The 110,956-nt window shown below is 34.4% G+C and carries 111 protein-coding genes, 1 tRNA gene and 1 pseudogene; 50 read left to right on the top strand and 63 right to left on the bottom strand.

The window, feature by feature from the left end; genetic code table 11:
• Positions 1–165: 165 nt before the first annotated feature.
• The gene (locus tag MXE27_RS08595) at positions 166–522 is read right to left on the bottom strand and encodes a DUF5518 domain-containing protein (protein ID WP_248612015.1); all 357 of its coding nucleotides are present in this window, start codon (positions 520–522) and stop codon (positions 166–168) included.
• Between the two features lie 206 nt (positions 523–728).
• Here MXE27_RS08595 and MXE27_RS08590 point away from each other — a divergent pair, with 206 nt between their 5' ends.
• The gene (locus MXE27_RS08590) at positions 729–1,964 is read left to right on the top strand and encodes a metal-dependent hydrolase family protein (protein WP_248612014.1); all 1,236 of its coding nucleotides are present in this window, start codon (positions 729–731) and stop codon (positions 1,962–1,964) included.
• A gap of 36 nt (positions 1,965–2,000) precedes the next feature.
• Here the strand turns inward: MXE27_RS08590 and MXE27_RS08585 are convergent, their stop codons facing one another.
• Entirely contained in the window at positions 2,001–2,213 is a 213-nt protein-coding gene (locus MXE27_RS08585; RefSeq protein ID WP_248612013.1) for a hypothetical protein, read from the bottom strand.
• 289 nt (positions 2,214–2,502) lie between these two features.
• On the opposite strand from MXE27_RS08585, the gene MXE27_RS08580 reads away from it, so the two are divergent.
• Both MXE27_RS08580 and MXE27_RS08575 read left to right on the top strand, forming a co-directional pair.
• Positions 2,503–4,953: a heavy metal translocating P-type ATPase gene (locus tag MXE27_RS08580; protein WP_248612012.1), complete on the top strand. Its 2,451-nt coding sequence runs from the start codon at positions 2,503–2,505 to the stop codon at positions 4,951–4,953.
• 355 nt (positions 4,954–5,308) lie between these two features.
• A complete protein-coding gene (locus MXE27_RS08575) occupies positions 5,309–5,626 on the top strand; it encodes a hypothetical protein (RefSeq protein WP_248612011.1) in 318 nt (105 codons plus the stop codon).
• Positions 5,627–5,659: 33 nt separating this feature from the next.
• On the opposite strand, the gene MXE27_RS08570 is transcribed toward MXE27_RS08575, so the two are convergent.
• From MXE27_RS08570 to MXE27_RS08555, 4 genes are all read right to left on the bottom strand, one after another.
• The gene (locus MXE27_RS08570; RefSeq protein ID WP_248612010.1) at positions 5,660–6,577 is read right to left on the bottom strand and encodes a hypothetical protein; all 918 of its coding nucleotides are present in this window, start codon (positions 6,575–6,577) and stop codon (positions 5,660–5,662) included.
• 138 nt (positions 6,578–6,715) lie between these two features.
• On the bottom strand, positions 6,716–7,024 hold the full coding sequence (locus tag MXE27_RS08565; RefSeq protein WP_248612009.1) for a hypothetical protein: 309 nt from the start codon (positions 7,022–7,024) through the stop codon (positions 6,716–6,718).
• Positions 7,025–7,171: 147 nt separating this feature from the next.
• The gene (purB, locus tag MXE27_RS08560) at positions 7,172–8,521 is read right to left on the bottom strand and encodes an adenylosuccinate lyase (RefSeq protein ID WP_248612008.1); all 1,350 of its coding nucleotides are present in this window, start codon (positions 8,519–8,521) and stop codon (positions 7,172–7,174) included.
• A 72-nt stretch (positions 8,522–8,593) separates the two neighbouring features.
• Entirely contained in the window at positions 8,594–8,752 is a 159-nt protein-coding gene (locus MXE27_RS08555) for a preprotein translocase subunit Sec61beta (protein ID WP_248612007.1), read from the bottom strand.
• Between the two features lie 760 nt (positions 8,753–9,512).
• Between MXE27_RS08555 and polC the strand changes: the two genes are divergently transcribed.
• From polC to MXE27_RS08540, 3 genes are all read left to right on the top strand, one after another.
• Positions 9,513–12,794 carry a DNA polymerase II large subunit gene (gene polC / locus MXE27_RS08550; protein ID WP_248612006.1) on the top strand — a complete coding sequence of 1,094 codons (3,282 nt, stop codon included), beginning with the start codon at positions 9,513–9,515 and terminating at the stop codon, positions 12,792–12,794.
• Positions 12,795–13,015: 221 nt separating this feature from the next.
• The gene (gene nrdD / locus MXE27_RS08545; protein WP_248612005.1) at positions 13,016–15,328 is read left to right on the top strand and encodes an anaerobic ribonucleoside-triphosphate reductase; all 2,313 of its coding nucleotides are present in this window, start codon (positions 13,016–13,018) and stop codon (positions 15,326–15,328) included.
• Positions 15,329–15,382: 54 nt separating this feature from the next.
• A complete protein-coding gene (locus MXE27_RS08540; protein ID WP_248612004.1) occupies positions 15,383–15,853 on the top strand; it encodes a nucleoside deaminase in 471 nt (156 codons plus the stop codon).
• Between the two features lie 35 nt (positions 15,854–15,888).
• Here MXE27_RS08540 and MXE27_RS08535 read toward each other — a convergent pair whose 3' ends face one another.
• The 7 genes from MXE27_RS08535 to MXE27_RS08505 all read right to left on the bottom strand — a co-directional run bounded on the left by MXE27_RS08535 (position 15,889) and on the right by MXE27_RS08505 (position 24,188).
• Positions 15,889–17,067, bottom strand: coding sequence for a hypothetical protein (locus MXE27_RS08535; RefSeq protein WP_248612003.1), 1,179 nt, complete (start codon positions 17,065–17,067; stop codon positions 15,889–15,891).
• A gap of 112 nt (positions 17,068–17,179) precedes the next feature.
• Entirely contained in the window at positions 17,180–17,968 is a 789-nt protein-coding gene (locus tag MXE27_RS08530; RefSeq protein WP_248612002.1) for a M14 family metallopeptidase, read from the bottom strand.
• Positions 17,969–18,152: 184 nt separating this feature from the next.
• Positions 18,153–18,671, bottom strand: coding sequence for a UGSC family (seleno)protein (locus tag MXE27_RS08525; RefSeq protein ID WP_248612001.1), 519 nt, complete (start codon positions 18,669–18,671; stop codon positions 18,153–18,155).
• 26 nt (positions 18,672–18,697) lie between these two features.
• Positions 18,698–20,275, bottom strand: coding sequence for a lysine--tRNA ligase (gene lysS / locus MXE27_RS08520; protein WP_248612000.1), 1,578 nt, complete (start codon positions 20,273–20,275; stop codon positions 18,698–18,700).
• A 217-nt stretch (positions 20,276–20,492) separates the two neighbouring features.
• The gene (gene thiC, locus MXE27_RS08515) at positions 20,493–21,794 is read right to left on the bottom strand and encodes a phosphomethylpyrimidine synthase (RefSeq protein ID WP_248611999.1); all 1,302 of its coding nucleotides are present in this window, start codon (positions 21,792–21,794) and stop codon (positions 20,493–20,495) included.
• A gap of 340 nt (positions 21,795–22,134) precedes the next feature.
• Positions 22,135–23,040, bottom strand: coding sequence for a carbohydrate kinase family protein (locus MXE27_RS08510; RefSeq protein WP_248611998.1), 906 nt, complete (start codon positions 23,038–23,040; stop codon positions 22,135–22,137).
• Positions 23,041–23,324: 284 nt separating this feature from the next.
• Positions 23,325–24,188 (bottom strand): helix-turn-helix domain-containing protein, encoded by an 864-nt coding sequence (locus tag MXE27_RS08505; RefSeq protein WP_248611997.1) that lies wholly within the window; start codon positions 24,186–24,188, stop codon positions 23,325–23,327.
• A 253-nt stretch (positions 24,189–24,441) separates the two neighbouring features.
• On the opposite strand from MXE27_RS08505, the gene hxlB reads away from it, so the two are divergent.
• Positions 24,442–25,026 (top strand): 6-phospho-3-hexuloisomerase, encoded by a 585-nt coding sequence (gene hxlB, locus MXE27_RS08500; RefSeq protein WP_248611996.1) that lies wholly within the window; start codon positions 24,442–24,444, stop codon positions 25,024–25,026.
• 18 nt (positions 25,027–25,044) lie between these two features.
• On the opposite strand, the gene fdhD is transcribed toward hxlB, so the two are convergent.
• The gene (fdhD, locus tag MXE27_RS08495; protein WP_248611995.1) at positions 25,045–25,797 is read right to left on the bottom strand and encodes a formate dehydrogenase accessory sulfurtransferase FdhD; all 753 of its coding nucleotides are present in this window, start codon (positions 25,795–25,797) and stop codon (positions 25,045–25,047) included.
• 62 nt (positions 25,798–25,859) lie between these two features.
• Positions 25,860–26,177 (bottom strand): carboxymuconolactone decarboxylase family protein, encoded by a 318-nt coding sequence (locus MXE27_RS08490; protein WP_248611994.1) that lies wholly within the window; start codon positions 26,175–26,177, stop codon positions 25,860–25,862.
• Between the two features lie 230 nt (positions 26,178–26,407).
• Between MXE27_RS08490 and nuoE the strand changes: the two genes are divergently transcribed.
• Together nuoE and MXE27_RS08480 are read left to right on the top strand one after the other, a co-directional pair.
• Positions 26,408–26,845, top strand: a complete 438-nt coding sequence (nuoE, locus tag MXE27_RS08485; RefSeq protein WP_248611993.1) for an NADH-quinone oxidoreductase subunit NuoE — start codon at positions 26,408–26,410, stop codon at positions 26,843–26,845.
• A gap of 61 nt (positions 26,846–26,906) precedes the next feature.
• Complete coding sequence (locus MXE27_RS08480; protein WP_248611992.1) at positions 26,907–28,769, top strand: NADH-ubiquinone oxidoreductase-F iron-sulfur binding region domain-containing protein; 1,863 nt, start codon at positions 26,907–26,909, stop codon at positions 28,767–28,769.
• Here the strand turns inward: MXE27_RS08480 and MXE27_RS08475 are convergent.
• Together MXE27_RS08475 and MXE27_RS08470 are read right to left on the bottom strand one after the other, a co-directional pair.
• The gene (locus tag MXE27_RS08475; RefSeq protein WP_248611991.1) at positions 28,764–29,084 is read right to left on the bottom strand and encodes a hypothetical protein; all 321 of its coding nucleotides are present in this window, start codon (positions 29,082–29,084) and stop codon (positions 28,764–28,766) included. The two genes, MXE27_RS08480 and MXE27_RS08475, sit on opposite strands and share 6 nt — an antisense overlap.
• 12 nt (positions 29,085–29,096) lie before the next feature.
• The gene (locus MXE27_RS08470) at positions 29,097–29,891 is read right to left on the bottom strand and encodes a hypothetical protein (RefSeq protein ID WP_248611990.1); all 795 of its coding nucleotides are present in this window, start codon (positions 29,889–29,891) and stop codon (positions 29,097–29,099) included.
• 138 nt (positions 29,892–30,029) lie between these two features.
• On the opposite strand from MXE27_RS08470, the gene MXE27_RS08465 reads away from it, so the two are divergent.
• Positions 30,030–30,254 carry a hypothetical protein gene (locus MXE27_RS08465; protein ID WP_248611989.1) on the top strand — a complete coding sequence of 75 codons (225 nt, stop codon included), beginning with the start codon at positions 30,030–30,032 and terminating at the stop codon, positions 30,252–30,254.
• A 49-nt stretch (positions 30,255–30,303) separates the two neighbouring features.
• On the top strand, positions 30,304–30,732 hold the full coding sequence (locus MXE27_RS08460; protein ID WP_248611988.1) for a pyridoxamine 5'-phosphate oxidase family protein: 429 nt from the start codon (positions 30,304–30,306) through the stop codon (positions 30,730–30,732).
• Here MXE27_RS08460 and MXE27_RS08455 read toward each other — a convergent pair.
• Positions 30,729–32,420, bottom strand: coding sequence for a SulP family inorganic anion transporter (locus MXE27_RS08455; protein WP_248611987.1), 1,692 nt, complete (start codon positions 32,418–32,420; stop codon positions 30,729–30,731). The genes MXE27_RS08460 and MXE27_RS08455 overlap by 4 nt on opposite strands.
• Before the next feature lie 218 nt (positions 32,421–32,638).
• On the opposite strand from MXE27_RS08455, the gene MXE27_RS08450 reads away from it, so the two are divergent.
• The 3 genes from MXE27_RS08450 to MXE27_RS08440 all read left to right on the top strand — a co-directional run bounded on the left by MXE27_RS08450 (position 32,639) and on the right by MXE27_RS08440 (position 35,448).
• Entirely contained in the window at positions 32,639–32,803 is a 165-nt protein-coding gene (locus MXE27_RS08450) for a hypothetical protein (RefSeq protein WP_248611986.1), read from the top strand.
• Positions 32,804–32,986: 183 nt separating this feature from the next.
• Positions 32,987–35,002, top strand: coding sequence for a sensor histidine kinase (locus MXE27_RS08445; RefSeq protein WP_248611985.1), 2,016 nt, complete (start codon positions 32,987–32,989; stop codon positions 35,000–35,002).
• A gap of 86 nt (positions 35,003–35,088) precedes the next feature.
• Entirely contained in the window at positions 35,089–35,448 is a 360-nt protein-coding gene (locus tag MXE27_RS08440; protein WP_248611984.1) for a hypothetical protein, read from the top strand.
• Positions 35,449–35,492: 44 nt separating this feature from the next.
• Here the strand turns inward: MXE27_RS08440 and moaA are convergent, their stop codons facing one another.
• Together moaA and mobB are read right to left on the bottom strand one after the other, a co-directional pair.
• Entirely contained in the window at positions 35,493–36,431 is a 939-nt protein-coding gene (moaA, locus tag MXE27_RS08435; protein ID WP_248611983.1) for a GTP 3',8-cyclase MoaA, read from the bottom strand.
• A gap of 191 nt (positions 36,432–36,622) precedes the next feature.
• On the bottom strand, positions 36,623–37,327 hold the full coding sequence (mobB, locus tag MXE27_RS08430; protein ID WP_248611982.1) for a molybdopterin-guanine dinucleotide biosynthesis protein B: 705 nt from the start codon (positions 37,325–37,327) through the stop codon (positions 36,623–36,625).
• 311 nt (positions 37,328–37,638) lie between these two features.
• Between mobB and fdhF the strand changes: the two genes are divergently transcribed.
• On the top strand, positions 37,639–40,341 hold the full coding sequence (fdhF, locus tag MXE27_RS08425; protein ID WP_248611981.1) for a formate dehydrogenase subunit alpha: 2,703 nt from the start codon (positions 37,639–37,641) through the stop codon (positions 40,339–40,341).
• A 133-nt stretch (positions 40,342–40,474) separates the two neighbouring features.
• Here fdhF and MXE27_RS08420 read toward each other — a convergent pair whose 3' ends face one another.
• On the bottom strand, positions 40,475–40,549 hold the full coding sequence (locus MXE27_RS08420) for a hypothetical protein (RefSeq protein ID WP_248612017.1): 75 nt from the start codon (positions 40,547–40,549) through the stop codon (positions 40,475–40,477).
• Between the two features lie 620 nt (positions 40,550–41,169).
• On the opposite strand from MXE27_RS08420, the gene MXE27_RS08415 reads away from it, so the two are divergent.
• The 9 genes from MXE27_RS08415 to MXE27_RS08375 all read left to right on the top strand — a co-directional run bounded on the left by MXE27_RS08415 (position 41,170) and on the right by MXE27_RS08375 (position 48,182).
• Complete coding sequence (locus MXE27_RS08415; RefSeq protein ID WP_248611980.1) at positions 41,170–41,652, top strand: 4Fe-4S dicluster domain-containing protein; 483 nt, start codon at positions 41,170–41,172, stop codon at positions 41,650–41,652.
• Entirely contained in the window at positions 41,621–42,661 is a 1,041-nt protein-coding gene (gene fwdF / locus MXE27_RS08410) for a tungsten-dependent formylmethanofuran dehydrogenase subunit FwdF (RefSeq protein WP_248611979.1), read from the top strand. The genes MXE27_RS08415 and fwdF (MXE27_RS08410) overlap by 32 nt, the downstream gene beginning before the upstream one ends.
• Before the next feature lie 18 nt (positions 42,662–42,679).
• Positions 42,680–42,910 (top strand): 4Fe-4S binding protein, encoded by a 231-nt coding sequence (locus MXE27_RS08405; protein WP_248611978.1) that lies wholly within the window; start codon positions 42,680–42,682, stop codon positions 42,908–42,910.
• 10 nt (positions 42,911–42,920) lie between these two features.
• The gene (locus tag MXE27_RS08400; protein WP_248611977.1) at positions 42,921–43,457 is read left to right on the top strand and encodes a molybdopterin dinucleotide binding domain-containing protein; all 537 of its coding nucleotides are present in this window, start codon (positions 42,921–42,923) and stop codon (positions 43,455–43,457) included.
• Positions 43,458–43,472: 15 nt separating this feature from the next.
• Positions 43,473–44,822: a formylmethanofuran dehydrogenase subunit B gene (locus MXE27_RS08395; RefSeq protein ID WP_248611976.1), complete on the top strand. Its 1,350-nt coding sequence runs from the start codon at positions 43,473–43,475 to the stop codon at positions 44,820–44,822.
• Between the two features lie 9 nt (positions 44,823–44,831).
• Entirely contained in the window at positions 44,832–46,541 is a 1,710-nt protein-coding gene (locus MXE27_RS08390; protein ID WP_248611975.1) for a formylmethanofuran dehydrogenase subunit A, read from the top strand.
• A gap of 2 nt (positions 46,542–46,543) precedes the next feature.
• Positions 46,544–47,362, top strand: coding sequence for a formylmethanofuran dehydrogenase subunit C (locus tag MXE27_RS08385; protein ID WP_342765999.1), 819 nt, complete (start codon positions 46,544–46,546; stop codon positions 47,360–47,362).
• A gap of 97 nt (positions 47,363–47,459) precedes the next feature.
• Positions 47,460–47,753: a DUF2097 domain-containing protein gene (locus MXE27_RS08380; RefSeq protein WP_248611973.1), complete on the top strand. Its 294-nt coding sequence runs from the start codon at positions 47,460–47,462 to the stop codon at positions 47,751–47,753.
• Between the two features lie 108 nt (positions 47,754–47,861).
• A complete protein-coding gene (locus tag MXE27_RS08375) occupies positions 47,862–48,182 on the top strand; it encodes a DUF2097 domain-containing protein (protein WP_248611972.1) in 321 nt (106 codons plus the stop codon).
• An 18-nt stretch (positions 48,183–48,200) separates the two neighbouring features.
• Here the strand turns inward: MXE27_RS08375 and MXE27_RS08370 are convergent, their stop codons facing one another.
• From MXE27_RS08370 to MXE27_RS08350, 5 genes are all read right to left on the bottom strand, one after another.
• Positions 48,201–49,319, bottom strand: a complete 1,119-nt coding sequence (locus MXE27_RS08370) for an ATP-binding cassette domain-containing protein (protein ID WP_248611971.1) — start codon at positions 49,317–49,319, stop codon at positions 48,201–48,203.
• A 22-nt stretch (positions 49,320–49,341) separates the two neighbouring features.
• Complete coding sequence (locus tag MXE27_RS08365) at positions 49,342–50,124, bottom strand: ABC transporter permease (RefSeq protein WP_248611970.1); 783 nt, start codon at positions 50,122–50,124, stop codon at positions 49,342–49,344.
• 89 nt (positions 50,125–50,213) lie between these two features.
• Positions 50,214–51,014, bottom strand: a complete 801-nt coding sequence (gene modA / locus MXE27_RS08360; RefSeq protein WP_248611969.1) for a molybdate ABC transporter substrate-binding protein — start codon at positions 51,012–51,014, stop codon at positions 50,214–50,216.
• Positions 51,015–51,183: 169 nt separating this feature from the next.
• Positions 51,184–52,176: a tungsten-dependent formylmethanofuran dehydrogenase subunit FwdF gene (gene fwdF, locus MXE27_RS08355; RefSeq protein WP_248611968.1), complete on the bottom strand. Its 993-nt coding sequence runs from the start codon at positions 52,174–52,176 to the stop codon at positions 51,184–51,186.
• 4 nt (positions 52,177–52,180) lie between these two features.
• Positions 52,181–52,372: a 4Fe-4S binding protein gene (locus tag MXE27_RS08350; protein ID WP_248611967.1), complete on the bottom strand. Its 192-nt coding sequence runs from the start codon at positions 52,370–52,372 to the stop codon at positions 52,181–52,183.
• Between the two features lie 194 nt (positions 52,373–52,566).
• Between MXE27_RS08350 and MXE27_RS08345 the strand changes: the two genes are divergently transcribed.
• Positions 52,567–52,776, top strand: a complete 210-nt coding sequence (locus MXE27_RS08345; RefSeq protein WP_248611966.1) for a TOBE domain-containing protein — start codon at positions 52,567–52,569, stop codon at positions 52,774–52,776.
• 34 nt (positions 52,777–52,810) lie between these two features.
• On the opposite strand, the gene MXE27_RS08340 is transcribed toward MXE27_RS08345, so the two are convergent.
• The 10 genes from MXE27_RS08340 to nifH form a co-directional block, all read right to left on the bottom strand.
• Complete coding sequence (locus MXE27_RS08340; RefSeq protein ID WP_248612016.1) at positions 52,811–54,751, bottom strand: molybdopterin-dependent oxidoreductase; 1,941 nt, start codon at positions 54,749–54,751, stop codon at positions 52,811–52,813.
• A gap of 60 nt (positions 54,752–54,811) precedes the next feature.
• Positions 54,812–55,054, bottom strand: coding sequence for a 4Fe-4S ferredoxin (locus tag MXE27_RS08335; RefSeq protein WP_248611965.1), 243 nt, complete (start codon positions 55,052–55,054; stop codon positions 54,812–54,814).
• A 17-nt stretch (positions 55,055–55,071) separates the two neighbouring features.
• Positions 55,072–55,392: a NifB/NifX family molybdenum-iron cluster-binding protein gene (locus tag MXE27_RS08330; RefSeq protein WP_248611964.1), complete on the bottom strand. Its 321-nt coding sequence runs from the start codon at positions 55,390–55,392 to the stop codon at positions 55,072–55,074.
• Positions 55,393–56,814 carry a nitrogenase iron-molybdenum cofactor biosynthesis protein NifN gene (gene nifN, locus MXE27_RS08325; protein WP_248611963.1) on the bottom strand — a complete coding sequence of 474 codons (1,422 nt, stop codon included), beginning with the start codon at positions 56,812–56,814 and terminating at the stop codon, positions 55,393–55,395.
• 1 nt (position 56,815) lies between these two features.
• Complete coding sequence (gene nifE / locus MXE27_RS08320; protein WP_248611962.1) at positions 56,816–58,174, bottom strand: nitrogenase iron-molybdenum cofactor biosynthesis protein NifE; 1,359 nt, start codon at positions 58,172–58,174, stop codon at positions 56,816–56,818.
• Positions 58,175–58,388: 214 nt separating this feature from the next.
• On the bottom strand, positions 58,389–59,774 hold the full coding sequence (locus MXE27_RS08315) for a nitrogenase component 1 (protein WP_248611961.1): 1,386 nt from the start codon (positions 59,772–59,774) through the stop codon (positions 58,389–58,391).
• Positions 59,774–61,228, bottom strand: coding sequence for a nitrogenase subunit alpha (locus MXE27_RS08310; RefSeq protein ID WP_248611960.1), 1,455 nt, complete (start codon positions 61,226–61,228; stop codon positions 59,774–59,776). The genes MXE27_RS08315 and MXE27_RS08310 overlap by 1 nt, the downstream gene beginning before the upstream one ends.
• A 37-nt stretch (positions 61,229–61,265) precedes the next feature.
• The gene (locus MXE27_RS08305) at positions 61,266–61,637 is read right to left on the bottom strand and encodes a P-II family nitrogen regulator (protein WP_248611959.1); all 372 of its coding nucleotides are present in this window, start codon (positions 61,635–61,637) and stop codon (positions 61,266–61,268) included.
• Between the two features lie 16 nt (positions 61,638–61,653).
• Positions 61,654–61,971, bottom strand: coding sequence for a P-II family nitrogen regulator (locus tag MXE27_RS08300; RefSeq protein ID WP_248611958.1), 318 nt, complete (start codon positions 61,969–61,971; stop codon positions 61,654–61,656).
• Between the two features lie 40 nt (positions 61,972–62,011).
• A complete protein-coding gene (gene nifH, locus MXE27_RS08295; RefSeq protein ID WP_248611957.1) occupies positions 62,012–62,839 on the bottom strand; it encodes a nitrogenase iron protein in 828 nt (275 codons plus the stop codon).
• Positions 62,840–63,192: 353 nt separating this feature from the next.
• On the opposite strand from nifH, the gene tsaA reads away from it, so the two are divergent.
• Entirely contained in the window at positions 63,193–63,684 is a 492-nt protein-coding gene (tsaA, locus tag MXE27_RS08290) for a tRNA (N6-threonylcarbamoyladenosine(37)-N6)-methyltransferase TrmO (RefSeq protein ID WP_248611956.1), read from the top strand.
• 45 nt (positions 63,685–63,729) lie between these two features.
• On the opposite strand, the gene MXE27_RS08285 is transcribed toward tsaA, so the two are convergent.
• The 3 genes from MXE27_RS08285 to glnA all read right to left on the bottom strand — a co-directional run bounded on the left by MXE27_RS08285 (position 63,730) and on the right by glnA (position 68,159).
• Complete coding sequence (locus MXE27_RS08285; RefSeq protein WP_248611955.1) at positions 63,730–64,314, bottom strand: FmdE family protein; 585 nt, start codon at positions 64,312–64,314, stop codon at positions 63,730–63,732.
• A 710-nt stretch (positions 64,315–65,024) separates the two neighbouring features.
• A complete protein-coding gene (locus MXE27_RS08280) occupies positions 65,025–66,731 on the bottom strand; it encodes a DUF128 domain-containing protein (protein WP_248611954.1) in 1,707 nt (568 codons plus the stop codon).
• A gap of 96 nt (positions 66,732–66,827) precedes the next feature.
• Complete coding sequence (glnA, locus tag MXE27_RS08275; protein ID WP_248611953.1) at positions 66,828–68,159, bottom strand: type I glutamate--ammonia ligase; 1,332 nt, start codon at positions 68,157–68,159, stop codon at positions 66,828–66,830.
• 370 nt (positions 68,160–68,529) lie between these two features.
• On the opposite strand from glnA, the gene MXE27_RS08270 reads away from it, so the two are divergent.
• Both MXE27_RS08270 and MXE27_RS08265 read left to right on the top strand, forming a co-directional pair.
• Complete coding sequence (locus MXE27_RS08270; RefSeq protein ID WP_248611952.1) at positions 68,530–69,486, top strand: ISNCY family transposase; 957 nt, start codon at positions 68,530–68,532, stop codon at positions 69,484–69,486.
• A gap of 83 nt (positions 69,487–69,569) precedes the next feature.
• Complete coding sequence (locus MXE27_RS08265) at positions 69,570–69,731, top strand: hypothetical protein (RefSeq protein WP_248611951.1); 162 nt, start codon at positions 69,570–69,572, stop codon at positions 69,729–69,731.
• Between the two features lie 120 nt (positions 69,732–69,851).
• On the opposite strand, the gene MXE27_RS08260 is transcribed toward MXE27_RS08265, so the two are convergent.
• Positions 69,852–70,604: a HesA/MoeB/ThiF family protein gene (locus tag MXE27_RS08260; protein WP_248611950.1), complete on the bottom strand. Its 753-nt coding sequence runs from the start codon at positions 70,602–70,604 to the stop codon at positions 69,852–69,854.
• Positions 70,605–70,706: 102 nt separating this feature from the next.
• Positions 70,707–71,396 (bottom strand): AIM24 family protein, encoded by a 690-nt coding sequence (locus MXE27_RS08255; protein WP_248611949.1) that lies wholly within the window; start codon positions 71,394–71,396, stop codon positions 70,707–70,709.
• 188 nt (positions 71,397–71,584) lie between these two features.
• Here MXE27_RS08255 and MXE27_RS08250 point away from each other — a divergent pair, with 188 nt between their 5' ends.
• Positions 71,585–71,953, top strand: coding sequence for a carboxymuconolactone decarboxylase family protein (locus tag MXE27_RS08250; RefSeq protein WP_248611948.1), 369 nt, complete (start codon positions 71,585–71,587; stop codon positions 71,951–71,953).
• A 145-nt stretch (positions 71,954–72,098) separates the two neighbouring features.
• On the opposite strand, the gene MXE27_RS08245 is transcribed toward MXE27_RS08250, so the two are convergent.
• Together MXE27_RS08245 and MXE27_RS08240 are read right to left on the bottom strand one after the other, a co-directional pair.
• Positions 72,099–72,207: transfer RNA gene (locus MXE27_RS08245), tRNA-Met, on the bottom strand.
• Positions 72,208–72,444: 237 nt separating this feature from the next.
• On the bottom strand, positions 72,445–73,191 hold the full coding sequence (locus tag MXE27_RS08240) for a winged helix-turn-helix domain-containing protein (protein WP_248611947.1): 747 nt from the start codon (positions 73,189–73,191) through the stop codon (positions 72,445–72,447).
• A 165-nt stretch (positions 73,192–73,356) separates the two neighbouring features.
• Between MXE27_RS08240 and MXE27_RS08235 the strand changes: the two genes are divergently transcribed.
• From MXE27_RS08235 to MXE27_RS08225, 3 genes are all read left to right on the top strand, one after another.
• Entirely contained in the window at positions 73,357–73,596 is a 240-nt protein-coding gene (locus tag MXE27_RS08235; RefSeq protein ID WP_248611946.1) for an MTH865 family protein, read from the top strand.
• A 176-nt stretch (positions 73,597–73,772) separates the two neighbouring features.
• The gene (locus MXE27_RS08230) at positions 73,773–73,934 is read left to right on the top strand and encodes a hypothetical protein (protein ID WP_248611945.1); all 162 of its coding nucleotides are present in this window, start codon (positions 73,773–73,775) and stop codon (positions 73,932–73,934) included.
• A 226-nt stretch (positions 73,935–74,160) separates the two neighbouring features.
• A complete protein-coding gene (locus MXE27_RS08225) occupies positions 74,161–74,988 on the top strand; it encodes a methanogenesis marker 8 protein (protein WP_248611944.1) in 828 nt (275 codons plus the stop codon).
• A 46-nt stretch (positions 74,989–75,034) separates the two neighbouring features.
• On the opposite strand, the gene MXE27_RS08220 is transcribed toward MXE27_RS08225, so the two are convergent.
• Entirely contained in the window at positions 75,035–75,415 is a 381-nt protein-coding gene (locus MXE27_RS08220; protein ID WP_248611943.1) for a CBS domain-containing protein, read from the bottom strand.
• Between the two features lie 47 nt (positions 75,416–75,462).
• On the opposite strand from MXE27_RS08220, the gene thiC (MXE27_RS08215) reads away from it, so the two are divergent.
• From thiC (MXE27_RS08215) to glmM (MXE27_RS08180), 8 genes are all read left to right on the top strand, one after another.
• Positions 75,463–76,737: a phosphomethylpyrimidine synthase gene (gene thiC / locus MXE27_RS08215; RefSeq protein ID WP_248611942.1), complete on the top strand. Its 1,275-nt coding sequence runs from the start codon at positions 75,463–75,465 to the stop codon at positions 76,735–76,737.
• A gap of 130 nt (positions 76,738–76,867) precedes the next feature.
• A complete protein-coding gene (locus MXE27_RS08210) occupies positions 76,868–77,146 on the top strand; it encodes a glutaredoxin family protein (protein WP_248611941.1) in 279 nt (92 codons plus the stop codon).
• Positions 77,143–77,652 (top strand): ferredoxin-thioredoxin reductase catalytic domain-containing protein, encoded by a 510-nt coding sequence (locus MXE27_RS08205; RefSeq protein ID WP_248611940.1) that lies wholly within the window; start codon positions 77,143–77,145, stop codon positions 77,650–77,652. Before MXE27_RS08210 ends, MXE27_RS08205 begins: the two co-directional genes overlap by 4 nt.
• Before the next feature lie 178 nt (positions 77,653–77,830).
• Positions 77,831–78,622 (top strand): helix-turn-helix transcriptional regulator, encoded by a 792-nt coding sequence (locus tag MXE27_RS08200; RefSeq protein WP_248611939.1) that lies wholly within the window; start codon positions 77,831–77,833, stop codon positions 78,620–78,622.
• Between the two features lie 134 nt (positions 78,623–78,756).
• Positions 78,757–80,433 (top strand): ATP-dependent DNA ligase, encoded by a 1,677-nt coding sequence (locus tag MXE27_RS08195; RefSeq protein ID WP_248611938.1) that lies wholly within the window; start codon positions 78,757–78,759, stop codon positions 80,431–80,433.
• A gap of 105 nt (positions 80,434–80,538) precedes the next feature.
• Positions 80,539–80,928, top strand: a complete 390-nt coding sequence (locus MXE27_RS08190) for a DNA-binding protein (protein WP_248611937.1) — start codon at positions 80,539–80,541, stop codon at positions 80,926–80,928.
• A gap of 140 nt (positions 80,929–81,068) precedes the next feature.
• Positions 81,069–82,475, top strand: a complete 1,407-nt coding sequence (locus MXE27_RS08185; protein ID WP_248611936.1) for a glycosyltransferase family 39 protein — start codon at positions 81,069–81,071, stop codon at positions 82,473–82,475.
• 118 nt (positions 82,476–82,593) lie between these two features.
• On the top strand, positions 82,594–83,949 hold the full coding sequence (gene glmM, locus MXE27_RS08180) for a phosphoglucosamine mutase (protein WP_248611935.1): 1,356 nt from the start codon (positions 82,594–82,596) through the stop codon (positions 83,947–83,949).
• 20 nt (positions 83,950–83,969) lie between these two features.
• Here glmM (MXE27_RS08180) and MXE27_RS08175 read toward each other — a convergent pair whose 3' ends face one another.
• The 4 genes from MXE27_RS08175 to MXE27_RS08160 all read right to left on the bottom strand — a co-directional run bounded on the left by MXE27_RS08175 (position 83,970) and on the right by MXE27_RS08160 (position 87,137).
• Complete coding sequence (locus MXE27_RS08175) at positions 83,970–84,452, bottom strand: GNAT family N-acetyltransferase (RefSeq protein WP_248611934.1); 483 nt, start codon at positions 84,450–84,452, stop codon at positions 83,970–83,972.
• A gap of 35 nt (positions 84,453–84,487) precedes the next feature.
• A complete protein-coding gene (locus tag MXE27_RS08170; RefSeq protein ID WP_248611933.1) occupies positions 84,488–85,258 on the bottom strand; it encodes a flavodoxin family protein in 771 nt (256 codons plus the stop codon).
• Positions 85,259–85,377: 119 nt separating this feature from the next.
• Positions 85,378–86,508: a DUF116 domain-containing protein gene (locus tag MXE27_RS08165; protein WP_248611932.1), complete on the bottom strand. Its 1,131-nt coding sequence runs from the start codon at positions 86,506–86,508 to the stop codon at positions 85,378–85,380.
• Between the two features lie 8 nt (positions 86,509–86,516).
• Entirely contained in the window at positions 86,517–87,137 is a 621-nt protein-coding gene (locus MXE27_RS08160) for a TetR/AcrR family transcriptional regulator (RefSeq protein WP_248611931.1), read from the bottom strand.
• 230 nt (positions 87,138–87,367) lie between these two features.
• Between MXE27_RS08160 and MXE27_RS08155 the strand changes: the two genes are divergently transcribed.
• Both MXE27_RS08155 and MXE27_RS08150 read left to right on the top strand, forming a co-directional pair.
• Complete coding sequence (locus tag MXE27_RS08155; RefSeq protein WP_248611930.1) at positions 87,368–89,110, top strand: PAS domain-containing sensor histidine kinase; 1,743 nt, start codon at positions 87,368–87,370, stop codon at positions 89,108–89,110.
• Between the two features lie 60 nt (positions 89,111–89,170).
• Entirely contained in the window at positions 89,171–91,402 is a 2,232-nt protein-coding gene (locus MXE27_RS08150) for a PAS domain S-box protein (protein WP_342766000.1), read from the top strand.
• 129 nt (positions 91,403–91,531) lie between these two features.
• On the opposite strand, the gene MXE27_RS08145 is transcribed toward MXE27_RS08150, so the two are convergent.
• Together MXE27_RS08145 and MXE27_RS08140 are read right to left on the bottom strand one after the other, a co-directional pair.
• Positions 91,532–92,026 carry a DUF308 domain-containing protein gene (locus tag MXE27_RS08145; RefSeq protein ID WP_248611928.1) on the bottom strand — a complete coding sequence of 165 codons (495 nt, stop codon included), beginning with the start codon at positions 92,024–92,026 and terminating at the stop codon, positions 91,532–91,534.
• A gap of 205 nt (positions 92,027–92,231) precedes the next feature.
• Positions 92,232–92,720 carry a DUF308 domain-containing protein gene (locus MXE27_RS08140; RefSeq protein ID WP_248611927.1) on the bottom strand — a complete coding sequence of 163 codons (489 nt, stop codon included), beginning with the start codon at positions 92,718–92,720 and terminating at the stop codon, positions 92,232–92,234.
• A gap of 353 nt (positions 92,721–93,073) precedes the next feature.
• Here MXE27_RS08140 and MXE27_RS08135 point away from each other — a divergent pair, with 353 nt between their 5' ends.
• Positions 93,074–93,889, top strand: coding sequence for a DNA-formamidopyrimidine glycosylase family protein (locus MXE27_RS08135; RefSeq protein WP_248611926.1), 816 nt, complete (start codon positions 93,074–93,076; stop codon positions 93,887–93,889).
• Positions 93,890–94,077: 188 nt separating this feature from the next.
• Positions 94,078–95,466 (top strand): glutamate decarboxylase, encoded by a 1,389-nt coding sequence (gene gad, locus MXE27_RS08130; RefSeq protein ID WP_248611925.1) that lies wholly within the window; start codon positions 94,078–94,080, stop codon positions 95,464–95,466.
• 4 nt (positions 95,467–95,470) lie between these two features.
• Here the strand turns inward: gad and MXE27_RS08125 are convergent, their stop codons facing one another.
• The 13 genes from MXE27_RS08125 to MXE27_RS08065 all read right to left on the bottom strand — a co-directional run bounded on the left by MXE27_RS08125 (position 95,471) and on the right by MXE27_RS08065 (position 107,437).
• A complete protein-coding gene (locus MXE27_RS08125; protein ID WP_248611924.1) occupies positions 95,471–96,250 on the bottom strand; it encodes a hypothetical protein in 780 nt (259 codons plus the stop codon).
• A 112-nt stretch (positions 96,251–96,362) separates the two neighbouring features.
• Positions 96,363–97,496: a tetratricopeptide repeat protein gene (locus MXE27_RS08120; protein ID WP_248611923.1), complete on the bottom strand. Its 1,134-nt coding sequence runs from the start codon at positions 97,494–97,496 to the stop codon at positions 96,363–96,365.
• Positions 97,497–97,520: 24 nt separating this feature from the next.
• Positions 97,521–98,219 carry an anaerobic ribonucleoside-triphosphate reductase activating protein gene (locus tag MXE27_RS08115; RefSeq protein WP_248611922.1) on the bottom strand — a complete coding sequence of 233 codons (699 nt, stop codon included), beginning with the start codon at positions 98,217–98,219 and terminating at the stop codon, positions 97,521–97,523.
• Positions 98,220–98,232: 13 nt separating this feature from the next.
• Positions 98,233–99,333 carry a histidinol-phosphate transaminase gene (gene hisC, locus MXE27_RS08110; protein ID WP_248611921.1) on the bottom strand — a complete coding sequence of 367 codons (1,101 nt, stop codon included), beginning with the start codon at positions 99,331–99,333 and terminating at the stop codon, positions 98,233–98,235.
• 125 nt (positions 99,334–99,458) lie between these two features.
• On the bottom strand, positions 99,459–99,947 hold the full coding sequence (locus MXE27_RS08105) for a gamma carbonic anhydrase family protein (protein WP_248611920.1): 489 nt from the start codon (positions 99,945–99,947) through the stop codon (positions 99,459–99,461).
• 61 nt (positions 99,948–100,008) lie between these two features.
• The gene (gene glmU, locus MXE27_RS08100; RefSeq protein ID WP_248611919.1) at positions 100,009–101,280 is read right to left on the bottom strand and encodes a bifunctional sugar-1-phosphate nucleotidylyltransferase/acetyltransferase; all 1,272 of its coding nucleotides are present in this window, start codon (positions 101,278–101,280) and stop codon (positions 100,009–100,011) included.
• Positions 101,281–101,326: 46 nt separating this feature from the next.
• Positions 101,327–102,679, bottom strand: coding sequence for a phosphoglucosamine mutase (gene glmM / locus MXE27_RS08095; RefSeq protein WP_248611918.1), 1,353 nt, complete (start codon positions 102,677–102,679; stop codon positions 101,327–101,329).
• 54 nt (positions 102,680–102,733) lie between these two features.
• Positions 102,734–103,963 carry a 2,3-bisphosphoglycerate-independent phosphoglycerate mutase gene (locus MXE27_RS08090; protein ID WP_248611917.1) on the bottom strand — a complete coding sequence of 410 codons (1,230 nt, stop codon included), beginning with the start codon at positions 103,961–103,963 and terminating at the stop codon, positions 102,734–102,736.
• Positions 103,964–103,983: 20 nt separating this feature from the next.
• Positions 103,984–104,661: a TIGR00297 family protein gene (locus MXE27_RS08085; RefSeq protein ID WP_248611916.1), complete on the bottom strand. Its 678-nt coding sequence runs from the start codon at positions 104,659–104,661 to the stop codon at positions 103,984–103,986.
• A gap of 35 nt (positions 104,662–104,696) precedes the next feature.
• Positions 104,697–105,275 carry a 30S ribosomal protein S3ae gene (locus MXE27_RS08080; RefSeq protein WP_248611915.1) on the bottom strand — a complete coding sequence of 193 codons (579 nt, stop codon included), beginning with the start codon at positions 105,273–105,275 and terminating at the stop codon, positions 104,697–104,699.
• Between the two features lie 364 nt (positions 105,276–105,639).
• Positions 105,640–105,972, bottom strand: coding sequence for a NifB/NifX family molybdenum-iron cluster-binding protein (locus tag MXE27_RS08075; protein ID WP_248611914.1), 333 nt, complete (start codon positions 105,970–105,972; stop codon positions 105,640–105,642).
• 95 nt (positions 105,973–106,067) lie between these two features.
• The gene (locus MXE27_RS08070) at positions 106,068–106,808 is read right to left on the bottom strand and encodes a class I SAM-dependent DNA methyltransferase (RefSeq protein ID WP_248611913.1); all 741 of its coding nucleotides are present in this window, start codon (positions 106,806–106,808) and stop codon (positions 106,068–106,070) included.
• A gap of 59 nt (positions 106,809–106,867) precedes the next feature.
• Positions 106,868–107,437, bottom strand: coding sequence for a flavodoxin family protein (locus MXE27_RS08065; RefSeq protein WP_248611912.1), 570 nt, complete (start codon positions 107,435–107,437; stop codon positions 106,868–106,870).
• 374 nt (positions 107,438–107,811) lie between these two features.
• On the opposite strand from MXE27_RS08065, the gene MXE27_RS08060 reads away from it, so the two are divergent.
• The 6 genes and pseudogenes from MXE27_RS08060 to MXE27_RS08035 form a co-directional block, all read left to right on the top strand.
• On the top strand, positions 107,812–108,351 hold the full coding sequence (locus MXE27_RS08060; protein WP_248611911.1) for a hypothetical protein: 540 nt from the start codon (positions 107,812–107,814) through the stop codon (positions 108,349–108,351).
• Between the two features lie 243 nt (positions 108,352–108,594).
• Positions 108,595–109,002 carry a DUF2178 domain-containing protein gene (locus MXE27_RS08055; protein ID WP_248611910.1) on the top strand — a complete coding sequence of 136 codons (408 nt, stop codon included), beginning with the start codon at positions 108,595–108,597 and terminating at the stop codon, positions 109,000–109,002.
• A gap of 53 nt (positions 109,003–109,055) precedes the next feature.
• Positions 109,056–109,436, top strand: coding sequence for a DUF2178 domain-containing protein (locus MXE27_RS08050; RefSeq protein WP_248611909.1), 381 nt, complete (start codon positions 109,056–109,058; stop codon positions 109,434–109,436).
• Between the two features lie 7 nt (positions 109,437–109,443).
• A complete protein-coding gene (locus tag MXE27_RS08045; RefSeq protein ID WP_248611908.1) occupies positions 109,444–109,644 on the top strand; it encodes a helix-turn-helix transcriptional regulator in 201 nt (66 codons plus the stop codon).
• 10 nt (positions 109,645–109,654) lie between these two features.
• Positions 109,655–110,440, top strand: coding sequence for a class I SAM-dependent methyltransferase (locus tag MXE27_RS08040; protein ID WP_248611907.1), 786 nt, complete (start codon positions 109,655–109,657; stop codon positions 110,438–110,440).
• A gap of 13 nt (positions 110,441–110,453) precedes the next feature.
• Positions 110,454–110,956 (top strand): annotated as a pseudogene (locus tag MXE27_RS08035) (CPBP family glutamic-type intramembrane protease); the annotation flags it as partial.

Below are 110,956 nucleotides of genomic sequence, written 5' to 3'. Positions count from 1 at the left end.
TGGATATTATTCCTGCTAATCCTGGTAAGACAAATCCTAATACTAATCCAAAGACTATGGTTAAAATTACTCCAATTACTAATGCTTTCCAATTAAATTTGATTGAACTTTGTTTTTCAGTTGAATCCAAGTACTACACCACCTAAAAAAATAAAAAATTTGGGGTTATCTGTTAGCTATTACGTTTCCAATGACTCCACCTATGGCTCCTATTATTGCATAAATTATAATGGATACTATCAGAACCAAGATTATTCCACCGGCTACGAACATAACGGCTCCACCCATGGCTGCACCTAATACTGCAGTTATAATAGCTGCTATTAGGCCACCTATTACTCCTACAAGAGCTCCATGAACAGCTCCATTCATGTAATCTCCACCTACAGTGTAGCCTACATAAATGGTTGCTAATAAGAAACCTATAATACCACCTAAACTTGATGAAACAAGTCCCAGAACCATACTAAGAACAATCGATAATATAAAACCGATAATCACTGTTTTCCAGTCAATGTCCATCTTTTCACCTCCATTCCATTTAATGATAGTTATTTATGTGGCATATATCATATATTTTTTTCTTTTTTTTCCCTCTGGAGCGAATATTTTCCACTAAGTAAAATAAAAGAGAATATAATTATTTGGAAGGGTATGGAAAAAAACAAGTATCACTGTATATAATATTAAATCAATATAATAAGTTTAATCTAAATGGAAGTAAGTCTATGAAAAGCTTCTTAATTACCAATGGGACGATTATTGATGGTAAAGGATCTGAACCTTTAGAAAATAGGGATATTCTGGTTGAAAATAATATTATTAAATCAATAGGCCCTAAAAATTCTCTGACTACTTTGGAAAATACAGAAAAAATCGATGCTCACGGTGCATTTATTTTGCCTGGTTTTATTGATACTCATGTGCATCTTATGGAGATGGGATTTAGAATGGAAGATAATATGTACAATCCACTAAGTCTTTTTTTTTACCAGGCATTAGAATATATGAAAAATACATTAGATGCGGGAGTCACTACAGTTAGAGACGCGGGATTGGCCGATATAGGTGTTAAAATGGCTGCAGAGCAGAATTTATTCCCTGCGCCACGTATGCAGATAAGTGTGATGCCTTTATCCATTAGCGGCGGCCATTTCGATTATTTTTTAAATTCGGGTTTTGATATGAAGTTATCTTACCCGGGTCTTCCGGAAGGTATTTGTGATGGTGTTCCCGAAGTCAGAAAACGAACTCGAGAAGTTTTAAGGGCAGGTGCAGAAGTAATAAAGGTTATGGTTACTGGGGGGGTTATGAGTGTTAATGATCGCCCAGAATTCACTCAATTCACAGTTGATGAATTAAAAGCTATAGTAGAAGAAGCATCCTTTCGGGGAGGAATTAAGGTTTTTGCCCATGCTCATGGAACAGAAGGCATAAAAAATGCTATAAAAGCAGGTATCACTTCTATTGAACATGGGACATTCATTGATAAAGAAGCGTGTTCCATGATGGTAGAAAAAGGTGTTTACTTGGTGCCCACCTTTGTGGTAATCAATAAAAACAAAGAAAAAGCCTTAAAAGGCGACCTTCCACATTACAGTATTGATGGGGCAATAGAAATTGCTGAAGTGCACCGTGAAAACATGCAAATGGCATACCAGTCTGGTGTTAAAATTGCTATGGGAACCGATTCCGGTGTAGTGGAACATGGCCATAACCTAGAAGAATTGAGTCATCTGTGCGATATGGGTATGGAACCCATGGAAGCTATTCAAGCCGGAACATTAAACGCGGCTGAATGTATGGGTTGGCAAGATAAAGTAGGGACATTAGAAAAAGGCAAACTTGCAGATATTTTAATGGTAAAACATAATCCCTTAGATGATATTAGATCATTAATGAATCAGGATAATATTTTAATGATAATGAAGGACGGAAACATTCACAAAAATAAATGTAGGTAATATTTTTTTAAAAAAATAAAAAAAAGGATTATATATTTATTCTGAAGCCATTTGGTAAGCGTCGTAAGCAGCGTATATTGCAAAGACTAATGATATAATACCTATAAATGGGCTGACAAAAACATTTAATGAACCTAAAATGACGGCTATTACAAAGAATATTACTCCTTTCTTAGCATCTCCAGCTAATAATTGTCCTAAACCTGGAATTATTAAAGATGCGATCGCTGCAAGTATTGGGTTTACCATATTTTCACCTCCGTCTGATTTTCGAAAGTTGTATTATGTGTATTAAGTATAAATAATTTTTCCTTGATATAATGTCTGAAATAAACATATTGTCCTAAAAATGGGTTTGTATTTAAATTATCTGAGTTATTAAATCTTTAATAAACTTTTTACTCTTTTTATTAATGCATTTTTGTGAATAATTTATTTTTGATTAAATATTTTTATAAATTGCAAAAAAATAATTAATCAGGGGCTAATAAATATAATTAAAGTATCTTTATTCATCCTTACCTTGGAGACTAAAAAAATGGCAGACAAATCCAAAAAGGCGGACATTAAAATATCTGGAATGGGATGTGCTTCATGCGCTATTAAAATAGAAAAATCTTTAGATGATCTGGATGGGGTGCAGGAAGCGCATATTAATTTGGCCACAGAAAAAGCAACAATAAAATATGACATGGGAAAATTAGAACTAGATCAGATTGAAAAGGCTATATCCAATGCTGGTTATGAGGTGGTCAAAGACAAGGCAGTTATAAAAATTGGTGGAATGACTTGTGCCATGTGTGTAAAAGCCATTGAAGATAATCTTAATAAATTAAATGGAATAAGTGAAGTCACAGTAAATTTGGGTGCTGAAAAAGCATACGTATCCTATAATAGTGATTTAGTTACTATTGATGATATGAGAGATGAGATTGAAGATTTGGGTTATCAATTTTTAGGTTTAGAAGGGGAAGAAAGCCAAGAACTGGAAGAGGAAGTCCGCCAAAAAGATTTAAAATCTAAAAGAAATAGGATAATTGTAGGATTTGGAGTATCTTTGACATTAATGGCTATGATGCTTTTAAATATCATGGCTCCGTTTTATATGCCTTATTTCATGCTTTTAGTTTCTATAATTCCATTTATTTATGTAAGTTATCCTATATTTTCTGCAGCCTTCCGGGCACTGCAAAACAAAACTCTGGACATGGATGTGATGTATTCTTTGGGTATTGGTGTTGCGTTCGTTTCCAGTATTCTGGGAACTTTCAATATAATTTTAACACCGGAGTTCATGTTCTATGAAACAGCACTCATGTTGGCATCGTTTTTAACTTTAGGTCGTTATTTGGAAGCTCGTGCAAAGAGCCGAACATCCACTGCCATTAAAAAACTCATAGGGCTTCAGGCACAAACAGCTACTCTGATAGAAGATGGTGTGGAGAAGGAAGTCCCAATAGAAGATGTTCAAATTGATGATATTGTTCTGGTTAAACCTGGAGAAAAGATTCCTGCTGATGGAAAAGTAGTCAGTGGTGAAAGTTACGTGGATGAATCCATGATTACTGGGGAGAGTATTCCTTCATTTAAAAAAGATGGGGAAGAAGTAGTTGGTGGTACATTAAATAAAAATGGGGTATTAAAATTTAAAACCACGCGAGTGGGTAAGGATACAGTTTTATCACAGATCATCATGTTGGTTGATCAGGCTCAAGGATCTAAACCTCCAGTACAGAGAATAGCAGATAAAGCAGTTAGTTATTTTATTCCCACAGTTTTAACCATTGCTATGGTGGCCTTTGTTGTGTGGTATTTTATTTTAGGATCCACCTTACTCTTTGGATTGACTGTTTTAATATCCATTTTAGTAGTGGCATGTCCCTGTGCTTTAGGTCTGGCTACTCCTACAGCTGTCACGGTAGGTATTGGTAGGGGAGCCGAGCTTGGAATTTTAATCAAAGAAGGTGAATCCCTGGAGGTATCTGAAAAACTAAGTACAATATTATTTGATAAAACTGGTACTCTAACTAAGGGAAGGCCTCAGGTTACCGATATATTTGCGGTTAATGGCATTGAAGAGGATGTTCTCATGATTGCTGCCAGCGTAGAAAAGAACTCGCAGCATCCCCTTGCTGAAGCTATCATGGCTAAATCTAGGGAAAAACTTCTAATTTTAAAAGAAATCTCTAAATTTGATACTGTAGGGGGGATGGGAGTTAAAGCTCAGCTAAACGATAATGAAATTTTAGTTGGAAACCGAGCTCTTTTCAAAGATAATAGTATTATTATAGATGAAAAATTGGAAGAAATCCTTTCAGGACTGGAAAATGAGGGTAAAACAGCTATAATTGTGGGGCTGGATGGTGAAGTTTATGGTATAATTGCTGTTTCTGATACTGTTAAAACCACCACACCTTTGGCAATTCACGAGTTAGAGAAAATGGGTCTGGAAACTGTAATGATAACTGGGGATAATCCAAAAACAGCTAAAGCAGTAGCTGAACAAATTGGAATTAGGAGAGTTCTTTCTGAAGTCCTGCCTCATGAGAAAGCACAGGAAGTTTCTAAAATACAATCACAGGGAAAAAGTGTGGCTTTTGTAGGTGATGGAATAAATGATGCTCCTGCTCTCGCCCAGGCAGATGTGGGAATAGCCATTGGCAGTGGAACCGATGTGGCCATTGAAAGTGGGGAAATTGTTCTTATAAATAATGAACCAATAGATGCTGCTGCATCAATACAGCTTTCTAGAAAAGTTATGGGTAGAATAAAGCTGAATATTTTCTGGGCATTTGCTTATAATGTTATTTTAATACCTGTGGCTGCGGGGATGTTATATCCTAATTTTGGAATAACCTTCCGCCCGGAATATGCGGGACTGGCTATGGCTTTAAGTTCAGTTACCATAGTTTCACTATCTTTACTTCTAAAAGGTTATGTTCCTGTTACTAAGCAACTTTCAGCTAATCTCAAAAAGGAGGGGGATTAAAATTTTAAAAGTTAGTCTTCATTAAAAGTAGGTTTATATAAAATACCCTTCAAATAATATCATCTACTTTCCATTATATTATATCAAGTTCACTTTCTTTTTTTTAATTTGAATATTTATTTAGTTTTATAAAAATACTCTATTATTTAGAGGTATAATCATGGCCATGGGGCCACCGTACAATGGAAGTTGATGAGAAAATAAGATAAGTTCGCAACTAAATACGGAATACTATTTCTGTCTCTTGGATGAAAAAAGATGTTTGAGGATAATCCTGAAAATTTTTTAAAAGATCTAATATTATTTTTTATTACACTAATTTCATTTGATAATGTATAGGATGGGGGGGGATAAAATGGATATTGATCAATTCAAAAAAAACTTTAAAATAATCTTCGTTACTTTGCTGGTTATTATTGCAGTTATATCTGTATTTTATATTGTTTACAGTTTTTCTATAATGTGGCAGGCAATGGCTGCAGGGGTTACCATATTTTTATTGTTGATAATCCTATTTTTATTATTGGCCTTAGTTGTTTATCTCGGGATTCGGAACTTATGGCTGAAAAGAGAATTAAATAAATCTGAATCTAAAGTTAAAATTCTTAAAAGAGAGTTAATAATGCTTAGAAAGAATGAATCTCAGGAAAACATTAAGGAGAATCAAAAATAGTCTTTAAATAAAAATAAAAAATAAAAATATTTTTTATTCTAGCTCTATTTTAATGGCACCAATTCTCGGAGCAAGGACATTGTAAAATAATGCAGTAAGCGCATATACAATGAACATTACTATGAAACCACCAATGGTGTAGGTTAATAGTATTATAATTCCTGCAACTGCAGCATTAGCAGCAGCCAGAATTATGAGCATTATTATGCCTATAATTAATCCTAAAACTGCGGTTATAACTCCGGTAATTAATCCTAAAGCTACGGCATTAATATTTTCGATTCCAAAGAAATTGTTTGCAAGTTGGCTTAATTCTAATTTGATTCCTCCAACTTTAGGCGCCAGGAAATTAAACAAAAGCGCAAAGATTGCGATTCCAATAAACATCATAATGAAAGTAATTATTGGACTTATAATGATGTTTAAAATGGCACCAAATGCACCCATAGTTCCAAAAGCAGGCATTGCACTGGTAGTAGTATTATTCATAGCAGCGGCAGCTAATCTTATAATACCGCCCATTGCACCGACCATCACGGCTTGTAGTGGGGCCATAACCAGCTGAACAATGAACTGGAAAACAGCAGCTACTGCAGCACTAATTAATGCAACAGGAACCACATCAAAACGGGTAATTTCGGTCATTTCGGAGATTTCAAATTTCACACCTCCGAGTTTCGGAACTAAAAGGTTGTAAATCAAAGCATATAGGAATGATGGCATTATACTAAATAGGAATGCGCCAACAGGGAATACTAATATGCCTGCTACTGATATTCCTACGATTAAACTGCTCAGAACAGCTAGTTCACTAGGTAAAAATGCCGCAATAGTTCCCCCAAATATCAACAATATTATTGCAAATACTAGACCCCATACTGCATTAAGAGAGGCACTCATAATGGTATAGGGTACTATTTTCACAGATTTCACTTCTTTTGAGACATTCATTTAAAGCACCTCCAAGGTACACTTTAATATTTGTTAAAAGATGCATATATAAATTTTAATAAGTTTTTTGACAAAAGTGAATAATTAATAATAAACTCAAAGTAGTGATGTAAAAAAAGATTTTTATATTATTTTGGATTATTCCAGTTCTATCCGCACCCCACCAATTTTTGAAGCCAAAAAATTATAAATAATTGCTATCAGTGCGTAGGTAACAAATCCCATTATAAAAGAACTGATAGTTACAAATAGGATTATAAATATGGCTCCAAATATCCCTCCGGCTATTACAGTAGATAACTGTTGTGATGGAACAAATGTCAATAATGAAACGCCAAATAATGTTATTAGAAATGACCAGATTAGCCCTAAAATCCCGGTTATGCCTCCAACAACAAGGGCAAATTGTACAACGGGTATAGATTTAATTTCTTTAATTTCTCCCATAATTTCACTCCACTTTAAAAATAAAGATTCTTGAGTATTAAATTTTTTTATTTTAATTTTAAATCGCGTAAATATGGCACCACATAACTTCCAGGATTTATTTTAAAATATAGGAAAAAAATTAAAAAAAATAATTGATATTAAAACTTAAAACCATTCTTTAGAATCATCTAATACTTTATCCACAGTCATAACTGCAGAACCAATATATGTTTTAGGGTTCATGATTTCTTTAACTTCTTCTGCAGATAAATAATCTTTTACTTCGTTCTTGGAGAGTATAACTTCAGAAAGAAGAATATTTTCTTTGTTTGCCTTTATAGCACACTCTCTAACTACTCCGTAAGCAGTTTGGCGACCCATTCCTTTTCGAGTTAATTCCGCCATAAGTCTCTCAGCCATAATGAGACCATTGGTGAGGTTCAAGTTTGTTTCAATATTTTCAGGATAAAAAACTAGATTTCCCATTAATTTTAAGCTTAGATTCAGAATATAATCTGTTAATATGCATGCTTCTGGGAAAATGATACGTTCACAAGATGAATTAGTGAGATCTCGTTCATGCCAGAGTGGATTGTTTTCCATGGCTGCTACAACATAGGAACGAACTACTCGAGAAACACCACAGATTCTTTCTGCAGTGATGGGGTTCATTTTATGAGGCATGGTGCTGCTTCCCACTTGTTTTTCGGGGTCAAATTTTTCCCCTAATTCCATAATTTCTGTTCGTTGAAGGTTTCGAATTTCCAGTGCAATTTTGTCCAAGGTGGTGGCTACATTGGCCATGACCATCATGAATTCAGCATGATTGTCCCTTTGAACAACCTGATTGGATATAAGTACTGATTCTAATCCCAAAATCTCTGAAACTTTTTCATGAATTTTTAGTCCTTCTTCTCCTAAAGCAGCAGTGGTACCTACTGCCCCCGTCATCATGCCTACGCATAATCTTTTCTGAGAAGCATCAAGTCTTTCAATTTGCCTACGCATTTCATCGGCCCATAGTGCCATTTTCATACCATAGGTTGTAGGTAGGGCGTGTTGGCCATGTGTTCGACCAATACAAACGTTTTCTTTGTTTTCGTCTGCTAATTTTAGAAGAAGCTGGGTAAAACGCACCATTTTTTCCCTTAAAACTGCCATAGATTCTTTAAATAATAAAGACTGTGAGGAATCCACGATATCATTGGAGGTTGCTCCGAAGTGTACGTATTCTCCTGCATTTCCCTGGCACTGTTCTGCTAATGCCTTTACCAGTGAAGCTATGTCGTGGTTAGTTGCTTTTTCAATTTCATTTACTCTTTCCAGTGTAACAAACTCAGTACTTGCTTTTTCTTTAATTTCTTGAGCTGCTTCAGTAGGAATCATTCCCATTTCTGCTTCGGCCTGGGCTAAAGCAGATTCAACATCAAGCATCTTTTGCAGCTTGTTTTCAGATTCCCAAATATTTTTCATTTCGGGAGTACCATATCTAAACTCAATAGGGTGAATAGCCATAAAAATCACTTTTTAATTATTATAGTCGGAAATTATGTTTTAAAAATAATATTGGATTGTAAAATAAATTAATTAGCTTGAAAAACGAAGAACCAAACAGAATATTGCTAGAATTACAGTCATAACGACGACTTGCTCTGGAGTAAGTTTAGGTCCTCTGGTTTCATCATCAAAGTATCTTACTAGCCCTGCACCGCTTGGAGGAAGGCTTTTTTTATCTTTTTTTGCCATAAATCATCACCTGGTAAATTTAAAAATAGTAATCATTGATTTTAAACAGATAATTACTTTAGATTAAGTACTTAATAATATATTGTTCATTAATATAAGGATATTGATGTTATAAATTTAATCAATAATTATACGGCATAATAGGATATGGAGTATTATTCTCCTTAACATCATCTTTTGATTATTAATGCCTCAAATTAATTATAAACTTTTAAAAGGCCTTTAAAATCAATATGGATTTATTTTTAACATATTTCAAATGTAATCTTACAGGGGGTTCTGAATTAATCTTGACTTTCTCGATGCACATTTTCCCTATGTTTTGTGGCATTGTCTACTACAAATGATTCACTAATGTTCAGTTCCACAAAACTGTTGTTCCACCACCTACATTTTTCGCTGTATTATGAATTGAATCCATATTTGCAATGCCCGGATGAGGCAGCTAAAGAAAATATAAAAAAATAATTTAAAATTTTCATTTCTCAACTCAATCTCCCCTATTACTATGCATTTTTGAATAAGATATTAATGTGGCTTATGGGGGATATTGTGTATATTAAAAAGATATGCGCTTGAAATATACGTTTTTAGTCAACGTCGTTCCTATTTTATTTTCAAAAAAATCAAAAACCAACAATTAAATATCTATTAAATGTAATATAATCTAAAGAATTAAATTCTATTATAAATTCATATTTTGATTTTAAAGTATACTCAGACTAATAAATCTTTCAAATAATATTTAAAGGGATTATAGATGGATTATTTCGAAAAATTAGAAGCAGAAACTAAAAAACTCTACAAAATTGCCGAAGAAGCCAGGTCTAAGGGTTTAGATGTGCATGTTGAGACAGAAATACCTTTAGCTAAGGATTTAGCTGAAAGGGTGGAGGGGCTAGTTGGTCCTGTTGGTGTAGCAGAACGCATAAAAATATTGGAAAGTGAAAGTAATCGGGAAGAAGCTGCATTTAAAATTGCAGCAGAAATTGCATCTGCACCGTTGGAGAATACTAAAGAAGATGAATTAGTCCAGAGAGAAGGTTTAGCTGACCAGGCACTGAGAACTGCTCTAGCAATATTAACTGAAGGGGTAGTAGCAGCTCCTTTGGAAGGGATTGCTAAAGTAAAAATAAAGCAGAATTTCGATAGAACTAATTATCTGGCAGTTTATTTTGCAGGACCCATACGTAGTGCTGGAGGTACTGCAGCAGCATTAGCCGTTCTTTTAGGAGATTATATACGCTGGGCTATTGATTTAGCACCTTATCAACCAGTTGAGCGAGAAATAGAACGATACGTGGAAGAGGTTGAATTATATGAGTCAGAAGTAACCAATTTACAGTACTCACCAAAACCTGATGAAGTGAGATTAGCAGCCAGTAGCATTCCTGTAGAAGTAACCGGCGAACCAACTGACCAAATCGAAGTTTCACACAGAGATTTAGAGAGAGTTGAAACTAACAATATTCGTGGTGGAGCGCTTCTGGCTATGGTGGAGGGTATTATTCAAAAATCACCAAAGGTACTAAAATATGCCAAACAAATGGATATTGAGGGATGGGAATGGTTAGACACATTTTCAAAAGCTCCTAAAACTGATAACAAAGATGAAAAGGTAGTAATTAAAGCAGATGATAAATTTATTCAGGATATCATTGGGGGGAGACCGGTTTTAGCTTATCCCTCTGAGAAAGGTGCTTTTCGTTTGAGATATGGGCGGTCAAGAAATACGGGACTGGCAGCAATGGGAGTCTCTCCAGCCACCATGGAACTTTTGGAGTTTCTGGCTGTAGGAACTCAAATGAAAATTGAAAGACCTGGAAAAGGTAACTGTGTAGTCCCAGTCGACACGGTGGATGGGCCTATAGTTAAATTAAGAAATGGTGATGTCGTAAAAATTTCAACCATTGAACAGGCTCGCAAATTACGCCCTCAAGTAGATGAAATTTTGTTTTTAGGAGATATGCTGGTAGCATTCGGTGAATTCCTTAGAAATAATCATGTATTATTGCCTTCTGCATGGTGCTATGAGTGGTGGATAAAAACAATTGAATCATCAAAATATGATCTGGAAAAGGATCCTCTTGATATTAAAACACTTGAAATAAGGGATATTTCTGCTAAAAATGCTTTCCAAATATCAGAAGAATATGATGTGCCATTACATCCAGATTACACTTATTTTTATCATGATGTCTCTATCAATGATCTTAATCTCCTTAGAAATTGGATTTTAAGTAGTGAATATGTTGATAAGCATGAATTAAAACTGGATTTAAGCCCTGAAAAACGAATATTGGAAGTCATTGGAGTTCCACACAGTGTAAAAAATTCAAAGGTGGTTTTAGGGCATGATGAAGCGCACACTTTAATAAAAACTCTTCAAGGCCCTTTGGATGAATCTATGGAAAACACTCTGCAAGCCATAAATCAGGTATCACCAGTTAAAATCATGGCGAAGGCCCCCACATATATTGGAACTAGGGTGGGAAGACCTGAAAAAACTAAAGAGCGGAAAATGAAACCAGCACCTCATGCGTTGTTTCCCATAGGTAACTATGGTGGCAGCAGGAGAAATATTATGGAGGCAGCAAAAAAGGGAAGTATAATGGTGGAATTAGCACGTTCAAAATGTACTGAGTGTCAAATTAGTTCATTCCAATCATTATGTCCTCATTGTGGTGCGCCTACAGTAATTGCTGAACCTGGAAAGAAAAAGATTAATATTTCTGGTCTATTAAAAAAAGCCTCTGAAAATGTGGGTGTCCGGAAAATAGATGAGATTAAAGGGGTTGTGGGTATGATATCACAAGATAAATTTCCTGAACCTTTAGAAAAAGGAATTTTACGGGCTAAAAATGGAGTATTCACCTTTAAAGATGCTACGATTAGGCATGACTCTACGGACCTTCCATTAACTCATTTCACTCCTAAAGAGGTTGGAGTTAGTGTGGAGAAACTTTTGGATATGGGCTATGACCATGATTGTTATGGTGGGGAATTAAAAGAAGAAAATCAGATTGTGGAGTTAAAGGTTCAGGATGTGGTAATTTCAGAACACTGCGCCCAGTATTTAATAGGGGTCGCAGGTTTTATTGATGACTTATTGGCGAATTTTTATGGGATGGATCGTTTTTATAACATTAAAGTGAAAGAAGATTTAGTAGGACACTTAGTAGCAGGTTTAGCTCCTCACACGTCTGCAGGTGTATTGGGTAGAATAGTAGGTTTTACCAAGGCAGCTGCATGTTATGCTCATCCGTATTTTCACTCTGCAAAGAGAAGAAACTGTGACAGTGATGAAGACTCGGTGATGCTTCTTTTAGACGCACTCTTGAATTTTTCCAAATCATATCTGCCCAGCACTAGGGGAGGAAGTATGGATGCTCCCCTGGTTTTATCTTCAAGAATTGATCCTGAAGAAATTGATGATGAATCTCACAACATTGATGCCATGGTATCACTTCCTCTAGAATTTTTTGAACGAACTCTGGAACTTGCAAAACCATCTGATGTGCTTGATTTAATAGATAATGTAAAAAACAGACTGGGAACTCCAGATCAATATGAGGGAATAATGTTTTCACACAACACTTCCAGCATCCATGCAGGACCAAAGGTTTGTTTATATAAGACATTGCCTACCATGAAAGAGAAGGTTGAGTCTCAGATTACAATGGCTGAAAAGATTAGAGCAGTTGACCAAAGAGGAGTTGTGGAGGGTGTGCTCATGTCTCACTTTTTGCCAGATATGATGGGAAATACCCGGGCATTTTCAAGGCAGAAAGTGCGATGTACCAAATGTAATAAGAAATATCGGCGCATTCCACTCACTGGTAAGTGCAAATGTGGAAGTAATCTAATATTAAGTGTTTCAAAGGGTTCTGTAGTCAAATATCTGGAAATATCTAAAGATTTAGCCAGTCGGTATCCTATAGATCCTTATCTGATGCAGAGAATTGAAATAATCGAATTTGGTATAAATTCCTTATTTGAGAGTGATAAATCCAAACAAAGCTCTCTGGACGTATTTTTATAAAAAAATTTTCAAAAATTCTCCTTAGGTGGGGGTGTGAGGGCATAAATATTAATAATAATTTAATTTGACTTAAAAATTGAAAAAGCGAATGATGAAATAATTTATATATCCTCTGAAACAAAAAATAGTCTATATAAAATTGTATTAAATTGATTTAATTTAGAATGAATATTGCTTTTTATGAACAATATTCTTTTTTTCAACATATGGGTGATGATGTAATGAAGGATGCGCGTATTATAGCTGCTATGCCAACTAAGGCCGAAACATGTGTCTTAAAAAACAATGGCATGCATGAAAAGTTTAGCCACGATAAGTTAGTCAAGTCACTACTGATGGTGGGAGCCCCGTTATGGGCTTCTGAGAAAATAGCTTCTCAGGTAGCTACTGCTGCCTACAACGGTATAACAACAGCGGAGATTAAGATATTGGTATATGATTCTTTAAAAGGGATTAAAGAATCTGCTGCAGATAAGTATCTGGCTACCAATAAACTGAGGGTACGCACTACCAAAGATAAAATCGAAACATTCGACCAGACCAAAATTGAAAAGACATTAATTGTAGAAACAGGCGCATCTGAAGAATTAGCATATGAAATCGCCACCGATGTCTGGAAAGAGCTGAAAAAGCTTAATGTAGATTATCTCACTGCCCCTATGATAAGGGAAATTGTAAACACCAAACTAGTTGAGCACGGATTAGAAACCCTACGTAGGAAATATACTCGGCTGGGTATTCCTGTTTATAATATTACTAATTTAATTGAAAACGGATCCCGGGACAATGCAAACATGATTCACAACCCGGAAACTGTTCATAAGTACGTTGCTGATGAAGCCCTTAAACAGTATGCTTTATTAAAGATCCTTCCTAATGAACTGGCTGATGCCCATATGTCCGGAGATATTCACATTCACGACTTAGAATTCTTCGCAGGAAGACCATTAAACTGCTTACAGCATGATTTAAGGTTATTTATACGACATGGACTAAAAGTTGATGGTACTGGTGACCACACGTCAGTAGCAGGACCTCCTAAACACATGGAAACCCTCATGAATCATGCGGGGGAAATTATGCTGGCTGCTCAACAAAATATGAGTGGTGGTCAGGCCATGAGTCTTTGGAACGTTTTTGTAGCACCATTTGCCCGTGGAATGTCATATGAAAAGGTAAAACAAGCTGTTCAGATGCTTGTATTCAATTTAAACATGGCTTATGCTGCTAGAGGATCCCAGGTTCCGTTCACAAGTCTTAACTTGGAATTCAATGTTCCTAAGTTCCTTCAAGAAGAAGAAGCATATGGGCCAAAAGGACAATTAGTTGGAACTTATGGTGACTTTGAGGAAGAAACCAGGATGCTGCAGAGAGCATTCACTGAAACTTTATTGGAAGGAGATTCAGATGGTAAACCCCACCTTTTCCCCAATACTATTTACAACATCCGAAAGGAGACTTTAAAGTCTGAGATGGAAGAAGACCTTATGAGGGTGCATGAACTTTCAGCCAAATACGGGACAGCTTACTTTGTAAATATGTTGGCCAGTTACAGGGGTGATATGGCCAATTATATGGGTTGTAGAACTGCCTTGCAGGACAACTGGACTGGAGACTGGGAAAAAGACTGTCTTAGAACAGGTAATTTGGCATATGTTACATTGAATTTACCACGTATAGCATATCAATCCCGAGACGATTCGGAAATATATGAATACCTTGATTCATATATGGATATGGCAGTTAACGTTTTATTGCTGAGAAGAGAACAGGCTATTAATTGTCTAAATGAGTACAACCTCTTACCATTTTTACACCAAAAATTTGGCGAGGATATGTACTATCGTATTGAGAACTCCACGGTTTCATTTGGATTCGTAGGATTAAATGAAATGCTCAAAGCATATACTGGCCGAGGCATTGAAGATGCGGATTCCCATAAGCTCGGAGTGAAAATATTGGAGCACATGAATGATCGGGCTGAGAAGTTGAAAAATGAAACTGGACTCAGGTGGTCAGTACTTCAAACTCCTGCGGAATCCACAGCTTATCGGTTTGCTACGCTTGATATGGATAAATTTAAGGACCAAGCAGTTGTACAGGGAGATAAAGGAGCTCATTATTATACTAACTCCTCTCACGTTCCAGTAAATTCAAATGTTCTCTTACCAGAAAAAATAAAGTTAGAGGAAAAATTCCACGAACTCACACCGGGAGGCCACATCTTCCATGCGTTCATGGGAGAATCCTATTCCAGTGCTGATTCCCTCATGAGCTTAACTGATAAGATGGTTCGAAAATCAGATATTGGATTCTGGGCATATAGTTCAGCATTAAGTTTCTGTATAAACTGCAAAACCCTAATGAAAGGATTGAATAATCAATGTCCGACTTGTGGTGAAACAAAAGACGTGGAATGGTATGACCGAATCACAGGATATGTTCAGCAGGTAGGGCGGGCTAAATCAGCTTCTGGTGGATGGAACCCGGGTAAAATGCAGGAATTAAGGGATCGTAAAAGGTTCCAAAAATAATTTTTTTTTAAATATTTTAATATATTTTTAATAATCTACTTTTTAGGCGATTTAATGAATGACACTCAATTCATGAAAGAAGCCATTAAAGAAGCTAAAAAATCTTTAAAAGAGGGTGGAGTCCCTATTGGGGCAATACTGGTTGTGAATGATAAAATAGTTGGTAGGGGTTATAACCATCTGTTACAAAATAATTCAGTTATTTTGCACGGTGAAATGGATGCATTAGAAAATGCAGGCCGTTTAAAAGGAATTAATTATCAAAAATCTACACTTTATACTACTTTATCCCCCTGTCCCATGTGTTCTGGGGCAGTATTGTTATATAAAATTCCACGTGTAGTGATTGGTGAAAATACTACTCTTATGGGTGCTGAAGTCCTTTTAGAATCAAATGGTGTGGAAGTTATTAATCTAGGTCTTGAGGAGTGTCGTCAACTTCTGGAAGATTATATAAAAAATAATCCGGAAATATGGAATGCGGAACTGGAGAGAGTGGGTGGATTAACAGATTTAAAAAAATAGACTTCTTTTTAATTTTCATATACAAAAAAATTATTTTATTTAATATAATCCTTCACAGATTTAACATAAGAACCATCTTTTAAGGTTAAAGGGGTAGTTATGGACTGGCAAGAAGTTCCAAATCCATGGGCCACCATGGTATGTCTTCCAGTTCCGCCAGCTACCACTAAAACCACATCTTCTAAAGATCGGGTTATATGGACCATATCTTTTTTTACCCATTTTTTATCTAGTCGACGGCCACCGCGATCTCCTAACTTTACAGGAACCATGGTATTTTCATGAATATATTTTTTAATATCTATCTTGGACCACTCATCATCAACCAAAGTTTTGGTGTGTTCTGGACTCATAATCACTAGTAGTTCGCCTGGAACATGGCTATTATTGCATCCTGCAGTGGAAGCAGTGTGGATGATAGTGTCTAAAAGATCTTTTCCGCTTTGACTGCGATGATCATTTACATTGTGCGGTGCTTCCATTCCCAACACAGTAACAGTGCTGCTGTCTTTGGGATGACCTCGCTCAACATGTAAGGCAGGCCATGGACTTTCTTCTTCATTTTCACTAAAACAATAGCTGTATTTAGCAGGAGACCCCATGGTGGCGTGATCTCCGATGGAGGGAACTGCACCTGCAATATTCATCAAACAAAATCTCAAGGCTCTACCAATGGTTGAATTGGCTAGATTTCCAGGACCAAGACAACCTGCAGCAGAATTAAACTCTAATTCTTTAGATACTGGTCCATTAACTATGGTACAAATTGCTACGGGGTGGGTGGTGGCATTGATTCCAGCTAGGTTAAATTTTTCTTGACTTATTGAAGAAATAGCAGTTTCAATTATGGGCATAAATAATGGTAAACAACCAGCCATAACGGAATTTATAGCAATCTTTTCTACAGTCGCTTTGCCCTGAAGTGGCGGTAAGACCGCAGTAACTTCTTGAGGTTTCTGTTTGCTATATTTATAAAATTTTCTCACCCTTTCTGGGGTAGGTGGTATAATAGGGAGTCCATCAGTATATTTTTTCTGATAAAAATCTAGACTAATTTTCTCCACATCAGGGCCAATGAAAACTTCCATATCACTACTCGAGGTAGAACATAATCTGTCTGATTTCTGCATTATTCCTTTTTGAGGAGTTTCAGGGGCTTCGGATAGAATATCTTCAATTAAACAGCCGCATGTTTTGTCAATTTTTTGTTTCATGAAATCTCCAATTGATAATTTGGTATTAAGATAAAAAAATCAAAAAAATATATTTAATTTGTTGCAAGTAACTACTATTTAAAAACTAATAATTAAAATTAATGCATTTTTTTTATTTAATCATCATGAGATAAGTATAAGCCCTTTTTATCATATCTAACTCTTTTTGAACCGGTAAATCCACCCCTTGAGATTTTTTCTCTACCTCAAGAACTATAGCATTGATTTTTTTGGCACGGGCTTCAGATCTTAAAGTTCCTTTTTGGGGGTTGGTTTTGAGGGTACTCTTCGTTTTTTGTTTAATGAATGCGGCCCAGTTTTTCTCAAAATTTGTTTGGTAATAGACCATCCCATTTTTACTAACTCCTGTTCCAGAATGCACATCAATAATGTATTTAACTTTATGAGAAACTGCAAATTTGAGGATTTTATTTACAGGGGTTCCATTAATGTTTGCTTTACGGTTGGGATCATAAACCAATCCAGAATCATTATAAGTCCTGGTATTTTTTTCAGTATCTACCGGTATGGCAAATGGTATGATATATAAAGTCCCTGTGGGCTCCTTTCTTTGTATATAATATAAAAATTCTAAAACAGATAGTGATCCTTGAACTTCATCACCATGTATCCCGCCACATATCAATATTTTTTTTCCTTTTCCATTTCCCAAACAGTAGACTCGGGATCCGCTAATATATTTAATATTTCTTTGTTCATTTAATGAATTTTTTGTTAGATATGTTTGGATTAGGGGATTTAAATAAACATCCCCTCTCACGTGGGGGTCTAATATTTTATTCGAAATGTCACATGTTTGTGCATGTACATTAATAGAATTTAAACTGATAATTAGTGTTAAAAATACTATTATTAAAAATAATAATTTATTAAACTTCATATGAACCTTTTTTTCATTTTTAATGGAGTGCCGGCCCTATTAACAATATTTTAACAGGGCCGTGGTTAACTGCACATACCTACTAATGATACAAGTATAATGTAAAAGTTTAGATATTTAAATTTTTCTATTAGTGGTGGTTATTATAATAATTATGTATAATATAATGCAGCAGAAATATTTTTTAAGAATTAAAAAGAATTTTTTTCAACTCAGGAATTATTTTAAATGTTTTTTCTTCAACCTCTTCTGCTTTTTTACCAGATAGGGGGTGTGAAATTTCTATTATTCTTAAATCTTTAGCGCCATGTGCTTGAGCTAAATTGCGAGCAAAAGAAGAAAATTTATCTGAACAAATAGAAATTGTGGGAATTCCCTTTTTTTCTAATCGGATAGCATCTAAAATCACCCATGTGGTGCAGGATCCACAGTCCCCTAAGGCCAGAATAGAGACATCACCTTCAGTTGCTTTTTTTAATTGGTATTTACTTGCTGGGGCACCAGCCGGTTTTTCTGAGTTGATTATCTTTAAATTATTTAATTTTGATGCAATGGTTTCCAGAATCACATCGGCACCGGGTTTAGTATTGTCAAAAAGAGAAATTGCACGGATTTGTGAAGGGATGTTGTTTAAAATTAATTTCATCCCTTCTGGTTCAGCCAATGGGTCCATTACTTCCCTTTCAACTATATTAACTTTCATTAAATCTTCCTGAATAGAATGCGGGTTTATTCTTCCCTTCGCAATCTTTTAATAACAAAATCTTTATCTAATGACAGTATAAACGAAGCTGCACGGGGTCCCATTTTTTTACCAATTAATACTCTGTATAATGCTTGAAATGCTTTTTGAGGCTTTAAATCATGGTTTCGTAATATATTATACATCTCGTCATGGAGCTGTTCAGGATTAATATCCTTTGCCTCAATCAAATCTGCCATATCTTTTAAGAAACCAACTTGTGCGGGAGATAAATCTACTGCAGGTAGTTTCTCCTGGACCTGGAACTTGACAAATCCTGGAGCATAAGTTTCCAACCAGTTTTTAACCTGCGTAACTCTTTTTTCTAGTTGATCTTTTTGGTTATCACTCAGCTCTGCAAAGGACATGGCTCCCATTTTATCAGGTAACTGGGAATTCCTCTTTAAGATCTCAAAGATTTTATCAAGATTATCTCCTGCAATTTGATAAGCCACAGTTAAGAACCTGTATGATGGTCTAAATGGTATATCCGTTTCTTCATTGATTTGGGACATTTGATATATTTTTTTAAGCTTTTTCTCCTCTTTTTCGGAGGCCGCTTCTTCTTTTCCAAAGAAAATCTGCTCTACTCTATCAAATTGTTCTATGAAATCTAAAAATGGCATTTCTGGATTGAAATCCTTGTGTTTCATGGGTTTACTTCTAAATAAGAAATAGTTTAAGCTTTCAGCAGGTCCAATTTCTAACCATTGGCCCGGAGTGAAGAAAACACCTTGTGATTTACTCATAGCATCTCCTTTAAGAGTAATCCACTCATAAGGAACAGGGTACGGTGCTTTGTAATCAAAAATTTTCTGGGAAATAACACTACTTACGTCATAAGACCCTCCGCTGGCAGCATGATCTTTTCCAAAAGGTTCACAAGTTATGCCAAATATCTTCCATCGAGCAGCCCATTCTACTCTCCAGGTAAGTTTACCATTACCTGAAGTGATATCCATGGTTCCATCAAAACCACATTGGCAACGATACGATACAGTATCCCCATCATAATCATAAGCAAAAGTAGTATTTACTCGCCCACATTCTTGACAGATGGGATTGTAAGGCAACCAATCATCAGCTAATGGGTGTTCCCGGTACTTGTTAAAAATTTCCCTTATCTCAGGCGCTTTTTCAAGTGAAATTCGTATGTAATCATCATAAAGCCCGTCTTTGTACATTTGGGCTCCGGAATATGTTTCTAATTCTATACCGAAATCATCTAGAGTTTCTAGAAATGGTTTCTGGAAGTGTTCTACAAAACTATCACAGCAGTCTTCTGGGCAGGGAATTTGGGAATAAGGAATCCCTAAATATTTTTCATAACTTTCTGGAAGAGGATATGGGACTTTACGGAGTGGATCATGGTCATCAGCTATCCATATAGTCTTGGATTTAGCTCCTTCTCGCTTCAATGCTTTACCAACGGAATTAGCAATAAAAACGTCGCAAGAGTTTCCAATGTGTATTGATCCAGAGATGGATGTTCCACTGGCCACCACATGTTCAGCCACATCCCACTCTTTTAATTCGTAAGCTATCCTTTCTATCCAGTGTTTCAATCAAATCACCTTTATTTTAAAATTGTAATTGTTATTTATTTAATAATTTTAAATTATTGATTTATTAAATACAAATAGAGTATTTATTAGTTTTATTATATTCTTTATTTTAATTAATAGAATAATATGTGTTAATATTGAAAATAAGAATATAAAAAATATTTTATAAAAAAATTCTAAATCAATAAAGAATGAAAAATGGTTTAATTAATAATTATTAATCAAACACGTCAACTTCAGCGTTGTCTAACCATTCATTCACGATTTTAACCGCACAGTAGTCACCGCACATGGTACATGTGTCTGGGTCTTCTGGTGGTCTTTCGTCCCGTTTTTTACGTGCTTCAGCTGGACAAAGTGATGCATCGTATTGTGCTTCCCAGTTGAGTTTTTTACGGGCATTAGCCATAACAAGATCTTTTTCGCCGTTGTGAATACCTTTCGCCATGTCTCCAACGTAAGCACCGATTCTGGTTGCAATAACTCCTTCTTTTACATCATTCGGATATGGTAGAGCTAAGTGCTCAGCAGGGGTTACGTAACAGATGAAATCTGCTCCAGCTCCTGCAGATGCAGCGGCACCTATGGATGATACAATGTGGTCGTATCCGGCACCAATGTCAGTTACAATAGGTCCTAACATGTAGAACGGAGCTCCTCTACATAATTTTTTCTGAAGAGTAACGTTAGCAGAAATTTCGTTTAATGGAATGTGCCCTGGACCTTCTACAATAGTTTGCACACCGGCTTCTCGAGCTTTATCTACTAATTCCCCTAGAATAATTAGTTCTTGAACACCAGCCCGGTCAGTTGAATCAGCAATTGCGCCGGCTCTCATGGCATTTGCCATGGACATCACAAAATCGTGTTCTTTGGCTATTTCTAAAATGTATTCGTAATTTTTGTATAGTGGATTTTCTATTTCATTTTCCACCATCCATGCAGATACAAAAGCTCCTCCTCGGCTGACGAGTCCACCTTCACGGCCCTGTCTTTTTAATCTTTTGAGTGTTTCTCTGTTCACACTACAATGAATGGCCATAAAGTCTACACCATCTTTGGCTTGTTTTTCTATGGCTTTAAACATGGACTCTTCTTCCATGTAAATTGCAGAACCTTTTTCTCTAATGGTTTCTACTGCGGCTTGATAAATAGGAACACTTCCCATTGGAAGATCAGAGATTTTTAGAATCCTTTGCCTAATTTCATTAAGGTCCCCGCCTACAGATAGCTCCATTAATGTATCTGCGTGATGTGCCATGGCTACTCTGGCTTTTTCTTCTTCTAAATCAAAGTCACATATGTCTGTAGAGGTTCCGATGGTTGCATTTACTTTAGTCCTTAATCCTGCCCCTATACCTACAGCTTTAACCCCTTCCCGATTTAAATTGCTGGGTATAGCTATGGTTCCCTGAGCTACAGATTTTCTGATGAATTCTTCAGAAACGTTTTCGGCTTGAGCCACCGCTTTCATTTCCTCTGTTATTATGCCTTTTTTCGCGTCATCCATTTGTGTCATAGAATCACCATGTTTTGTTATTTGGCTCATAGTTTAATGATTAAAATAATTTATTCTCTAAACTTTGAGACAATTGGAATCAAGATTTATCAATAATATTATGGTTGTTATGATAGTTATCAATGAAAATGAATACTATCAAGTTGTATTTACCATATCGGTATTCATCTTTAAAAGATATACTCTTTTGAGATTCTCTAATATATAAATAACATGATTCCAGAGTAATCATAAATATATATTAACAATAGTTATAATAATACTATAAATATTTTTTTCTGCGGTAATAATTGAAGTACATTAAAAAAGAGGATTCAACCATATCTTTAAATGATATGGATTAGTCATTCATTCGATCTATAACCATTTCATAACTAGGAATATTGGTCTGACAACCTTCTGCTTCCACAATAAATGATGAAACAGATGATGCAAATTTTCCACAGTATTCTAATGGTTTATCATTAAGATATGCAGTTAAAAAACCGGCTCTATACGAATCTCCGGCTCCTGTAGGATCTACAGCTTCTCGAACCAAGGCATCCACTTTGATTTTTTCATCACCGTAAATAGTGCTCCCTTCTTTTCCATAGGTCTTAACCACTATATCTGGCCCTGATTGCTTTAGGTCCTGCATACTCATCCCTAAGGTTTCCTTTATGCGGTCTATTTCAAAATGATTACCAAATAAAATATCACATAACTCTACTACATGTTTTAATTCTTCAGGAGAATACATGTGCAAGTCCTGGCCGGGATCAAATGAAATTAATTTTCCTTCTTCTCTTGCAACTTCCCCGCACCTATGGTTAAAACTGGGATCCCCAGTGGCTAAATGCACAGCCTTAACATTTTTTATAGCATTTAGTGGAACATCCGCATTTTTAAAGTTTCGAGCAGCACCCCAATAAAAATAACTAATCTGGTCATTATTGGAATTGGTTAATACAAATGCTGTTGGTGTGTTATTGTCTTCTGCAATTATCATATTGCTGGTGTCGATTCCCATATTAATTACCATTTTTTGATATTCCGAATTAATGTAATCTCCACCTACCGCAGATACAAGGGCTGTATTAAGTCCTAACTTCGCACCTACAATAGATACATTGGCAGCGGCCCCGCCATTGAGATTTTTCATCCGATCAATGGCAGCGGATGAATTAGGTGATGGAAAATCCTCGACCTGAATTATGTAATCAAAAGCTGTGTGACCAATAGCTAGTAAATCCCTGTTTTCAATCAATAAATCACCTCGTTTATGTTGGTTTTTGCAGTACTTAAAATTTTTTCAAGCAGTTTTAAAATTAATAATTTTAATGGATACAATTCATAGGAAAATTTAAATATCTAAAATTTTAAATTTTCCATTGAATAGGCTGTGAAACTATGATTAGCACTGTAACCACAACAACAACCACCATAACAACGGAGCAACTGATTTTTGGTATGTTAGTTCTTTTGATAGTCTTAATTATAATTTTAGTAATAATTGGATTAATTGTATGGAAGTATAAAAAGAATAATTGATTAGAGAGGTTTAAAACCCTGTTTTTTAACTATCTTTTGTCCCGGCCCAAATATGAACTGAATAAATTCTTCAATAACTGGATTGAATTCCCCAAAACGAACCAAACTTATGGCGTGTTGAGTTTCTTCTTTTAGAATATCACTACCTGTAAAGAAACTGGCATTTAAAAAAGTATACAACCCTTGATTGTTTTTCACAATTTTAAATGCTTCATATGGTGATTTAACTTCTCTTATAATATTAAAAGGAATTTCTTTACTTTGAAGTGTTCTCCAGGCCAATCTTTGGGAAGAACCCGCCACTGAAACAAATTTTGAATCTATTAACTCATCCAAACTTCCAATATCTTCTTCACTACTTGAAATTAGCACCAGGTGATCAAAGGCAATGGGTGTGAAATCGAGGTCTCTTTGAAATGCAATAAGGGGATCATCTAAAACAAGCAAATCTAAAAAGTCTTTCTGAGCCAGATAAAATGAACTAGCATCATCACTCCCATAGATTGCGGCTTTAAGCCCATATTCATCGGCTAATGCTTCAACTAATCCTGAAGAAATATGCCCTCCACTTATTGTAAGATTTTCACGGTCTTCTAACCTATTTTGGTAAAGATCATACCTTTCAAGGATTTTAATACTTTTTTCAGTGAGCTCTGAGCCAGCACCGCTTCTTTGAACTAATCTAAAACCAAGTTTCTCTTCGGCATGAATAATCCGCCTATTTAAAACTGCGTGGGATATTCCTAACTTTGCAGCGGCTTTGCGCTGTGACCATGTTTGTGATATGGATTTCAATGTTTGAAAAAACTTGTAATTGAAATACTGGTTTTCAATAACCATGCCTAAGAGAGGTTTATAGTCCATATAAACACCAATTTATGGAATAATGAATTAAATTTTAATAATTTTTATTCTAAATAATGCTAAAATGTCTTTTTTTCTTAAAATATCATAGTTTAAGAACTTTTTACTAATTGGGGAATTATTTATATATTAATATTACTCTACAATTAATATAAAAGTTAGTTTTTATAAATAATATTTGTAATTGATAAGGGAATGAGTATAGTCTAACCTGTATCTCTATTCATGTTCGTTAATGGGAACGGTGTAATATATGATTATAAATGATGCTATTAGTGAAATAATTGGAAATATTGAAGATTTATCTCAGGGATTAGAAGAAGAAACCATAAACAAAATGATGGATATGATAATGGCTTCGGACAATGTTTTTGTTCTGGGTTTAGGTCGATCTGGGCTGGTGGCAAAGGCATTTGCCATGCGTTTAATGCATTTAGGTGTGGGGGTTTATGTAGTAGGGGAGACCATTACTCCAGCTATATATGAAAATGACTGCCTTTTAGCAATTTCAGGGTCTGGAGAGACCAGTAGCGTCATTAGCACCGCGAAAATAACTGAAAAAAGAGGTGCAAAAATTATAGCAGTTACTTCTTATACTGATTCCAGTTTAGCTGAGATGGCTGATTTGGTAGTAGAAGTAAAAGGAAGAACCAAAATAGACAGTGAACAGGATTATGACATAAGGCAGATGAATGGTAAACACCAATCTTTAGCGCCTTTAGGTACTTTATTTGAGGTCACCAGCCTAATATTTTTAGATGGTTTCATAGCCCAACTTATGGCTAAAATGAAAAAGACAGAGGATGATATGAAATTAAAGCACAATGTGCTTGAATAATTCAGCCTATAAAGTTTTTTAATAGATAATTCTATCAGGGTGGGTGTAAATATTAAAACGATCTCCACGTACAAAACCCACCATAGTAACTCCAGCTTCTTCGGCTACCGCATATCCTGAAGTGGTGGGGGCGGCATTAGACGCTAAAATAGGAATTCCCACACGAGCAATTTTTATAAGCATGTCTGCAGGCATCCGCCCACTATAAACAATGTAACTATTTTTAAAATCAACTTCTTCCAGTAGCCCTGCACCAATCACTTTGTCAACTGCAACGTGCCGACTAACATCTTCTTTGAATATGAATTTTTTTTTGTAAATCAGCCCTGCTACATGCGTTCCACCGGTTTCATGCCATGTACTTGCATTTTTTTTTAAATCATGGAAAGAGTGAAGTAAAGTTTCTTTATCGAGGGTAAAATCAGATTTAATTCCATCAATATATTCTATTTTCTGTCTCCAACCTCCAAAACAATCTGATCCCACAACCAACTCTGTAATGATATCAAAATCTTCCATGTCTACAGTTAGATTTATGGTGGAATTACTTATGTTAATATCTTTAATATTTTTTAAAGACCTAATCAGTCCTTCTCCTAGGAGATAACCGATTCCAAATTCTTTTAAAGAGTCTGGACTAATAGAAAATTTTCGAGTTAATGTTTCATTAGCTATTAATTCAATCTGCTCATCTTTTACAATCTTTTCCATTACTTTTTCAGAGCTGGACTGGATTTTAACCGCAGGGAATTTTTCATACATTTTGGACATTACGGCACCTTAGTAATATTCATAAACTTATCAATAAAATGGAATAAAATTAAGTAATATATTTAATCTTCTAATATAATATCATCCGCCCAAGAAATAGCTGCAGCTACATTCGGAAAACCTATAATGCTGGTTACTAATAATATGGCTTGATAAACTTCTTCCGGACTAGCTCCAGCTTCCAAGGCTCTTTTAGTATGGCTGTGAACAGCTCCTTCAGATCGAATAGCTGCAGAAGCTGATAATTGGATAAGATGAGCGTTTTTGTGATCTATTGGCCCACTTTGACGTACAGTTTTTCCTAATTCTCCTAATAAATCACTGTATTCTTGATATCTATCCCTTATACTTACATAATGTTTTGGCAATTCTTCAGACATTTTATTCCCTCGCTATATTTATAATATTTATTGAAGTTCTAGGCATTAATATTATATACTGGAAGACAATAATAAATTTTATTAAAAATCAATACTTAGGGACTTAATAGGTTTCCAATTCTATTTTTAATGATTAAAGTGTTTAATATAAATTTTATCAATATAATTGTAATATAGATACACTATCTCGATTTAATGGTTTATATTAATGGAAATTACGGGGAAATAATATGCAAGAATTAAATAAAATTTTATCCAGGTATGCCGGTGATAAATCGGATTTAATTCCATTACTACAGGATGTTCAATCAAAATATGGGTATATTGGCGAGGAACATATGGAAGAAATTTCTAATTTTACTAAAGTACCTCAAAGTGAAATATATGGGGTAGCTACATTTTACACTCAATTTAGATTCACGCCTAAAGGAAAAAAACACATAGCAGTATGTACTGGAACAGCATGCCATGTGACTGGGGCTCAACATGTAATTGAGGGAGTTGAACGCCACTTGAGTATAAAAGAAGGTGAAACAACTCCTGATGGTGAATACTCTTTAGAATCAGTGGGTTGCTTAGGGTGCTGTGCACTAGCTCCTGCGGCTATGGTTAATGATGAAATAAAATCTAAACTATCTCTGAGAAGCCTTAAAAAATTATTCAGATGATATAACCATTCTAAATCTCGGAACAACATAAATAACATTTAAATCAATACAGGGGAATTTCATGAAACTTGAAGAAATAGTCCTTAAAGAAAAAAAGGATTATAATGATCTGTTTTCTAACAAAAATGCTGTATTAATAGGATCTGCAACATGTGGAAACTCAGCTGGGGCGCAAATTGCTCAAAAAATCATTAAAGAGGAACTGGAAAAGGCAGAATATGACTGCGATATTGTTGATGTGGGATGCATTGGATTATGCTATGTAGAACCCATAATAACTGTTTTAAAACCAGACCAACCCGCGGTATTCTATGGCAATGTCACCAAAAAGGTGGCCCGGCAAATTGTTAATTCGCATATCATCAAAGGTGAACCTCTGCAGGAATATGCTTTAGGGACTTATGGTGAAGGAAGAATAGATGGAATTAACTCTCTTTTTGAAGAAAAATCCATGAAACTGCAGGAGCGAAGAATACTCCGGAACTGTGGGCTGATTGATCCTACTAATATTGGCCATTACCTGGCTAAAGGAGGATATTCTGGTTTCATGAGGGCTTTAGCGATGAATTCTGCTGAAATAATCAGTGAAATGAAAAAAGCGGGTGTTCGTGGTCGAGGCGGAGCAGGATTCCCTACTTGGATGAAATGGCAGTTCTGCATAGATTCCAACCAAGAAACAAATTATCTGATTTGTAATGCTGATGAAGGGGATCCGGGGGCGTTCATGAATCGTTCGCTTCTAGAGAGTGATCCTCACTCTGTTCTTGAAGGAATACTAATTGCAGCTAAAACTATCCATGCTGAAAAGGCATATATCTACTGCAGAGCCGAATATCCTCTTGCATTAGAAAGGCTAGAAATAGCAATAGCTCAGATGGAAGAAAATGGATTATTAGGCGAAAATATTCAGGGGTCTGGATTCAACCTAGAAATTATCATAAAAGAGGGGGCTGGGGCATTTGTATGTGGGGAAGAAACAGCACTTATGGCTTCAATTGAAGGTGAAAGAGGAACTCCACGCACCAGGCCTCCGTTTCCAACTACAGAAGGACTTTTTGGCAAACCCACAGTTATAAATAATGTGGAAACCATGGCCAGTGCGGCTTTGATCCTTCAAAAAGGTGCTGAAACATATTCTGACGTGGGGACTAAAGAGAGTAAAGGAACCAAGACTTTCTCATTGGTGGGCCAAGTCAAAAACACAGGACTTATAGAAGTACCGCTGGGAACCACTTTAAAAGAAGTAATATTCGATATTGGTGGGGGTATTGTGGATGATGGGAATTTCAAGGCAGTACAAATTGGTGGCCCCTCTGGAGGTTGTGTCCCATTGCACCATATAGACACCCCTATTGATTATAGTTCACTTATTGGTGTAGGGGCTATGATGGGCTCTGGTGGCCTGGTGGTTATGGATGAAAAGACATGTATGGTGGAAGTAGCCAGATACTTTTTAGAATTCATACAGAGAGAATCCTGTGGAAAATGTGTTCCCTGCAGGTTGGGAACCAAGCAAATGCTCGATGTTTTAACAGACATAACTGAAGGAAAAGGCACAGAAGAAGACCTGGAAATATTACCTAATTTGGCTCAGGGAATAAAACAGGGTTCTCTTTGTGCTCTGGGACAGTCCTCACCGAATCCTGTTCTGACCACCACCCGTTTTTTCATGAATGAATATGAGTCTCATATTAAAAATAGGATATGCCCTGCCAAAGAATGTAAAGAATTTATTCAGTTTGCCATTGATCCCCAGTTATGTGATGGGTGTATGGTATGTCTTAAATCGTGCCCTGTGGGTGCTGTTAGCGGATCTAAAGATGAAGTGCATGAAATTGATTTGGACAAGTGTATTAAATGTGGTACATGCATGGATTTATGTAAAAAGAAAAAGAATGCGGTTGAAGTGGTTAATGCTTTATAATGTCCAATTTTTCGGGAATTTATATATTACGTAAATTCCTACAATCGCCATTAAAACGAAAAAAACTGCATTAAATATTATATTTTGCGTATAATTTGGGTCTGAAAGCTGTAAATAGGTTAAAAAGCTCATTAAAATTAAAACACTAGAAATTATTATACTATATGCGTTCCTATTTTCATATTTTTTATACATGAATAAACCACTAATTAAAAAAATAAGCCCTGCGGTTAGAAGGACCGTGTTTAATTGACCGCCCAGACCAAGGGCTATAAATAAAATCCCTAAAATTATCCATGAACTTTCTTTTTGCATTTCTTCACCCTTTTAATTAGTTTGATTAGTGGATTTTATTTGAACGAAATCACCATTGTCAACCCATACTCCATTAAAAGAATAAAATGGTCCGCTCCATGTAGAATTGAATTTTTCTCCATTATCAGATATTCTGATTAAATTCACAGTAACCTCTACTTGGTTATCTGAAACCTTGGTCAAATTCACAATAGTAATAGTGTCAATTATATATCCACTTGTGACTCCGCTCTGGTTAAATAGTGAGTTAAAATTTTTGAAATATGATTCTACTCCTTTTTTTACATTACCTTTTAATATCTGGTCCTGTGATATGGAAGAAGTATTATTTGTTATATTATCTGCAGTTTTATCGGTATTGTCTTCTGCAGGAATACCTAATCCCCATACCAATACAATTGCGAGGACAATAGTTATTATGATGGGTATTAATTTGTTAGTTTGAGGGTGGGTGAACCAGTCTTCAATGTGACTGACTCTTGAGTGGGAGGAACTATTTTTTTTCCCAAGATTTTGTGTTGGCTCTGGCCTTAAATAACCATTCACTAGGGCGGCAATACATCCTCCAACAGGGGCTAATATTATGAAAACAGGACCCACCCATATGGCGGAAATTAATCCAGATATTATTCCTATGAGTACTACCCCAAAAATTTCAGTTTCATTTGCTAAAAATACAGAAATTAATCCGGCTAAAACTGGCAAAATCCATAAAGCAGAATCTCCTATAATTAATTTAAGAATAATAGTCAAGATAAGACTAATCATAATCCCAATAACAATAGCCACCAAGTTAAATCTACTCAAAAAAATCCTCCCTATTAACATAATCACTATCCTTTTAATCTATATTCTATTTATGTTTAGTTGTTAGAATTAAATTGATAATGAAATATTGATATAAACTAAACACTATTCAAATTTTTAAATAACTCAGGTGATAAAATGGAAATTTTAACTCAACTTCTTCAACTGGAAGAAAAAGAGGTTATATTTAAATGGGGCGATGATGGCCGCGCATTAAAAGGAAAAATCAGTAAAATTCATAAAAAGTACATGGCTTTCACTGTTGAGTACTATGACCCTGAAGCAGAGGCGGGAGCAGGAATTCTCGCTAAATTTGATGATGTGGATCATATTAATGATCATGAAATTATCTTTAAGAAATAATTACATAAAAACATAAACTTGTTTATAGAAATAATATTCTGGTGATATTATGGAATTTGAAGATTGTATAAAATTTGCCAATGAAACTCCAGTATGTTATCTGGCCACTGTAGATGGGGATCAACCACGAGTTAGAGCTTTAGGTTTCTGGTTTGCAGATGAAACAGGGTTTTACTTTCAAATAGGGGATATCAAAGATATGTATGGGCAGATGCAAGCTAATCCAAAAGTAGAAGCATGCTTCTGGCAACCTGATGAACATACAGGGACCATGATGCGGGTTGCAGGTGAAGTAGAATTTGTGGATGATATATCGTTAAAGAAAAAAGTCTTGGAAGATAGACCGTTTCTTAAAGAATTTGGAATGACTTTTGACAGTCCTGGGCTGATTATTTTTAAAATACCTAAAGGACAGGCTTATTTCTGGACAATGGCTACTAATTTCCAGCCAAAAGAAATGATTAATTTTGGGGATTAATTTTTTTTCTGCTGGTTATATTCATCCCAATTTTTAAGATATTCTTCAATACTTAAAGAAACTTCATTTTCTACTATTTTTTTCTCAAGACTGCTTTTTCGAATTGAATCCCTTAAAGGACCATACATATTGGCTGCTTTAAGTTTAATGCCTCGCATTTTAAGTTCGCCATAAAGTTCTTCTAGCATCTCAATTCCCGAATAATCAATGAAAGCTGAAGATTCAAAATCCAGAATAAATAATTTAGTATCTTTGTATTTATGATCTACCAGGTCAATAAGAGTATCTTTAATATTTTCTGTATTTAGGAATATTTGGGAGCCATCTATTCTAACAATAAGCGTATGGGAAAATATTTCTCCTTCAAGATGACGTTGAATATCTAAAAATCGGTTAGTCCCGGGTATGCGCCCTAATATGGCTATGTGGGGGTTGTACATATTTTTAAGCAATCCCACAACTGACAGTATTACTCCTATGACAATTCCTTCCAGAGCTCCTAGAAAAAGGACTGAAAAAAGTGTCACTAATGCAATGATAAATTCTATCTTACTGAATCTATAGATAGAACGAAAATGAGGGATATCAACCAGCCCTTTAATAACATAAAGCACAATAGATGCCAGTATAACTTCGGGCAAGTTGTAAAAAACTCCCGTAAAAAATAAAAGCACTAAAATAATTATTAAGGCAGATACTCCTCCAGATAATTGGGTTTTAGCGCCGTTATCATCATTGACAGCAGTACGAGATAATGTTCCACCGATAGGCAAGCCTTGGAAAATACCCACCATTAAATTAGAGGCCCCGAAAGCCAGTAGTTCTTGATTGCTATTGAGTTTATATTGGTATTTAGCGGCATATTCTGCGGCAAATAAGTAACCTTCAATGTAACTGACTAAGAATACAGTGACCGCCAGTGTTATCAGTATATTTAAATCTATTAAGTTGGGGTCGGGTATAATAGGCGCCGGCAAACCCTGAGGTATGGTGCCAACCACTTCAACGCCAAATGCAGATAAATTGGTAATTGTAAGAACTATTATTGAGCCAATAACTAAAAAAAGAGTATGTGGTAGTTTTGGGTACTTTTTATGGCCGATATATAGTAAAATAATGCCAGATATCCCAATAATCAGAGTATAAATGTTTGTTTGATCCAGATGCAGAATAAGATAATAAATTCGTTCAAAAAAAGTTCCGGATCCTCCTGTTATTCCAAATAGTTTTGGAAGTTGACCTGCAGCAATTAATAAAGCTATACCTGCTAAAAAACCAGTTAAAACTGTTTTGGAAATGAATTTAACAATAAAACCCAAACGCAGAGTCCAGGAAATCAAACCCAACAACCCGGTGGCCACAGCAATAAGTGAAACCATCATCATGTACTGGCTGGCATTGGGTATGGCCAAAGAACCCAGCGTGGACCCTACTAATATGGATATGGTGGATGTGGGACCAATGGATAGTTGTCGGGATGAACCAAAAATCATGTAAACTAATAATGCCACCATGGCAGCATACAAACCTATTTCTGGAGGTACATTGGCAAGAGAAACATAAGCCATAACCTCTGGTATGGTAAAAGCTCCTACAGTGATTCCGGCTATGATATCTGACCTTAACCACTCTTTATTGTAAGATTTAGCCCATTGTGTTATGGGAATGTATTTGGAGATGTTTTTCATAATCATCGGGGATTATTTATAATCTCAGAATTTATTTCAAACTTTAACTTTATTTATTTTTTTATAGTTCTTAATAACTTAACTAACTTTTGAATTATAATTCTAGGGCATATTCCTCTTTAAATTATTCTGTAAACAAAATTAAAAATAAAATTTTTGTTTTATAAATTTGTAACTGTATTTAAAATGAAATTATAAGCTCGGAGATAAAACAGTTTTTGAAAAAAAGAAAAATGGGATATGTTTTTGATTATCCCCTTGTTAATTGTTATTCTTTTTCCAGATATGATGATGATACTAACCATTTGCGCGAGGCCATATGTGGTAAATTAAAATTTGAAGACCAATGGATGCAGCTATTAATTTATAAGAATGGGATATGATCTATTTTTTGAAATTTAATGCTTAAACGTTTATTTAATTAACGCGTCATAAAACTCTAAACTTTTAAAAAAACATGTTAGTTAATGGGAGTATAATTAATTATAATATCCATAATAAAGTTAATAAATTAAAAAACATAAAATATTGTTAATATTGGCGAGGTATGTGCTTTGAGGTTAAGAATGAAAGATTCATCATCTTTAATTAAATTCAGATCAATGGTATTGATATTAATTGGGGCTTTAATTGTTCTCTTCATTATCCCTATTTCCTTATGGAATACCTACTTATTTTCAACTTATATGGATCTCCTAACTCCAATAGTTAGTTTTTTTGCAGCAGGTTTGCTAATTTACACCGCAGCATGCTCATACATGGCTAAAAATGGAGCATTTAGGGCATGGATAGTATTATTTCTGGCTATGTTTTTATATTCATTCGCCAGTCTTTTTTATTTTGTTTTAGATAGTTTTAATTCATTTTCGTTATTCAATATTTCTGACATGATATATATGGCTGCTTATCCATTATTACTGATAGGATTATTTCTTTTAATGAACAAACCATTTAAAATCAAATATAAAGATTTTTTAGATGTTGTAATTGTGATGGTATCTATATTCTTTATAGTATGGTTTTATTTGATATGGCCCACCGTGGGGCCCAGCCAACCAAACACAATATCTGACTTATTATCCATATCTTATCTCTTCTTAGACCTGGTAGTGCTACTGGCAGTATTACTGTTAGCATTTAATGAGAACAGGAAAATACGTGATTTCTCAGTGGCCTTGTTTTCCCTGGGAATGTTCCTTCAGATATTGGGGGATATGATATATGCGTATAATGCAGTTAATCCAGTTTTAGCTTATAACTGGTTATTTACAATGTTTTATACTGCAAATTCGTTTTTAATAATAGGGGCAATCGCCGGTTACCTAAATAATATTGACACGGATCTAAGTTTAATATACTCTTACAAGGAAAAAACACTTCAAAATTACTTGTTTTCATATTTACCGTTAATATTGGTGCTTTTTACTTACAGTCTATTAATTATCACTACACCAAGCCCGGCTTTGATCTGGGGTGTGGGTGTGGTAGTATCTTTAGTAATTTTGAGGCAAATAATTTATTTAAATGAGATAAAAAATGCTCAAAAAGTTCTAAAAATGAATAAAGAATTAATATCTGAAAAAAAAGAACAGTTAAGTTTTATTACATCAAATACTGTGGATTTAATAACAGAATTAGATAATAAAGGAATTTTGAAGTATGTAAGTCCTTCTTCTGCTCATGTTTTAGGCTACCTCCCTGAATATATGGTTGGAAAATCAATTTATATTTTCATTCATCCTGATGACGAACAGAGAATGCGTGACCTTGTTAAAGAATCGCTGGAGTCGTTGGTTGATATGAAATTACAATATCGGGCCAAAAATGCTCGGGAAAAGTATATTTGGATGGAATCAGTTGGAAAACCTTTTTTTGAAAATAATAATCTTAAAGGATTTATTTATAGTAGTAGGGATATCACTGAACGTAAAAATTCTGAAGAATTTGTTAAAAAGTCTTTAAATGAAAAAGAGGCCTTGCTTAAAGAGATTCATCATAGGGTAAATAATAATTTACAGATAATTATAAGCCTTTTGAATTTACAGTCTCGAAATGTAGTTGATAAAAAGGATGCTGAATTATTTTTTGAAAGCCAGAATAGGGTTAAATCCATGGCTATGATATATGAAAAACTCTACCAATCAGATGATTTAAATTATATAAATTTTTCTGATTACTTAAAAACTTTAATTAATCATTTGATGTATACTTATTCTCAAAATTTATACCGGGTTAATCTGGAGTTAGATATTGACGAAATAAACCTGAATATTGAAACATCTGTCCCTTGCGGCTTAATAATAAATGAACTGGTTTCAAACTCATTAAAACACGCTTTTCCATTTGGAAGAAAGGGAAAAATAACAGTTGAAATGCACAACGAAAATGAAGAATATGTTCTATTGATAGGTGATAATGGGGTTGGGTTTTCTATGGATTTAGAAATAAACCACACTAATCTGGGGTTAAGCTTAGTTTATTCTTTAATTGATCAATTAGATGCTACAATTGAACGTTTAGATGGAAAAGGAACATTTTATAAGATTAAATTCATGGAATTGAAATATGAGGGGAGAATATAATTTACTTTTAGAAAAACTCTTAATCGGAAATATAATGAAAAAATTATTATCTATGAAATGGAATATTAATATGGTGGGAGTCAATTATGAATAAAATTAGTCTGTGGAAAATCATATTTGTTTTGTTATTTGTGACTACATCCGCAATTAGTTTCTATGATTCTATCCTATCTTATGACCCTTTTAAAGTATTCATGGGCACAGTATTTTTACTGTTCTTGATTTACCAAATATTCAGCTTCAGAGAAAATTTCAATAAAATATTTTATTTTCTCATGATAAGTGGGATATTTGCTCTTTGTTTAATAATCTTCTATAACTATTGGTATGCAGTATATGGATTATACAGTCCATTTTTCTTAAGCCAGATAATTTTAGTATTCATAATAAGTTTGGGGGTGGGGGGAATTTACTGGGAGGATAGGCCCAAGAAAAAGAGGTTGTGATTTGCCTAAATTCAGTTGAGCCATATAATAAATATTAAAATTTATCAACAGCCGTCATAAAAGGGCTCTCTATTCTCAATGGCATCAATAAAGATCCTTTTTAACTCTTCTGGAGTCTCACCAGAACGAATTGCTCCAATAATATCCACTAAATTATCATTTCTAAGTAAGCATGGTTTTATTTTGCCATCTGGCGTAATCCGTAATCTGGTACAGTTTTTACAGAACTCTGTATTGTCCATGGGTTTTACAATCTCTATTTCTCCATCATCCACGAAATATTTCTTTCTATCTTGCATGAATGCTCTGGTTTTAACTTTATCGGATATTTCAGCAAGTTCTTCTTCCAAATCATCCATTTCATAGTGGTACTGGTCAATGAACTCAGTATCTGGACAACTTTCAGTTTTAAGTAGTTCTATAAGTTGTAGTACTGCACCATTTTTTTTACAAAACTGGAACATATCCCATATTTCATCATGATTAAGGTCCTTCATGACCACCATGTTTACCTTAACTGGGTTCATTCCAGCTTTAGCCGCGGCCTGAATTCCTTTTTTAGTATGTTCCAAATAGTCTTTGCTAGTGATAAATTGATATGTTTCTGGATTTAAGGTATCCAGACTCACATTAACTCTATTTAATCCTACTTTAACCAATTCATCGGCGTATCGTTCTAAAAGAGTTCCGTTGGTAGTTATGGAAACGTCTCTAAAACCAAGTGTGGATATTTTCTCAACGATTTCTACAATATCTGGCCTTATTAGTGGTTCGCCACCAGATAACCTGATTTTTTCAATACCAATATCTCGAGCTATTTTGGCTATTTGAAAAATCTCATCAGGAGTCATTTCGTAGTCCTGTGGTAAAATACCGTCGTGATGACAGTATAAGCATTTTACATTGCAGCGGCCAGTTATGGATATTCTGAGAGAAATTACTGGTCTTTTAAATGGGTCTTTGATTTTATTTTCGAGTTCCATTTTAGATCAACAGCTAAATTTTTAAGAAACGTTAGGTTATTATTGTTTTTAATATAAAATCAGTTAAACACATATTTACTTTGTGTGTTTATAACAGTAGTTTTAGTATTTTTATTTGCACTATCTTTTACTATAAAAATTAATGGGATTTGTCAATAAGCTAAAATAAAAAAAAGTATTAAAGATTAAAATTATTTCTTTTTACTTTGAATCAAAAGCTGTATATTGTCTAAATTCTCAGCTCCGAATTCTTCAGTTTTTAAAGAATCAACCATGCCTTTAACACCACTTTCTAGAAATGCCCGGACAAAGTCGTTTAAAGGTATTATTTTACCATCCACACCGAGTACTATTTCATCTGCTTCCTGTGGAGATTCGCCTGCTTCTCCTCGAGTCAAGGCACTAGTCATTTCTCCTATACTTTTAAAGCCATATTTTTTATAATCTAGATTCTGGTGAATACCAAAACTTCGTTCTTCAATTAAATCCACCAGATTACAAATATCGTCCTCTGTTAAATTAAAAGAATCCACCTGTTTTATGGTGTAATCGTCCTTAAAATCAGAAGTTGAGATATTGGCGTAAGGGTACTGTTTGTAACCTTCCACTACTACATAGTCCGGGTTTTTAATGGATTTCATGATAAATAAAAGATTATCTAAGTCCATTTCATCATCTAAAATCATAAAAGAGTTTGCCCCAGAACCCACCACCATTTCTGAACCAGCCTGTGCATGTTTCCATGTATCTTTTCCGGCTGTATCTACTTCCATGGGGTGGTGACTGTGTTTAATAGATCCTACTTTGTATTCTCTGTCAACCAGCTCTTCAATAATCCGAATACTTAAAGAGGTTTTTCCAGTATTTTTACTACCTACTATGGCTATTATTTTCATATTTTCACCTTAAGATAAACTTTAGTTTATTTCACAGAAGTAAGTTGTATGAATTGTTGTTTATCACTTTCTGAGAAAAATGAATAAAATTAATGAATTATCAATGGATAAATTATACTAGAAATTTTATATATAGATAATATATATTCATATTAATAACTAAAATTTTGCAAAATACAACTTTTCATTTAAACTAATTTAAAATCGTATTTTATAAATTAAACTCATTAATTAATGATATTCTACTAAAAAATATTTAAACAAAGTAGCTAACTTAATCAAGGAATTAAAAACTATAAGGGAACAATATGATGGGTAAAGTATCTTTTTGCATTGATGGGCTGGAAGTGGAAGCCAGAGAAGGTAGCACTGTGCTTCAAGCAGCTTTGGAAAATAATATATACATTCCAAACCTCTGTTACCATCCTCTAGTAAACTCCAGAGGGGCCTGTAGGATGTGTTTGGTGGAATCAGGAGAGGGAAGGTTGATTACTTCTTGTGAAACCATTATACATCCGGATCTTAAGGTTTTCACAGAAACTGAACAAGTAAAAAAAGCAAGGGAATGGTCCGCTAAACTATTAATCAATTACCATGAAGTTGATTGTTTAACTTGTGCCCAAGATGGGGACTGTAAACTGCAGGAAATTTCCTCATTTTTAGGTATGGAAAAGGAGGAAATATGTGCTCTCCGTCCTTCTCCTACAGAAATACCTCATGATGAATCCAATCCATTCTTTAAAAGAAACTTAAATAAGTGTATACTTTGCGGAATCTGTGTAAGGATATGTAGTGAAGTTGTAGGGGCAAGTGCAATAGATTTTAGCTTTAGAGGGTTTGAAACCAAGATATCTACATTTGGAGATGGTGAACTTAAAGATTCCAGTTGTGTATCCTGCGGGGAATGTGTACAAGCATGCCCAGTCGGAGCACTTCTTCCAAAAAGATCAGAAAAACCAGCCCGAGAAGTAAAAACTACCTGTCCTTATTGTGGAGTAGGATGTACATTATATCTAGGTATTCGTGGAGATCAAGTGATATCGGTAAGGGCTGATGAGGACAACCATGTAAATAAAGGAAATTTATGTGTTAAGGGTCGATATGGATTTAATTTTATAAATAGTGGGGATAGATTAACCAAACCCCTAGTGAAAAAAGAAAGTGGTTTAAATGGTACTGAAAGCCAGTATGATGGTTTTATAGAAGTTGAATGGGGCGATGCACTGAAATATATTGCAAATAATCTCTTTAATTACAAAGGAGATTCATTTGGTGCTATAGCCTCGGGTAGATGTACTAATGAAGATAATTACGTCCTTCAAAAATTCACAAGGGCAGTTATGGGTACTAATAATGTAGATAACTGTGCTCGGTCTTGTCATGCCCCCTCTGTAGCGGCTTTAGCTGAAACATTGGGTAGCGGGTCCATGACTAATTCCACAGACCAGATAATTGATTGTAAATGCATGTTTATCATTGGAACCAACCCTACTGATACTTATCCTGTGGTAGGTATGCGTATGGTGCAAGCAGTTGAAAATGGTTCCAAACTGATTGTAGCTGATCCTCGTGAAATTGAACTATCTAAAAAAGCAGATATATTCTTAAAAATCAATCCAGGATCTGATGTAGCGTTAGTAATGGGAATGGCCCGATATATATTGGAAGAAAACTTACATGACACAGAATACATTGAAAATCGATGTGAAAACTTTGAAGAATTTAAACAATCATTAGATGCTTTTGATCTGCAAACTGTAGAAGAAATCACTGGGGTTGAAAAAGAACTGATTATGCAAGCTGCTAAATTATATGCTGAAAGTGAACCTGCAGCCATATTTTACTCTTTAGGAATCACTGAACACTCACATGGAACAGATAATGTATTTGCTCTAAGTAACCTGGCATTAATAACTGGAAATATTGGTAAACCTTCTGCAGGTCTTAACCCCCTCCGTGGACAAAATAATGTCCAAGGTGTATGTGATATGGGTTGTCTGCCAGATACCTATCCTGGTTATCAGAAAGTTCATGAAAAAGAAAACCATGTTAAATTTGAAAAAGCTTGGAACAGTAAATTATCAGAAGAACCTGGTTTAAAAATGCCGTTTATGATTGGAGCATATGATAAAAAGCAGGTAAAAGCTCTTTATGTGTTAGGAGAAAATCCAGCACTCAGTGAACCGGATATTACTAACATAAAGAAATCTTTGGATAGAATGGATTTTTTAATTGTCCAGGATATGTTCATGACTGAAACCGGTAAAATGGCAGATGTGGTGCTGCCTGGATGTTCATATGCAGAAAAAGACGGTACATACACTAATCAGGAACGTCGTTTCCAGAGAATACGTAGATCCATACATCCTAAGGGAGAATCATTGCCGGATTGGTTGATAACATCTAAAATTGCTCAAGAAATGGGAGAAAGTGGTTTTGAATTTAAAACCGCACTTGATGTAAATAATGAGATGGCTGACCTTTCACCATTATTCAGCGGAATTAGATATGGACGTATGGAAGAAGAAGGATTGCAGTGGCCATGCAGGTCTGAAAAAGACCCTGGGACTCGTGTAATGCATGTTGATGATTTTTCAACTCCTAATGGTAAAGCAAAGTTCAAACCATTACAGTACCGGCCGCCTGCTGAGACTGCAGATGAAGAATATCCTTTCATACTAAGCACAGGACGTAGTATTTATCACTACCATACTAGTACTATGACTGGAGCAACTGATGGGCTTCGAGAATTATATGGTAAAGATAATGTGGATATGAATCCTCAGGATGCTGAAAAATTAGATATTGATGATATGGAATTGGTAAAGGTTTCATCCAGACGAGGAGAAATTCGAGCCAATGTGAGAATCACTGATCAAGTACCTGAAGGAGTGGTTTTTATGACTTTCCATTTTGACAGTGAACCTACAAATATTTTAACCAGCCCTGCAATGGATCCATTATCTCACACCCCTGAATTTAAGGTATGTGCTGTAAAAGTGGAAAAAGAATAAAATCATTTTTTTATAAACTAAATTCTTTTTTTATTAATTTTTGATTACTAATCCTTTTCCTGCAACTGTAATGTTCTTCAAGCTAGGGATTTCATTATTATAGTCATTGGACTCCCAAAAACCTATTTTATTTTCACTCATAATTCACAATACCCGTGACCCATTTAACACTTTTGCTGAAATATAATTTGGGTACTACAAGACGCACAGGACCACCATGATCTTTTGTTAAACATAACCATTGTACTTAGTGGCATAAAATAACATCTTCGGCCATTTCAATGTTTCGTCTTGTCCTGAGGTTTTTTGATTTTTTTGCATTTATGGACTTATTATGATATTGGGATCTTTAATATTTCTTTATTGCACTTTCATCTAGTTGTTTGCTTTATTTTTATTCAAAAAACATAGATATTATTTATTTAGTATTGGGCTTATTATTTTTAGATTTTTTTAAATTAATGCTGAGTGTACTTACTACATATTTCTATAATTTGCGATTTTTTTAGTGAGATAAACTGCCCTTTTTTTGTTGTATTTCTGGCCTTGCAGAAGACCCCTATTTTCAACTTCTAAAGTGTAAAAAAATCGTTTTAAATAAGTAGCGTGGGGGCATGTATTCTAAAATAATACTGTATTTTTATTTTAAATTAAATTTTAGTCAATTTTTACAGTTATAATAGCTTTTAAATATCTAAAAACCTGATTTAATCACACCAAATGTGTGTGATAAAAACACACTAATATATAAAACTTTCGTCTTGATATCGTGTAGCAAGCTATTTATTAAATAGTAATGTAAGTGTAATTAATACACATGGTGAAGCAATGCCCAAACATATCGTTTCTGGATTAAAGTACTTGACTGCTGTTGAGTTAAGAAAAAGAGGATTATGTCAGCGAGAAATCGCACAAGAGCTTGAAATGGATAGGTCTACTGTTTCTCACTATTTGAACGGTAGGAACTTATCCTGGAACTCTATAGAGATAGCTCAAGTAATAACTGAACTATGTCCACGAGATTTTCTACTTTTAACTAATTCCTTGGTCAAAGACACTGAAAAAACCAGAACTATTGTTAATATATGTCAGACTACTCATTATCAAGCAGTAGTCAAAGAGACATGTATAGGGTGTGGAATGTGTGTAGATTTGTGTTTGATGAAAGCCGTAATTTTGGATGATCTGAAGGCACAAATAGACTCCAATTGGTGCTGTGGATGCCTAATATGTATGGAAAGGTGCCCCACTAAGTCTATAGAAATTTTGGAGGTAAATAATGATCGCAAACACGAAAGAAGTCCTGGATAAAGACTTTGATATAAAAAGATCTGCTGAAGAGGAGAGAAAACTGTCTTTCAAAGACCACATTTGTATTGGATGTGGGATCTGTGAACAGGCCTGTCCTGTAGAAGCTATTGAACTGGGCGATATTGGTGCCATTGTGCGAACCGATGCAGAATTACCAAAAATATGCGTTGATGAAGATAAGTGTGTTTTATGTGGTATGTGTAGTATTGGTTGCCCTGTAGATGCTTTGGAATTTACTATTGATGGAACTTCCATTAAAGAAATGGATGTATACCCACATTATATTTCCTCTGCTGAAATCGACGATGACACGTGTATATACTGTCAAGCATGTGAAGTGGCATGTCCTCGTGAAGCCATAACTGTGGCCAGAGAATTACCTGAGCGAGCAAAACTTGTATCTGGTGAAATAGAAATTGACAAAGATACATGTGTATATTGTGGTATATGTGAAGAAATGTGTCCGGCGGAAGCAATAGCTGTGAATAGGGACCCAGAAAACCATGACATTGTTGTAGACAAAGATGCATGTGTTTACTGTCTGATTTGTAAAAAAGCATGTCCTACTAATGCCATAATGGCTGCATGTAGATCTTGTTCCTATGGGGAATATGATATTGATCCTGCAGATGCTGTTACCACTGGTAGTGCATTCATTGATGATGAATTATGTGTAAGATGTGGATGGTGTGAAGAAGTTTGTCCAGTAGATGCTGCAAAAGTCAAGAAAGCTTTCAAAGGAGAGCTCGCAATTGACGAGGATAAATGTACAACTTGCGGAGCATGTGTGGATATTTGTCCATGTGATGTCCTATCCTTCCCTACTGATTCTGCACCGGGGGAGCGAACGGGTAAAGTAGCTAAAGATGAAGAGTTCTGTATTTACTGTGGTGCCTGTGGTAATGTATGCCCAGTTGATGCTATAGAAGTTAAGAGAACTGATATAGACTACACTCCAACTAAATCCAAATCATGGAAAAGCAAGATTGAATCACTAAAGACATTATAAATTAGTTTGGTGATATTGATGGAATTAAAAGTAAACCAAGATAACTGTCTAGGATGCGGCGTATGCGTTGTAGCATGCCCAGTAAATGTATCCATTAGCCCTGAAGTAGAAGGTGGGCACGGACCTAAGACTGAAGAAGTAATCATGATGGTTGAAAACGGAGTAATTAAACTTTTCAGCGATGATAAATGTACCAAATGTGGTACCTGTCAAGTATTCTGTCCTACAGATGCTATATGGCTGGAATGAGGTGTTAAATATGACTTATGTTGATAAACCTGCCGTTCCTCGTGTTGTAAAATTCGATGAACCTACTGCAACTAAAAGAGATAAGTTAGATGTGATGCTGAACACCGGTTCTGACATCTACCAAGGAGCCTGTAAGAAAAGAGGATCCACCCTAAAGGATGAATACCGGAAAGTATCTGGTGTAGCTTACATGGATCCTAAAGACATGGCTAAGTTAGGAGTAAACAACTGGGACAGTGTCTTAGTAACTTCTGACTGGGGAGAAGTTGTAGTATCTGCTGTTCACTCTAGAGATGCTCCTCATGAAGGAACCATTTTCATACCAAAAGGTCCATGGGCCAATGTAGTGGTTAGTGCCGATACTTACTGTTGCTGTGACCCTACATACAAAGGAATCATGTGTACAGTTGAAAGATCTGATAAAGAAGTTTTATTAATGGCTGATTTAATGAGATCAGTCTATAAAAAGTATGTAGATGATGATGATGATGAAGGCATTGAAAAGCTGGAATCATTAGGTGAAATGCCAGTCTACAAAAAACTTTAATTAGGAGGAATTAAAGTGGCATACGAAGAGCCCATAACAGACTACGATCACATCGTAGAAAACTGTACTTGCGCATTTTGCGGATGTAACTGTGACGATTTAGAATTCTTAGTTAAAGATAATCACATTGTCGGAGTAAGACACGCCTGTAGATTAGGTGCTAGTAAAGTCATGGAAGACATGGATCAAAGATTAATGGTCCCTATGATAAGAGGCGAAGATGGTGAATTGGAAGAAGTTGACTGGGATACTGCATTAAATAAAGCTGCAGAATTAATTGCTGGAGCTGTAAGGCCAGTATTTTATGGATGGTCCGAGACATCCATTGAAACCATGAAAGAAGGTATTGCACTCGGTGAGGAAGTGGGCGCAGTATTGGATAATCAAGCAACCATCTGCCACGGCCCTTCCCTACAAGCTGTACAAAATGCAGGATACCCTGTATTGACATTAGGGGAAGCTAAAAACCGAGCAGACATGATTGTGTATACTGGTAGTAACGCTATGAACTCTCATCCTCGACATATGGCTCGATACTCCACATTCCCTCGAGGATACTTCCGACAAAGAGGAAGATTCGACAGAACCGTGGTTACTATGGATCCTAAATATTCAGATACTGCAAAAATGTCTGATATTTGGGTAGGATTCGAACAAAATGGTGATTACGAATTTTATAACGCTATTCGAGCTGTACTAAAAGGAAAAGAACTTAAACAAGATGTTATTTCGGGTATTCCTAAAGAAGATGTTTATGAATTAGTGGAAGCAATGAAAAACACCCAGTTTGGTGTTGTTTTCTTCGGTCTTGGATTGACTCATACTTTATCCAAACAAAGAAACATTGATATTGCAATTAACATGGTGCAGGACCTGAACAAGTTTACCAAATGGGTACTAATGCCTATGAGGGGCCACTTCAATGTAAATGGATTCAACATCTTCATGTCCTATGAAATGGGATTCCCATTCGGTGTGGACTTTGCACGAGGATACCCACGATACATGATGGGAGAAACTAACACCATTGATCTCTTAACCAGAAAAGAATGTGATGTATTTATGGTTATTGCTGCAGACCCTGGTGCCCACTTCCCAAGTGGAGCTAATAAACACTTGGCGGAAATTCCGGTTATTCAAATCGATATTCACTGGGGACCATCTACTGAAATAGCTGACGTAGTACTCCCTGGCTCATTTGTAGGTGTAGAAGTTGGCGGTACTAGTTACCGTATGGATGGTGTTCCAATATTCATGAAGAAGGCTATCGATAAACCTGAAACCTGCCGAGATGATGAGTGGATTGTCAGAGAACTCAAAGAAAGAGTAGCGAAAATCAAGCAGGCACAAGTGGCCAGTAAATAAGGTGATCTCATGGAATACATACTTAAAAACGGTATTGTTTACGACCCTGCCAACAATATAAATGGCGAAAAGAAGGACGTAATGTTCAAGGATGGAAAAATCGTGGACAACGTCTCTTCTGATGCAAAAGTCTTAGACGTAACTGATAAAATTGTAATGCCTGCTGGTGTTGATCCTCACGCACACGTTGCTGGACCAAAACTGGTTGTAGGCAGATTATACAGACCTGAAGACTCCCGAAAAGGAGTAACTGCAAAAACTAATGTAGTTAGATCCGAAACAGGATTCTCCATACCGAACTGTGCAGCTACTGGATATAGATACTCTCGATTAGGGTACGGCACTGTCTGTGAAGCAGCAATGCCTCCACTAGAAGCAAAGCACACCCACGAAGAAATCTTAGCCATTCCTAACATCGACATCCCACCATTACCTCTATTTGGTAACAACTGGTTTGTATTGCAATTAGCTAAAGATGGTCGAATTGATGAACTGGCTGCATTCATTTCATTATGGTTAAAAATATCCAAAGGATACGGTGTAAAAATAGTAAACCCTTGTGGAAGTGAAGCATGGGGATGGGGTATGAATGTGCATGGATACGATGACTCTGCACCGCACTGGGACGTAACTTCTAGAGAGGTAGTAATGGCATTAGCTAAAGCTAATGAGCAATTAGGACTACCTCACTCTATACACATACACCCAAACGATCTGGGACACCCCGGAAACTTCCCAACCACAATTGAAACTTTGGATTCAGTTAAAGACATCCAGAAAAATAACCCTATCCGGGACCAAGTAATGCACTGTACTCATATCCAGTTCCATTCTTATGGTGGTACCAGTTGGAGAGACGCAGAATCTGGTGCAGAAGATGTAGCTAAATATATCAACCAGAACAAGCACGTTACTTGTGACGTAGGTCAAGTAACCTTAGACGAGACTACTACCATGACTGCTGACGCACCAATGGAATATGATCTCTTTAAACTCTCTGGATTAAAATGGGCTAACAAAGACATTGAATGTGAAACTGCAGCGGGAATTATTCCAGTTATTTACTCTGGTAAAAGCCCAGTCAACTCATTGCAATGGGCTATTGGTCTTGAATTATTCCTCATGATTGACAACCCATGGCAAGTAGCTTTAACCACAGACCATCCAAACGCAGGCCCATTTATCAGATATCCTCGAATCATCTCATGGTTGATGAGCAATGAACGCCGAATGGAAATGATTGAAAATAAAGAAGTGCACAATTGGGTAGAACGAAGAACTGCTCTAGCCACTATTGATCGGGAATATGACTGGAATGACATAGCTGTAATTTCTCGTGCTGGACCTGCAAGGATTCACGGATTCGAAGACAGAGGAGCTTTAACTGCAGGAATGAACGCGGATATAGCGGTTTATGACATTAATCCAAACGATTTCGACCCATCCAAGAACGCCGCTGGTGTGGAAAAAGCATTCGGAAATGCTCTTTACACCATTAAAGATGGGCAGGTTATGGTTAAAGATGGAGAAGTTGTAAGTGTAAAACCAAGTGGGACCATCTGGACCAATGTGGTTGGTTACGAAGACAAAGAACAGAAGATACTTGATGAAATAATGCCATTCTTCAATAAGTATTACACTGTTAAGTTCGAAAACTACAAAGTACACGACCATTACTTACACAACCCAATTGAAGTAAAGGTCCAAGCAGGTAAATAGGGGTGTTAAGTGTGAAGACAATAACTTTTAACCAAAAGCAAGCTTCAACCATAGCACTGGAAATGGAAGAAGTAATCCCTGATGAAATTTACACCTGGGAAAAAGCAGATTTCGAAAAATACGAAGTTCCTATTGGAAACTCCCGATTCCCGCTAACCGATTACTTTGACATAGAAGTAGAAGGTGATGCTGAATCTCCTGATGAAGTAAAAATGATCTTCAACGGAGACCTAGGACGTTTAAAATACATCGGTTGTAAAATGAGTGGAGGAGAAATCATTGCCAATGGTAATGTAGACCTTCACTGTGGCGCTGAAATGAGTGGGGGATATATCCTAGTAAATGGAGATGCTCAAGCTCATGCTGGGCGTGAAATGACTGGTGGATTTTTAGAAATCAAAGGAAATACCAAAGAATTCTGTGGGGCTTCTTACATTGGTGATTGGAGAGGAATGACTGGTGGAAAAATATTAGTCCATGGAAACGGTGGAAAACAATTAGGTGAATGTTTAACTGGTGGGGAAATCCATGTCAAAGGCAACTGTGATATTCTCGCTGGTATTCATATGACCAAAGGTTTAATCCAAATTGACGGTGACGTCAATCGATGGCCTGGAGGACAAATGAAAAACGGTAACATAGTCATCAATGGAAGACTAGGGAAATTACTGGAAGGATTTGTCCAGGATGGAATCGTAAAAGATCCAGAAATTGATGGCAAGGTCTTCAGTGGTAAATACATTAAATACACTGGTGATATAGCCCTCAATGGGAAAGGTGGATTATACTTATACGCTGAGAAAAACAGAGATAAACTCTGATTTTTCTTATTTTTAATTCCACCTTTATTTTTTTATTTTTTAAGGACATTTATTACAAAAAATAAATAATTAATTTTTATTTCAAAATAGTGATATCATGGAAGAAGAAATAACCTTAAGTTTCGATGAAACTGTGAATTATGTAAAAAATAATGTAAAACATTACGATGTTTTAGAAATATCTTACAATCGTGTGTTTGCCCCAGGTGAAGTTTTAGGGATAGATACAGGGTGTGGGGAATTAGATGAATGTTTAATTATAAAAATGCAACTCAATGGAGAAACACTTAATCAAGTGGTGGATATTGATCTTCATGAAATCAAAGGTGATTTATTGGAAATGCGCCATGTAAATGAAGAAAAAACTACTATCATTGTAGTCGATGATTAACTTTTTATTTTCCATTTCTCCTTTTAATCCTCAAGTTTATAACAACATTTATTAATTCTCTGGGATAGAGTTAATGCTATTAAAATTTATATTCATAGGAGGGATTTTATGGAGGAAGAAGTAATTAAAGTGGACTGTGATGAGGCCATTGGATATGTTAAAGAAAATGTAAATGTCTTTGACGAAGTTGAACTTTCATACAATAGAATTTTCACTGCGGGTGAAGTATTAAATGTTGATACTTCTAAATATTATGGGGAACATGGTGTTAAAATCATGGTTAGTATTCAAGGGGATACAGTTAGTTCGTCTGTTGAAATTGATCTAGTTGAACTAAAAGATGACCTTATTGAGATACGTCACATCCCTAAAAATTCTGATAAATCTGTGCTACTTTTAATTGAGCGATGTGAAATGGATGAAGAGTAAATCTTTTATAAAATTTCCTTAAATATCAAAAGCATTAAAAGAATCACATGAATCTATTATTTTAACATTTACAGATTTAAAACTAAGATAAATTTCTTTATCTTTTTTTATATTCAATATTTCTAATGAGCTAGGTGTTAGAATTCCTTTAAATATAATTCCGCATACATCCACTTCAATCCATGCTGTAGGACCTATCTCCATTATTTCTTTAACTATTCCTTTTATTTGATTTCTAATTGATGATTGAAATGTTTCATTGGAGAAAATAATATTTTCTGGCCTTATGGCTACTAAAATTTTATAATGGGTTTTTGAATCTTTGTAATCATGCAAATGTTCTTCATCAGCACTGTAAACTAATAAATCCGAATTTAATTTAATTGTAATTGATGAATGTTTTCTCTCAACTATTTGACCTTCAAATATATTGTGTACTCCTACAAAATGGGCCACAAAATTATGGGTTGGTTTTGAAAATACCTCCTTTACTCTACCCTGTTGTAGAATAATGCCGTCTTTCATCACTGCTACTCGCTCTGCTAAATTCCAGACATCATTAAAGTTATGGGTTACATGGATACACGTGGTTTTATACTTCTTAACTACGCGTTTAATTAAAGTTGTCAGGGATGATTGGGTCCTAACATCCAATGCAGAGAATGGTTCGTCCATGAGTAAAATTGAGGGTTCAACAACAAGTGCTCGAGCAAGTGCAGTTCTTTGAGATTCGCCCCCACTCAGGGTTTTAGGATTTCGATGAAGTAAATGATCAATTTTTAATGTTTTTGCAATAGATAACACTTTTTCTTTGACTAAATCAGGATCTTTGATATTTTTTTTAAGCCCGTATGCTATGTTTTCTTCTACATTCATATGCGGGAATAATATATGATCTTGGTAGACAATACTTATCCCTCTTTTTTCAGGATTAATATCAGTTATATCTTTTCCATCTAGTATTACTTGCCCTTTTAGAGGGTTGTAAAAACCAGCTATTGTTTCAAGTAAGACAGATTTTCCAGATCCAGTAGGGCCAATAAGCACGAAATAATCCTCTTTTTCAAGAGATAAATTGGCTTCTTTTAAATGGAATTCTCCTAAGTCCACACTTAAATCATTTACTTCTAAAAACATTTCATCACGTGATTATTATATTTTATATTTGATTTTCCTGTGCATATTTCTCCATAACAATAATGGCAATAAATGATATTATTACCAATAAGATCCCTGCAGTAATGGCCATGTCAACATCGCCGGTGGATAGATTCAGATAAAGTGCTATAGAAAGAGTTTCGGTTTTCATAAATATTCCTCCCCCTACAAACAATACTGATGCGAATGTACCAATGCAACGTGCTAATGATATAATTCCTGCAGCGAAAATACCATTTTTAGATAGGGGTAAAGTAACATTACCAAATGTTTCAAGTTCACTATATCCTAGGCTGCGTGATACGAACTCGTATCGTGGATTAACAAAACTAAATGTGGAGTAAAGCACTCTTACAGCATAAGGCAATGCTACAAAAAATTGCGCAACAACAACGCCTATTGGAGTAAATACTATGGATATGCCTAGTGCTTCAAAATAATCCCCTAACATATTACTCCCTAATAACATTAAAAGTGCAATGCCTATTACAATTTCTGGAAATGCAATAGGTAAGTCTAAAATACTTTTTACAAATGTTTTAAGTGGAAATTCATATCTACTAAGGGTATAAGCCATGGGGATGGCAAATATCATTACAAAAAATGCGGATATAATTGAAGTAACAAGCGTTAGTTTCAATGCATAAATCATTTCTGGAGAGAATAATGCTTGAAAAAAACCTTGGGGTGTGGGTATTAAAAATAAACTACCTATAGTAATGAAAAACAGGAATGTAAAAAAAAATGTAATGGAAATGAAAGTCAATTCAAGCTTGGACCGCATAGTATCACTGAATAATTTTGAAGCGTTATGTATCTGAAATCAGTAAGCTTGTATTTCACTCTTTCACATAATAAACTTTGGGTGCCCATTTAACTAATTGGCTCAAAACCCCATTTTTTCCATATGGCTTGCCCTTCAGGAGAAACCACGAATTCTTCAAATTTCTGAGCCAATGCCTTATTCTCAGTGAATGTGGTCACTGCTATAGGTACTGTACTAACTTTATTCTGACTTTCAGAGATATTTACTATCTCAATTTTACCTTTACTTTCTTCCCAAGTAGCCATATCTTCCCAAATTATAACAGCATCCACTTGTCCAGAAATCAGGTAGGTTAATAACTGGTTTACGGTAGTGGTTTTAACTACTACATTAGATTCTACAGTGCTGGTTAAGTTACTGGCATTGAGGATTTTTGCAGTTGTTTTACCAATAGCTGGTCCTTTTGCATCACCAATTCCTACTTTAATTCCAGAATTTGCTAAATCGTCTAATGAATTAATGTTTTTTGGGTTACCTTTAGCCACGGCAATGACTGGAATGTTTTTAGTTATATTTTGCACGGTATCATTTTCTATAAATTCACTGTTCATTGCGTCCTGCATATACTTGTAGTCCGCGGGCATAAACACATCTCCACTTTTGGTGGTTTGTAATGTTCCAAATAATTCTCCACTTCCTCCATACTTCATAATTACTTTGGAGTCTGGATATTTTTTATTAAATGCTGTTACTAATTCATTTCCTACTTTTGTAAATCCGGCTCCAGCTAAAACAGTTATTTCTCCACTAGTCGAAGAATTAGTGTTAAAAACACCACTAGTCACAGCTAAAACAGCTATTAATATTAAAGCCACAATTCCTATAATCGCTATATTCTTTGTTTCCAAAGTCTCACCTCATTCTAAGTTCTTTTCAATCATTTATCGACATGACTATATAAACATAACTTCTATTAATTTGCTAAAATAAGTAATTAAAAATGGTGAAAATTATCGATGTACAAAAATGATGAATTGGTAAGTTAAAAAAAGAATATTATTCAGAAAAAAAGTCCGGTTAATTTAATATTTTTCCCAACTGTTTTTTCCATGATCTAGATTTTAAATTTTCCAATTTCATGTTTTTTCGCGTGATATGAATTGTATTTTGAGGACATGTTTGAGTACAAGCTCCACAAAGAACACAGACTTTTGGGTTTATTTCAATCTTCCCATCAACTAATTTAATTGCATTACAGGGGCAGACATCCTGACATGCGTGGCATGTTTCACCTTTACAGTCTTCAGATTCTTCTTTAACTATCTCTCCTTCAAATGGTTTGCTCACATTAATGGCATCAACTGGACAAACTTCTTGACACCAACCGCAACTCACACAATTATTGAAATTTAAAACCGTAGTTCCAGTGGTCTGGTAATCTTCAGGATTTAGATCTACATCTCCATAAGAACAAAGCCTACAAACTGTTTTTATGGCATCTACAGGACAAGCTCTCTTACATACCAGACAATAAACACATTTGTCTAGGTTAACTTCAATACTTTCCTTCCTATGATCTCCTGTTTGGAGGGTGATGGCTTCTGCAGGACATAGTTCGCTACATATTCCACAGTGGATACATTCATTTTCATCTATTTCTATTTCTCCACTTACCAGTTTCTTCCGCTCTGGAAGTTCACGACTTACTGTGATTGCATCTTGAGGACAGATATTTTGACAAGCTTGACAATAGATACAATTCTCTTCATTTATTATGGTATCATGGGACCAGTAAGGATATTCTTTGATTTTGGAAGTACTTTCACCTCCAATCTTAAAATCCAAGGCTCCAAATGGACAAGATGATGCACATATTCCGCATAAAGCACACTTATCGGAATCAATATTAATATTGTCCATCTCTATTAATCCACGTGCTATGGGTAATACAGGCCCTAAATTAATTGCATGGGTGGGACATACATCTCTACATATTCCGCAGCCTACGCATTGATTGTTATCATGTTTCAGTTGACGATTTTGATCACCATTTCTTTTGATGTTTATCATTTTATCAGGCCTTGGTTATTGCTTTGTTAGGACAGCTAGTGATACATAAATCGCAGTTATCACATTTTTCATCTATTAAAACTAGCTCTCCATTTTCTTCGATTAATGCTCCTTTTTCGCATATTTTGATGCAGAGTCCTGCACCAGGACAGTTTTTGATTTTTCCACATTTTTCATTGTCAATAATCACTGGCATATTACCACCATAACGATATGAGTATGTTTACATATCGAGTCAAGCTCATTAATAAAGTTTTTCATAATTTTTCAAAATCAATCCTAAATGTATGAGATTTATAAAAACGAGGAAAATAATGACTAAAACATCTAATTTATAACGAATTAAAAAATATTTAAGATTTGTTGAACAATATTAATAATAGTGATAAAATGAAGATTAGTGCCCGAAATATAATAAAAGGAAAAGTAGCCAGTGTGGATGAAGGCAAAGTAGTGGCTAATGTGAAAGTTGCAGTTGAAAATCCTGAAATGTTAACTGCAGTAATTACAAAAGAATCAGTGAAAGACTTAGGACTCAAAGAAGGGGAAGAAGTGTTTTTAATTATTAAGTCTACCGAAGTCATGGTAGGGAAAAAATAATTAAATAATTTATTTTTTAACTAATATTTTAAATTTAATCTAAATTCCTTATTCTAACTCTAGTATCATAATAAGGAGTTCCATTTCCAACTTCACTAATCTGGTCATGAGTTAAAACATTCACACATTTATTGTGTTTCAACCAGCCACCTTTATATGTGAGCACATAGTCCTTTCTGACACTTTCATCTGCTTTCACTTCAACTACCATACTTCCCACTGTGGATTCAAGCAAAGATTTTGCCCCATCTGTAATATTTTTATCTTTCAATATTTCTGGATGAACTTTCACTTCTAAAAATCCATCAACTTTATATGATTCCGGAACCACAGATCCTATAAAATCGGGATGCATAGTTGAAAGGAGTTTTAATGGGTATTTTCGCTTAAAATCATCTTGAACTGCAAATTCCCGGATAAATTCAAATTTTCCAGATTTTGTTTTAAATTTACCATCAGCAAATGGTATTTCAGTAGATGCTACCATTTTTTGAGGGGAAGTTTGAATATCATTGAAATTCATGTTTTGATTTAATATAGGTGCTGCTAGTTTTTTTAGCCATTTTTTAGGAGCCCCAGACATTTCATTTCCAAAACCTAATCTTTTGGAAAGTAATTGAAAGATTTCAAATTCTGATTTGACTTCACCTTGAGGAGGTACTACTGGATTTATAGGGGAAACCCAACTATGACCATAACTTCCCATGAGATTTTCTTCCTCTAAAAATGTGGTAGCAGGGAGAAATAAATCTGCCACATCAGAAGTGTCATTTAAGAAATGATCAATCATGATAACGAAATCTGTGCTTTCAAATGCTTTTTTAATTTTTAAAGAGTTAGGATTGAGATTCACTGGATCTGCAGATGCTAAAAATATCAGTTTTATAGGTGGTTCTTCAGTACTTAGAATGGCTTCACCAAGGGTAGGCATGGGTATTTGACGATGATTATTATTTTCTCCACCATCCACATTTTCCAGAGAAAAATCAAAATACTCGTATTCTTCAAAGCCCTGACTTACTCCACCACCGGATATTCCAATATTTCCTGTGATGGCTGCAAGTGCATCCATGAATCTAAGAGGTAGATGACCTTGGATATAACGATGAATTCCCCACCCTGCAATGATACTAGCGGGTTTACATTGAGCATAAGATAAGGCAAGGTCTTTTAATTCAGCTATGCTAACATCAAATTTCTTGCTAAGAAATTCCAGTGAATAATTATCAATAATATCTTTGTAAGACTCAAAATTAGTGGTATGGCTATCTATAAAATCAGAGTCTATAAATCCATGTTCTAATATTATTTTAGCTAAAGCCATGGCTAGATAATGATCTGATCCTGGGGCTGGCTGGATAAAGATATCTGCTAAATTCGCAGTTTTTGTTTCAACCGGGTCGATAACAACTATTTTTGTTCCATTCCGTTTGGCTTTTCTTAAAATTCTCCAGAGGTGCACATCGGTTATTGCAGGATTTCTACCCCATATGATGACCATATCGCTGTTTAAATGATCCAATGGGTCATGGGATATTTTTACTCCAAAATCCATTTCCATGGCGCTATGGCCTATACCTCCGCATACTGTTCCGTAAGTGGCTGTGACTCCACCTAACAAATTAAAAAACCGCTTATTAATGCTTTGGAGAGCAGTACGCGCACCAAAACCTTGATAATAAAGAATAGCGGAACTCCCATATTCTTCAATAACTTCAGAAATTTTAGAAGCAGCTATATCCAGTGCAACATCCCAGCTTATTCTTTTCCATTCTCCATTTTCTTTTAAAAGAGGATGAAGGATTCTTTGGGAATTGTAAAAGATGTCTTCTAAATAATGGGCTGTATTTTTACATAAAAACCCAGCAGTCACATCATGATCTGGATTGCCTTGTAATTTAACGATTTTTCCATTTTCAATATGGGCCAGTATGCTACAACTTCCTGGACAATCCCTGGTGCATGTGGTTATCACAGTTTTCAAAAAAATCGCCTCAGTGATTATATTAAATTATTGAGGGGGAGTTATATTTAATTATCTTGTTATGGATAATGCTGCATTTGGACAGATTTCCATACATTTAAAGCAAAATTTACAGTAATCTGGTGATTTTATACATATTTTGTCAGATTCTACTGTAAAAACATTGGTGGGGCAAATGCAGGCGCAAATCCCACATTTTGAACCCTGACATTTATCCTCATCTAACTGGATATTTACTATTATTTGATCTGACATAATATTTTTCATTAATTGGGGTGTAGATATCTCAGACATTTTTCCCTCCAACATATTTAACTTAACAAATGTTTTGAACATTCTTTAACAGCTTCTTTCACATTACAATCTAATTGCACGGGTTTAATTCCCATTTTTCTAAGTTCTATTGTAGGTTCTTTCCCTATTTTGCTACATATGACTGCTTTACAATCATTTATCAAGTCAATAGATGCCACCCACCGTTCCTGGTGGTTATTTAATGGTATGGGTGTTTTTTCTCTTATTTCATCAAATTCATAGTTTCCATTATTAATTTTATAAATTAAAAACTGATCTGCATCTCCAAAATGTAGATCTATTATTTTTCCATTGGTTGAAGCTACGGCTATTTTCATTTAAATCTCCTCTTCGTAGACGTTTTCATTCGGTTGGGATACTTCTTGAATATATTCAGTAATTGGTTCTTCTTCGATTTCATATCCTGCTTCGTCATAGTAGAAATCCAGTATGGTGTTAGTTATATTGTCGACAAAGCTAAGTCCTCCCCGATACCCTAAAACAGATATTCTTTGAGCTCCTAAACGGTCGAATATAGGGAAACCCACTCGGAATAGTGGTATATTTTCTTCCTGGGCCATACTAGCACCATATGAGTTTCCAATCAGAAGGTCGGTTTTAATAGCTTTTATTTCTTTATGCATATCATAAAGATCTCCACCAGCTAAAATCACTGGTTTAAATTCTTTTTCTTTTGAAATTAATTTTATATCTTCTCTAAATCTCTCACTTTTTGCACCAGTACATAATACAGTCGGTATCATTCCCATTTCTGCTGTAAATCTTGACATTCCAGATACGAAATCAGGATCTCCAAAAATGGCCACTTTTCGGTGGTAGGTGTATGAGTGGGCGTCTACCATGGCATCTATTAATCTACCGCGATCGTTTTCGATAACGTCTGGAATTTCATTTCCTGTTAATTCACAGACTGATTTTATGAATTGGTCTGTGTTTTCTACTCCTATGGGTAATGGTCCAGATATACAGGGAACTTCAAATTTCTTTTCTAAAAATTTCCCTGCTGAATCTACATGTTTGGATAAAGCAATTGTTCCTTTAGAATTACAAGTATCTTGAATTTCTTCGAGGGAAGTTCCACCCTCATATAAATTGAGGGCAGATTCTGATAATGGCGCATCAAGGTTTTCTGATGTATCAGTTAATATGATGAATTCAGAGTTCAACTCGCGCAAAATATTTTTTACTTCTTTAACCTCGGCTGGTGTTAAATGGCCGGTGATAATATTTAATTTTTCATTAGGATGGCCTGGAATGGCTAAATGTTCAACCAGAGCTTTTATTGTGTTATCATATCCCTCAATATGGGTTCCAGCATAACTGGGGGTGGAAATAGAGATAATTTCTGGTAATTTCTGCCCAGTATTGGCTTCTTCAAATTTTCGAATGATTCCAGTCATATCATCACCAATGGTTTCAGTAAGACAACTGGAAGCTACAGCAATGATGTCTGGGGATTGTTTCTCCGTTATATTTTTAAGAGCCTTCATTAAATTGAATTCTCCACCATAAATCACCGTTTTTTCATTCATGGATGTTGAAGCTACTTCAATAGGTTCTCTGAAATGTCGAGTGAGTTGAAACCGCATGTATGTACTGCAGCCTTGAGAACCATGAATGAGGGGCATGGCCTTTTTTAAACCGAGTAGTGCTTGTATGGCACCCATAGGTTGACAAATTTTGGCAGGGTTTACCACAGCAAATTTTTTATCATAATTTGATTCGTGACAGTTTCGCATTTTAATCCTCCCTTAGAGTTTTTTGTGTGAGGTCAAATACTGGACTGGATACTGAAGCATCAACTTCTTTAGCAAAGCTTATAAATCCTTTAAACCCGGCAAATGCAGATATTCTATCATGATTGAAGTCACAGAAAGGAACACCTAACTTCAAAGATATATATTTTTCTTTAGCTCCAGATATGAGCAAATTGGGCCTATATTTTTTCAGTAATCGGGCTAGTTCAGTTGAGTTAGCATCATCAACAATTATGGTTCCATCTCTTACAACTTCTTTGATTCTTTCATAATCTTCTCGGATCCCATTTTTTGTTCCGGACATCATAACGTCCATTCCTAGTTCTTCAAAAGCTCTAACTAATGACCAAGCTTTATTTCCACCTACATAGAGCGCCACAGTTTTTCCATCTAATCGTTTTTTATATTCTTTTATATCATCCTGCACTTCGGCCAACCCACGTTCAATTATTTTTTCAGTACGATCAATCATTTCTTCGTCTCCAAAGAAATCAGCTATATCTCTTAGTGATGCTACGGTTTGTTCTAAACCAAAGAAATTGACTTTAAGGGAGGGTATTCCGTATTTTTTCTCCATTTTTTTAGCCAAGTAATTAGATGATTTCTGGCACTGGACAATATTTAGTTTCACCCTGTGGGATTGAGCTATCTCTTCTACATATGAGTCTCCAGTCATGGTGGCTACGATATTAACTCCTATTTCCTCTAAGAGTGGTTTTATCCCCCATAAATCTCCGGCTACATTGAATTCTCCAACGATGTTTATATCATATGGGGTGGTTTCTTCAGGTTCTTTAGTTCCAATTACATTATCTAATAATGCGTCACATCCTATCCAATGTCCTTTGGTTTTATTATGGTCCTGAAAACCCTCTGATTGCACGGGAATAACTCTACATCCTGTTGATTCTTCTGCCTTTTTACACACTGCTTTAATGTCGTCTCCGATTACTCCAGAAACGCAAGTAGCATATACAAATATTGCTCCGGGGTTATAGAGGTTTTTAAGTTCGACTACAGTTTCAAAGAGTTTTTTTTCACCACCAAATACAATATCTTTTTCCCTTAAATCGGTGGAACACCCTTTTTTGTAGAGATCATCACGAGATGATTTACTTCCTCTTATATCCCATGTACATGATGCACAACCAACAGGGCCATGTACTAAGTGTATGGAATCTGTGATAGGCATTAAAACAATCCTTGCACCACCAAAAACACATGTTCTTTGGGTTACGGTACCAGGAAGGCTTGCTTTATCACAAACGGGAATTGAAAGCCCATCTCCTTTTACGCACATGTGTTTTTTACGAGATTCAAATGTCTCAATAACTGGTTCCATTCTAATACCTCTTAATTTATGAATTCAAGTATTATTTTATTTTATTTTCATTATTCAATGATTTTATAAGATTTAAACGGTTTATTTGGATGTTTAATAAATTAAAAAATAAAAAAAATTTTAAATGTTGCAAATCCAATTTTTGTGGATATGAGTGATACATTTCGAAAGGATTGGGTAATATCCCTATTTAAGGGATATTGTTTCCACATTTTTATTGCTGCAACTTCCAATGTTCGTTTTCATAATAATTTTCCAAAACAGTGTTGGTTATCAGATCTATTAGATGAAGTCCTCCGTTGTATCCTACAATCGGTTTTCTGTGGTAACCTACTCTATCAAATACTGGGAATCCCACTCTTACAAGGGGAATATTCTGTTCTTTAGCAATTAACCTCGCATCTGAACTCCCAATAAGTAAATCAACAGGATTTTCCTGAAGATATACTTCCATTGTTCTTAGATCTTGGTCGACCATGGTATCAATTTCAACACCAGTTTCTTTTCCGACTTTTTCAATGTCTTTAATGAATTCTGGGCTTTTTGATCCAGTTATAACCATTTTAGGTTCCATTCCTAATTCTCCAACAAATCTGGCCATTCCTGCAGTAATTTCGGGATCACCATAAATACCTACAGTCCTACCATGTAAATACCTTCCAGAAAGATCGGCCATGGAGTCTATAAGCAACCCTCTCTCATCCAGTATGCTGTCTGGAATATCGGTTCCTGTGATCTTTTTTAAATTTCTAAGTAGCTGGTCAGTATTTTGAATTCCTATGGGTATTGGGCCGAGTTCTACAGGGACATTGTATTTTTTTTCAAGAGATAAAGCACCAGATCCGGCATATTTACACAGGGATATAGTACCTAAACTGTTGGCAGAATCAGTAATCTCTTCTACAGTGGTCCCTCCTTTAGGATAATATGGTTTATACTGTGTGGCAGAGGGTCGAAGTGGTGAATCAAATGGATCTGAAATATCAGTTAATATTATTCCTTCAGTGTCCATGAGATTAAGTATGTGTTTGATTTCACGCACGTCTCCGGGATTAACCATACCGGGTATAATATTCACTTTTTCATTTGGTTCACCCGGTTCGGCCACATGATCTGCTAGGGCTTTTATGGCATTATCGTAACCTTTAAGTTGGGTTTCTACGAAACTAGGGGTGCTTATTGGGACAATTTTTATCTTTTCAGCTTTATCTTGGCCTAGTTTTTCATTTAATTCTTTTTTAGCAGTACCTATAAATCCAATTATATCGTCACCAATAATTTCACTGGAACAGGTGGTTATAACTCCAATAAGTGAAGGTTTCAATCGAATGGCAACGTTTTGAATACCTTCTACTAAGTTTCTTCTGCCTCCAAAAACTGCAGCATCTTCGTGAAGGGATGTAACTGCGATTTCAGAGGGTTCTCTGAAATGACGTGATAGAGAATATCTTACAAATGAAGAACATCCTTGTGATCCATGGACTAGAGGAACAGCTCTGTTAATTCCAGTAACTGCATACATGGCGCCCAATGGCTGACAAGTTTTCATGGGGTTGATAATGGCACTTCTTTCTTTTTCAATAATGTTAATGCAGCTCATTATTTCGCCTCCTCGAGTTCTTCTGCAGGGTCAATGATATCGGGTTCTTCAGTTTCCTGGAATTCTAGCAGGTTCCACACAGGACTGTAAATGGAAGAGTACATATCTCTTGCAAGGTTTAAGAATCCTTCAAATCCGATGTATGGTCCATTTTCGTAGGAATGGATTAAAAGGGAAGGTATTCCAAGTTTATGTACCAAATATTTTTCTTTAACTCCTCCAAGGATCAAATCTATATCATAATCTTCTACTAATTCTTCTAACTCTAATGTGTTCGGATCGTCTATTACAAGTGCTCCTTCTTTAACCCGGTCTTTCATTTTCTGGAATCCATCTTCGTGTTCAAACATGGAAGATACACCAGTAGTTTCCATTCCTAATTCTTTTTCAATAGGTATGGATATATGATAACTTTTAGGTCCTCCAGAGAAGATGAATACTTTCTTTCCAGTTAACTTTTCTTTGTAAAAGTCTAATTCTGGTTTAATTTTGCCCATTCTCTCAGTAATTAATTTATCTGCTTTTTCTTCAAGTCCGAAGAATTTAGCCACAGTTTTCAGGTTTTCAGCACAGTAATTGGTACTGAAGAAATCTGTTTTTATATAGGGGACTCCATATTTTTCCTCGATCATTTTAGCAATATATGTTGATGATCTTTGACATCTCACTACACTTAATTTTGCCCGGTGCATCCAGGAAATTTCGTAATGGCTACTGTCTCCGGTAAATGTACTTAAAACATTTATTCCAATTTCTTTAAAGTAGTCTTTAAGTAACCAGAGATCTCCGTCAATATTGTATTCTCCAATGAGGTTTATGTCATAGGGAGTGGTTTGGGGAGGTTCAAATTTTCCCACTAATTGGCTGAAAAGTACATTATTTCCTATTGTATGTCCTTTTGATTGGGTTGGCCCAGCAAATCCTGGTGCATTAAATGCAATTATGGGTTTACCTATTTCTTCTTCCATTTCTTTGGCCAAACCATCCATGTCATCCCCAATTAAACCAGTGGTACATGTGGCATAGAGGTATATGGCGCTAACAAATGGAAACTCTTTATTGGTATCTCTAATGGCTTGTCTTAATTTTTTAATTCCACCAAATACTACATCTGACTCCTGTAAATCTGTTCCTATGATATATTTAATATTGAAATCTTTTATGGGAAATTCACTGCCATCTGGCAGGGTGGTGGTGGTAGGATATCTTTTAGTACCATAACCGTACACGGTACAACCTACTGGTGAGTGCACAATATGTGCAACGTCTTTTAAAGCTCCAGTTATAACTCCTTTTGCCCCAGCAAAAGCACATCCACGTTCTGTCATGGATCCGGGGATGGTTTTTGAGTTACAAGTAGGGAGACAATCTTCTGGATCGTTGCAGTGTTTCACATAGGTGTGCTCTTTCCTCTCAGGGATTTCTTTTGAAACCTCAAAAAGTTTAAAAGGCATTTATTACATCTCCTATCAAATTAAATGAAATGCGCAATTATAAAACCGCGTCAACTCCACTTTCTTTGGTTCGTACTCTGACAGCATCGTTTATTGGACAAACAAAAATTTTACCATCTCCTATTTGTCCTGTGCAGTTAACTTTCATTATTGATTCTACAACCAGTGATACGTCTTCGTCCATCACAATCAGGGTTATCATTCTCTTAGGTATGTATCTAAGACATTTTTCATCTGAAGAGTCGATTCCCGTTGTGTCTACACTGAAATTCACTTCATTTATTATTGCTTTTTGGTTTCCTCGGCCAATTACTCGATTAGCAGTCATGGCAGGGAAACCCAGTGAATCCAAAACTTCCTTTGTTTTAGCCATTTTATTAGGGCGTATAATGGCAATAATTTCTTTCAATTTAACACCTCGGCCATTAAAGTCCTTTGCTTCGAGTTCTAACTGTATATATTTCTTCTACTGGGCTGATGAATATTTTTCCATCACCAAAATTTCCAGTATAAGCAGCTTCGTTTATTATATCCACAATTTGATCAATGGATTCATCTTCAGCAACCAACATCAGCATGGTTTTGGGTATTTCATCATAGTAAATATTTTCAAGCTGAATTCCCTTTTGTTTACCTCTTCCTATAACGTCAAGTTTGGTAAGGGCAACGTAACCGGCAGCATCAAGATCGTCAACGGTTTTTTTTGCCATTTCGGGCCTTATTATAGCTCTAACCATCTGCATTTTTTATTCTCCTAACTCCATCTTTCACAAACTATTGATATCAATCCATTAAACCATACTGAAGAACCATTTCTTCAAGTTCGTCCATTGACATTGGTTTTGGTATAACAAATTTTTCGTTGCTGATGATTTTACCTGCAAGTGCTTCGTATTCATGGGCCTGGTCACAGTCTGCTTCAAAGTCTACCACTGTTTTTTTATTGAATTCTGCTTTCTGTACTATGTTGTCCCGTGGAACGAAGTGAATCATTTGAGTTCCTATTTTTTTGCAAAATTCTTCCAGAAGTTCTCTTTCACCGTCAACGTTTCGGCTGTTACAGATTATTCCTCCTAACCTCACACCACTCTGTTCGGCGTACTTCACCATACCTTTACAGAGGTTGTTCGCGGCATAAAGTGCCATCATCTCTCCAGATGCAACAACATATATTTCTTCAGCTTTACCGTCCCGGATTGGCATTGCAAATCCACCACAAACAACGTCTCCAAGCACATCGAAGAAAACAAAGTCATTGTCATCGTAGACTTTTTGTTGTTCCATGATTGTGATTGCGGTGATTACACCACGGCCTGCACATCCAACACCTGGTTCAGGACCACCGGATTCTACACATTTTATTTCTTTAAAACCTGTGGACATAACATTGTCAAGTTCCATACATGCTTCTTCTCCTTCTTCCCTAAGAGTGTCCATCATGGTTTTCTGCATTTTTCCCCCTAGTATCATTCGTGTACTGTCTGCTTTTGGGTCGCACCCATGTATCATGACCCTTTGATCGTGAAAGTGTGCCATTGCGGCAGCTGTGTTTTGGGTGGTTGTAGATTTTCCAATTCCACCTTTACCATATATAGCAATTTTTCTAACCATTTTGTTATCTCCCGTCATTTAATTTTTTATTTACATAATATCCAAAATTCCGAAATAGACGGAATACGGAATCATACTTCCGATAAAAACCAATTGTCTAATACAATATATAAAAGTTTCGATTTTAATCAAACATTTGTATAAATATATGAAAATTCAATCAATAAACTATGTATAAATTTGAACATTGAATAATTATTAAATAATAAATTTAAATATTTGAACAATAATTGGGTTAAGTATATCACAAAAAATTTATTTACTTATTATGAATATAAATTCAAAACAATTAAGTAAACTCATATAACATTTCAATTGTATTGTAATTTAATTTAGATACTCTGAGGCAAAATATGGAAGAAATAACATTTAAACCCATTGGAACTATAAAAACTCCTTTTAAAGATCTGGAAGGAATGCCCATACAACCTGTAGGGGCTTGTGGAATTAAAGGCACTATTGAACTTAAAAAAGAATATGAAGGTGGATTAAAAGATTTGGAAGGGTTTTCACATTTAATCTTAATTTACCACCTTCACCGTGCTAATGGTTATGATTTAAAAGTCAAACCATTTTTAGATAATGAAAAAAGAGGCATATTTGCAACTAGGGCGCCCAAAAGACCTAACCCTATTGGTATATCCGTAGTATGTTTGGACAAGGTGGAAGGGAATATTTTACAGATATCTCATGTAGATATTCTTGATGGAACTCCTCTTTTAGATATTAAACCATACGTTCCTCATTTAGATAAAAATGAAGATGATGAAATTTGTATTGGTTGGTTTGAGGATAAACATCATGAAGCAAAAGATAAAAGATCAGATAGAAGATTTTGTGATTAAATTTATCCCCTATTTTATTTTTTAAAGAAAAGTTTTAAAAAAGAATTATTTTTTAGATTCTTTTAAAGCGCAGGGTATACAGAGAATGTCAGTTCCTCTTTTTATAAATGATTCCTTACATTTGGGACATATGACCACATCTTTGGGTTGTCTAATTGGAACTTCTATATTCACAAAGTCATAAGAGTAAATGTCTTCTCCAGCTTTTAACAATTCTGGCACTACCTCTTCATGTGCAATACGTCTTTCATTCATAAACCAAGCATAGATTATAGGGTAATTTTTGAGTTTATCCATATTGAGATATATGCGAATACCTTGGATAGAACTTTCTTTTGGGGGCGCGGCTTTATTAACTGTAACTGCCATTTTTTCATAATTATGGACAGTTAATCTTTTGTTCCCGGTGGTAGACCCCCATATGATCTGAAAAGGATCAGGCAGGCAATTTTGACTCTCGGCGGCGACAAATATTTTTTCACCGTCTAGAATATCCATTTTTCTTTTAGCTATCTGCAACATTTGGTAACCTATAAGGGCTCCTGAGCTTAAGTGGCCGTGAAATTTAATTAATTTTTCCATATCTTCTCTCATTTGCGGATCTTCAATTAGATTTAACATATCACTCATAATTACTCCTCTGTAACTTTAAAATTTTAAAATGTTATTATTAAATTAGATATTTAATTATATGGTGGTCTTGGTTTGTAGTATTATGTAGATAAAATATGCTGCTATTTAGAACTTTTTTAATAAAGTAATTAAACCATATACACTAGTATTGTTGTTAATACAAGAACATTTAACAAGATTGGTGATTTTTTTAAAGCCAGATCAACCTATATGCTATTTTAAGCAAGCTGTGGAACATATTTGTCATTTTTAACTCCAATTGGTGCTAATGAGCTAATCATAAAATTCCGTAAAGAGGTAGTAAACTCTTATGATGGTTCATAGCAGAGGATGAACTGGCTTAAAGGAATACATACTAATATGCGGGGAGGATGGTTACTAACCTCCGACATGTTTTTTAGTACATATCGTAAAATAGATTATTATATTATTTATAATTAATGGTTATTTTCAAGCCGAGAAAAAAATTAAGATCAAATAAAAAATTAAAAAATAGTTTTTTATATTATTATTCTGTAGACCTATTTAAAATTTGGCTCATAGCTGTAACAACGATAAATCCACTGATAATAACTAGCAAAGTTAGTAATGTTTGATCCATTTTAACACCTAAATTATATTAATCATATTGATTTTTGGAATGAATTATGTAGTATATACTTAAATTTATTCTAACAATTATAAGGTTTTCGATTTTTGTATTCGCCTTAAAATTCATCCATTTCAGATAAACTAACCATGGTCTCAACTGCCTTGGTTTCAACATCGATTCCTTCTTCTTTTACTGCAGCCAAAGGATTTAAACCACCGGGTGTCACTATGCCTGAGCGATATCGTTCTACTTTGGCATTGTAAATTAATTCACTGGGATCCCCTACTTTAGATATTGATAATCCTATATCTTCCACTTGGGATAGTATTTCCACGGCTTGTTGCCTTGCAAGGTAAGGGATTTCTTTTAAACCGGCTAGGACTCTTCCATGTCCATGTAATGCCTCATAAACTGAAGTCATTCCTTTGGATATGTATATTTCATGTGGATCTAAAGAAGAGCCACTATAGGCAGTAAGTTCCACAAATCTAGGGCCTTTTTTTTCCAGCTCAAGAATTCCACCGTATTTTGGTGTGGACATAATCCCGTTTTTAATTAAAATTCCATCTATACTTAGACTGCAGATAGTTGCAATTCCCTTTAAGTCATTATTCTCGGGGTGTGGAACTACTTTAAAGAAACGGCTGGTGCAGTATTCTGGTATAATATGGAATACTTCTGCCATAATTTCTAGGGCTTCATCCAGGTTCTGATTATTTACATAGGATATATTGGCGATTAATTGCCCTTCATGGGTGTAAGGATCAAAATCAACTTTTTGGATTAAGTTCCAAGCTTTAGATAATAAAAATCGTACTTTTTCGCGAGGTTCGGAGCCTGAAGACTTTAGTAAAGGTTTAACTTTAGTTAAACTGTTTAATTCGTTTATATTCATTAAATTTTCTGCAAGTTTAATATTTACAGGAAAACCTGCTTCTTGAGCAGCACATAGTGGGGAAATTCCTCCTGTAACTGCAATTCCAGTCATATTATCTTCTACTGGGACTCCAAGAACGGTTTCACCGTCGTTACCTATTTTTAAAAGCCCAGAAATGCCAATTTTTCCCAATTTTTCAAATAACTTACTGGCTTTTTCTTTTGATGTACTGGGTATTATTCTAAAATTAGCCGGAATCAGTCCACTACCTTCTTGAATTACGTCAAGCACAGACGTCATATTTTTTGCAGTGAATGCCTCTAGAGGGGTCATAGAAGTTTTTTTATAAGCAATTAATTCAGTAAATCTTATGGGGACATTATCCTCTATTTTAACTAATCCTCCATACTGAGGTATAACGGGTATTCCTTCATTTAGAATCATACCATCAATAGTAGTACCACAGATAGTCTTCATAATCATTTCTTTTTGCCCAGTTTCACCATTAATGGTTTTGCCCATTTGTACAAGTGAACTAACAGATATTCCTTTTTGGAAAACTTCTTGGATGATATTCATAGCTTCTTTTTCAGGGGCAATGCTTGATGTATTCACCACTACAGTTCCCTGTTTAGAGTCGGGATTTAAAGTGGTCTGGTAAATCATGCTCTCAAATTTGGAAAAAATAAAGTCAACCTGATCATAGATAAGTCCTTTATCTAACTCTTTCAAGCCTTTATCAGTAATTTTTCTACCGGCATATCCTATACGTTCGGTAAATCCTTTTTCATCAAGGATACGCATGTGATAACGCACAGCACGCTCTCCTAGATTATAACCTTTTCTTTTTAACTCTTCAGCGATGGTCTTCGCTCCAAGAACTTCCTCGCGGTCTGCGAGAATTCTTAAAATCTCCATCATCTTACGGTCAGTTTCATTAGGCATCTCTTCACCACCTATAGATTGGGGTAGATGCTATTTAAAATTAACAGATATCTTTGTTTTGAAAATTAAATAATAAAAAAATATAAAAAAAAGGGATTAGATGGATAAGTATTTCTCTAACTCGTAGTTGAATACTTGTACTCTATAGTCATCCCATTCTTTGTGTTTAATTGCCATGAAATGTTCGTATACATGGTTGCCTAAAGATTTTTTAACTACTTCGTCGGCTTCCAGTGCATGGTAAGCTTCCCATAAGCTTGATGGTAAAACATCTATGCCCATGGTGCTGAGTTCATCCATACTTTTTCCAAATACGTCGATTTCAGTTGGTGCTCCAGGGTCGATCTTGTTTTTTATACCATCCATACCAGCTTCTAATACTGCTGCAAATGCTAAGTAAGGGTTACAAGATGGATCGGGCATTCTTAACTCTACACGAGTACGTTTTCCACGGGATGCGGGAATTCTAACAAGTGTAGATCTGTTTTTAAGACCATATGCAACATATACTGGAGCTTCGTATCCGGGTACTAAACGTTTGTAAGAGTTTACAGTTGGGGCGCAAACTGCAGCTAATGCTTTTGAATGTTTTAAAAGGCCTCCTGTAAAGTGTATGGCTTCTTCAGATAACTGGGTTTCAGTGTTGGGATCAAAAAATACGTTTTCACCGTTTTTGGATAATGATTGGTTAATGTGCATACCGCTACCGTTTTCTCCGAAGAATGGTTTAGGCATGAATGTAACCATGTATCCCATATTGTCCACAATTGCTTTTATGGCTTGTTTAAATGTGATTACTGCATCAGCAGTCTTCAATGCTTTATCAAATTTAAAATCGATTTCGTGCTGGCCAGGAGCCACTTCGTGGTGAGAAACTTCAATATCAAAGTTCAAAGCTTCCAAATCCATTACTAATTTTCTTCTAAAGTCAGTACCTTGATCAACAGGTTCTGTATCGAAATAAGCACCATTATCATGGGGGATAATTGTCCCGTCTTCTTCTTGATCTAAGATAAAAAATTCAGGTTCTGGTCCTACATTGTATTCATAACCCATTTTTTCAACTTTTTCCAGGGCCCTTCTTAGAACGTATCTGGGGTCTCCTTCAAATGGGGTTTTTCCATCGGTATGGAATATATCACAGATGAACCTGCAAACACCTTTTTCTTCTGGCCTCCATGGGAGAGTAGAGAAAGTATTAGGGTCTGGTTTTAAAATCAGGTCACTGTCATTAATATTTGCAAATCCTTCAACAGAAGAACCATCAAAGAGAAGACCCTCATTAATAATGTCTTCAATTTCATCTGCTTTCATGAGTGGAACTGCCATGTTTTTAGGGGTTCCGTGTATGTCTACAAACTGGAGTCTAACGAACTTAACGCCGCATTCATCCATTTTACTAATAATTTGTCCTGTCTTATCTGACATATATTATGCCTCCGTAATTTAAAGCTATAAATAATAAGCTAAACTTACACCGGAAAGATGTTTCCTTTTACTGATATATAAATGTTTTGAAACATTTTTAAAAAGAAATCTAAAAAGTAGAATTAAATTCATTTTATTTGAAATACTTTAATATATTCTAAAAATTAATATCAAAAAATTATAACTATTTTAAATTAAAAAATAACGATAATTGAGTATAATTTAATCCATTAGTGGGGGTTGTAAAGTTTAGGGGTGTTGGGTGTTTCGAAAAAATTTTCGAAAAATTTTATTTTTTTCTATTCTAAGAATCATAATTCAAAATTAAAGCCATTAAATATAAGTATTAAGTGAGAGTAGATATATTAACATGACTAGTGAAATTACACCTACTCTCAATTGTTGTATTGACTCCATACAACTTAAACTTTCCGATTTTTTCACCGGAAAACACGATTTTGAAACCATTCTAAAAAATCGATTAAAACCTGCAAAAACACATCGAAATATTAATCAAAAACTCTATTTGCACGAAAACAATCATTTCGAACACTTAAATCCCATATGTCCACATTGTGATTCTAAAATTGTTATTAAACAGGAATATCGTCATAGAAAATTGTTAATTGATGATAACGGGTCTTTGAGTGTTTATTTGCGAAGATATCTTTGCAAAAATTGTGGTATAAAATTCACCACCAACATCAAATCACTGATAAAGCCATATAAACGATATATTAACTTATTTAAAGAAAAATTAAGATCTTTTATTGAAACTGGGTATCGTTCACTTCGTAAAACACAGAAAGATTTACAGAACTTCCTGGGAAATTCACCATCACATCAAACCATACGAAACTGGCTCACCATAAACACTAAAAACATGATTAAAAACACTGAACGTTTTTATTCAGGATATTATACTTATGATGAGCAATTTTTAAGAATTAATGGCCAAAGAATGTACAGATTAACATTATACGACCAAATACTTAGTATCCCAGTAGCCGAACAAATAGTCCACAAAAGAACACCAACAGCCATAACGCAGTTCATACAAGAATCCACAAGTAAGCAACCATTAATATCAATTACAACAGATCATATGAAATTATATAAAAATATAATGGATTATATTGGTGTTAAACATCAATTATGCATCTTTCACTTGTTTAAAATGATTGGTGATAAAGTATACAAAAAATTACGCAGTAAAAAACTCACAGAACATGAAAAAATCAGTTTATGCCTTTATTTCACCGATATCAAAAACATATTCCGCACATACAACTTAAAAACCAGCAATCAAAGATTAAATAATTATTAAATGATTTTACTAGAATACCACGTGTTTTACAGCGATTCATTAAACAAAAAATAGTACCCGATTATAAAAGACTCACAACATTCATGGAAAACACTAAAATACCACGAACATCCAATACTGTGGAAAATTACTACAGACAAACAGAACCAGAACAAATAAAAAAGAAATACAAAACAATAAAAGGAATACTCACATATCTACACTACAAAATGAAAAACTGGACACAAAAACACAGAAAAAAATAACAACACCCACAAACTATACAAACCCCATTAGTGGTATAATTTTTATAGTATGAACTTTTATTGTGACTTATTAATTAGAACCATATATTAATTAAGATTTGGTGAATTTTTTGCCAAATATTAAAACTCAACCATGGAAAATGGGTCAGCGCGCATTAAATCAAAATTGAGAACTTTGGGTGCTAATATTGACTCCCCTTTGCCAGTAATAATCTTAAGCGCTTCAGAAGCTTGTATACAACCTACAATATTAGGTACAGATCCTAAAACTGGTGGAACCTCAGACGAGAGTTTTTCAAGGTTTTCAATAATTTCTTCATTTAATTCTTTTTTAAATGATGGTAATTTAAATAATTCTTCATATTTGGGAGTATTATTATTAAAAACTGTTATTTGCCCCATTGTTCCATGTATTGCACCGTGAATAAAAGGTATATTCATTTTAAATGCATATCTACTGACAATAATCCTTGAGAGAAGATTGTCCAGAGCATCTATAACTAAATCACTGCCTTTCATGATTTTTTCCACATTAGTTTCATCCAGTTCCACTTCAAATGATTTTATATTTATAAATGGATTAATAGAACGTAAAGTTTTTTCAGTCACCCTTATTTTGGATTTTCCCACACTGCAAAAACTGCTCATTACTTGACGGTTAATATTAGAAACATCAAAAGAGTCTTTATCCACAATACGAAGGTTCCCAATACCCATCCGGGCTAGCATTTCTATTGCAGATCCACCAATTCCTCCACAACCAATAACAGTTATGGTAGCGTCTTTTAATTTCTGCTGCTGGCTTTTGGTAAGGATACTCATTTGTCTACTGACTATTTCCCAGTAAGCCATTCCTTCGTATCTTTTTGGCATTTTCAAACCTCTTCGCGCGGATGTTTAATTTATATGGGGATATTGTAAATTATAAAATTCGATTTACATATAAAAATAGCATAAAAATAGGGAGTAGAAATATTATTCTACTTTATAAACTTCTTCGAAGGGCTGCACAACTACGAAACCATCGCCCTGGAATTTCATCTGGAATTCTTCACCACTACCTCGCCCAGTTATTGATTTAAAGCTGATATCTGTTTTTATTTCAGGAGCTAAGTTTCCAGACCAAGCTACAGTAGCGTTAGGGTCGGTGTACACAGGTCGATCAGGTGTCACTATGAGTGTCATTGGAGTATAGTGTGTGGTAATGGCCACCATTCCACTGCCCTGTAATTTCATAGTGAATAACTTGCCTGTTAGGGAACTGCCTGATCCTTTAGCCATTGTTATATCCCAGTCAATGCTTTCTTCAAAGGCTATAACATCGTTTCCATTCACGTATATCCTTTCATTTTCTAAGTTAAGGATGGCGATTCTTTTTCCGTCATCTGCAAGATAAAGGTTACCATATCCTTCTGCAGCCATCATGTGGGCCCCTTCCCCGGTAACTGCTTTTTTAAGGAATTTACTCACGCCTCCTTCTAAACTGCTCTGTTTTTTAAATCTTATATCTCCAGCATAAGCAATCATTGATCCTAATTTCACCCATACTTTACCATTAAGATTCACATATAAAGTGTAATCATTTTCAAGATCAAAAAGCTCTTCTCCAGATTCTTCTTTTTCTGCAGTTTTATTTACAAATTCATCTATGGTATATTTTCTCATAGTATTTCCTCCTCCACCAATATTCTCTGTATATTTTATTTGGAGTATAATTAGATTACGATTTTATGATACTAATTACTAAAAATAATCTTTTTTATTATTTCAGATGAGAGTATAAAAAATAAAACAATAAGTTATAACTGTTTATAAGATTATATTTGTCTTTTGATTATTAAAACGGTGATTTGATGGGTCAAAATGAGAAGAATAATGAAATTATTGTAAGTGAAATATTGGATAATATTAAAGAATATTTTGGCTTTGTTCCCAAGATTTTTCAAGTTTTATCTGAAAATCCTTCTGCCCTCAAAGCTTATTATTTAAAATTTGAAGCCATAATAAAAAACAATTCATTAGATCCATTAACCATGGAACTTGTTGCTGTAGGGGCAGCATCTGCATTAGGTGCTGAGCACTGTTTGTCTACTCACTTAAAAGTAGCTCGAGAATTAGGAGCAAATGATAATCAGTTATTAAATACAATTTTAATGGGCACGATGATTGCTGAAACAGATGCTTTGGCCAGCTCTTTAAGAGTCTATGAAAGTTTCAAATAATTTTTTTTAAAATCAACTATCATAATTTAAAATAATTTTATAATTTTAATAAAAATAACAGAATATATGAGGGGGTTAAAAAGGGTTCTTTGATAAAAATTAGCTGGTTAAGAACCCTATTTATTTCTGGGATTAAATATGAGAGTGCCGGGAGCGGGATTCGAACCCGCGGCCTCACGGTATCCCAGGAAAAAGTCAGAGCACTGCTTAATACCCTATGAGCCGTGCGCTCTAACCAGCTGAGCCACCCCGGCGTGTGACTTATCTAACATCAGTTTTTGTATAATTTAAAGTTTTCTATTGAAACCATACTTTAAGAAATATTCGCTGGTATATATTAACTGACTTTAATTTATGTATAATAAATTGTCATTTACATACTTTCATATGCCATAAAATTATTCTTTTTATAGTTAACTCTTCTTACTGGGACTAGATAGTCAAGCTGAAAATATAAAACTAAAATCTGTTTAAACGAGTTATTTTTATTTTTACAAGAATTTTTTAAAATTAGTAAGCATTATGAGTAGATGATATCCTTTTTCAGTAATCATATAATCTCCACGTTCATGCCGCTGAATAATCAAGTCATTTTCAAGCAGTTTTTGAATGTGAAAGAGTAGGTTCCCACCACGAAGTCCGGTTAGTTTGGAAAGAGCAGTAAATGTCTGGGTATCAAAAGCCATAGATTTTAGAATTTGAAGTCTCTGTTTATTTGATATAGGTTCAAGAACACTCTTAACCATAATTTTCTCTGGAATAGAAGATATTTCACTTTTATCTTCTTTGTCCTGGCCATATATTTGTAATGAATGGATTAGATTTACTTGTTTATCGAAAATAGAGTCTACTTCGCTAAAACATATATCGCATTTATCAAAAGGAGCACTTTTCCTGATTTCTTCTAACTCCGATCTTTTATTTTTTAAGGTTTCTTTGGATACATCTTCTTGTTTTATAAGCTCAGCATTATTTTCTAAGAATTCATTAAACCTCTTTTTGCAAGTTTTTCTCATCTTACAGGGATCTGCCAGGCTCCTTTCTAAACCATTTTCTATTCCATCTTTAACATAGGCCGAGATTGAGTTTAAAATATCCTTTCTTAAGTTGGATAACATCAGATCAAAGTATCTCTGGTTGGATCTTTCCATTAAACGTTTAATATCTTGATGCATGGCCTCTAATTTTGCCTTTGCATCATAAATTTCCAAATTATTAACCTTATCAAGATTTTCCATAAAATTACTTTAATAATTTAGATGCTAATAAAGGTTTCTTTTTTAACTCTTTAAGTCATATTTGTGTATAAAACTATACTTAGTATATTATAATGACGGTTTAGTATATATTTCTATTAAAATAATTTATTATTGTAAATTAAAAACCACAAAGGAGATGTGAATATGCAAGTAAAAGAAGATATACGTAAACAGATAGTTGGGGCATTAGCTGGAGCGGATTTCCCCATAAAAACACCAGATGAACTTATGTCCGCACTTCCAGATGGCCCAGACACCACCTGTAAATCAGGAGATGTAGAATTAAAAGCATCCGACGCTGGAAAAGCACTAACAGCAGATGATTTCCCATTTAAAAATGCTCGAGAAGTGGCAGATACCATAATAAACAGAGCGGGTTTATAAAAAAATCTTTTTCATCTATTTTCTTTTTTAATTCTGATTTAAGAGACAGAATATATGACTTAAAACAAGTAATAAGACTAAAAAACTTATTAAATGATTTCGATAGAATACCACGTGTTTTTCAGCGGTTTATTAAACAAAAAATCATTCCATATTATAAAAGACTCACTATCTTCATGGAAAACACTAAACTACAACGAAAATCCCATACTGTGGAAAATTACTACAGACAAATAGAATCAGAACAAATCAAAAAGAAATACAAAACAATAAAAGGAATATTCACATATTTACTCTACAAAATGAAAAACTGGACACAAAAAAATAGAAAAAAATAACAACGCCCCAAACTTACAAACCCAAAACAAGAAAAAATATATCAATTAGACCATATACTTTTTTTAATATTCTGTGCAATGAACAAATCTAATCAAATTGTATTAATTATTTATTATATGCTATGTCAAAACTAGCAAAAACTAGTGTAAAATAGTAAATTTCAGGATTTAAACATATATTTTCTAGTGATCTGAAAAAGTATATTAATATAAACGCGGTGTGAAAATGGGCGAACATGTTATTGAAGCCATGGGGAAGGCCAAAGTAGTTATAAAAGATGGAAAAGTTGTTGAAGTTGGGGAACCCCAAATCAAATATTGCCCTTTATTTCACAAATACCGTGGAATAGAAGAATTAAACCCTCAAAATATTAAAGAAAACATAGAATTCAGAATCAATGATTTTGGTATGTGTACGCCTCAAAGAGAACTGAAAATGAGAGATTTCCTATCCTTTGGTATTTCTGAGATACTTTCTACACTTTTAGATGAAAAAATAATAGACTGTGCAGTAATGGCCTGTGATGGGTGCGGCACGGTCATTGTAAAAGATAGTGAGGCTGCCCAGGGAGTAGGGGGTCGCATATCTGGTATTATCTCTACCAGCCCTATTAAAGAAGTTATAGAAAATTTAGGCAAAGAAAATGTTTTAGATGTAGAAACTGCTGAGTTGAATCAGATAAAAGGCGTAGAAAAAGCAATTAATTATGGATGTAAAAATATCGCTGTTACCGTAGCTCTTTCGGGGGATGCTTTAAAACTCAGGGAATTAGAAAGAGAATATGATGTAAATTTATATATATTCGCAGTTCATGTCACTGGACTCTCAAAAGATGACGCTAGATCATTATTTGATTCTGCAGACGTGATAACATCATGTGCTTCGCGTACAGTGCGAAAAATTGGAGAAAAAGAAGCCTTACTTGCAGTAGGTGCATCTATACCTATTTATGCTGCTAGTGAAAATGGAAAGGAATTTTTACTTAGAAGAATAGAAAAGATGGGTGGGTTAAAGGAAAAGAAAAATGCTAAAATTCCAGACCCATTAATCTAAAATAGATTAAATAAAAGAATAAATCCCATGTCATATAATATATCTATTAGTCCAGGTAATCAGCAACTGCTTTGATGATGCAGCTTTGGGTTATTAATCCAATTAGATGTTCATCTTCAACTACCGGAATTCTCTGGTATCCCGTGTCGGCCATAATCTTACTTATGTCTTTAAGGTGTGTGTCTTTAGATACTACAACCAGGTTTTTACTCATTAAATCTTCTACTTTGAGTTTGAGGGCTTCGCCCCCAGCCAATAATATGTCTCGATGAGTTATAAGGCCTATAAGTTTACTTTCTTTGACAACAGGAACTCCGCCGATGTTTGTTCGCACCATTTTAAGATTAGCCGCAGCTACCAAGTCTTCTGGAGCTGAAACTATGACATCCGTTATCATGATATCCTGGGCATACAGGTTTCTTATCATAGACTTATTTGTATTCATGCTCATATATTAAAATAGAGGGATCAAAATTGACACAGATGGAACAAGCTAAAAAGGGTAAAATAACATCTGAAATGGAAGATGTTGCCCGAAATGAAGATGTTGATATTCAAAAAATTATCAGAGGTTTATCTAATGGTAGGATTGTCATTCCCAAAAATATTAATGGGGAATGTTCGCCTTGCGCTATAGGGGAAGGTTTAACTACCAAAATTAATGCTAATATTGGTTCTTCTTCAGAAAAAGAAGATATTAGTCAAGAAATAGAAAAAGCCCTTGTGGCAGTTCAATATGGTGCCCATGCCGTAATGGATCTAAGTACTGGTCCTGACTTAAATGAAGTAAGAAAAGCCATACTCGGCGCAATTGATGTTCCTATTGGTACCGTACCTATCTATGAAGCTGGTGTTGCCGCATGTGCCCGAGATGGTGCAGTAGTAGATATGGATGAGGATGATATGTTTCAGGCTATTGAAAATCAAGCTAAAGAAGGCGTTGATTTCATGACCATCCATTGTGGTATAAATAAAGACACCGTCAATAAATTGCGCAAATCCGAACGATTAATGGGGATAGTAAGTCGTGGTGGTGCTTTTTTAGCGGCGTGGATAATGCAAAACCAGCAAGAAAATCCATTATATCAAAATTATGAATATTTGCTGGAGATTGCTTATGAATATGATATCACACTTAGTTTAGGTGACGGTTTAAGGCCAGGATGTCTTTCAGATGCTACGGATATTCCTCAAATACAGGAGCTGATTACTTTGGGGCAATTGGTACAGAGAGCTAGAGATGCTGATGTACAATGCATGGTGGAAGGCCCAGGGCATGTTCCTTTAGATCAAATAGTGGCGAACATGAAAATACAAAAAACTATATGTAAAGGGGCTCCTTTTTATGTGCTAGGTCCGATTGTAACAGATATGGCTCCAGGATATGATCATATAACTTCTGCTATTGGTGGTGCTATTGCCGCATCATCTGGCGCGGACTTTTTATGTTATGTAACTCCTGCAGAACATTTGGCCATACCTGGAATTGAAGAAGTTAAAGAAGGTGTAATCGCATCTAAAATCGCTGCTCAAGCAGCAGATATTTCTTTAGGAATTAAATCTGCTTGGGAAAATGAAAAAAAGATGTCTAATGCTAGAAAAAATTTTGCATGGGAAGAACAGTTTAATCTGGCATTTGATTCAGAAAAACCCAAAAAATATAGAAAAGAATGCCCAGTTAAAGAAGAGGATATGTGTTCTATGTGTGGAGAATATTGTGCTCTTAGACTGGTTAAAGACGATCTATAATTTATTAATATTCTTTATTTATTTCACTTGTTATTCTTCTTTTTTTTTTAATTGCTCTTATGCAGGATTATAATAAAAAATTTATAATTTAATTATTAAATATATAAACACATTTAAATGGAGGTTTTCCATGAAGTTAGAACATGTGGATGGGAAAAATAAAGGAGATGTACTTTTATTTGCATTGAGCACTTGTGGATGGTGTAAAAAAACTCGTGGTCTTCTAGATGACTTAAATATTGCTTATGATTATATTTATGTTGACTTGATCGATGGTGAAGAAAGAAAAGAGGTTCTTGAGAACCTTAAAAAATGGAACCCCTCTTTATCTTTTCCTACACTTGTCCTTAATGAGGAGAGAGCCATTATTGGGTTTGATCAAACTTCTATTCAGGGGGCTTTGGGTTGAGTTTATCGCCTTCTTCTGAAGATGTGGAGGAATTCTTCCAAAAACTAAAAAAAGAAGCGCTGAATTCGGGATATAATCTCAATAGTGATGAAGAGTTTACTAAAGAACTTTTATCCAGTATATTGATTAACCAGCAGCGTTATGGCTATGGTGCTTGTCCTTGCAGATTGGCATCAGGTAAAAATGAAGATGATATGGATATCATATGCCCATGTGATTATAGGGATCCTGATTTGAATGAATACGGGACTTGTTACTGTGGTTTATATGTTTCCGGTGAAATTTTTAGGGGAGAGAAAGAATTAACTTCTATACCTGAGAGAAGACCTCCTATTGATGAACGTATTAAAGTTGAAAGAGCTCAAATTAAGGATTTATCTATTTCCAGTTTAAAATATCCTATCTGGCGTTGCCGAGTTTGTGGTTATTTATGCGCACGCGAAGAACCACCTGAAATATGCCCCATTTGTAAAGTTACTAAAGATAGGTTTGAAATATTTTTATAAAAGATTTTAAAATCTTTTAGTATTATTTAATTATTTATTTTTAATAAATTATTTTAAATATTCTTAATATTAATACTCATAATGCAATTACTAAAGTGTTATTGGGGTTAATGATACTTTTAACTTTTAAAATTTGAACTATTTCTCAAATTGGATGGGGGAGGTGTGGATTATCAACATGAAGCAGACTTTTGATCTTTATGAAAATGTAAAAGACGATATGAAGTTCTTTATTAATTCAGATGTGAGGTCTAAAATAGTTCTTAGCCTTATGGGCGGATCTAAAAATTTATCATATCTCCGGAAAGAATTAAATTTCAGTTCTTCAACTATTCTCCACGCCATATATTTGTTAGAAGATAAAAAATTAGTATTAAAAGATTCGGGCCAATACTATTTGTCTCAAACTGGGGAATTGTTTGCTTTGAAGCTTTTAAGTCTCATGAAATCATTTTCTTCCTGGAATAAAATGGAATGTCTATTTTTAAACCATGAAATCCAGGTAATTCCTTCTGAACTTTTGGAAGAGATTGGATATTTGGAAGATGCTTATATATTGGAGTCCGATACTCAAAATCTGATTGGTCCATATGATATTATTTCTAAGAAAATTCAAAGCTCAAAGACGGTAAATTTCGTATCATCGGTATATTATCCATTTTATATGGACATTCTTAAAAAATCGGATATAACTGGAAATATTATTGTCACCCGTGATATTTTGGATATTATATTTAATGAATCAAGTAATCAGGATTTAAATAGGTCTAATATCAGTTTATGGGAAATAGGGGATAATTTAAAACTTTCTTTAGCTCTTGCCGATGAATTTATGGCAATGGGACTATTTTTAGATAATGGAGTTTATGATTCAGATCGCTTTTTGATTAGTGAAGGTCATGGTGCGCTAAATTGGGGGAAACGTCTTTTTAATTACTATTTAAAACAAGCACGAGAATTTGAATGGTAATTGCTTTAATTATTAAGTATTAATTATTAAAACGCTCTGGGCATAAATATATTAACTTTATAGGTGCATTGTATAGTAATCTATTAATGGTTTCATCAATTTAAATTTATTTAAATATAATTTTGGCGGATAAAATGTCGATACAATCAAATCAAGTAAAATACGAAAGCCTAGTGAATATTTACCAGTCTTTGGATGCTACTACTAAAAGATTAGAAAAAACAGATATTTTGGCCAACTTTTTCTCCAATATTGGTGCAGAATTACTCCCCATAGTTACTATAATGGCGTTAGGTAGAGTATTTCCTGTGTGGAGCGAAGAAGAATTAGGTATTGGCTCCAAACTTCTTATGAAGGCTATTGCAACAGTGGTGGGGATTACTCCAGAAGATGTTGAAGATCAAATCCGTGATCAGGGGGATATTGGGGCTGCAAGCGAATTATTATTCAAAAAAAAGTCGCAAACTACTTTTTTTTCTAAGCCTCTAACTATTGAAATGGTTTATCATAATCTGCGAAAAGTAGCATCAGTATCTGGTAACAGAGCCCAGTCTCGAAAAATAGCAATTATTTTAGAATTATTATCTTTAGCTTCTCCTGATGAGGCTAAATATATAACTCGGACTGTTTTAGAAGAATTAAGGGTGGGGGTGGGGGAAGGAACCATTCGAGATGCTATTTCTCAAGCATTTAATGTTGATAAAAATATTATAGATAGGGCGCATATGTTAACTAATGATTTAGGGTTGGTGGCGCGTGTTGCTCAGGAGGAAGGGGTAGAAGGACTTCAAAAATTATCATTAAAGCCAGGAAAACCGGTAAAACCTATGTTGGCTCAATTAGCTGAAGGAATAAAGGCTAGTGTGGATGAAATGGGTAGAGTATTTTGTGAGACAAAATATGATGGTATTAGAGTTCAAATTCATAAAAAAGGATCAAAAATAATGATATTCACCAGGCGTCTGGAAAATATTAGTAATGCCGTCCCGGATGTAATTCAATATATTGAAAATTCTCTTCCAGATGAGGATTTTATTGTAGAAGGAGAAATTATTGTTACTGATAATGGTAAACCCATTTCTTTCCAGTATATTTTACAGAGAGTACGCCGAAAATATGACATTGAAAAAGCAATGGAAGAAGTTCCATTAACACTTTATCTTTTCGATGTTCTTTATTATCAAAAACCACTTATAGATGCTCCTCTTGAGATAAGAAGAGAAACATTGGAATCAATTGTCAAACTCGAAGAAAATAAGATTCAACTATCAAAACAGGTTAAAACTGATCGTGAAAATATTGAGGAAGCAGAAAAACTATTTAAGGATTCTATAGATCAGGGGCATGAGGGAATTATGATTAAAGATCCTACTGCACCTTACATCCCTGGAATTCGCGGCAAGAAAATGCTTAAATATAAGGCGGAACCCGAAACCCTGGACGTTGTGGTTGTGGGAGGAACTTATGGGAAAGGAAAAAGGGCTCACTTTGTAGGATCCTATCTTTTAGCACTTAGCGATGAATTCGGGGACTTAAAAACTATTGCTCACGCTGCCACGGGCTTAGATGACCAAATGCTTCTGGAGCTTTCTGAAAGGATGGAAAAACTTATTGTAGAACGAAAAGGTCAAAAAATTGCGGTAAAACCTCACATATTTTTGGAAGTTGCTTATAGTGAAATAGTAAAGAGTCCAGAATATGAAAGTGGTTATTCACTACGATTTCCGGTCATTAAAAGAATCCGCGATGATTTGAGCTTGGAAGATATTGATACTGTTCAAAGAGTAAATTCCATGTTTAAAGGCCATTAATTATCTTTTATCTATTTTTAAATTTATCATAAATCCATAAATTTATTACGTATTTAATTTATTTTATTACTATGGTGTGGTAATAATTGATAAATGGTGATATTTATGGAGGATCAACAGATATTTAGAGTCGCTTTAGCTGTGGCTATGGTGGGCATTGTGGGGATGATAGTTTTTGCAAATGATATCAGCCCAAGAGAGATAAAAATAAAAGAAATGACTCATTCAATGGCTGATGAAGAGGTAATTTTGGATTGTTTTGTAGAACAGGTTAAAAAGGCCTCTGGCAGTGATACTTATTTTTTAAGGGTAAATGATGGAACGGCAAAAACAACAATAGTCCTATTTGAGGGAACTGCTCACGAAATAGAAAAAGGGGGATTAAATTTGAAACTATTAAATAATAGGAGAATTAGGGCAACAGGAACAGTTACAAATTATAAAGGCGCTATGGAACTTGTTTTAAAGGACCAAAATTCGCTGAAACTGATATAAAGAGTCCTATTGTCAACCATTTAACCTAATAAATTCCAAATACTTTTTATTAAGTAATCCTCAAAATTTAAAGTTTATATAGTAATTGGATATAAGATAAAATAATTCATTTTTCTATTTAAATTATATCTGGTGGGTTAATGTCAGAAGGGGTTTCCAATTTAATTCAAAAATGTGAAAACTGGTTCATATTGCTTCCAGCAATAATTGTTTTTTGTCTGGTTTTAATACCTACTTTAAAGTACCAATGGCCATTAAGTTGGGACATATTTTATCACATCCACCTAAGCGAACTTTATTTTCAAAATGGGTTAACTTACTGGGATATGTTAACATATGCTCCTTATGGGCGGCCTATTTATTATGCTCCTCTTTTCCACTTTACTCTTTTAAATATTTCCAAAATCTTTAATATAAGTTTATTTGATGCAGCCAGATACTTACAACCTGTTTTAACATCATTAATTGTATTGTCATTTTCTCTGGCGGTTTCAAGGATTTATAATTCAACTGCGGGGTTTTTAACAGGCATATTTGTCATGTTCACTCCTTTATTTTATAGGATGGTGCTGCCCATACCTGAAGCAATGGCAATGATGTTTCTACCACTAATAGGCTTATTTTATTATCTTTCTTTAGAAAATAATGATTTTAAATATGCATTATTGGCGGGTATATTTTGGGGATTAACTTTATTGACCCATATGCTTTCTGCAGGCATAATTATATTAGTAATTATAGTTTTTACCATAATTTCAAAAATTAAAAACAGAGATACTCGTGTCAAATATTTTATCTTGTTTTCAGTGATAGGTCTCTTTATAGCTGCAATATGGTGGCTGCCACTGCTTATTAAATATGGTTATGTATTCAAATCACCACCTGCTGAAGGTTATCTGCCGGATAGGTACATGGATGTTTTTGGAAGCATTCCTTTTATATTTGGGGCAATAGGTATTCTTCATCTCCTCCAGAGAAAAGAAAAAAGAGATATATTGTTTATTTCATGGCTATTTACTGTTTTAGTAGTAAGTTTATCCTTTTTTATAGGGGTTCCTGTTATAACTGATCGGATTTTAACTTTTGCAGTATTTCCTCTTATGGCCTTAGCAAGTATAGGGGTGGGAAGAGTCAACTTCAATAGGGATAAAAAACCATTCTATGTATTAATTATCTTAATAACAATTTTGGGTTCCTACAGTGGGTATATCACCCTGCAAAAAGGACAAATTGCAGTATCGGACTCAGAAATTGATATAGCGCAATGGTTTAAAAATAACGGTGATAAAACGAGAGTGGCGGTGTTTGATAATTTCCTCATGGACCCAGTAGTGGTATCCATTTCTAAACAACCTGTTTCTGCAGGGGGATATGCTCCAGGTATGGTAAATGCAATTGATATTAATAAATATTTAAGTGGCAACTTCACAAGCAGTGAAATTGATATGGATAACGTGGGGTACTTAATACTTAAAAATAATGCCACTGACCCTCCTTATGGTGAAGTGGTTTATCAAAACAAAGCATATAAAATTTTTCAATTTTAAAAATTAAACCTATTAACTGGTAATAACTATTATTTTAAGTGTAAAATGGAATAGAATATTATAATTAAAGCATTATGACTAATTAATTTAAAGATTATGAATTTATGAGGTATCAAAAATGAAACGATTGTTTGGAACTTTTGGAGTTAGAAGAGTGACTAACCAGGAATTAACGCCTGAATTCGCCTCAAAATTAGCTACAGCATATGGTACACTGATTCAGGGGAAAGTGGCTGTAGGTGGGGATACAAGAACTTCCACTCCTATGATAAAACATGCAGTTATAGCTGGTTTGCTGTCTTCTGGCTGTGATGTGATTGATTTGGGTTTGCTTCCTACTCCTGCTGTTCAATATGCAGTAAGAAATTACTATGATGGTGGAGTAATTATAACCGCTTCCCATAACCCTCCTCAATATAATGGGATAAAATTTGTCGATGAGGATGGAATTGGAATTAGGGATGATATGGAAGAAAAGATTGAAGATATGTTCTTCAATGAAAACCCTAAACGGGTCCCATGGGATGAAATCGGAGAAGTCACTACTAATGAAAGGATAGTTGAAGAATACCAAGAACAAGTTTTAAAGAGGGTGGATCAAGAATCCATTAAAAAAGCAGGATTAAAAGTGGTGGTAGATTGTGGTTCTGGGGCGGGGTGTTTCACTGCTCCATATATATTCCGAAAATTGGGTTGTGAGATTTTAACCATGAATTGTCAACCGGACGGATTTTTCCCAGGTAGAGATCCGGAACCTATTAAAGACAACCTAAAAGAATTAATTGAAGTTGTAAAGGCCACTGGAGCAGATTTAGGTCTGGCTCATGATGGTGATGCCGATAGAACCATATGTATAGATGAAAATGGAGAATTTGTTTTAGGGGATAAAACTTTTGCTCTGGTGGAAAAACAGATGCTCCAAGAAAATAATGGGGGCCTGGTGGTGACTACTGTGGCCACATCAACTGCTATTTATGATGTCGCAGAAGAAAACAATGGTGAAGTAATTGCTACAGCTGTTGGAGATCTTCTGGTTGCGCGAAAACTCAAAGAAGAAAATGGATTATTTGGTGGAGAAGAAAATGGTGGTTTAATTTTCCCTGATTTTGTTTATGGTCGGGATGCTGCACTTTCTGCTGCTAAGATAATTGAGATAATGTCTAAAACTAAAAAAACTCTTTCTGAATTAGTTTCTAAGTTACCAGTATATTATTCTGAAAAAATGAAGATTAAATGTCCTGATAATCTTAAAAGTCAGGTAATGGATAATATAGCCACTGAAATTTCCAATGATCCAAGTGGATATGAAGTAGACACCACGGATGGGGTTAAAATATTCACTCCCGATGGGTGGGTAATTATTAGACCTTCTGGAACTGAACCAATTTTCAGATGTTTTTCAGAAGCGGCTAATCAGGATAAAGCTACTGAAATGGCTCAGTGGGGAATATCTCTAGTTGAAAAATATTTATAAATTATTTTTCTACTTAAGATTTATTCTCTATCTGGTATTTCCATTAATTTTATTTTCATGTGGGATTCAAATCCCATCTTTTCCCAAAAAGAGTTAGATTTTTCATTTCCAATAGTGACTCCAACTTCAATAAATTGAATATTATTTGTTTTAAACCAGTTTAAAGTTTTTAAAAAGAGATTTTTGCCAATTCCTCTTCTTTGATATTTTTCTAAAACAGAGATATTATCGATTTCCCCATAAATATGCTCAGTATATACTGGAGGTTTTTCTAAAATACGAGCAAAACAATATCCTACAACTTCATCACAGTATTTTGCCACCAATATTAATGATTTCTGATCATTTAAATGGTCTAAAACATATTCTGCAAATAAATCAGGGGCTTCATGAGTTTTTATCAACTTGAAACCTCTTTTTTCATGGAAAAGGTAACATTCTTTGTACAATTCTTTTAAAGGCTTAACATCGTCAAATTCACATTTTGTTATAATTAGTTCCAAAAATATCCCCTCATATAAAATTTATAATGATAATCTTATTTTTCTGCAGGGCCCATGTCTTTCATTATAAATAAAATAATCTTCATGAAAAATGAGACAAAATATTTCTTTAAGGGATTTATTTTTAAAGGATAGAAATATTCCTCTTTATCTTTATAAAATTCATGATCTGCAGGCATGTATTCACCTAGAGATGATGTAAATTTCATGAATCTGAAATGCATGTACTGTTTAAATGTTGGTTTAGATACTCCTTTTTTTTCAAGGTTTTTATAGAATTTTAAAGAAGCTTTTTCAATTTTAGAGTGATTTTTCTTTTTTAAACCATTTCTCATGGGCCATGGGGGGTTTATAATTCCTAATTTCACCATATTCCCAAAACCCCATACTTGCATTATTTCCATATAATCTAAAGTTTCATTCAGCCCGGAACCTGCTGTGGATGCAAGAATCATGGCTTGCTGCTTGAAAAATATGGGTCGATGGAATACATAAGCAAATCGGTCAATAAAATTCTTCATTAATCCACTAACGTTCTGACAATAACATGGGGATACAAATATCACCCCATCGGAGTTAGTCATCATCTGCTCTATCTTTTCGCGGTCATCTTTCAGGGGACAATATTTTTCTCCGCGACTGATGCAGTTAAAACAGCCCCTACACATTTCCAGGTGCACATCTTGTAAGAATAGATATTCAAAATCCACAGAACCTATCTTATTAATTTGATTTTCAATTTCTCTCGTGGCCCGATAACTGTTTCCTTTTTTTTGGGGACTTCCAATAATTGCTAGAACTTTCATTTTCATCACATTATTTTATTTCAGTTTTTATTTGTTCTGATTGATTGTATTTTTTATTTTATTAAGCCTATAATCCGCATATTTTAATTTTAATGGTTCTAATGATATCTGGCCTTTTTTTAGATAGCAAGTATTTTTTCCAGTTCGGAATGGTTTATTTCTGTTGGAAAACCCTTCGTGTCCCAGTGATTTCGACAACCCACTTGTTCTAGTATAACGCACTGTGCAGGGATTCCCAAAGAATCAGATTTCCATCCGCCTGAAACCAAGTTATTAACACAAGCTACACCTACAACACCTAATTCGGCCTGATCTTTTTGGCTACTTTTTGAAAAAGCGGAAGATTCATGGGATACTATGTATACTTCAAATCCTTCTCTTAATCCTTTTTTATAAATACGCGCAACCGAACAGTCTTCATTGCACAGCATACATTTATTTCCTAACTTTTCTTCTTTTGAAGCACATTTTGTTTTGGCCCTCATGCATCCCGGGAGTAAAACGGCTTTTCTTGGCCTATCTCTAAACCTTTTTCTATACGCCCTATTCATTATTTCGGCCCCGATCATGTTTAGATGGTACTCGACCTGTTTTCTACCACAAAAAATTACATCTTCTTGGTTTAAGTGCTGGGCTAATTTTTGATCTAGGAAACTATTCACATTCTCGGTGTATTGATTTAAATTTTTACAGGCAGTTTCAGCGAACCAATCAGCAAACATTAAAATTTGAGTTAGTGATAATGTTATTTTGTTTTCACCCTTTTTATTTAAAAATTCCCTCCATATTTTCAGATGTTCCACTTCATACTTGTAATCTCCACTAGCATCTAACCACTTTATTAGTAGGTCTAGATTTTCTAGATTCAATTCAACAAGTTCATGGTGATCACCATCATCCATTAAGAACATTGTAGCTAAGATTCCTCTCACATCGTCTATCTCTTTTTTTAGAGATGGAATTTCATTTCTCAAATTTGAGAGTTTGTATAATAATTTTTGAGGTATTTCATCAAGTTTTAAAGATCTTTGTGAATAATTATTCCAAAAAACACCTATCATCAATGCTTCAAATACACACTCATCTTTTTTTAAATTTTTTGCGTAGGTTTTTTGCATAAATTTCTGAAATTCTTCTGCTAAATGACCTATAAACTCTTCAGACTCTTCTAAAACCGTTGAAGTGAACTTATTAATTTCTTCATAGTAATTTTTGGAACTTGATTGTAAATGGTAGGTTATGGGTTTCATTTTTTCACCTATTTGAGCTTGACACTTTCCAGGATGAACTTCATGTGTTCTTCCATATCATCAAACATCACTCGGAGGAATTTTTCGGGGTTGTCGGGGTATTTCAAAACGAAATTTTCTATTAATAGATAAATGGCATAGCTGAAATATTCCCGAGCCAATCTTTCAGGGTTTACAGGTTTTATAACCTTGTTTTCGATCATCATGGTGAATATTAATGTCCAAGCTTCTATGGGTGCTTCAATTAATTCTTTTAAAAAGAATTCTTTAATTTTAGGGTTGTGATACATTTCAATAAGCAATAATCTCCAAATTTTTATCATTTGTGGGTTATTCATACGTTCTTCAAACATTTTAGATCCCGCATGGTAAAACATTTCGGGGCTTTGTTTTAAAAGAATCTCCATTTCATCTTCTGGGATTCCAGTCTCTTCCATTTCTTTAATGAAATAACTTAATATGCTGTCGAGTATTGCCTCTTTGTTGGAGTAGTGGTTATATATGGAACTTTCCCTTATCCCTACTCCGCGGCCTATTTGTCTAATTGAAACTGCGTTAAATCCTTTTTGTGAGAAAAGATCAATGGAAACATCAAATATTTTCTCTTTGGTTGATTTTTGTGAGGTCATAATATTCACCTTGGTAACTAACATCTGTTCGTATGGTTGGGTTGGTAAAGTTAGTATTTAAAACTAACGTTCGTTAGTATAGCACTGTACTTCATTACATATAAAACTAACGTTCGTTCGTAAAAATAAATTGAAATTTTTTGAAAATGACAAATGAAAATGATTTTAAAACAAAAATTTATCTTATTTCTTTTGCATAAGTAATATCTATACGATTTTATGGTAGGGCCATGTCATCTTTTCCTAACACAGATCAGATATATCAATTTATTTTTGAAAGTAGCCTGGAAGCTATGCTATTAACTGCTCCTGATGGTTCTATTCTAAAATCTAATTCTGCAGCTCAAGAGCTTTTAGGATATTCAGAAGAAGATTTGTATAAAATAGGGCTATTAAGAATTTTTGATGAAGAGGATCCCAATTTAATGGTTCTTTTGAAAGAAATGAAGATTAAAGGAAAAGCTAAGGGTCAATTGACATTGATACGCAAAAATAGGGAAAAATTTTCCGGTTACATTTCTGCTCAAATATTTCACGATGAAAATGGGGATGAGATAACTGCTACGATTATCCGAGATTTATTTGAGAATAAAACAGAAATGGCCTTAGAAAAAAGTGAAAAACGTTATCATAATTTATTTGAGAATATGTTAGAGGGATATGCTTATTGTAAGATGCTTTTTGATGAAGAAGGCCAACCTCAGGATTGGATATATCTGGATGTAAACCCTGCTTTTGAAAAATTAACCGGACTTAAAAATGTTAAGGGCAAATTGGTAACAGAAATAATTCCTAAAATTAAGGAATTAGAACCCGAATTATTTGAAACATATGGTAGAGTGACTTTAACTGGAAATTCTGAAACTAAAGAGTTGTGGTTCAAACCATTACGTATTTGGCTGCATATTTCTGTTTATAGGCCTGAAAAAGAACACTTTGTTGCAGTATTTGAAAATATTACTGAACGTAAAAAAATAGAAGAAAAACTGAAATTTAGTGAGAAAAAATATAGAAAAATCTTTGAGAATGTACAGGATATATTCTATCAAACTAACCTTGATGGAAAAATCATAGAAATAAGTCCTTCCATTGAACGTTATTGTGGATATAAACCTGAATATTTGATAGGTAAACCCGTTGAAATGGTTTATTTTGATCCAGAGGATAGAAAAGAACTTGTAAAAGAAATCTATCAAAAAGGAGAAGTCAACGATTATGAACTACAATTAAAAGGTAAAAATAATCAAATGATTTTTGTTTCTACAAATGCCCACTTAATGTTAGATTCACAAAAAAATCCCTTGGGGATTGAAGGTTCTCTAAGAGATATTAATGATCGAAAAAATATTGAAATACAACTCAATAAGTCTTTAAAAGAAAAAGAAATGCTTTTAAAGGAGATCCACCACAGGGTAAAAAATAATTTGATGATTATATCGAGCTTACTAAACATACAGTCAAGGTACATTAAAGATACAGAATCTCAGGAAATATTTAAAGAAAGTCAAAACAGGGCTCGTTCCATGGCCATAATTCATGAAAGATTGTATCAATCAGTTGATTTGAAGAGAATTGATTTTGCGGACTATGTGAGAACACTGACCAATGAATTATTCAGAACATACACAGAAAACTCCAACCGCATAAAACTTAAACTTAATTTGGAACTAATCTTCTTGGATATAAACGAAGCAATACCTTTAGGGCTAATTTTAAATGAATTAATAACTAATTGTCTGAAACACGCATTTCCAAATGATATGGATGGAGAAGTTACTATTGAACTTTATGAGAATGAAAACTATTTTGAATTAATAGTTACAGATAATGGGATAGGATTTCCAGAAGGATTGGATTATTATAATACTCACTCTCTGGGTCTTCAAATTGTTAATAGCTTAGTGGATCAAATCGATGGAGAATTATTTATGGAGAATGTTTCTGGAACTCGATTTCATGTTAAATTTTATTAAATGTGATGATTAAACGTCTATGGATTTGAAATGGAATAAATTTCTTTTAAATCCAAATAGATTAATAATAAGTTATGCATTAATGGGGGGTTTTATCTGGCCAGGATTATTATTGTAGGGTCTGAGAATACTTTTGTGGAGGATCTTAAAAATTCACTTGAAAACATGGCTCATGAAGTTGTTTTCACAACAAGAAGTTTTGCAGATGTTCTGGATAAATCTAATTATTTAAAACCGGATTTAATTTTAATGGACACGGCACTGAAAGGAAATAGGGGGAATATTGTTACAGAAGGTATTAAAAAACTTGAAATGCCTCTAATTTTTTTCGCCGATGATTATAAAGAGTTTGATATGGGAAATAATTTGTTAAAAGACCATTATTCGTATTTATTAAAAAAATACGATAGAAAAGAACTGGAATATACAATTAAACTCGCTATTTTGAAGCAGGAACTGGAACAGAGATCAAAAGAAATAATTCAAAGTTCTCCTGTACCTCAATTTGTTATTGATAGTAAGCATAGGGTTATTTACTGGAACAAAGCTATGGAAGAATACAGTGGTGTAAAATCCAGTGAAATTGTCGGCACAAAAGATCATTGTAAACCATTTTATCCTAACAAAAGGCCTTGTTTGGCGGATTTATTGGTAGATGGGAAAGAAGAGGATATATTTAGGTGGTATCAGGGAAAATTTAAAAAATCAAAACTTCTTAAAGATGCATATGAGGGAGTTGATTTTTTTCAGGATATTGGCAACGAGGGTAAATGGCTTTATTTCACAGCATCGCCTATAAAAGATACTAATAACAATATTGTGGGTGCAGTAGAAACTTTTGTAGACATAACTGATAGGAAAAATACAGAAAAAGATCTTATAACTAGTGAAAATAAGTATCGCGCTCTTTTTGATAATGCAGATGATGGCATATTTTTACTGGAAGGGAAATATTTTATTGAATGCAATAAAAAAGTTTTGGAGATGTATGAGGTTAGCCGAGATCAGATAATCGGAAAAACGCCTGTAAACTTTTCTCCTGAACTGCAAAGTGACGGGGAAAGATCTGATGATAAAGCAAATAAATTTATTAATCTCGCACTTCAGGGAAATCCTCAACGCTTTGAATGGAAGCATATCCGCAAGGATGGCACTCCTTTTTATACTGAAGTAACTTTGAACCGGCTGAAAATAGAAGGGAATTATCTTGTCCAGGCCATAGTTAGAGATGTTACTCAAAGAAAAGAAACTGAAAATTTATTAAAGGAATCTGAAAACCGTTACAAGATGGTTGGAAATTTAATTTCTGATTTTGCTTATTCCTGTGTGTATAAAACATCTGGAATTTATGAGATCGATTGGATAACTAATTCTTTTTACCATATGACTGGGTTTACAAAGAATCAACTTGAATTAGAAAAGTGTTGGTTATTTTCAGTTCACCCTGACGATGATAAAATTGCCCATGATCAATTAAAAGAACTAAAGGCTGGATCAAGAAATGTTAGTATTTTCCGAATCAAGGACGTTAAAGGGGAAGTAAAATGGATTAAAAACCATGTTCAATGCGTAGAAGATAATGATTCTGGCAGATTACGTATCTATGGTGCGGCTCAAGATATAACTCAACTTAAAGAAAGAGAAGACACCATAAAAAAATCACTTCAGGAAAAAGATATTCTCCTCCAGGAAATCCATCATAGAGTAAAAAATAACATGCAGGTAATTTCCAGTTTATTAAGTCTTCAATCTCAGTATGTGGATGAAGATCTGCAGGATATTCTAGAGGGAAGCAGGAATCGGGTTAAATCTATGGCTTTAGTGCATGAAAAACTATATAGGTCCCATAATTTGAGTAGAATTGATATGGTGGATTATATTCAAAACCTAGTTTCTGATTTATTTTATTCCCATAGGGTGGATGAAGATTGTATTAAAATGTTTTTAGAAATAGATGATATTGAGTTCAATATTGAAACAGCTATTCCATGTGGTCTCATAATTAATGAACTGGTTTCAAATGCATTAAAATATGCTTTTCCTCAAGATAAATGTGGACAATTAATCATAACTCTACAAACAAAAGCAGATAATGATGATTATGAACTTATTATCCAAGATAATGGGGTAGGTTTACCGGCGGACTTTGACATTAATAAAATTGATTCATTGGGACTACAGCTGGTTTATAGTTTAATCAAGCAATTAGATGGGAAAATTGAACTGGAAATAGATTACGGCACGGTATTTAAAATCACATTCCCGGAAATGAAGTATAAAACTAGAATTTAACTTTTAAGGGCATATTTTATATAATTTGGAAAAATGTTCATTTTAACAAAATTATATGTTGGATATCAATGTTTTCATTAAAAGCAGGGGTACTGTATTTTTTAAAAAAATATGAAGTGATTTTTTTGATCACTCTGCTGGCATGAAAATAGCAAATAATCCCTGGATCAATAGGAAAACTCCAATTAATGAACCTAAATAAATTGGATTGAATGCATATAGTCCTATGAGAATAAATAGTATTCCCATTATGATGCCTATCGCTCCTTTGGCTTTAGGTGAGGATCCTACTCCTGATAAAAAGTCTATTACTCCCAACATGATTAGGAAAAATCCACCTAAATAAATCATCATTCCAGCAAATATGCTAAATGCTATTACTTTTCCAAATAAACCAATTCCCACTACTATGCCTATAATCCCCAGTACTAATGAGGCTATGCTAATTGCTTTATTTATGTCCCATGTTCCAAAGCTATGTGCAATTAACCATATTCCTAAAAATATTATTCCCAGTCCTGTTATTACACTAGCAGCAAATACGCCTATTAATGGAAAAGATATAAGTAAAATACCAAGTATTATCGCTAAAATTCCTAACAAAACATTATTTCCTTCTGCCATATATTTTTCCTCCGTTTAAGAGATATTATTAAAATATAATATGGAAAGTTTTACTTAATATAATTATTATTATTAAAAATTAAGATAGATAAACTTATTAATGAGTTATAATCCTTTTTTTAAATATTTTGGCTTATAATACTGTTTAATTATCTTTTTATCAAGTTAAAGTATAAAATAAGAAAAAAAAGGCTTGTCAAATTTTTTAATCTGCAAAGAACTGCATTATTCCAGAGAATATGAAATATATTCCTATTAAAAATCCTAAATAAAGAGGGTTCCATGCATACGTGCCTAGAATAATGTATAAAATACCCAGCACAATACCAAAAATACCTACTCCTTTCTCAGTAGTATCTTTACCTGCAAATAAACTAAAGAAACCAGTTATAAGTAAGAAAAATCCGGCAAAGTAGAACCAAAAGCTTGCTAAGAAACTGAATATCATTATATGTCCAAATAATGCAAGACCTATCATTAAAGCAATAATTCCCAGTATTAAAAGTGCAATACTACCTGCTTTACTATTTTTCCAAGTTTCAAAGCTTTGGATAAATAACCATATGCCTAAAGCCATTATTCCAATACCTGCAATTGCACTCGCTGTGAAAACTCCAAGCAGAGGGAATGCAAGGACTATTAGTCCTAAAATAATCGCTACAATTCCTAAAAGTATATTCTTTCCATCTGTCATTATACCAACCCCAATGTCTTGTTTAAACAAGCCCCTATAATTTAATTGTTAATACTTCAATATATATTTTATTTTGCGTACGTTTAGGGTGTGAAATAAAACTTAAAATGATAAATATGCCTAAAAAACCATATTATTGAATTTTTAAATATATAATTGGGATAAAACTTAGATCAATCCATAATATTTGCTAATATATTCAAAATAACATTTTATCTACCTTTACTAAATCATTATTTGAAGTTAAGACAGTGGATTTATAATCTAGATCGATATTAAACAATCTTGCATCTAAATGATTATTTAATTAAAAATATGGGACCGGAAATGATTAATATAGGTGAAGTGATTTTATGGCTGAGCTACCTGAGATAATTATTTTTGCACAACAGATGAACAAGCAACTATCTTCCAAAATATTTGATTCAGTGAATATTAAACAGGAAAAGATTTTAAATATGGACAAACCCCAATTCTCTAACTTAATAGTAAGAAAAGAAGTTTTGAATGTTTATCATAAAGGGAAATGGATTTTCATGGATCTTTCTGATGATTATTTTCTCCTTTTAAACTTGGGGATGGGTGCAGATATTTTATATCATGAAAAAAATCAAGAACTGCCAGAAGATTATCATATTCATTTTAATTTCACAGATAATTCGGGCTTCACCTGTAAATTCTGGTGGATAGGTCGAGCTGAACTTATTGCTTCAAATGAATTATCTGATCATAAGCCCACAAAAGATATCGCTATATCTCCTTTAGATCATGATTTTGATTTGAAACATTTCGAAAATTTAATTAAAGGACGTTCTCAAATAAAAAACATTCTTTTAAACCAGAAAAAGATAGGTGGTATTGGGAATGTATATGTTCATGATATTCTTTTTAAAGCACAAATACATCCTAAAAAACTAGTAAATCAATTAGAACATTTTCAAATTGAAAATCTATATCATTCCATGGTTAATCAATTAAAAGATGCCCTTGAGAAAGGTGGACTTTTTTATGAAAAAGATTTCTTTGGTAAAGAGTGGGGTTTTACCCGAGACTATTTTTTGGTTGCGTATAATGAGGGTAAACCTTGCCCTGTATGTGGAACCACTATAGAAAAAATAAAAACAGGTAGCACATCATCATATATATGCCCCGAATGCCAAAAATTATAATATTTTTCATAAATCAACTATTAAGCCGTTAATGTGTTAGCTTTAGATTAAATGATTCATTTGAGATTATTTTCTTATATATTTTTTAACAATTTGTCGCAAAAAACTCTAATTTCGAATTTATTAATTACTTGTAAAAACATATGTTAATTTAAAAAGATTTAAATTAATATGAAGAGGGGTTTGAAGTGTTATCTAAGAAAAAAAATCTCAGAAAAATGGAAAAATCGCAAAAAGAAATTACAAGTACATTTGGAAGCAGATATTTCACAGAAAGCGTTCCTAAGTATGAAATGCCTGAGGAGGGTATGCCTCCTCGGGCTGCTTATCAATTGATACATGAAGAACTGAACTTAGATGGTAATCCGGCTTTGAATCTGGCCAGTTTTGTAACAACTTGGATGGAATTAGAGGCAGATAAATTAATAATGGAGAGTATGGGTAAAAATTTTATAGATAATGATGAATATCCCCAAACATCTAAAATTCAGGACAGAGTGGTTAATATGCTGGCCAGGCTTTTTAACGCCCCTCATGAATGTAAATCTGTAGGTACGGGGACTATAGGTTCATCTGAAGCTATCATGTTGGGACTTCTGGCCCACAAATGGACATGGAAAAAGCGAAGACAAAAAGAAGGCAAACCATTTGATAAACCAAATATTGTAATGGGAGCAGATGTACACACTGTATGGGAAAAATTCGCCCTTTATTTTGATGTTGAATTAAAATTAATTCCATTAGAACGGGATAATTATACTATAACTCCTGAGGATGTGGCCAAGGAGATAGATGAGAATACTATCTGTGTGGGGGTAGTATTAGGGACTACATTCACTGGCCAAATGGATCCCATAAAGGAAATTAACCAACTATTAATTGAAATCAAACAAACAAAAGGTTGGGATATTCCTTTACACGTGGATGGTGCCAGTGGCGGATTTATAGCACCATTTGTCTATCCTGAAATGGAATGGGATTTTAGATTGGAACAGGTGAAATCCATAAATGTCTCAGGACATAAATATGGTTTAGTATATCCGGGAGTAGGATGGCTAGTTTTTAGGGATAAAAAAGACTTGCCGGATGAATTAATATTTAAGGTCAATTATTTGGGTGGATTAATGCCTAATTATTCACTTAATTTTTCCAAAGGTAGCAGTACCATTGTAGCACAGTACTACAATTTTTTGAGATTGGGTAAGAATGGTTATAAAGATATCATGAAAACTATGATGGCAAACTGCAAATATATGGCTCAAAAATTAGAAGAATCAGGGAAATTCGAAGTTATCAATAAAGATTTAATGTTTCCATTGGTAACTGTGCAATTAAAAGGCGCGGATTTCACAGTATTTGAACTATCTCAAAAATTAAGGGAGAAGGGATGGATTATCCCAGCATATACTCTTCCACCAGATGCCCAGGATGTGGAAGTAATGAGGATGGTTGTAAAAGAAAATTTTGGACGAGATATGGTGGATAGCTTACTGGCAGATATTATGGAATCTTACGATGGATTGGAAAAATCAGAGACAAAAGAAAAAGATAGGGATAATCTAACGCTCTTATATTAATTATTCATCTATTTTTTTGGGTTCTCTCTAGAAGAAAGAGTATTGCTCCAATAAAAAATAAGATGGCGCCAATAAATGTTCCTAAATTCATGAATGTTATATTTTCTGGAAGGCCTGTAGAAGGCATAACATAAGCAAAAAGTGCAGAAATACCAAATGATAATGAACCAAGGAAATTTACGCCATTAATCCACCAAGATATATTTCTAGGTTCCCACCAGAATAATTTATGATTAAATCCTAGCCATGCCAGTGAACTGGAAATTAAAAAACATATAGATCCAAAAGCGTCAGGAGTCCAGACAATGTCATCTACTAAAGTCGCTGTTAAAATAGTATGTATGGTATAAAATGTGCTCATATTGTATAATATGGCTCCAATTAATTGTACTGATGCGGACCACCAATCAATTCGCAATGGACTAAAAATCCATATTTTAACTTGTCTTTTATCAGAGAAAATATGATTGGAAGCATTGTTCAATTTTTGAGGACTATTTATTGTTTTCAGATACTGCAAAAATGCAGCAGATGTGAAAAATAGAGATCCCGTAAAAAAAGTTATATTATTGTAAAGGTTGCCCACTATTTTGCTATATGTGGGAAATGCACCCAATCCAAAAAGTATTGCACCTATAGCAAATAATACTCCAATCCACCATTCTGCTGATTGAGGAGCCCACCAAGTAGTTCTATAACTTTTTTCTTGTTTTTCACGAGAATTCCAATGAATTTTATCCCATTCACAAGTTTTTGGGCAGGATTTTGCTGATAAAAGATCCACAAGCATCACATTCTAATCAAGAAAATTTATCTGGAGGTGTTAAATGGAAAAGGACGTTCTTTTTTTTCAAAGTTTTCATTTTGAAACAATTTCCTCAACTTAAACTGGTTAATTATAAATTCTCCAGACATTCATCCAACAGTACTTTAACATCATCATTTTTGGGATTGATCATTAAAGCTTTGTTGAAAGAGTCAGAAGCTTCTTTAAAACGGTTTAACTCCATTAGCACTACTCCGCGATTACCCCAAATTATATCATTCTTTGAATCTAAATTTAATGCTTCAGTATAACATTCTAATGCTTCTTCTAGTCTTCCTAGCTCTAATAAAGCATTTCCTTTTCTATTCCATGCAGTAGCGTTAGCTTCATCTTCTAAAACAAGTTCAAGTGCTTTATCATAGGACTCTAGAGCTTTTTCTGTTTTCCCCAGATCAGACAATAAATTTCCTCTTGCATTCCATACTTCGGGATTGCTGGGATCCAATTCCAGCACTTTATTATATGTATCCAGTGCTTGCAAGTTTTTTCCAAGCATCTCTAAAATAAAACCTCTCCAATATAATACAACATTATTTTCGGGGTTTATTTTAAAAGCAAGATCATTGCATCTTAGAGCTTTTTCGGTTTGACCTGAATTTAAAAGAGCTATTGCTTTGTTATTAATAATAAACTCATTCTGAGGTTCAATTTTCAATGCATCATTATAACATTTTAATGCTTCTTCAAAACGACCTAAACGAGTTAAATTGTCCCCTTTTTTATTCAATATATAGATGTCTTCGGGGTCAAATTTTAATGCAGCAGTATAACACATTTCTGATTTATGATATTTTCCGGAATCAAATAATATATCTGCTCTTTGAGTGATCATTGCCTTTTCATTAATTTTTTCCCCTTCCCACTCTTCAATAGGCAATTTTTTGAATCTTATAACTTGAAAGGCAGTATCTGCTTTTATTTTATCAGAGTACATTTTTTTAAATTCATTTTCAAGCTCCAAACTATCTTTAAAACCTTCTTCCTGAGCTAAATCATCATTCTTAATAATATCTTCAAAATTTAATATTTCCACGTCAGTTACTTCAGCTTCGAATATCTTGCGACGTTCTTTAGATACCAAATTCCAATAACAATGGAGCCTATCTCCTTTATTAAGAGGTTTTTTCCATAATTTACGAATAGTCATGGTTTTTTGACCAGTAATAAGGTCTATATTACGACTTCCGAAGGATAAAATTGGCATTTTTAACTCAATTCCTTATAATTTTTAGATATTTTCTTCACCAAATTCAGCAGTTTTTACTCTAACTTTTTTTAAAACGGGTTTAACAGCAGCTGCAAGTTTTTTTAATTGGTCTGGTGATGGGCTGGGTGTATCTGCTAAAGCAGGATCAAGAACTACTTTATTTCTAAATTGTTGTAATGTATATAAATCACACTCTATCTCTCTTGAAATCTGTTTAATATCATTGGGAGTTAATAGTCCTGGAACATATGTTGTTTTACATTCTAAAAAAGTTTCAGGAGATTTTAAGGCCACGTTCATGCTTTTCTCTACTTTTTCTCCTATGTCTGATTTAATGATGCGGGGATAACTATCAAAAGGTGCTTTAATATCCAGCCCAACATAATCAACCAGATCAATTATTTCCTTTAATCTTTCAGGATAACATCCATTAGTATCCAGTTTAGTCTCCAGAGATTTAGATTTAGCGTATTTAAGTATTTCCACAACATCTTTTTTCTGCATTAATGGTTCCCCTCCAGTTACCACTATACTGTCTATAAAATCGACTGCATCATCGATTTGTTGAAATAACTCTTCCAAAGTAATTTCATTTCCGCCAACAATTATCTCGGGGTTATGGCAATAGGGGCATCGGAGAGGACAGCCTCCAGTGAAAATTACTAAAGATATGCGCCCTGGAAAATCTAAAGAGGATATGACTGTTCCACCAAATTTCATACTAATTCCTTAGTTATTCTACTAATTTTTTCAAAATATCAATAAATTTTGCATCTTCTTCTAATGTACCTACACTTACTCTGATCCAGTAATCGTCGAGTCCTTTGAATGATTTACAGTCCCTAACAATTACTCCTTTTTCCAAAAGTTTTTGAGCAATTTCAGTCGAATTCATCCCTGTTTTGCGAACATTTACTAATATATAATTGGCTTTAGAGTTAAAAACATTTAATTTTTCTATTTGGGACATTTGATCATATAAAAACTCTCTACTCTCAATGGAGTATTCTTGGGATTTTTTTATGTACTCTGTATCATTTAAGGTGGATAGGGCTGCTACATGGGCAAGTTTAACCAGGCTAAAGACCGGCTTCACGCGGTGCATGTATTCAATTACCTCTGGATCGGCAAGCCCATATCCTATTCTCATACCTGCAAGGCCTAAAACTTTTGAAAAAGTTCTCATAATGAAAAGATTAGGATAATCACTCAAAAGATCCACATTATCCACTAATGAAAACTCGAAATAAGCTTCATCAACCACAACCAGGGCATCAGTAGATTTTAGTATGGTTTTAATGTCTTTTGCACTGATTAAACCACCTGTGGGGTTGTTTGGTGTGCATAAAAACACCAATCTTGTTTTTTCACTTAATGAATTCAGTACAGATTGCACATCAAGTTGATTTTGTTCAACATCCCATTTGGCATAAACTGGTACTGCGCCATGGCTTTGTAAAGTGAATTCATAATACATGTATGAGGGCAATGGAACAATAAATTCACAGCCAGGATCAATGAAAGTTTTTCCCAGAACTTCAATAATTTCATCAGCACCATCTCCTCCAATTATCACCTGCTCTGGAGAAACTCTGGAGTAATTAGCAATAGCTGTTTTCAAATCTTCCAAACCAGATTCGGGATATTGGTGTATGGTGTTTAATTGTTCTTTTATTGCTTTTAAAGCATTAGGGGAGGGCCCTAATGGATTTTCATTGGATCCAAGTTTAATAATTTCATCTTTATTTAAATTATATTCTTTAGCAATTTCATTAATGGATCGACCAGGAATGTAAGGATCCATTTTGTTGATAATTTTTCTTATTTTAACCATATAATCACTTGATAATTAATCAGATTCTTTATAAAATTGAATTAATTAATTTAAGAATTATTGATTAGATATGTAAAAGAGATATTTTAAATTGTTTGTATAAATAATAAAAGTTGTTTAATATATTAAATCAAGCTGTTTTCTGCTAGTTTAACGTATCTTAAAGCGTTATTTTCTATGGATTTAATTTGATCTTCATTTAGTGGCCTAATTAATTTAGCAGGTAATCCCAATATTAAGCTGTTATTTGGAAACTCTTTATTTTCACTTACTAATGCGCCTGCACCTACAATAGAATTTTTTCCAATTCTAGCACCATTGAGTATAGTTGCATTCATGCCGATTAAAACGTTATCCTCAATTTCACAACCATGTAATACTGCGGCATGCCCAACAGAAACGTTTTTCCCTAATTTAACCACATAGCCCTGTGAAGAATGTATTACGCAGTTATCCTGAACATTAGAATTTTTCCCAACAATTATGGAATCTCTATCTCCTCTTAAAACAGCGTTATACCATATAGAAACATTTTCACTTAATTTGACATCCCCTACTATATGGGCTCCTGGAAATATTCTAGCAGTATGGTGAATAAAGGGTTTTTTATTCAATAAATCACCTCTTTTTTAAAATAAGGCGGATTTTAGTTTTATTTTAAAAGAATATTAATGATTAAGGATTATTAATTACCTGATGTTCTTGCACTACCAATACTATTGTATTGGATTCAACATCTCTGTAAATAACTGTTCCGGATCCAATTTTACAGTTGATACCTACATTTACTCCTGGATTAAAACTGGAATTTATGCCTGTCTTGACATTATCTCCAAATACAACTCCTAGCTTTCTTCGTCCAGTATGTACTCTCTCGCCCTTCACTGTCATTTTAATTGCATTGTCATCAAATCTCAGATTGGCGATGTTTGTCCCTGCAGCAATATTACATTGGGCTCCAATAATTGAATCTCCAACATAAGTTAGGTGATTTACGTTAGTACCATCCATAATAATTGAATTTTTTATTTCAACTCCATTTCCTACACTTACATTATTTCCCAATGATGTGTGACCACGTAAATATGTATTTGGTCCAATATCACAGTTTTCACCTATGTGGGCTGGTCCTTGAATGTAGGTACCTGAACGAATGATGCTCCCTTTTCCTAATACAACTGGACCATTAATATTAACTCCTTTTTCTATCTGCCCCTTAATGTCACAATCAATGGTGGAGAGAATCTGTTCATTTATTTCTAGAAGCTCCCATGGCCTCCCAACGTCAATCCATTTCTTATCAGTTTTGATACCAATCACATTTAATCCATCATCCATCTGCATCTGGAGAGAATCTGTTATTTCATATTCCCCTCTGGAAGAGATAGTTGTTTTGTCAATACATGAGAAAATATCGGTATCAAAGATATAAATTCCTGTGTTGATGAGATTGCTGGGCTCTTCACCTTTTTTAGGTTTTTCAACAATTTTAGTTACCCATTGGTCATCCATTTCAACCACACCAAAAGCACTGGGATTTTCTACTTCAGTTAACACCATCATGGATTTAGCATCCCGTTCATGGTACTTATTTATGAGTTCACCTAACAGATTTGGATCAAGAATTATATCGCCATTAAGGACAATGAATGGCCCTTCCAGATGTTCTTTAGCCATTCCGATTGCATGTGCGGTGCCTAATCGTTCTTTTTGAGTCACGTAACTTATATTGACTCCTAAATCAATTCCATCTTTGAAATGTGCTTTAACCATTTCTTCATGATATCCAACAACTATCAATATGTCTTTGATGCCTGCATCACGAAGGGCTTCCACATTGTATTGGACAATAGGTTTTCCACCTACTGGTATCATTGTCTTGGGCCGACTTAAGGTTAGAGGGCGCATACGCGTCCCTTCACCTGCACTTAGAATAACAGCTTTCATGAAATCGCCTGATTAAAATATTATTTAATAATAAGTATTGATGATTTTATTTCATCTCTTTCTTAATAAATTCTGAGGAGATACGGTAAATATCTTGAGCCATTTCTTTTGTTTTCCCTTCCAATGTGATACGTATATATGGCTCAGTACCTGATGGCCTGACCAGCACCCAACTATCATCCTCGAAAGAGATTCTAATGCCATCAATGTTATTCACATTTTGCACTTCTGTAAAATAAGCTTCTAACTCATCCTCTACCTTTTTCATTATTCTTTTTTTGTCCTCATTAGGGCAAGGTAATTTTTCTCTCATAGTTGGATATTCTGGTATGGATGAGAGTAATTCAGATAGGGCTCCTTCTTGTGATACAATTTCTGCCACTCTCAGGGCAGATAATATGCCGTCTGGACACATGCAGAAATCTGGATGTAACCATGTGCCTGATGGCTCTCCACCGAATGCAGCACTATTCTCTACTATGGCTTGGGCTACGTGAACATCTCCCACCTTTGTCCTAATTACTTCTCCTCCTAGGGGTTTTACACACGCATCAATACATAATGATGCATCTACAGTAGTGATTATTTTACCACCTATGTTACGGGATATTAGTGCCAGTAGTTTGTCAAAATCTGCCATATTTCCTTTTTCATCTACAGCCACCATACGGTCTGCATCACCATCATGAGCAATGCCTAAATCTGCACCAGTTATCTGCACGGTTTTCATTAAATCCTGTAGATTAGCTTCATTAGGTTCTACTTTCCGGCCTGGAAAAAACCCATCTACTTGGGAGTTTAAACTTAAAACATCACAGCCTGCTTTTCTTAATATTAATGGGGATAGATGAGCAGCAGCTCCAGAACCACAATCTACAACTACTTTTAAACCCGGTTTAATATTGACTCTTTTTAGAATATCTTCTATATATGTCTGAGTTATATCTTTTACTTGTTGTATTTTTCCAAGATAATGCCATTCTTTTTTTAAATAAGATTTATTATGAATTATAGTTTCTATTTTCCTTTCCTGTTCATAACTATAAGCCATCCCATCTGTATTCCATAGTTTTATCCCATTATCTGTGGAAGGATTATGAGATGCAGTTACCATTACTCCTGCAGAAGCATTGAGCTTAAATGCAGCATAACCAACTAATGGTGTGGGAACCATCCCCATTTGGAGTACATTACATCCAACTTCTAATAACCCTGCACTCAGGGCACTTTCTAACATTTCACTGGATGTTCGGGGGTCATGTCCAATCACAACATTTCCTTTACCACCTAAGTAAGTCGCCAAGGCTTTTCCAACATTAAGTGCTAGTTCACTTGTGATGAGGGTTCCCATTTCTCCTCTGATTCCTGAAGTTCCAAATAAACGTGGCGATTCTTCCATTTTTCCACCCAACGATATTTAATATTTTAGTAATTTATTGGCTATTAAATGAAATTAAGCTCCAAATTTCTCTGATTTATTCATAAGATCCATTAGGATGTTCATTATATCAGAGCCTCTAATACGCCCCAAACCTCCTTTTGCAGCAGATATCTCACTGAATTGTTCAACATCATCTACTCTAATTTCGGGGCCGGTTATTACAAGTGGTACTGGATCTCCGGTGTGATCCATAACAGATATTGGCGTGGAATGATCTGCAGTTAAAATAAAATAAGTTTCTGGGAGGTTTTGTAGTTTTCCAATGACTTCATCTACTTTAGAGATGAAATCTATTTTTTCTCGCAAATTTCCGTCATGCCCTGCTTCGTCTGCACCGTCGATATTAATTAAAATAAATTCGTAATTTTGAGAAGATTCTTTAATGCTTTTAGTTATACTGTCCAAATCGGTATCCACGCCACCGGTAGCCCCTTCAACTTCAATAATATCCATCTTAGCAAGGTTTCCAATGCCCTTTATCAGCCCGGTTTCAGCAATACATGCTGATTTCAGCCCATATTTCTCATTAAATGGTTCAACATCAGGAACAGCACCGGCTCCACGGGGAAGAATTATGTTAGCGGGATTTTCATTGTTTTCAATTCTTTGAATGTTAATGGGATGATCTTTCAATACATCATATGATGTTTCAACCAATTTATTTAAAATAGCAGCTGTTTTTTCAGCCTCTTTTGAGTTATTCAGTGGTTTAACTTTTTTGGGTGGTTTACCTTCACCTTTAGGATCCGCGTCTGAAACTTGATCAGATAAACCTTCTCCCCTAAGTACTAAAACCGCCCGATGTCCTGTGGATTCTTTAAATATAATTTCCACATCTTCAAAACCATCTAATTTTATGGAGTTAATGGATGATGCAATCTGATCAGTTTTTTCTCTTATTCTCCCGGCACGTCTATCTACAATTAAACCAGTTTCATCGGCAGTGGAAAAATTACATCTAAATGCAATATCTCCTGCCATGACTTCTACTCCAACACCTGCGGCCTCAAAAGGTCCTCTACCAGTGTAAACTTGATATGGGTTGTAACCTAAAATTGATATGTGGGATGTATCGCTTCCAGCTCTTATTCCTGGTTTAATAGGATCCATAATTCCATTTATACCGTTTTTTGCCATTTTGTCCATATTTGGAGTTTTAGCTGCTTCTAATGGGGTTTGATAGTCAATTTCTTTCAAGGGACGATCTGCCATCCCGTCAATTATCATTATTATCCCTTTCATTTTATCAACTCGATATGGTGTTAAACAAGTATTATTCCTATAAATGCTCCAGTAAGCGTGGCCAGTAGATTCACATGCTCATTGCTAAGATAGTTTCGTCTTTCTAAAACAGCACCTAGTATGCTATCCATAAAACAACCTACAGTACCTGAAATAACTGCAATCTTCAGGGAAATTAAAGGGTCTGGATAAATCCCCAATAGGTATGCAAAAACTCCAATTGCTCCTGCACCTATAATCCCGGCGGCAGTTCCAACAATAGATATTCCACCATCTGTTCCTGGAGAAACTTTTTTTAAGTTAGTTATAAGTCGAGGTGTTTTTACTACGCCAACTTCACTTGCCAGTGTATCCGCAGTGGCAGTTGCCACAGAACCAATAAAACCACCTACAAATCCATCGTAATAACCAAAAGCAGCCATTACAAAAGGAACTATTCCATTGGAAATAACATTTTTTGCACTTCGCTTTCCTTCATAAACACCGATTTCTTTTTTGTAGTCGTGTTCATATTTAGTAAATGCGAAACCCAAAATAAGAAAAATTAAAATTAAAAGGAGCCAGTTGAAACCGGCTGAAAATATGATTATGACACCCATTGCAACCATGAAAAGTGATCCTAATAAATCAAGAGCTCCTCGAAAGTAAGTTAAGAGGCCCATGACCAGACAGAGGATCACATATTCCCAGTTTAACATTTATGGTCCCAGTTCATATTTTTTTAAATTAGTATTTATTCTAAGACTTTAGTCTTAATGATTTCCACTCGTTTGAGAGGATAAATCTTTTTGGCTTTGTGATAAACCTCGGAAGCTACTTTTCCAGTAACAACTCCTTCTATCAGTTCAGTGAAACTTTTCTCAGCAGCCAAATTTTTCACAAGTTCCTGTATAGTTTCTCTCATGAATTTCTGCTGGGAAGATTTCGCTCTTCTAGTGGTTATAGCCAATACATGAACCTTCATTTTGTTTCCGTCGTTAGTTTCCACAATGACTGGAGCATCAATTCTACTGGTTCCTCTTCGGATCATGCTTCTGACATAATCGGTGGTTACTTGATGTCCAATAAATTTAGTGTGAGCAGTATTTCCAGCTACATCACTAACTTGGAATTTTAATTTCACGTATTGTTTGGAGAAGTCACCTGTTAATTCTCTCATAGTGGCTTCTACTCTTCTTTTTAAGAGGAAATTAGGGTCCCGGGATGGAGTAGATCCAATTTCGTTTTCTCCAAATGCTTTAGGACTAGTAATCTTGTACCAAGTTTTTTCTTTCCATGTGTCGCGTACTCTTCTTCGTCTCGCTTTAGCCATATTATCACCTATCTGTGAAATAGTAAATAGAATTATTAAAATTCTTATTAAATTTTTAAAACCTTATTTAAAATACTAATCTGAATCATCTTGAGCACTTTAATTATAAGTCTCATTATGATTAATAAAGTTATGTAACTGTATTTTAATAGATTTCACGGGTAATTTTACTTAAAATAAACCCACTAAAAATCATGATTATTGTTAATTTTACATAAAGTATACATGTAAATTAATATGCCAATAATTATAGAATTAATTTTTAATTAGAAACCCGCCCTAAGGGTAGCATAAGTTTTTTTATTTCTACTATTTAAAACTGTGGTTATTGTAGAAACAAATTGATGAAAATACTTAATATAAATTAGAACAGAGGTTTTTTCATAAACTTATAATGCTTAACATATCTTTTTAAAACATTTTCTACAGAACCCCTGTCTTCTACTAATTTTAACCCGGCTTTTTCTATACCGAATTTACCATTCATTCCGACTTGAACACAGATTACCACATCACAATCTTTAATGGCTGCTAATGACTTTTGCCATTGGTGTTGTTGGTTGGGGTCGATAGAAACCTCTCTTGTTTCTATGAAATTTGTTTTATCTCCATCAAACTCATATATAAGAAATCTATAGGCTTTTCCAAAATGTAAATCAACATCTTTATTATTTGATGATGCTAAAGCGATTTTCATAATAGCTACTCCCGGGGGCTTTTTTGATTTTCAACTATTAAAATATATGCTCTTATAATTATATTGAATTTGTTTTAAAATAGGTTTAAATAATTTTAATGTTTTAAACCCACAAAAACAGGTCTTCCTTCAGACTTCACGTCCCACACTTTAGAAGTAAATTCATCATAAACTACGGTCTTAAATCCGATATCTTCCATTAATTCCAGAACTTTTCCAGTTTCAAATATTCCTAATTCATGTTGATCTATGCTAAAGTCCATTTTCCCATTTTTTTTCACTAAGAATACGAAACTTGCATTAAAAACACCGTTTTCTAAATGGGATTGTCCAATTCTAGCTAATTCTAAATCTTTTTCCACCACAGTATCTACACTAACCCTACCTTCTACCCAATTTTCTCGATTTAGTCCCAGGTCAAATATTAGCAGACCTCCACTTTCTAAAGTCATGTAAAAATTTCGCAGTGTTTTTTCAAGTTCATCCTCATTGGTATTGTAATTAATGGCAGAGAACATACAGATAATTGCATCAAAAATTTTTTCCAAATCCATGTTTTTCATATCGCCCTGAATGAATTCTAATTCCGGAACTTTTTCTTTGGCAATTTTAAGCATCTCATGGTTTAGGTCTAGGCCTAAAACTTCAAAATTGTTTTTTAAAAGTAAAGCGTGATTTCCAGTTCCACAAGCAACATCTAACATGGTTTTCCCAGAACTTGTGCTATGTTCATTCACAGCCCATTCAATGAACTCTACTTCTCGATGGTAATCCTTTTTTGCGTATATTTTATCATAATATTCAGCAAATTGGCTGTACAAATGTTCTTCTTTCATTTAAATCCCTAATTTTCTATTAAATCTAATCCACTACCAGTAGATGGGGCATGTTTTATTTAATCATTTATTTTCTTTATTAATGTGGCAATATTTTCCCCAAATCTTTGAATAGTTTCCATTCCTTCTTCATCTTTTTCTACTTCGCCGGGAGCCCAACCAAATACCATATTCCAGTATGTGGAACCGGGAACAATCATGTCATTAATGAAGAAAAACATCAGCATTTCTTGAATGGCTGCAGTGTGGCCTCCTCGGCGGGCTACAGCTACAGGCCCTCCTACTTTCCAGCTTAAAAAGTTATCTGTGGCACGTGATACCATACCAATCCGCTGCAAAGCAGACATCAAATCTCCTCTAGCAGTACCAAAGTAAACGGGAGTCCCAATAATAAACCCTTCAGATTCTTTTATTTTATCTATAATTTCATTCAATCCATCGTCCTGTACGCATTTTCCTTTTTTAGCACAGTGCATACAAGCAATACATGAATTGATTTTCATTTTTCTCAAAGAAATTATTTCATTTTCAAGGCCGTTTTCCTTTATTTTTTCGGCGCATTTTTCTAACACTTGTAATGTATTGCTCTTTTTTCTTGGGCTGGCACATAACATAAGAACTTTTTGCATTAATACTCCCCCTATCATTATATTTTAAGTGCATTGTTTAGTCAGTTATTACATTTTAGTAATTCCATAAACAAATAACTATCCAAAAATGGGTTTTTAAACAAAAACTTCAAAATCATGCTTTTTATTGAAAAAAATTATCTTTATTTTAAAATTTTTTTAAATAATAGAAACATTTATAAGATAACAAAAACCAATTTTATATAACGAAATTATATTGAAATATATGAATAGAATTGGAATAATATTGCATATTTTTTTGCACTTTCTGAATTTTGAATTCATTTATTAATATAAAAAAATTTTTATTTGGAGATGATTTTTTCCCATCTAACATAACAGGATATATTCCTATAATCTCTACGGTTCTTGGAGTGAGTATAGGAATTGTGTCCGGTGAAATAAGTAACTTAAGAAGAGATAAAAGAAAAAAAAGAAGAAAAATTAATTCAACCAGAACATTGATTTCTATTGAAAATGAACGAAATATAGAATCACTTAAAGATTTCTGGTATAAATTGAATAGATTTGAAGATGAAAAAACTGAAAACGGAGATTTAAAGATAGATCTCGCGCATCGTCTGATTAAAATGCCAAAACCTTCATGGAATAATGATATGTGGAGTAAACAGGCTTCTTTTTTACCAATAACATTCGACGATCGAGAAATAATCGCTATTTCATCTTTACATGATGGATTAGATAGCCTTAAATCTATTTACTTAAAATTAATGGATCTGGATACTAAAGATAGGGAATATAATAGCGCCTATGCTTCAAGTGGTGTAAGTTTATCATCAATACATAGTTCTAATCGTTTCAAAGAAGAAGCACCTTTTTTATGGGATGAATTTGAAGAGATTACTTTGGAATTGATTGAAAAGGGAAATCCATTAAATAAAAATAAAGGTTAATATCACTTAATTATTTATTTTACGGGCATTTGATCTCATTTGCAGATAATAATTGTCCCGTTTTAACTTTTTCATTAAAATTTTATTTTTTGCTGTTTAAAAGTTAATTTTGAGCATTTTGTAGTTTTTTTTTGAGTGCATGCTACTTCGAAAATTTTAGTCAATACACCTTAACATTTAGTAAACTTTATATTACATAATGTAAAGTATAGTTAACATAATGAGTTTGTTAGGTGAATTGATATGGATCTTAAAAATCAGGGATTAATTTTAAAAATAGTTTCAGTCTTTGTAACCGGATTATGGGTGGCTGGATTGATTATAGGGAATATTTATCTAGTTTTGATTGCAATTTTAATAATTATCATTGAAATTCCATTTATATACCTTAAAAAAGACCATATGAAAGAAATGTTTCAAAATGAGGATAAAATCGTAGAAGATGAAAGGACCCAATTAATTAATGAAAAAGCATCTACCATGACGCTGGGGATTTTTATAGCCACATTACTATATGTTGCCATAATTATTTTAGCCCTTAGAAATAACTTCCCTGAGTGGACGCTAGTGGGCTACTCTTTAATTTGTTTTTCAGTGTTATGTTTAGCTATTTATTCAATTTCAAGATTTTATTATAGTAGAAAATATTGAAAATGCAAGTCTGAGTTAGTCACCAGCATAATCAAGTTAAGAGGTCACAAACAATGAATAAAAAAAATATGCAACTTTTCAGGGTATTGCTTATAATTTTCGTGGCGGCTGCCGTGGGATGGGCTATCCCCATGGGGAATCTTGTTTTAGCATTCGTATTCATTCTTTTAGGAGTAATTTTATCATATGTTCTGAGAAAGATGGTTGTTGATGTTACAGAAGATGAAAGAACCTATGTGGTAGCAGGAAAAGCCGCTAGAATGGCAATGCTAACATTTTTAACCATAATCACTTTAGGTGGAATTTCTCTTTTAGCTTTAAAAGGGTATTTTCCAGAATATAAGCAAGCAGGATTAACCATGGTAAATGCTTCTTGCTTATTAATATTACTTTACACCGGATTTTTTGTTTATTTTAATAGAATGCATGGGTAATGGTAAAATGGAAAATAAATTGAAAGTTTTCAGGGCAATGAAAGATCTAACCCAAGAAGACTTAGCCAAAGAATTGGGAGTTACTCGTCAGACTGTGATCGCCATAGAGAAAGATAAGTATGATCCGTCACTCAATTTAGCTTTTAAGATGGCTAAATTTTTTGATGTGAATATTGAGGATATTTTTGTTTATAATGAAAATGATTAATGGTGTTTTTATGTACAAATGGGATGCTGAAGATTATAGGAAAAGTTCATCTAACCAAGAAAGGTGGGCTAAAGAATTAATGGAACTTCTAAAACTAAAAGGTAGTGAACAGGTTCTGGATATTGGATGTGGTGATGGGAGAATAACTGCTAAAATAGCAGCTAAAGTTCCAGAGGGTAATGTGGTGGGTATTGATAATTCTGAGGACATGATTAAATTAGCTCAGAAAACTTTTTCGCCTGAAGAATATGTTAACTTAAAATTTAGGCATATTGATGCCCGATTCTTGGATTTTAATAATGAATTTGAAGTAATATTTTCCAATGCAGCCCTTCACTGGGTGAAAGATCAAAGTTCTGTTTTAAATGGGATACAAAAAGCTCTAAAAACTAAAGGAAAGATTATTCTACAAATGGCAGGTAAGGGCAATGCTCAAGAAATCATTGATGTGTTATTTGAGTTAATAAAACTTGAAAAATGGGAAAATTATTTTCATAATCTTGAATTTCCCTATGGATTCTTTAATGCAGAGGAATACTCCGCCATGTTAAAAAATGCTGGTTTAAAACCGATTAATGTACAATTAATTCCAAAAATCATGTTTCATTCAAATATAGATGAATTAAAAGGATGGATTAGGACTACATGGCTCCCTTACACGCATAAAGTTCCTCAAGAACTTCAAGAAGAGTTTATAACTCAAATTGCAATGTCATATCTTGAAAAACATCCTCCTACTTCTCAAAAAGTGGAAATCAAGATGGTTAGGTTAGAAGTAGAAGCTGAAAAAGAATAAAGTATGGGATATGATGGTTGATAATATATTATCTGCGCTAAAATTACCAAAACATAAATTTAATTATATTGGGGTCTATTTTTTAAAAATAATTTTAGCTCTAATCATCATCCAGCTAATCCGTGCCAGCATAATGTTAGGTCTATGGTGGGGGATAAAAGAGGATAATTTAATATTATTCCAAGCTTTAAATGGACTGACATTTGTACTGGTGGGGATGGGACTGTTAATGCACTTTAAACCATCATTAAATGATCTAAGTTTAAACTGGGATGACATGCAATTACGGTCAAAACTAATTTATTTAGTTTTGGGGATTTTTTTGTTTGTGATTATAATATTGCCCTTCAGATGGGACAATTCTTTAGATTTAGGAATCATGGGATTAGTATTTGGTCTTATTGTCCCTGTATTTGAGGAACTGCTTTTCAGAGGATACCTCTGGATTAAAGTTCAAAACAAGTTAGATGCATGTGAAATTAGAAGAAGTGGATTTTTAACTTTAATTATAATCAC

It is taken from the genome of Methanobacterium alcaliphilum (genome assembly GCF_023227715.1).
GTDB lineage: Archaea > Methanobacteriota > Methanobacteria > Methanobacteriales > Methanobacteriaceae > Methanobacterium_E > Methanobacterium_E alcaliphilum.
The sequence above is the reverse complement of the archived record's forward strand: the minus strand, read 5'-3'. Positions and strand labels throughout refer to the sequence as shown.

Excerpts from the sequence above, each read along its gene's own strand:
- MXE27_RS08595 (WP_248612015.1), bottom strand. The coding sequence starts at position 522 with ATGGACATTGACTGGAAAACAGTGATTATCGGTTTTATATTATCGATT.
- MXE27_RS08590 (WP_248612014.1), top strand. The coding sequence starts at position 729 with ATGAAAAGCTTCTTAATTACCAATGGGACGATTATTGATGGTAAAGGA.
- MXE27_RS08585 (WP_248612013.1), bottom strand. The coding sequence starts at position 2,213 with ATGGTAAACCCAATACTTGCAGCGATCGCATCTTTAATAATTCCAGGT.
- MXE27_RS08580 (WP_248612012.1), top strand. The coding sequence starts at position 2,503 with ATGGCAGACAAATCCAAAAAGGCGGACATTAAAATATCTGGAATGGGA.
- MXE27_RS08575 (WP_248612011.1), top strand. The coding sequence starts at position 5,309 with ATGGATATTGATCAATTCAAAAAAAACTTTAAAATAATCTTCGTTACT.
- MXE27_RS08570 (WP_248612010.1), bottom strand. The coding sequence starts at position 6,577 with ATGAATGTCTCAAAAGAAGTGAAATCTGTGAAAATAGTACCCTATACC.
- MXE27_RS08565 (WP_248612009.1), bottom strand. The coding sequence starts at position 7,024 with ATGGGAGAAATTAAAGAAATTAAATCTATACCCGTTGTACAATTTGCC.
- purB (WP_248612008.1), bottom strand. The coding sequence starts at position 8,521 with ATGGCTATTCACCCTATTGAGTTTAGATATGGTACTCCCGAAATGAAA.
- MXE27_RS08555 (WP_248612007.1), bottom strand. The coding sequence starts at position 8,752 with ATGGCAAAAAAAGATAAAAAAAGCCTTCCTCCAAGCGGTGCAGGGCTA.
- polC (WP_248612006.1), top strand. The coding sequence starts at position 9,513 with ATGGATTATTTCGAAAAATTAGAAGCAGAAACTAAAAAACTCTACAAA.
- nrdD (WP_248612005.1), top strand. The coding sequence starts at position 13,016 with ATGAAGGATGCGCGTATTATAGCTGCTATGCCAACTAAGGCCGAAACA.
- MXE27_RS08540 (WP_248612004.1), top strand. The coding sequence starts at position 15,383 with ATGAATGACACTCAATTCATGAAAGAAGCCATTAAAGAAGCTAAAAAA.
- MXE27_RS08535 (WP_248612003.1), bottom strand. The coding sequence starts at position 17,067 with ATGAAACAAAAAATTGACAAAACATGCGGCTGTTTAATTGAAGATATT.
- MXE27_RS08530 (WP_248612002.1), bottom strand. The coding sequence starts at position 17,968 with ATGAAGTTTAATAAATTATTATTTTTAATAATAGTATTTTTAACACTA.
- MXE27_RS08525 (WP_248612001.1), bottom strand. The coding sequence starts at position 18,671 with ATGAAAGTTAATATAGTTGAAAGGGAAGTAATGGACCCATTGGCTGAA.
- thiC (WP_248611999.1), bottom strand. The coding sequence starts at position 21,794 with ATGACACAAATGGATGACGCGAAAAAAGGCATAATAACAGAGGAAATG.
- MXE27_RS08505 (WP_248611997.1), bottom strand. The coding sequence starts at position 24,188 with ATGGACTATAAACCTCTCTTAGGCATGGTTATTGAAAACCAGTATTTC.
- hxlB (WP_248611996.1), top strand. The coding sequence starts at position 24,442 with ATGATTATAAATGATGCTATTAGTGAAATAATTGGAAATATTGAAGAT.
- fdhD (WP_248611995.1), bottom strand. The coding sequence starts at position 25,797 with ATGTCCAAAATGTATGAAAAATTCCCTGCGGTTAAAATCCAGTCCAGC.
- MXE27_RS08490 (WP_248611994.1), bottom strand. The coding sequence starts at position 26,177 with ATGTCTGAAGAATTGCCAAAACATTATGTAAGTATAAGGGATAGATAT.
- nuoE (WP_248611993.1), top strand. The coding sequence starts at position 26,408 with ATGCAAGAATTAAATAAAATTTTATCCAGGTATGCCGGTGATAAATCG.
- MXE27_RS08480 (WP_248611992.1), top strand. The coding sequence starts at position 26,907 with ATGAAACTTGAAGAAATAGTCCTTAAAGAAAAAAAGGATTATAATGAT.
- MXE27_RS08475 (WP_248611991.1), bottom strand. The coding sequence starts at position 29,084 with ATGCAAAAAGAAAGTTCATGGATAATTTTAGGGATTTTATTTATAGCC.
- MXE27_RS08465 (WP_248611989.1), top strand. The coding sequence starts at position 30,030 with ATGGAAATTTTAACTCAACTTCTTCAACTGGAAGAAAAAGAGGTTATA.
- MXE27_RS08460 (WP_248611988.1), top strand. The coding sequence starts at position 30,304 with ATGGAATTTGAAGATTGTATAAAATTTGCCAATGAAACTCCAGTATGT.
- MXE27_RS08455 (WP_248611987.1), bottom strand. The coding sequence starts at position 32,420 with ATGAAAAACATCTCCAAATACATTCCCATAACACAATGGGCTAAATCT.
- MXE27_RS08445 (WP_248611985.1), top strand. The coding sequence starts at position 32,987 with ATGAAAGATTCATCATCTTTAATTAAATTCAGATCAATGGTATTGATA.
- MXE27_RS08440 (WP_248611984.1), top strand. The coding sequence starts at position 35,089 with ATGAATAAAATTAGTCTGTGGAAAATCATATTTGTTTTGTTATTTGTG.
- moaA (WP_248611983.1), bottom strand. The coding sequence starts at position 36,431 with ATGGAACTCGAAAATAAAATCAAAGACCCATTTAAAAGACCAGTAATT.
- mobB (WP_248611982.1), bottom strand. The coding sequence starts at position 37,327 with ATGAAAATAATAGCCATAGTAGGTAGTAAAAATACTGGAAAAACCTCT.
- fdhF (WP_248611981.1), top strand. The coding sequence starts at position 37,639 with ATGGGTAAAGTATCTTTTTGCATTGATGGGCTGGAAGTGGAAGCCAGA.
- MXE27_RS08415 (WP_248611980.1), top strand. The coding sequence starts at position 41,170 with ATGCCCAAACATATCGTTTCTGGATTAAAGTACTTGACTGCTGTTGAG.
- fwdF (WP_248611979.1), top strand. The coding sequence starts at position 41,621 with ATGATCGCAAACACGAAAGAAGTCCTGGATAAAGACTTTGATATAAAA.
- MXE27_RS08405 (WP_248611978.1), top strand. The coding sequence starts at position 42,680 with ATGGAATTAAAAGTAAACCAAGATAACTGTCTAGGATGCGGCGTATGC.
- MXE27_RS08400 (WP_248611977.1), top strand. The coding sequence starts at position 42,921 with ATGACTTATGTTGATAAACCTGCCGTTCCTCGTGTTGTAAAATTCGAT.
- MXE27_RS08390 (WP_248611975.1), top strand. The coding sequence starts at position 44,832 with ATGGAATACATACTTAAAAACGGTATTGTTTACGACCCTGCCAACAAT.
- MXE27_RS08380 (WP_248611973.1), top strand. The coding sequence starts at position 47,460 with ATGGAAGAAGAAATAACCTTAAGTTTCGATGAAACTGTGAATTATGTA.
- MXE27_RS08375 (WP_248611972.1), top strand. The coding sequence starts at position 47,862 with ATGGAGGAAGAAGTAATTAAAGTGGACTGTGATGAGGCCATTGGATAT.
- MXE27_RS08370 (WP_248611971.1), bottom strand. The coding sequence starts at position 49,319 with ATGTTTTTAGAAGTAAATGATTTAAGTGTGGACTTAGGAGAATTCCAT.
- MXE27_RS08365 (WP_248611970.1), bottom strand. The coding sequence starts at position 50,124 with ATGCGGTCCAAGCTTGAATTGACTTTCATTTCCATTACATTTTTTTTT.
- fwdF (WP_248611968.1), bottom strand. The coding sequence starts at position 52,176 with ATGATAAACATCAAAAGAAATGGTGATCAAAATCGTCAACTGAAACAT.
- MXE27_RS08350 (WP_248611967.1), bottom strand. The coding sequence starts at position 52,372 with ATGCCAGTGATTATTGACAATGAAAAATGTGGAAAAATCAAAAACTGT.
- MXE27_RS08345 (WP_248611966.1), top strand. The coding sequence starts at position 52,567 with ATGAAGATTAGTGCCCGAAATATAATAAAAGGAAAAGTAGCCAGTGTG.
- MXE27_RS08335 (WP_248611965.1), bottom strand. The coding sequence starts at position 55,054 with ATGTCTGAGATATCTACACCCCAATTAATGAAAAATATTATGTCAGAT.
- MXE27_RS08330 (WP_248611964.1), bottom strand. The coding sequence starts at position 55,392 with ATGAAAATAGCCGTAGCTTCAACCAATGGAAAAATAATAGATCTACAT.
- nifN (WP_248611963.1), bottom strand. The coding sequence starts at position 56,814 with ATGCGAAACTGTCACGAATCAAATTATGATAAAAAATTTGCTGTGGTA.
- nifE (WP_248611962.1), bottom strand. The coding sequence starts at position 58,174 with ATGGAACCAGTTATTGAGACATTTGAATCTCGTAAAAAACACATGTGC.
- MXE27_RS08315 (WP_248611961.1), bottom strand. The coding sequence starts at position 59,774 with ATGAGCTGCATTAACATTATTGAAAAAGAAAGAAGTGCCATTATCAAC.
- MXE27_RS08310 (WP_248611960.1), bottom strand. The coding sequence starts at position 61,228 with ATGCCTTTTAAACTTTTTGAGGTTTCAAAAGAAATCCCTGAGAGGAAA.
- MXE27_RS08300 (WP_248611958.1), bottom strand. The coding sequence starts at position 61,971 with ATGCAGATGGTTAGAGCTATAATAAGGCCCGAAATGGCAAAAAAAACC.
- nifH (WP_248611957.1), bottom strand. The coding sequence starts at position 62,839 with ATGGTTAGAAAAATTGCTATATATGGTAAAGGTGGAATTGGAAAATCT.
- tsaA (WP_248611956.1), top strand. The coding sequence starts at position 63,193 with ATGGAAGAAATAACATTTAAACCCATTGGAACTATAAAAACTCCTTTT.
- MXE27_RS08285 (WP_248611955.1), bottom strand. The coding sequence starts at position 64,314 with ATGAGTGATATGTTAAATCTAATTGAAGATCCGCAAATGAGAGAAGAT.
- MXE27_RS08280 (WP_248611954.1), bottom strand. The coding sequence starts at position 66,731 with ATGCCTAATGAAACTGACCGTAAGATGATGGAGATTTTAAGAATTCTC.
- glnA (WP_248611953.1), bottom strand. The coding sequence starts at position 68,159 with ATGTCAGATAAGACAGGACAAATTATTAGTAAAATGGATGAATGCGGC.
- MXE27_RS08270 (WP_248611952.1), top strand. The coding sequence starts at position 68,530 with ATGACTAGTGAAATTACACCTACTCTCAATTGTTGTATTGACTCCATA.
- MXE27_RS08265 (WP_248611951.1), top strand. The coding sequence starts at position 69,570 with ATGGAAAACACTAAAATACCACGAACATCCAATACTGTGGAAAATTAC.
- MXE27_RS08260 (WP_248611950.1), bottom strand. The coding sequence starts at position 70,604 with ATGCCAAAAAGATACGAAGGAATGGCTTACTGGGAAATAGTCAGTAGA.
- MXE27_RS08255 (WP_248611949.1), bottom strand. The coding sequence starts at position 71,396 with ATGAGAAAATATACCATAGATGAATTTGTAAATAAAACTGCAGAAAAA.
- MXE27_RS08250 (WP_248611948.1), top strand. The coding sequence starts at position 71,585 with ATGGGTCAAAATGAGAAGAATAATGAAATTATTGTAAGTGAAATATTG.
- MXE27_RS08240 (WP_248611947.1), bottom strand. The coding sequence starts at position 73,191 with ATGGAAAATCTTGATAAGGTTAATAATTTGGAAATTTATGATGCAAAG.
- MXE27_RS08235 (WP_248611946.1), top strand. The coding sequence starts at position 73,357 with ATGCAAGTAAAAGAAGATATACGTAAACAGATAGTTGGGGCATTAGCT.
- MXE27_RS08230 (WP_248611945.1), top strand. The coding sequence starts at position 73,773 with ATGGAAAACACTAAACTACAACGAAAATCCCATACTGTGGAAAATTAC.
- MXE27_RS08225 (WP_248611944.1), top strand. The coding sequence starts at position 74,161 with ATGGGCGAACATGTTATTGAAGCCATGGGGAAGGCCAAAGTAGTTATA.
- MXE27_RS08220 (WP_248611943.1), bottom strand. The coding sequence starts at position 75,415 with ATGATAAGAAACCTGTATGCCCAGGATATCATGATAACGGATGTCATA.
- MXE27_RS08210 (WP_248611941.1), top strand. The coding sequence starts at position 76,868 with ATGAAGTTAGAACATGTGGATGGGAAAAATAAAGGAGATGTACTTTTA.
- MXE27_RS08200 (WP_248611939.1), top strand. The coding sequence starts at position 77,831 with ATGAAGCAGACTTTTGATCTTTATGAAAATGTAAAAGACGATATGAAG.
- MXE27_RS08195 (WP_248611938.1), top strand. The coding sequence starts at position 78,757 with ATGTCGATACAATCAAATCAAGTAAAATACGAAAGCCTAGTGAATATT.
- MXE27_RS08190 (WP_248611937.1), top strand. The coding sequence starts at position 80,539 with ATGGAGGATCAACAGATATTTAGAGTCGCTTTAGCTGTGGCTATGGTG.
- MXE27_RS08185 (WP_248611936.1), top strand. The coding sequence starts at position 81,069 with ATGTCAGAAGGGGTTTCCAATTTAATTCAAAAATGTGAAAACTGGTTC.
- glmM (WP_248611935.1), top strand. The coding sequence starts at position 82,594 with ATGAAACGATTGTTTGGAACTTTTGGAGTTAGAAGAGTGACTAACCAG.
- MXE27_RS08170 (WP_248611933.1), bottom strand. The coding sequence starts at position 85,258 with ATGAAAGTTCTAGCAATTATTGGAAGTCCCCAAAAAAAAGGAAACAGT.
- MXE27_RS08165 (WP_248611932.1), bottom strand. The coding sequence starts at position 86,508 with ATGAAACCCATAACCTACCATTTACAATCAAGTTCCAAAAATTACTAT.
- MXE27_RS08160 (WP_248611931.1), bottom strand. The coding sequence starts at position 87,137 with ATGACCTCACAAAAATCAACCAAAGAGAAAATATTTGATGTTTCCATT.
- MXE27_RS08155 (WP_248611930.1), top strand. The coding sequence starts at position 87,368 with ATGTCATCTTTTCCTAACACAGATCAGATATATCAATTTATTTTTGAA.
- MXE27_RS08145 (WP_248611928.1), bottom strand. The coding sequence starts at position 92,026 with ATGGCAGAAGGAAATAATGTTTTGTTAGGAATTTTAGCGATAATACTT.
- MXE27_RS08140 (WP_248611927.1), bottom strand. The coding sequence starts at position 92,720 with ATGACAGATGGAAAGAATATACTTTTAGGAATTGTAGCGATTATTTTA.
- MXE27_RS08135 (WP_248611926.1), top strand. The coding sequence starts at position 93,074 with ATGGCTGAGCTACCTGAGATAATTATTTTTGCACAACAGATGAACAAG.
- MXE27_RS08120 (WP_248611923.1), bottom strand. The coding sequence starts at position 97,496 with ATGCCAATTTTATCCTTCGGAAGTCGTAATATAGACCTTATTACTGGT.
- MXE27_RS08115 (WP_248611922.1), bottom strand. The coding sequence starts at position 98,219 with ATGAAATTTGGTGGAACAGTCATATCCTCTTTAGATTTTCCAGGGCGC.
- hisC (WP_248611921.1), bottom strand. The coding sequence starts at position 99,333 with ATGGTTAAAATAAGAAAAATTATCAACAAAATGGATCCTTACATTCCT.
- glmU (WP_248611919.1), bottom strand. The coding sequence starts at position 101,280 with ATGAAAGCTGTTATTCTAAGTGCAGGTGAAGGGACGCGTATGCGCCCT.
- glmM (WP_248611918.1), bottom strand. The coding sequence starts at position 102,679 with ATGGAAGAATCGCCACGTTTATTTGGAACTTCAGGAATCAGAGGAGAA.
- MXE27_RS08090 (WP_248611917.1), bottom strand. The coding sequence starts at position 103,963 with ATGAAAGGGATAATAATGATAATTGACGGGATGGCAGATCGTCCCTTG.
- MXE27_RS08085 (WP_248611916.1), bottom strand. The coding sequence starts at position 104,661 with ATGTTAAACTGGGAATATGTGATCCTCTGTCTGGTCATGGGCCTCTTA.
- MXE27_RS08080 (WP_248611915.1), bottom strand. The coding sequence starts at position 105,275 with ATGGCTAAAGCGAGACGAAGAAGAGTACGCGACACATGGAAAGAAAAA.
- MXE27_RS08075 (WP_248611914.1), bottom strand. The coding sequence starts at position 105,972 with ATGAAAATCGCTTTAGCATCATCAAATAATAAAGATGTTGATTTACAT.
- MXE27_RS08070 (WP_248611913.1), bottom strand. The coding sequence starts at position 106,808 with ATGAAAGAAGAACATTTGTACAGCCAATTTGCTGAATATTATGATAAA.
- MXE27_RS08065 (WP_248611912.1), bottom strand. The coding sequence starts at position 107,437 with ATGCAAAAAGTTCTTATGTTATGTGCCAGCCCAAGAAAAAAGAGCAAT.
- MXE27_RS08055 (WP_248611910.1), top strand. The coding sequence starts at position 108,595 with ATGGATCTTAAAAATCAGGGATTAATTTTAAAAATAGTTTCAGTCTTT.
- MXE27_RS08050 (WP_248611909.1), top strand. The coding sequence starts at position 109,056 with ATGAATAAAAAAAATATGCAACTTTTCAGGGTATTGCTTATAATTTTC.
- MXE27_RS08045 (WP_248611908.1), top strand. The coding sequence starts at position 109,444 with ATGGAAAATAAATTGAAAGTTTTCAGGGCAATGAAAGATCTAACCCAA.
- MXE27_RS08040 (WP_248611907.1), top strand. The coding sequence starts at position 109,655 with ATGTACAAATGGGATGCTGAAGATTATAGGAAAAGTTCATCTAACCAA.